Origin of the sequence: Desulfosporosinus acididurans (assembly GCF_001029285.1) — a bacterium.
GTDB classification, from domain to species: Bacteria; Bacillota; Desulfitobacteriia; order Desulfitobacteriales; family Desulfitobacteriaceae; genus Desulfosporosinus; species Desulfosporosinus acididurans.
Genome location: NZ_LDZY01000008.1, coordinates 57,672 through 173,014 on the forward strand (window position 1 = coordinate 57,672; position 115,343 = coordinate 173,014).

The 115,343-nt window shown below is 42.5% G+C and carries 100 protein-coding genes, 1 riboswitch and 1 other annotated feature (2 of these 102 cut by a window edge); of the genes, 78 read left to right on the top strand and 22 right to left on the bottom strand.

Annotated elements, in window-relative coordinates; genetic code table 11:
• The 4 genes from DEAC_RS12420 to DEAC_RS12435 form a co-directional block, all read left to right on the top strand.
• On the top strand, nucleotides 1-843 hold the 3' portion of the coding sequence (locus DEAC_RS12420) for an NADH-quinone oxidoreductase subunit N (protein WP_047810386.1). Its footprint begins 603 nt before the window's first position; the window shows 843 of its 1,446 coding nt (coding positions 604-1,446); its start codon lies off the left edge, out of view; it ends in the stop codon at nucleotides 841-843.
• A gap of 439 nt (nucleotides 844-1,282) precedes the next feature.
• The gene (locus DEAC_RS12425; RefSeq protein ID WP_047810526.1) at nucleotides 1,283-2,479 is read left to right on the top strand and encodes a WCX domain-containing protein; all 1,197 of its coding nucleotides are present in this window, start codon (nucleotides 1,283-1,285) and stop codon (nucleotides 2,477-2,479) included.
• Nucleotides 2,466-3,428 (top strand): helix-turn-helix transcriptional regulator, encoded by a 963-nt coding sequence (locus DEAC_RS12430; protein WP_047810387.1) that lies wholly within the window; start codon nucleotides 2,466-2,468, stop codon nucleotides 3,426-3,428. Before DEAC_RS12425 ends, DEAC_RS12430 begins: the two co-directional genes overlap by 14 nt.
• 71 nt (nucleotides 3,429-3,499) lie before the next feature.
• A complete protein-coding gene (locus DEAC_RS12435; RefSeq protein ID WP_047810388.1) occupies nucleotides 3,500-4,432 on the top strand; it encodes a 3'-5' exoribonuclease YhaM family protein in 933 nt (310 codons plus the stop codon).
• Here the strand turns inward: DEAC_RS12435 and DEAC_RS12440 are convergent, their stop codons facing one another.
• On the bottom strand, nucleotides 4,433-5,137 hold the full coding sequence (locus tag DEAC_RS12440) for a hypothetical protein (protein WP_047810389.1): 705 nt from the start codon (nucleotides 5,135-5,137) through the stop codon (nucleotides 4,433-4,435).
• Nucleotides 5,138-5,408: 271 nt separating this feature from the next.
• Between DEAC_RS12440 and DEAC_RS12445 the strand changes: the two genes are divergently transcribed.
• From DEAC_RS12445 to DEAC_RS12560, 24 genes are all read left to right on the top strand, one after another.
• Nucleotides 5,409-6,173, top strand: a complete 765-nt coding sequence (locus DEAC_RS12445; RefSeq protein WP_053006422.1) for an acyl-[acyl-carrier-protein] thioesterase — start codon at nucleotides 5,409-5,411, stop codon at nucleotides 6,171-6,173.
• 360 nt (nucleotides 6,174-6,533) lie between these two features.
• Nucleotides 6,534-8,471 (top strand): ATP-binding protein, encoded by a 1,938-nt coding sequence (locus tag DEAC_RS12450; protein WP_047810391.1) that lies wholly within the window; start codon nucleotides 6,534-6,536, stop codon nucleotides 8,469-8,471.
• Nucleotides 8,472-8,587: 116 nt separating this feature from the next.
• Nucleotides 8,588-8,890: a YerC/YecD family TrpR-related protein gene (locus DEAC_RS12455; RefSeq protein WP_047810392.1), complete on the top strand. Its 303-nt coding sequence runs from the start codon at nucleotides 8,588-8,590 to the stop codon at nucleotides 8,888-8,890.
• 98 nt (nucleotides 8,891-8,988) lie between these two features.
• On the top strand, nucleotides 8,989-10,161 hold the full coding sequence (gene hisZ / locus DEAC_RS12460) for an ATP phosphoribosyltransferase regulatory subunit (protein ID WP_047810393.1): 1,173 nt from the start codon (nucleotides 8,989-8,991) through the stop codon (nucleotides 10,159-10,161).
• Entirely contained in the window at nucleotides 10,154-11,233 is a 1,080-nt protein-coding gene (locus DEAC_RS12465; RefSeq protein WP_047810394.1) for a 6-phosphofructokinase, read from the top strand. Before hisZ ends, DEAC_RS12465 begins: the two co-directional genes overlap by 8 nt.
• Before the next feature lie 241 nt (nucleotides 11,234-11,474).
• A complete protein-coding gene (gene hisG / locus DEAC_RS12470) occupies nucleotides 11,475-12,164 on the top strand; it encodes an ATP phosphoribosyltransferase (protein ID WP_047810395.1) in 690 nt (229 codons plus the stop codon).
• Nucleotides 12,165-12,239: 75 nt separating this feature from the next.
• The gene (gene hisD, locus DEAC_RS12475) at nucleotides 12,240-13,550 is read left to right on the top strand and encodes a histidinol dehydrogenase (RefSeq protein WP_047810396.1); all 1,311 of its coding nucleotides are present in this window, start codon (nucleotides 12,240-12,242) and stop codon (nucleotides 13,548-13,550) included.
• Nucleotides 13,540-14,604: a histidinol-phosphate transaminase gene (hisC, locus tag DEAC_RS12480; RefSeq protein ID WP_047810527.1), complete on the top strand. Its 1,065-nt coding sequence runs from the start codon at nucleotides 13,540-13,542 to the stop codon at nucleotides 14,602-14,604. Before hisD ends, hisC begins: the two co-directional genes overlap by 11 nt.
• Nucleotides 14,605-14,694: 90 nt before the next feature.
• Complete coding sequence (gene hisB / locus DEAC_RS12485; RefSeq protein WP_047810397.1) at nucleotides 14,695-15,279, top strand: imidazoleglycerol-phosphate dehydratase HisB; 585 nt, start codon at nucleotides 14,695-14,697, stop codon at nucleotides 15,277-15,279.
• Nucleotides 15,280-15,311: 32 nt separating this feature from the next.
• The gene (gene hisH / locus DEAC_RS12490) at nucleotides 15,312-15,941 is read left to right on the top strand and encodes an imidazole glycerol phosphate synthase subunit HisH (protein ID WP_047810398.1); all 630 of its coding nucleotides are present in this window, start codon (nucleotides 15,312-15,314) and stop codon (nucleotides 15,939-15,941) included.
• Nucleotides 15,919-16,686, top strand: a complete 768-nt coding sequence (gene hisA, locus DEAC_RS12495; RefSeq protein ID WP_047810399.1) for a 1-(5-phosphoribosyl)-5-[(5-phosphoribosylamino)methylideneamino]imidazole-4-carboxamide isomerase — start codon at nucleotides 15,919-15,921, stop codon at nucleotides 16,684-16,686. The genes hisH and hisA overlap by 23 nt, the downstream gene beginning before the upstream one ends.
• Before the next feature lies 1 nt (nucleotide 16,687).
• On the top strand, nucleotides 16,688-17,452 hold the full coding sequence (gene hisF / locus DEAC_RS12500) for an imidazole glycerol phosphate synthase subunit HisF (protein WP_047810400.1): 765 nt from the start codon (nucleotides 16,688-16,690) through the stop codon (nucleotides 17,450-17,452).
• Nucleotides 17,453-17,605: 153 nt separating this feature from the next.
• Nucleotides 17,606-18,277: a bifunctional phosphoribosyl-AMP cyclohydrolase/phosphoribosyl-ATP diphosphatase HisIE gene (gene hisIE, locus DEAC_RS12505; protein ID WP_047810401.1), complete on the top strand. Its 672-nt coding sequence runs from the start codon at nucleotides 17,606-17,608 to the stop codon at nucleotides 18,275-18,277.
• 164 nt (nucleotides 18,278-18,441) lie between these two features.
• On the top strand, nucleotides 18,442-18,729 hold the full coding sequence (locus tag DEAC_RS12510; RefSeq protein ID WP_047810402.1) for a hypothetical protein: 288 nt from the start codon (nucleotides 18,442-18,444) through the stop codon (nucleotides 18,727-18,729).
• Nucleotides 18,730-18,920: 191 nt separating this feature from the next.
• Nucleotides 18,921-19,586: an NUDIX hydrolase gene (locus tag DEAC_RS12515; RefSeq protein WP_047810403.1), complete on the top strand. Its 666-nt coding sequence runs from the start codon at nucleotides 18,921-18,923 to the stop codon at nucleotides 19,584-19,586.
• 135 nt (nucleotides 19,587-19,721) lie between these two features.
• The gene (locus DEAC_RS12520) at nucleotides 19,722-20,150 is read left to right on the top strand and encodes an acyl-CoA thioesterase (protein WP_047810404.1); all 429 of its coding nucleotides are present in this window, start codon (nucleotides 19,722-19,724) and stop codon (nucleotides 20,148-20,150) included.
• A gap of 230 nt (nucleotides 20,151-20,380) precedes the next feature.
• Nucleotides 20,381-20,914: a GNAT family N-acetyltransferase gene (locus DEAC_RS12525; RefSeq protein ID WP_200903132.1), complete on the top strand. Its 534-nt coding sequence runs from the start codon at nucleotides 20,381-20,383 to the stop codon at nucleotides 20,912-20,914.
• Between the two features lie 75 nt (nucleotides 20,915-20,989).
• Entirely contained in the window at nucleotides 20,990-22,684 is a 1,695-nt protein-coding gene (locus DEAC_RS12530; protein ID WP_047810405.1) for a M3 family oligoendopeptidase, read from the top strand.
• A 50-nt stretch (nucleotides 22,685-22,734) separates the two neighbouring features.
• Nucleotides 22,735-23,700, top strand: coding sequence for an MBL fold metallo-hydrolase (locus DEAC_RS12535; RefSeq protein ID WP_047810406.1), 966 nt, complete (start codon nucleotides 22,735-22,737; stop codon nucleotides 23,698-23,700).
• A gap of 195 nt (nucleotides 23,701-23,895) precedes the next feature.
• Nucleotides 23,896-25,482 (top strand): IS1182 family transposase, encoded by a 1,587-nt coding sequence (locus tag DEAC_RS12540; protein WP_047810407.1) that lies wholly within the window; start codon nucleotides 23,896-23,898, stop codon nucleotides 25,480-25,482.
• A 211-nt stretch (nucleotides 25,483-25,693) separates the two neighbouring features.
• Nucleotides 25,694-27,517, top strand: coding sequence for a SpoIIE family protein phosphatase (locus tag DEAC_RS12545; RefSeq protein ID WP_047810408.1), 1,824 nt, complete (start codon nucleotides 25,694-25,696; stop codon nucleotides 27,515-27,517).
• Nucleotides 27,518-27,520: 3 nt separating this feature from the next.
• A complete protein-coding gene (locus tag DEAC_RS12550; protein WP_053006423.1) occupies nucleotides 27,521-28,093 on the top strand; it encodes a SiaB family protein kinase in 573 nt (190 codons plus the stop codon).
• A 13-nt stretch (nucleotides 28,094-28,106) separates the two neighbouring features.
• Nucleotides 28,107-28,481: a DUF1987 domain-containing protein gene (locus DEAC_RS12555; RefSeq protein WP_047810409.1), complete on the top strand. Its 375-nt coding sequence runs from the start codon at nucleotides 28,107-28,109 to the stop codon at nucleotides 28,479-28,481.
• Nucleotides 28,482-28,533: 52 nt separating this feature from the next.
• Nucleotides 28,534-30,156 (top strand): bifunctional diguanylate cyclase/phosphohydrolase, encoded by a 1,623-nt coding sequence (locus DEAC_RS12560; protein WP_053006424.1) that lies wholly within the window; start codon nucleotides 28,534-28,536, stop codon nucleotides 30,154-30,156.
• Nucleotides 30,157-30,747: 591 nt separating this feature from the next.
• Here the strand turns inward: DEAC_RS12560 and DEAC_RS12565 are convergent.
• Both DEAC_RS12565 and DEAC_RS12570 read right to left on the bottom strand, forming a co-directional pair.
• A complete protein-coding gene (locus tag DEAC_RS12565; protein ID WP_047810410.1) occupies nucleotides 30,748-32,046 on the bottom strand; it encodes an aminotransferase class I/II-fold pyridoxal phosphate-dependent enzyme in 1,299 nt (432 codons plus the stop codon).
• A 410-nt stretch (nucleotides 32,047-32,456) separates the two neighbouring features.
• Complete coding sequence (locus DEAC_RS12570; protein WP_047810411.1) at nucleotides 32,457-33,632, bottom strand: pyridoxal phosphate-dependent aminotransferase; 1,176 nt, start codon at nucleotides 33,630-33,632, stop codon at nucleotides 32,457-32,459.
• A 244-nt stretch (nucleotides 33,633-33,876) separates the two neighbouring features.
• Here DEAC_RS12570 and DEAC_RS12575 point away from each other — a divergent pair, with 244 nt between their 5' ends.
• The 14 genes from DEAC_RS12575 (at nucleotide 33,877) to hprK (ending at nucleotide 49,927) form a co-directional block, all read left to right on the top strand.
• Nucleotides 33,877-34,266 carry a c-type cytochrome gene (locus DEAC_RS12575; protein ID WP_345788169.1) on the top strand — a complete coding sequence of 130 codons (390 nt, stop codon included), beginning with the start codon at nucleotides 33,877-33,879 and terminating at the stop codon, nucleotides 34,264-34,266.
• Complete coding sequence (locus DEAC_RS12580; RefSeq protein ID WP_047810412.1) at nucleotides 34,263-35,645, top strand: cbb3-type cytochrome c oxidase subunit I; 1,383 nt, start codon at nucleotides 34,263-34,265, stop codon at nucleotides 35,643-35,645. The genes DEAC_RS12575 and DEAC_RS12580 overlap by 4 nt, the downstream gene beginning before the upstream one ends.
• 25 nt (nucleotides 35,646-35,670) lie before the next feature.
• Nucleotides 35,671-37,074, top strand: coding sequence for an FMN-binding glutamate synthase family protein (locus DEAC_RS12585; RefSeq protein WP_047810413.1), 1,404 nt, complete (start codon nucleotides 35,671-35,673; stop codon nucleotides 37,072-37,074).
• A 122-nt stretch (nucleotides 37,075-37,196) separates the two neighbouring features.
• Nucleotides 37,197-37,970 (top strand): DeoR/GlpR family DNA-binding transcription regulator, encoded by a 774-nt coding sequence (locus DEAC_RS12590; protein WP_047810414.1) that lies wholly within the window; start codon nucleotides 37,197-37,199, stop codon nucleotides 37,968-37,970.
• A 33-nt stretch (nucleotides 37,971-38,003) separates the two neighbouring features.
• Entirely contained in the window at nucleotides 38,004-39,122 is a 1,119-nt protein-coding gene (locus DEAC_RS12595; RefSeq protein ID WP_047810415.1) for a DegT/DnrJ/EryC1/StrS family aminotransferase, read from the top strand.
• A gap of 112 nt (nucleotides 39,123-39,234) precedes the next feature.
• Nucleotides 39,235-40,410 carry a DegT/DnrJ/EryC1/StrS family aminotransferase gene (locus DEAC_RS12600; protein WP_047810416.1) on the top strand — a complete coding sequence of 392 codons (1,176 nt, stop codon included), beginning with the start codon at nucleotides 39,235-39,237 and terminating at the stop codon, nucleotides 40,408-40,410.
• A 279-nt stretch (nucleotides 40,411-40,689) separates the two neighbouring features.
• On the top strand, nucleotides 40,690-42,108 hold the full coding sequence (locus DEAC_RS12605; protein WP_047810417.1) for a PTS mannitol transporter subunit IIBC: 1,419 nt from the start codon (nucleotides 40,690-40,692) through the stop codon (nucleotides 42,106-42,108).
• Between the two features lie 11 nt (nucleotides 42,109-42,119).
• The gene (locus DEAC_RS12610; RefSeq protein WP_047810418.1) at nucleotides 42,120-44,165 is read left to right on the top strand and encodes a BglG family transcription antiterminator; all 2,046 of its coding nucleotides are present in this window, start codon (nucleotides 42,120-42,122) and stop codon (nucleotides 44,163-44,165) included.
• Nucleotides 44,162-44,602 carry a PTS mannitol transporter subunit IIA gene (locus DEAC_RS12615; RefSeq protein WP_047810419.1) on the top strand — a complete coding sequence of 147 codons (441 nt, stop codon included), beginning with the start codon at nucleotides 44,162-44,164 and terminating at the stop codon, nucleotides 44,600-44,602. Before DEAC_RS12610 ends, DEAC_RS12615 begins: the two co-directional genes overlap by 4 nt.
• Nucleotides 44,603-45,535, top strand: coding sequence for a 1-phosphofructokinase (gene pfkB, locus DEAC_RS12620; protein WP_047810420.1), 933 nt, complete (start codon nucleotides 44,603-44,605; stop codon nucleotides 45,533-45,535).
• Nucleotides 45,536-45,778: 243 nt separating this feature from the next.
• Nucleotides 45,779-47,038 (top strand): zinc-binding dehydrogenase, encoded by a 1,260-nt coding sequence (locus DEAC_RS12625; RefSeq protein ID WP_047810421.1) that lies wholly within the window; start codon nucleotides 45,779-45,781, stop codon nucleotides 47,036-47,038.
• Between the two features lie 2 nt (nucleotides 47,039-47,040).
• Complete coding sequence (locus DEAC_RS12630) at nucleotides 47,041-47,310, top strand: HPr family phosphocarrier protein (RefSeq protein WP_047810422.1); 270 nt, start codon at nucleotides 47,041-47,043, stop codon at nucleotides 47,308-47,310.
• Nucleotides 47,311-47,319: 9 nt separating this feature from the next.
• Complete coding sequence (ptsP, locus tag DEAC_RS12635) at nucleotides 47,320-49,014, top strand: phosphoenolpyruvate--protein phosphotransferase (protein ID WP_053006425.1); 1,695 nt, start codon at nucleotides 47,320-47,322, stop codon at nucleotides 49,012-49,014.
• 46 nt (nucleotides 49,015-49,060) lie between these two features.
• Complete coding sequence (gene hprK, locus DEAC_RS12640) at nucleotides 49,061-49,927, top strand: HPr(Ser) kinase/phosphatase (protein ID WP_053006426.1); 867 nt, start codon at nucleotides 49,061-49,063, stop codon at nucleotides 49,925-49,927.
• A gap of 354 nt (nucleotides 49,928-50,281) precedes the next feature.
• Here hprK and DEAC_RS12645 read toward each other — a convergent pair whose 3' ends face one another.
• Nucleotides 50,282-50,824: a transcription repressor NadR gene (locus tag DEAC_RS12645; RefSeq protein ID WP_047810424.1), complete on the bottom strand. Its 543-nt coding sequence runs from the start codon at nucleotides 50,822-50,824 to the stop codon at nucleotides 50,282-50,284.
• Between the two features lie 175 nt (nucleotides 50,825-50,999).
• Here DEAC_RS12645 and DEAC_RS12650 point away from each other — a divergent pair, with 175 nt between their 5' ends.
• Nucleotides 51,000-52,349, top strand: a complete 1,350-nt coding sequence (locus DEAC_RS12650; RefSeq protein WP_047810425.1) for an MFS transporter — start codon at nucleotides 51,000-51,002, stop codon at nucleotides 52,347-52,349.
• 277 nt (nucleotides 52,350-52,626) lie between these two features.
• Here DEAC_RS12650 and DEAC_RS12655 read toward each other — a convergent pair whose 3' ends face one another.
• Nucleotides 52,627-53,622: a 2-hydroxyacid dehydrogenase gene (locus tag DEAC_RS12655; RefSeq protein WP_047810426.1), complete on the bottom strand. Its 996-nt coding sequence runs from the start codon at nucleotides 53,620-53,622 to the stop codon at nucleotides 52,627-52,629.
• A 603-nt stretch (nucleotides 53,623-54,225) separates the two neighbouring features.
• Here DEAC_RS12655 and DEAC_RS12660 point away from each other — a divergent pair.
• Entirely contained in the window at nucleotides 54,226-54,453 is a 228-nt protein-coding gene (locus tag DEAC_RS12660) for a glutaredoxin family protein (protein WP_083996140.1), read from the top strand.
• Nucleotides 54,454-55,126: 673 nt separating this feature from the next.
• Here DEAC_RS12660 and DEAC_RS12665 read toward each other — a convergent pair.
• Nucleotides 55,127-55,534: a YidH family protein gene (locus tag DEAC_RS12665; protein ID WP_047810427.1), complete on the bottom strand. Its 408-nt coding sequence runs from the start codon at nucleotides 55,532-55,534 to the stop codon at nucleotides 55,127-55,129.
• Between the two features lie 127 nt (nucleotides 55,535-55,661).
• Nucleotides 55,662-56,696, bottom strand: coding sequence for a calcium/proton exchanger (cax, locus tag DEAC_RS12670; RefSeq protein WP_047810428.1), 1,035 nt, complete (start codon nucleotides 56,694-56,696; stop codon nucleotides 55,662-55,664).
• Nucleotides 56,697-56,935: 239 nt separating this feature from the next.
• Between cax and DEAC_RS12675 the strand changes: the two genes are divergently transcribed.
• The 3 genes from DEAC_RS12675 to larAH10 all read left to right on the top strand — a co-directional run bounded on the left by DEAC_RS12675 (nucleotide 56,936) and on the right by larAH10 (nucleotide 61,121).
• Nucleotides 56,936-58,324, top strand: a complete 1,389-nt coding sequence (locus DEAC_RS12675) for an FAD-binding oxidoreductase (RefSeq protein ID WP_047810429.1) — start codon at nucleotides 56,936-56,938, stop codon at nucleotides 58,322-58,324.
• 4 nt (nucleotides 58,325-58,328) lie between these two features.
• Nucleotides 58,329-59,636, top strand: coding sequence for a (Fe-S)-binding protein (locus DEAC_RS12680; RefSeq protein ID WP_047810430.1), 1,308 nt, complete (start codon nucleotides 58,329-58,331; stop codon nucleotides 59,634-59,636).
• A 198-nt stretch (nucleotides 59,637-59,834) separates the two neighbouring features.
• Nucleotides 59,835-61,121 (top strand): NPN-dependent 2-hydroxyacid racemase, LarAH10 family, encoded by a 1,287-nt coding sequence (gene larAH10 / locus DEAC_RS12685; protein ID WP_047810431.1) that lies wholly within the window; start codon nucleotides 59,835-59,837, stop codon nucleotides 61,119-61,121.
• Between the two features lie 225 nt (nucleotides 61,122-61,346).
• Here the strand turns inward: larAH10 and DEAC_RS12690 are convergent, their stop codons facing one another.
• The 7 genes from DEAC_RS12690 to DEAC_RS12720 form a co-directional block, all read right to left on the bottom strand.
• Nucleotides 61,347-62,039, bottom strand: a complete 693-nt coding sequence (locus DEAC_RS12690; protein WP_047810432.1) for an ABC transporter ATP-binding protein — start codon at nucleotides 62,037-62,039, stop codon at nucleotides 61,347-61,349.
• Nucleotides 62,033-62,776: an ABC transporter ATP-binding protein gene (locus tag DEAC_RS12695; RefSeq protein ID WP_047810433.1), complete on the bottom strand. Its 744-nt coding sequence runs from the start codon at nucleotides 62,774-62,776 to the stop codon at nucleotides 62,033-62,035. The genes DEAC_RS12690 and DEAC_RS12695 overlap by 7 nt, the downstream gene beginning before the upstream one ends.
• The gene (locus tag DEAC_RS12700) at nucleotides 62,763-63,761 is read right to left on the bottom strand and encodes a branched-chain amino acid ABC transporter permease (RefSeq protein WP_047810434.1); all 999 of its coding nucleotides are present in this window, start codon (nucleotides 63,759-63,761) and stop codon (nucleotides 62,763-62,765) included. Before DEAC_RS12700 ends, DEAC_RS12695 begins: the two co-directional genes overlap by 14 nt.
• Before the next feature lie 15 nt (nucleotides 63,762-63,776).
• Entirely contained in the window at nucleotides 63,777-64,655 is an 879-nt protein-coding gene (locus tag DEAC_RS12705) for a branched-chain amino acid ABC transporter permease (RefSeq protein WP_047810435.1), read from the bottom strand.
• Between the two features lie 185 nt (nucleotides 64,656-64,840).
• On the bottom strand, nucleotides 64,841-66,085 hold the full coding sequence (locus DEAC_RS12710) for an ABC transporter substrate-binding protein (RefSeq protein WP_047810436.1): 1,245 nt from the start codon (nucleotides 66,083-66,085) through the stop codon (nucleotides 64,841-64,843).
• A gap of 519 nt (nucleotides 66,086-66,604) precedes the next feature.
• Complete coding sequence (locus tag DEAC_RS12715; protein ID WP_047810437.1) at nucleotides 66,605-67,525, bottom strand: SufB/SufD family protein; 921 nt, start codon at nucleotides 67,523-67,525, stop codon at nucleotides 66,605-66,607.
• Nucleotides 67,506-68,258 carry an ABC transporter ATP-binding protein gene (locus DEAC_RS12720; RefSeq protein ID WP_047810438.1) on the bottom strand — a complete coding sequence of 251 codons (753 nt, stop codon included), beginning with the start codon at nucleotides 68,256-68,258 and terminating at the stop codon, nucleotides 67,506-67,508. The genes DEAC_RS12715 and DEAC_RS12720 overlap by 20 nt, the downstream gene beginning before the upstream one ends.
• A 154-nt stretch (nucleotides 68,259-68,412) precedes the next feature.
• On the opposite strand from DEAC_RS12720, the gene DEAC_RS12725 reads away from it, so the two are divergent.
• Nucleotides 68,413-69,945: a L,D-transpeptidase gene (locus DEAC_RS12725; RefSeq protein WP_053006427.1), complete on the top strand. Its 1,533-nt coding sequence runs from the start codon at nucleotides 68,413-68,415 to the stop codon at nucleotides 69,943-69,945.
• Between the two features lie 132 nt (nucleotides 69,946-70,077).
• Here the strand turns inward: DEAC_RS12725 and DEAC_RS12730 are convergent, their stop codons facing one another.
• Nucleotides 70,078-71,355, bottom strand: a complete 1,278-nt coding sequence (locus tag DEAC_RS12730) for a S1C family serine protease (RefSeq protein ID WP_200903133.1) — start codon at nucleotides 71,353-71,355, stop codon at nucleotides 70,078-70,080.
• A 457-nt stretch (nucleotides 71,356-71,812) separates the two neighbouring features.
• On the opposite strand from DEAC_RS12730, the gene glgB reads away from it, so the two are divergent.
• The 6 genes from glgB to DEAC_RS12760 are packed head-to-tail and all read left to right on the top strand — an operon-like array spanning nucleotide 71,813 to nucleotide 83,605.
• Complete coding sequence (gene glgB / locus DEAC_RS12735) at nucleotides 71,813-73,789, top strand: 1,4-alpha-glucan branching protein GlgB (protein WP_047810439.1); 1,977 nt, start codon at nucleotides 71,813-71,815, stop codon at nucleotides 73,787-73,789.
• Nucleotides 73,717-76,164 (top strand): glycogen/starch/alpha-glucan phosphorylase, encoded by a 2,448-nt coding sequence (locus tag DEAC_RS12740; protein ID WP_047810440.1) that lies wholly within the window; start codon nucleotides 73,717-73,719, stop codon nucleotides 76,162-76,164. The genes glgB and DEAC_RS12740 overlap by 73 nt, the downstream gene beginning before the upstream one ends.
• Before the next feature lie 45 nt (nucleotides 76,165-76,209).
• Entirely contained in the window at nucleotides 76,210-77,403 is a 1,194-nt protein-coding gene (locus DEAC_RS12745) for a glucose-1-phosphate adenylyltransferase (RefSeq protein ID WP_047810441.1), read from the top strand.
• A gap of 24 nt (nucleotides 77,404-77,427) precedes the next feature.
• Entirely contained in the window at nucleotides 77,428-78,558 is a 1,131-nt protein-coding gene (glgD, locus tag DEAC_RS12750; protein ID WP_047810442.1) for a glucose-1-phosphate adenylyltransferase subunit GlgD, read from the top strand.
• Between the two features lie 21 nt (nucleotides 78,559-78,579).
• Nucleotides 78,580-80,022, top strand: coding sequence for a glycogen synthase GlgA (gene glgA / locus DEAC_RS12755; RefSeq protein WP_047810443.1), 1,443 nt, complete (start codon nucleotides 78,580-78,582; stop codon nucleotides 80,020-80,022).
• A 55-nt stretch (nucleotides 80,023-80,077) separates the two neighbouring features.
• Nucleotides 80,078-83,605 carry a bifunctional glycogen debranching protein GlgX/4-alpha-glucanotransferase gene (locus DEAC_RS12760; RefSeq protein WP_047810444.1) on the top strand — a complete coding sequence of 1,176 codons (3,528 nt, stop codon included), beginning with the start codon at nucleotides 80,078-80,080 and terminating at the stop codon, nucleotides 83,603-83,605.
• Nucleotides 83,606-83,777: 172 nt separating this feature from the next.
• Here the strand turns inward: DEAC_RS12760 and DEAC_RS12765 are convergent, their stop codons facing one another.
• Nucleotides 83,778-84,419, bottom strand: a complete 642-nt coding sequence (locus DEAC_RS12765) for an HAD family hydrolase (protein ID WP_047810445.1) — start codon at nucleotides 84,417-84,419, stop codon at nucleotides 83,778-83,780.
• Nucleotides 84,420-84,435: 16 nt separating this feature from the next.
• Nucleotides 84,436-85,158 carry a SanA/YdcF family protein gene (locus DEAC_RS12770; RefSeq protein WP_083996142.1) on the bottom strand — a complete coding sequence of 241 codons (723 nt, stop codon included), beginning with the start codon at nucleotides 85,156-85,158 and terminating at the stop codon, nucleotides 84,436-84,438.
• A gap of 410 nt (nucleotides 85,159-85,568) precedes the next feature.
• Here DEAC_RS12770 and DEAC_RS12775 point away from each other — a divergent pair, with 410 nt between their 5' ends.
• Together DEAC_RS12775 and DEAC_RS12780 are read left to right on the top strand one after the other, a co-directional pair.
• The gene (locus DEAC_RS12775) at nucleotides 85,569-86,117 is read left to right on the top strand and encodes a GDSL-type esterase/lipase family protein (protein ID WP_083996144.1); all 549 of its coding nucleotides are present in this window, start codon (nucleotides 85,569-85,571) and stop codon (nucleotides 86,115-86,117) included.
• Between the two features lie 127 nt (nucleotides 86,118-86,244).
• Nucleotides 86,245-86,492 (top strand) — a binding site (T-box leader).
• A gap of 112 nt (nucleotides 86,493-86,604) precedes the next feature.
• Complete coding sequence (locus DEAC_RS12780; protein WP_047810446.1) at nucleotides 86,605-87,738, top strand: bifunctional 3-deoxy-7-phosphoheptulonate synthase/chorismate mutase; 1,134 nt, start codon at nucleotides 86,605-86,607, stop codon at nucleotides 87,736-87,738.
• Nucleotides 87,739-87,838: 100 nt separating this feature from the next.
• On the opposite strand, the gene aspD is transcribed toward DEAC_RS12780, so the two are convergent.
• A complete protein-coding gene (aspD, locus tag DEAC_RS12785; RefSeq protein WP_152671400.1) occupies nucleotides 87,839-89,497 on the bottom strand; it encodes an aspartate 4-decarboxylase in 1,659 nt (552 codons plus the stop codon).
• Between the two features lie 214 nt (nucleotides 89,498-89,711).
• Nucleotides 89,712-89,906: a hypothetical protein gene (locus DEAC_RS12790; RefSeq protein ID WP_047810447.1), complete on the bottom strand. Its 195-nt coding sequence runs from the start codon at nucleotides 89,904-89,906 to the stop codon at nucleotides 89,712-89,714.
• Between the two features lie 98 nt (nucleotides 89,907-90,004).
• Here DEAC_RS12790 and DEAC_RS12795 point away from each other — a divergent pair, with 98 nt between their 5' ends.
• The 9 genes from DEAC_RS12795 to DEAC_RS12835 all read left to right on the top strand — a co-directional run bounded on the left by DEAC_RS12795 (nucleotide 90,005) and on the right by DEAC_RS12835 (nucleotide 99,925).
• Nucleotides 90,005-91,216, top strand: a complete 1,212-nt coding sequence (locus tag DEAC_RS12795; protein ID WP_047810448.1) for an IS110 family RNA-guided transposase — start codon at nucleotides 90,005-90,007, stop codon at nucleotides 91,214-91,216.
• Nucleotides 91,217-91,585: 369 nt separating this feature from the next.
• Nucleotides 91,586-92,116, top strand: a complete 531-nt coding sequence (locus DEAC_RS12800; RefSeq protein WP_047810449.1) for a hypothetical protein — start codon at nucleotides 91,586-91,588, stop codon at nucleotides 92,114-92,116.
• A gap of 206 nt (nucleotides 92,117-92,322) precedes the next feature.
• On the top strand, nucleotides 92,323-92,952 hold the full coding sequence (locus DEAC_RS12805) for a hypothetical protein (protein ID WP_047810450.1): 630 nt from the start codon (nucleotides 92,323-92,325) through the stop codon (nucleotides 92,950-92,952).
• A 64-nt stretch (nucleotides 92,953-93,016) separates the two neighbouring features.
• Nucleotides 93,017-93,637 (top strand): DsbA family oxidoreductase, encoded by a 621-nt coding sequence (locus DEAC_RS12810; RefSeq protein WP_152671401.1) that lies wholly within the window; start codon nucleotides 93,017-93,019, stop codon nucleotides 93,635-93,637.
• Nucleotides 93,638-93,759: 122 nt separating this feature from the next.
• Nucleotides 93,760-94,638, top strand: coding sequence for a uroporphyrinogen decarboxylase family protein (locus DEAC_RS12815; RefSeq protein WP_047810452.1), 879 nt, complete (start codon nucleotides 93,760-93,762; stop codon nucleotides 94,636-94,638).
• A 260-nt stretch (nucleotides 94,639-94,898) separates the two neighbouring features.
• Nucleotides 94,899-96,194 (top strand): phenylacetate--CoA ligase family protein, encoded by a 1,296-nt coding sequence (locus DEAC_RS12820; protein ID WP_047810538.1) that lies wholly within the window; start codon nucleotides 94,899-94,901, stop codon nucleotides 96,192-96,194.
• A 236-nt stretch (nucleotides 96,195-96,430) separates the two neighbouring features.
• Complete coding sequence (locus DEAC_RS12825; protein ID WP_047810453.1) at nucleotides 96,431-97,306, top strand: GNAT family N-acetyltransferase; 876 nt, start codon at nucleotides 96,431-96,433, stop codon at nucleotides 97,304-97,306.
• Between the two features lie 39 nt (nucleotides 97,307-97,345).
• Complete coding sequence (locus tag DEAC_RS12830) at nucleotides 97,346-98,122, top strand: NRDE family protein (protein WP_047810454.1); 777 nt, start codon at nucleotides 97,346-97,348, stop codon at nucleotides 98,120-98,122.
• Nucleotides 98,123-98,329: 207 nt separating this feature from the next.
• Nucleotides 98,330-99,925, top strand: a complete 1,596-nt coding sequence (locus tag DEAC_RS12835) for an ASKHA domain-containing protein (RefSeq protein ID WP_047810455.1) — start codon at nucleotides 98,330-98,332, stop codon at nucleotides 99,923-99,925.
• Here DEAC_RS12835 and DEAC_RS12840 read toward each other — a convergent pair.
• On the bottom strand, nucleotides 99,920-100,921 hold the full coding sequence (locus tag DEAC_RS12840; protein ID WP_047810456.1) for a methyl-accepting chemotaxis protein: 1,002 nt from the start codon (nucleotides 100,919-100,921) through the stop codon (nucleotides 99,920-99,922). The two genes, DEAC_RS12835 and DEAC_RS12840, sit on opposite strands and share 6 nt — an antisense overlap.
• 419 nt (nucleotides 100,922-101,340) lie before the next feature.
• Here DEAC_RS12840 and DEAC_RS12845 point away from each other — a divergent pair, with 419 nt between their 5' ends.
• Nucleotides 101,341-101,805 (top strand): MarR family winged helix-turn-helix transcriptional regulator, encoded by a 465-nt coding sequence (locus DEAC_RS12845; RefSeq protein ID WP_047810457.1) that lies wholly within the window; start codon nucleotides 101,341-101,343, stop codon nucleotides 101,803-101,805.
• 39 nt (nucleotides 101,806-101,844) lie between these two features.
• Here DEAC_RS12845 and DEAC_RS12850 read toward each other — a convergent pair whose 3' ends face one another.
• Nucleotides 101,845-102,252 carry a hypothetical protein gene (locus DEAC_RS12850; RefSeq protein ID WP_047810458.1) on the bottom strand — a complete coding sequence of 136 codons (408 nt, stop codon included), beginning with the start codon at nucleotides 102,250-102,252 and terminating at the stop codon, nucleotides 101,845-101,847.
• Between the two features lie 281 nt (nucleotides 102,253-102,533).
• On the opposite strand from DEAC_RS12850, the gene DEAC_RS12855 reads away from it, so the two are divergent.
• From DEAC_RS12855 to DEAC_RS12910, 12 genes are all read left to right on the top strand, one after another.
• Nucleotides 102,534-102,803, top strand: a complete 270-nt coding sequence (locus DEAC_RS12855; protein ID WP_047810459.1) for a hypothetical protein — start codon at nucleotides 102,534-102,536, stop codon at nucleotides 102,801-102,803.
• Between the two features lie 340 nt (nucleotides 102,804-103,143).
• Nucleotides 103,144-103,434: an autorepressor SdpR family transcription factor gene (locus DEAC_RS12860; RefSeq protein WP_047810460.1), complete on the top strand. Its 291-nt coding sequence runs from the start codon at nucleotides 103,144-103,146 to the stop codon at nucleotides 103,432-103,434.
• Complete coding sequence (locus tag DEAC_RS12865) at nucleotides 103,421-104,083, top strand: SdpI family protein (RefSeq protein ID WP_047810461.1); 663 nt, start codon at nucleotides 103,421-103,423, stop codon at nucleotides 104,081-104,083. Before DEAC_RS12860 ends, DEAC_RS12865 begins: the two co-directional genes overlap by 14 nt.
• 250 nt (nucleotides 104,084-104,333) lie before the next feature.
• A riboswitch (purine riboswitch) is annotated at nucleotides 104,334-104,435 on the top strand.
• Between the two features lie 216 nt (nucleotides 104,436-104,651).
• Complete coding sequence (locus DEAC_RS12870) at nucleotides 104,652-105,455, top strand: FAD binding domain-containing protein (RefSeq protein WP_047810462.1); 804 nt, start codon at nucleotides 104,652-104,654, stop codon at nucleotides 105,453-105,455.
• The gene (locus DEAC_RS12875; protein ID WP_047810463.1) at nucleotides 105,440-105,889 is read left to right on the top strand and encodes a (2Fe-2S)-binding protein; all 450 of its coding nucleotides are present in this window, start codon (nucleotides 105,440-105,442) and stop codon (nucleotides 105,887-105,889) included. The genes DEAC_RS12870 and DEAC_RS12875 overlap by 16 nt, the downstream gene beginning before the upstream one ends.
• A 15-nt stretch (nucleotides 105,890-105,904) precedes the next feature.
• Complete coding sequence (locus tag DEAC_RS12880; RefSeq protein WP_047810539.1) at nucleotides 105,905-108,187, top strand: xanthine dehydrogenase family protein molybdopterin-binding subunit; 2,283 nt, start codon at nucleotides 105,905-105,907, stop codon at nucleotides 108,185-108,187.
• A gap of 331 nt (nucleotides 108,188-108,518) precedes the next feature.
• Nucleotides 108,519-108,854, top strand: a complete 336-nt coding sequence (locus tag DEAC_RS12885; RefSeq protein ID WP_047810464.1) for a MazG-like family protein — start codon at nucleotides 108,519-108,521, stop codon at nucleotides 108,852-108,854.
• A 239-nt stretch (nucleotides 108,855-109,093) separates the two neighbouring features.
• Nucleotides 109,094-110,086: a galactose-1-phosphate uridylyltransferase gene (galT, locus tag DEAC_RS12890; protein WP_047810465.1), complete on the top strand. Its 993-nt coding sequence runs from the start codon at nucleotides 109,094-109,096 to the stop codon at nucleotides 110,084-110,086.
• Complete coding sequence (locus DEAC_RS12895; protein WP_047810466.1) at nucleotides 110,077-111,237, top strand: galactokinase; 1,161 nt, start codon at nucleotides 110,077-110,079, stop codon at nucleotides 111,235-111,237. The genes galT and DEAC_RS12895 overlap by 10 nt, the downstream gene beginning before the upstream one ends.
• 13 nt (nucleotides 111,238-111,250) lie before the next feature.
• Nucleotides 111,251-112,237 carry a UDP-glucose 4-epimerase GalE gene (galE, locus tag DEAC_RS12900; protein ID WP_047810467.1) on the top strand — a complete coding sequence of 329 codons (987 nt, stop codon included), beginning with the start codon at nucleotides 111,251-111,253 and terminating at the stop codon, nucleotides 112,235-112,237.
• Nucleotides 112,234-113,337 carry a M24 family metallopeptidase gene (locus DEAC_RS12905; RefSeq protein ID WP_047810468.1) on the top strand — a complete coding sequence of 368 codons (1,104 nt, stop codon included), beginning with the start codon at nucleotides 112,234-112,236 and terminating at the stop codon, nucleotides 113,335-113,337. The genes galE and DEAC_RS12905 overlap by 4 nt, the downstream gene beginning before the upstream one ends.
• Nucleotides 113,338-113,369: 32 nt before the next feature.
• Nucleotides 113,370-114,605 carry an ROK family transcriptional regulator gene (locus tag DEAC_RS12910; RefSeq protein ID WP_053006428.1) on the top strand — a complete coding sequence of 412 codons (1,236 nt, stop codon included), beginning with the start codon at nucleotides 113,370-113,372 and terminating at the stop codon, nucleotides 114,603-114,605.
• A gap of 12 nt (nucleotides 114,606-114,617) precedes the next feature.
• Here DEAC_RS12910 and DEAC_RS12915 read toward each other — a convergent pair whose 3' ends face one another.
• Nucleotides 114,618-115,343, bottom strand: the end of a protein-coding gene (locus tag DEAC_RS12915) for an FtsX-like permease family protein (RefSeq protein WP_047810469.1). 1,842 nt of this gene lie beyond the right edge of the window; 726 of the gene's 2,568 nt are visible here — the last part of the coding sequence; its start codon lies beyond the right edge, outside the window; it ends in the stop codon at nucleotides 114,618-114,620.

Genomic DNA, 115,343 nt, shown 5'->3' on the forward strand with positions numbered 1-115,343 from the left:
CCCGCCTCATTTCTGGCGACGGTCTTTATTTTAGCGGGATTGGGCTTTAAGATTTCCCTTGTGCCTTTTCACTTCTGGGCTCCGGATATCTATGAAGGTGCACCAACTCCCGTTACAGCCTTTTTGGCAATTGCTTCGAAGGCCGCTGCCTTTGCGGCTCTGATTCGAGTGTATCTCTTAACGATGAACAGTCAAGCCTTTTCAGCAACTGGTCAAACCTTGTTAGTTGTATTAGCTTCGCTCACGATGATTCTGGGTAACTTAATGGCAATTCCTCAAACCAATATTAAGCGGCTTCTTGCCTATTCTAGTGTTGCTCAAGCGGGATATTTAATGGTAGGCATCATCGCAGAGAGTGCCGCAGGAGTTAGAGGTGTTTTGTTCTATGCTATGATTTATGTCTTTGCAAATATGGGCGCCTTTGCGGTTGCAACTCATGTCTCTGAAAAACAAGGCAGTGATGAGATTAGGGACTTTGCCGGTTTGGCGAGACGCTCACCTTTGGCAGCAGTGGTTATGACAGCGTCCTTACTGTCCTTAGCTGGGATTCCGCCTCTTGCGGGATTTGTAGGGAAGTTTTATCTTTTCTCAGCGGTTATGGGTAAAGGATATACTGCCATTGCCTACATCGGTTTTGTAATGAGCATGGTGTCCGTGTATTATTATCTTTTGGTCGTCAAAGTTATGTTCCTCGGCGAGGGAGAGGACTTGCCAGATGTTCCTGTTCACGGGGCTACAAAGTTCACTATGCTATTTTCTTTTATCATCACGATAGCGATTGGACTATATCCGACCCCGTTGGCTCAAATGGCAATTGCTGCGGCTCAAAGTTTAGTCCCATAATCATTGTAAAAGATAGCGAAATATCATTGTCGATTCAGTACTTAAATCATCGCTCGAAGATGCAAATTGGTATGTTCAAGATTACAAGATGAGCTTGTATGTTCTGGAATAGGCGGCCCGGCTTTTAAGACTCAGGCACTTCGCAGTTGAAGTGCCTAAGTCTTTATTTATAGAATAGAAAAAACTCAAGTTCAAAACTCAGAGGGGTTCATTTAGATGGTTTATGGAGAATCTATAAAAACTGGATTATCCAGGTTTCTGCCTCATGCTTAGCGTTCTAGAACTGAATTTTAAAGGAATTTCAATGCCATTTGTATAATTATATAAATTTATTTTAAACTTAATTTTATCTCGCATAAGTGGCCTCTTCCAATGGTAGGGAAGCTAGTATTTTTACTAGTCAAATTTTATGTTTCAAGGAACTGGGGGTATCTTGCTCTTGGATAAGTTAAAACGGCAAAAGGATATAATCAGACATATTGCCCTGGAACCATGGCTTTTTACAAGTTCGAGTTTGGCCAAGAAACTTGGAGTTAACCTGATTACCATTCATCGAGATCTGGAAGATTTAAGGGATAATGGCTATATCTTTAAGCAGAACCAAGCAGGGGCTCACTATTTGGAGACGGGGGGATGGAACGGGGTGCCTCCGGTTAATAAAACAACTCTCCGGCAAATGGAAATCTTACGACTTTTAACGGCAAACCCTAAAGGATTAACGCTTACTGAACTTTATCAGAGATTTAATCGCCAAGACGAAGAAGAAGTCAGCAGCAAGACCTTGGAACGAGCTGTAAAAGATTTGGAGAAGAGGAACCTCGTTAAGCGTGAAAATGAAGCTCACATGGTCTATTCAGAGTCTATGCTTCTCCCTCTTCAGCTTTCAGAGAAGGAAAGGATTCTTCTCTTTGAGGCTTTACAACTGGAACGTGCCTTAGCTCCTATCTCTGAAGAAATGGAGTCTCTTGAAGCTAAACTCAAACTTCGCATAGGGGATACAACAAAGGCCCGGGAAACTTTATTTGTTCATGGCAGGACTCCCAACCAGGATATTCACCGGAGTAAATACTGTATGGAACTTGAGGATGCTGCACGATGCGGGAACAGTGTCACGATCCTTTATCGCAAAGAAGAGGAACCTGCTCGTGAAATTAGGTTAAATCCTTTGGGGATTGTATATTACTGGGTATTGGACAATTGGTATCTCATAGCGCAAGATGAAAAAAGTCAAAGGATAAAAACGTATCAAATAAACCGCATCTTGGATGTGGAGAGGCTTGAAGATGCCTTTTCACCGGTGGAAGGATTTAACTTACAAGAATGGTTTCAGTGCTCTTGGGGAGTTTATCGGGATCATCATCCTAGATTTGTGAAGATTCGATTCTATGATTATTATTCAACGTTAAATCGAGTTAGAATGGAAGTTGCTCAACGCCAAACCTGTCAATTAATTGAGGAAGAGGGAAGTCTCTTGCTGGTTGATCAGGTTGAAGGGTTGGATGAATTGGCTGTATGGCTGCGCGGGTTCGGTGCGGGTGCAGAAGTACTTGAGCCCCTTGAGCTTAGGGATAAGCTTAAAGATCAGTTTACCCAGCTTTTGCGTTTGTATGGAGGTAATTCGGATGGACATGATTGAACGTCTTGAGAAGATAATGGCTTTGATCGAGGCCCATCCGGAGGGACTAACGGGAAAAGCTCTATCGGAAGCCTGCGGCGTTCCTTGGGGGACTATGAAGCAAGATTTGAGGGCCTTGCTTCTTTCACCAGAGCATTCAATTCCCTTGTATACGGATCATGATGAGAGCAATGATGAGAGTGGAGAAGATTTGCTGAATCCAGATGTTAAGTGGTTTATGGGAACAGCAGAGAAACAATTTACTCCGGTACACCTCAACGTTAGAGAAGCCTTAGGCGTTTTGAGAGTTTTAGAAGTTCTTCAGGAAGAAAACTCCTTAAAAGAAAGCCTCAAACAGAAAATTCTATCGGGCTTCGATCTGGGTACTGAAGAGACTTATCGCTATATTAAAGGGGATTATACTCCTTTAGAACCTATTAAGGGTGAAATTTTCGCCTCTATCGAGAAGGCAGTTCAGACAAACCGAAAATTAAACATTATTTTTAAAGGCCGGTCTATAACCGTGGACCCTTTGGGAATTGTTTACTATTCTCGGTTGAGAAAATGGTATTTTGTTGCGCGGCAGGGAGACACCATCAAAAATTATAATCTGAATAATATCATAGAGGTCAGTGAAACGGATCAAGCCTATACCTATCCGGAAGGCTTTTCCCTAAAGACGTGGTTTGGTCCTCGCTGGGGAGTGGAATATGGTGAGTTGATTCGGGTCAAAGTACGATTTCTGAATCGTTCGCAAACTTTGGCCAAAGTGCGCAAAGACGTTGCCCACCGTAAGAGCAAGCTGACTCCTATGGACGATGGCTCTTTAATTTTCGAAGATATGATCATCGGCGTTAATGAATTTATTAACTGGATCCTTGGCTTCGGATCAGCGGCCGAGATTTTGGAGCCCAATGAACTGCGTAAATTAATTCTTGATCAGATTTGTAAGACATTAGAGAATTACTAAGCAACAATTTCGTGTCCTAGTCCTCTGGTACAATTGATATAACAAGGACTGCAATAGAGAGGATGAATTTAATGCTGAAAGAATGCAAGAATGGGGAGCGGTTTGCAGGAACTGTTCTAGTAAATGAGTGGAAAGAGGTTCCCTTTCGCCAAAAGTCTGGCGCTTTTCTCACGTTAACTTGCCAAGACCGTTCGGGTATTTTGCAGGGAAAGATGTGGGAATATCCCCCTCAGGTCCTTGGTTGGCTAAAAGAAGGCCATGATATCTTTAATATCCGAGGGGTAGCCTCTGAATATCGAGGTACTCTTGATTTATCCATCGAAGAGATTCAGCTGATTCCCAAGGAAGAGATTGATTTAACCACCTTGCTGCCAAGTTCACCTGTTTCCGAGAAGGAGCTAGAAAGCCGTTTGCAAACTCTCCAGACTAAAATTCATAGTCCATTTCTCCAGATGCTCCTAAACCATTTTTTGGAACATCCTCAATGGGGCCAAGCCTATCGGCAAGCCCCTGCAGCGGTGAAAATCCATCAAGCTTATCTGCGGGGCCTTTGGGAGCATAGTGTGAGAGTTGCGGAATTAGCGGAGGGGATTGCGGGACATTTTCCAAGTATTAATCAAGATTTAATTATTACGGGCGCACTTTTGCATGATGTCGGAAAAATCGGGGAGTATTCCTATGAGCGGGGCATTAAATTTACGACAGAAGGAAGGCTCCTAGGCCATATTATTCTGGGCTTGGAGCTTATTTCCACGGAAATTTCCAAGATCCCGGAGTTTCCTCAAGAACTGCGTTCTAAAATTCTTCATATAGTGTCCAGTCATCATGGAAAATACGAATGGCAGTCGCCGAAGCGGCCCAAGATCATGGAAGCTTTAGTTATCCACTATGCCGATATTATGGATGCAGAACTTTACCAGTTTGAACAGGCCAGAAATGACCATCCTGGGGATGAATGGTCCCCGTATATCCCTAGTATGGAACGTTACCTCTATTTAAAATAATCAAGATTTTCTTGCTTGATATTCCCAGAAATGATTAGCTACCAGACGCAGGCAAAACGGATGATTTCCCCAGGCGGCAAAGTCATCAAGAGAAATCATTAAGGCATAAGCTTGACGACATATACGGAGCAGAGGGTAATCTTTGGCGATGTAAGCGAGAAGAGAAAGAATGGCCTCACAGCGCTCAGGATGGAATAAATTTTGAATGTAACGTCGGCTGTGTCTGGACAGGTTAAATCTTGCTAAATCGGCGGCTAAAGGTCTGATTTCATCAAGAGAAAAGGATATGACTTCAAATTGTGGCAAATCTGCCAAGACGTCCGCAGCTTGCAAAAAATGAATTAGATTTTCTTGGATTTCACGGGGCGGAAAAGAAAATATTCCTGGAGTTTCAGCGAGAATGCGAATACGCTGCAAATTGGATTTTAATAAGGTATTGCTGGTAAACAGACAAGGAAAGTAGATAGACAGATAATGGACCAGTGTTGATATTAATTCGTTGCCTTGACAAGCTTGTTGTTCCCAATAGGGTAAAAGCCTGCAAACTTCATCTGTCAGAGATTGCTCAGGGCAGTCAAAGATTTGATTTAAGAGTTGGTATTCAATGATCGTTCTCAGAGTTTTACAAGTCGGATTTGCAAGCAGAACTCGCCGGAATTCAGGGTGGACGGCAATAGAGGAAAGTTTATTTTCTGGGCGATTCATTAAATGAGCCTCCCTTGATAATCAAATATCTTAGAAGAAAAAAGATAACCTGCTAATGTAGTATATGTATTTAACCTGGTTCTATCCTTTCTAACCAACCATTCTATTTAGTGCCGCGCTCCCACTTCTACGAGCGGGAGTGGTTCCCATACCTTGCTTTGGCGGGGGTAGAATATATTCTTCAGCGCGATCGCATTTGTTATGGGTTCAGCTATAGCTGAACAGGTTCAGAATAGAGATGGACTTAAACTGAAAACGAGAGGTGGAAATGATGATAAACCAAAATTTTAGGGCAGACTTTGAAATTCACTTTCATGAAGTCAATCCTCAAGAAGAGGCTGCCCCTCTGACAATACTTCATTTTTTAGAGGACACAGCTATAGCCCATTCCCAAGCTGTAGGTTTTGGGGTGAGACAATTAAAAGAAGAAGGCTTGGCCTGGATTCTAAACCGCTGGCATCTTCAAATGGATCATTACCCTAAGTTAGGTGAAACAGTTGCTATTGAGACATGGCCTTCAAAGTTCGAACGATTTTATGCAACAAGGGAGTTTTTTATAAGAGATTCCAAACAAAGTGTTATTGGCAGAGCCTCCTCCCTATGGATATTTTACAATATCTTAACGAAACGTCCCTTAAGAGTGCGTCCGGAATTTCAAGAAGCTTACGGATTGAATTTAGCCAGAGCTATTGAAAATCCTTTTACTTCTCTTGAGAGCTCACTCGACGGCAATGGGAAAGAGGTTGCTTTTTCAGTTCGCAGGAGTGATATTGATACCAATGGACATGTCAATAACGCCAATTATCTCCAATGGATTCTGGAGGCTGTTCCTGATCATATTTATCAAGATTGTTATCTTTCTTCATTAGAAATACAGTATAAGAAAGAAACGACCTATGGATCAAAGATACGATCATGTTGTAAATGCGATCCTGCAGGACCATTAAACTATCTAGGCAATCACATCATACTTGGAGAGGAATCGGGTCTGGAACTTGCTTTGGCTAAAACGGTCTGGGAATCTAAGCCTAAATAAGATTGAAACGAAAGATTATCTGATATAATTGCTTCTAGTTATAATAACATATAAATTTGTAAAATGTGTCACTCTGTTAAATCTAACATTAGAGTTTAAAATTAAATTTAAACATTTATAATTAGCATTTTTAAAAGTGGACTAAGTAATCTATCGTTACATGCCAATTTTTATTGAATTGAGATTAGATAATATGAACAATGGTGCAATGTTATTTATTTTGCGCATAATTGTATGATTTTCAAGAACTCTTTTATAGGGATAATACACTTTAATATAGAATAGAGTTCTAAGATAGTTAGAATAGGAATTACTGATTTTAATCGACGTCAAGTTTCCTTTGAGAAGAGTGATCAAATAATGCTAAGGGATAAAGTTATTGAACTCGAACAAAAGGTTGCCGACCTCGAGGCAGCTTTAGAGAAAGCACATAACGACAACAAAATCTGGGATAGGATTTTTACCGAAAGCTATTGGGGCATGATGATATGCGATGCTGTAAGCTTAGAACTTCTAAAAATAAATCCTGGTTATGGGCAAATGCATGGCTATGAATCAACGGAGCTGATTGGCAGAACGGTCTATGATCTTCTCGTCCCGGAATGTCGAAAAGATGTGCCCGATATCTTGGCAAGAATCCATGACAATGGACATAGCGCTTATAAAACTGTTCATCTTAAAAAAGATGGGAGTCGGTTTCCAGTCCATACGGACAGCTTTGAATTTTTGTTCGAGGGGAGACGTTTGATCTCCGTTTCTGTTTGTAACATTTCGGAGTTCGAACGGGCACAGGAAAAATTGGCTTTGTATCGGGAACATTTGGAGAAACTTGTTAAATCACGTACCAATGATCTTGAGCGGGCTAATGAGCAACTGCAAATTGAGATGATTCGCAAAGAAACCGCTGAAAAGGAATTAGCTAAAGCGGATCAAGTTCTGGTAAACACCTTAAATAGTATTAGTGATGGTTTTATAGCCGTAAATCACCAATGGGTCATAACTTACGCCAATAAGGCGATTATACGGGCGCTTGAAAAACGCAGCCTTGATGGGAGGCTCGTAGGTTCCGTTTTTGGGACTGCTCAATGGCAAAACAATAGAATGCTGCGGGACTCCTGCCAGAAGGTCATGGAAGAGGGACAATTAAAACGCTTCGAACTATATTCAGACTTAATAGGACATTGGCTTGAATTCAGTATTTACCCAACAGACAACGGTATATCTATTTTTATTCGGACGATTGATGAACGAAAAAAACTGCAAAAAGTTGTAGAAGAAGAACATCTTCGCCTTCACACACTTTTTAATGCTTTTCCAGGTTTGATTTATGTTATTGAAGAAAGTTATAAAATACGTTTTGCCAATTACAAGTTTAAAGAGCAATTTGGTGAGTGTGAAGGGCAACTCTGTTATAGCGTCGTTGCGGGTTTAAATTATCCCTGCAGTAAATGTGAAATACCATCAATAGAGAATGATACTGCTCAGACTGGAAATGGATGTATATATAATCACAGATTATATGATGTTTTTACCCAACCATATACGGATGTTGACGGAACGAAGTTATATTTTAAAGTGCTCATTGACATAACGGATCGTAAAAATGCTGATCGGGAATATTTCCGTTTGGAAAGATTGAATCTAGTAGGCGAAATGGCTGCTGGGATTGCTCATGAAGTTAGGAACCCTTTAACTACTGTAAGAGGATTTTTGCAGTTGCTTTCTTCCAAGGACAGTGTCCAGCAATATAGTGATTATTTTAAAATTATGATCGAAGAATTGGATCGAGCAAATCTAATTATTACGGACTTTTTAAGCCTGGCAAGGGAAAAAACTGTCGATTTTACTAGCGTGAATTTAGGGAAAATCGCGAAATCATTAATGCCTCTCTTAGGGGCAGATGCCCTTAACCAAGACAAAGATATTAACTTGGAATTAGAACCGGTCCCTGATATCAAAGGAGATGAAAATGAACTTCGCCAACTTCTTTTGAACTTGGCCAGAAATGGGTTCGAAGCTATGCAAAGCGGCGGGGTTCTTACGGTCAAGACCTTTGAATTCGGAAATTATGTAGTTCTTCAAGTTGCTGATCAAGGTGGAGGTATTGATCCACTGGTGCTTGAAAGAATCGGAACTCCGTTTCTAACGACAAAGGAACGCGGAACTGGGCTTGGTTTAGCAATATGCCAAAATATTGCGCTAAAACATGATGCTGTTATGGAATTTGATACGGATACCTCGGGAACAAGGGTAAGTGTTAAATTTCCGCTCAAGAGTTTGTTCTCTTCTGTTAAGTAGCTATTCAAAAAAGATTTAATCATGTTTTTAATAAGAATTAAGAAAGAGGCTTGACAAGGCTCAAATGCTTTAATAAATTAAAGGAAGAAAGTAATTAGAGGAGGACATACCATACCATGTCAAGCGATGAGCGTTTGCAAAATCCTTTAACGGACGCCTTGTTCGAGGCAATTTTGCTTCTGCGAACTAAAGAAGAGTGTTATCGTTTTTTTGAAGATATTGCAACTATCGCTGAAATTAAGGCTCTAGCGCAGCGTTTGGAAGTGGCAAAGATGTTAAAGCGAAATGAGACGTATACTGCTATTGAAAAAGTAACTGGAGTGAGTACTGCTACAATCAGTCGCGTCAAGCGCTGCCTGAATTTTGGCGCAGATGGCTATCAATTAATTTTAAGCCGTCTACAAGAACAGAATGACTAAAATTAGGACTTTGTTTTTGAACTATAGTAAAGCAAAACAAAAATCAAAAGGGTCAAATAGTTTTAGACCTAGCAGCTTAGCGAAGGAGAATTATAAGAATGCTTAGAACAAATTTGGGACAACGAATCCCTGAAGGTATGCGTGATTTACTGCCCGAGGAAATTGCTTTACAAGAGAACTTGGAACGTGAGGTTCTTGTTCTTTTTCAGCAGTGGTCTTACCAAAAAGTTTTATCCCCTACGTTGGAATTTACGGCTTGTGTTCAACCTGATGTTGAACAAGTTGATTCACTCTATAAGTTCTTTGATCGTGATGGACGAATATTAGCGTTACGTCCCGAATTGACGACTCCTATTGCCCGCCTTGTCAGTACGCGTATGCGAGGAGCAAATTTACCGCTTCGTTTGTGTTATGGTGCTGATGTTTTTCGCAATTCTTCTGTTCGGTATCGTGAGTTTCGCCAGGTGGGGGTTGAACTAATAGGTGCTGACCAGGAATTAGCGGATGCGGAAGTAATCGCCCTTGCTGTTGAAGCCATAGCCTGCCTCGGCCTCAAAAATTTTCAATTTAACCTTGGGCATATGGGGATTTTTTCGGGTCTTTTGCTGGAAGCTGGAGTAGAGGAAGGATTTCGGCAAAAATTAGAAGAGGCACTGGCCAGGAAAGATATGGTTGGCGTAGAACGGTTAGTGCAACAAAGCGGTTTGCCTGAACGAGTTCAGGAACTGCTGCTGCGGTTACCTCATTTTCATGGGGGCGAAGAAATTCTGGACGAAGTTCTGGATTGGAGTTCCCTGCCAACTATTCGTGAAGCTGTCGAGAGTTTACGACGCATTTATCGTTATTTGAATTATTTTGGAGTTCAAGAGTATGTCTCTCTCGATTTAGGCATATTAAGAGGTTTTTCTTACTACACTGGGGCGGTTTTTGAAGGCTATGTCGCCGGGATTGGTTTCCCTGTACTTGAGGGAGGACGGTATGATTCCTTATATGCCGATTTTGGAGTTCCTCAACCTGCTACAGGGTTTGCTATTCACTTAGGCAGTATGTTAGAACTTTTTCCCTTGCCGTCAATCGCAGGAGTAGATATTTTAGTCTACGGCTCTGATCCCCAAGAAATAATTCGGCTATCTCGAGCCTTGAGGCTGCAGGGCAAGAAGGTTGAAATGGTCCTGGAAACTATAGACAGGGATGCCGCTGAGACTATGGCCAGACTAAAGAGTATTTCGGAAGTTAGGTTAGCCGGTGAGGAGGTTCCAGAGAATGAATAAAATTGCAGTTCTTACAGGGGGAGGAGATTGCCCGGGGCTTAATGCGGTAATCCGCGCTGTTGTGAGGAGCGCGAACCAATATGGCCTTGAAGTTCTAGGAATTAAGGATGGCTTTCATGGAGCTGTGGAAGGGGATTTTATACCTTTGTCCTTGGCAGATGTTTCTGGGATTCTGCCCCGGGGCGGTACGATTCTTGGAACAACTAACCGGGATAACCCCTTTCAATACATAACAAAAGTTAATGGGGTAGACCAGCCTCTTGATCGTTCCGAGGATGTCCTGGAAAATTTAAAGGAAGCCGGAGTTGATGCTTTATTAGCCATTGGTGGGGATGGAAGCTTGAACATCTCCTTAAAATTTGCGGATAAAGGTTTTCCGGTTATTGGGATTCCCAAAACTATTGACAATGACCTCATGGCTACAGATCAGACCTTTGGCTTTCAAACGGCCGTGGAAACGGCGCAGGAAGCCTTAGATCGTTTGCATACTACCGCCGAATCCCATCATAGGGTAATGATTCTGGAAGTTATGGGACGGTATGCCGGTTGGATTGCCCTTTATGCAGGTGTGGCAGGAGGTGCCGACGTTATATTAATTCCCGAAATTCCCTATAATCTCAGCAGGATTGCCTACTCTGTTCAGCAACGGGCAAAACAAGGAAAAAAATTCAGCATTATTGTTGTGGCTGAGGGGGCAAAGCCTTCAGGCGGCGAGATGGTGGTAGAACGGTTATTTTCGGACCGGTCAGATCCTGTCAAATTGGGAGGGATTGGCAGCAAATTGGGTGACGACTTGGAAAAACATTTCGGTTTGGAAACCCGAGTAACAGTGCTTGGGCATCTTCAGCGCGGAGGCTCCCCTAACTCTTACGATAGAGTGTTAGCTTCCCGCTATGGTGTGGCAGCTGTAGATGCTGTACTTGAAGGTAAATTTGGAATAATGGTTGCCCTTCAGGGAAGAGAGATCGTCCAAGTTCCTCTTCACCAAGCTGTTGACCAATTAAAACTTGTGCCGCTAAATGATCCGTTATTAATCACAGCACGTGCTATGGGAATTGAAATGGGGGACTAAGATCTCCAAAATTCACAAAAGTATGAGGTGAGGCATTTGGTTGTCTTGTCTCATACTTATTTTCATAGTATTACCCTGTACACCTTACGTAGGGAGCAGACCGCCGGCATCTTAAAAGGTTATGCGAAATTTCCTAAAAAGTGTTGCCAGAGATGATGATGGTTGGTATAATACTACTATATTTTATCACTTTAACAAACTAAAGCGCTAAAGAAATGTGGCTGAAGAAAGGGGAAACTCAGTGGACAACGATTTTTTAACCATTGCCTTGCCTAAAGGGAAGTTGCTTATCGACTCTATTCAACGATTGAGTCGTATTGGGATAGAATGCCAACATGTTAATGAAGATTCAAGAAAGCTTTTCTATGATCTTCCGCAGAGTAAAGTGAAGATCATTATTTGTCGAGCAACAGATATACCGACTTATGTTGAATATGGAGCTGCTGATTTGGGGATTGTTGGTAAGGATACTCTCTTAGAAGAAAATAAAGATGTCATAGAATTGCTGGATTTAAAATTTGGGTATTGCCGTTTTGTTGTTGCCATGCCGGAGGGGAGTGTTCCACCGAAACATTCCAATGGGGAATACGATTTAAGCGGCCTGAATCATCAACGAGTGGCAACGAAGTTCCCGAGAGTGGCGGAAACGTTTTTCAGTGAGTTAGGAATGCAGGTTAATCCCATCAAACTTCATGGCAACATTGAACTTGCACCGTGTGTAGGCTTGGCAGAAATGATTGTCGATATTGTATCGACCGGGAAAACATTGCGTGAAAACCATTTGCTTGAGGTCGCTCCCATCCTTGAGGCAACCTCTCGTTTAATCGCTAATCGAGTGGCTTATCGGATGAAATACGAAAGAATTAAAGATATTACAGGAAAACTGCGCAATGATATGAATGAAGAAGTTTTGGACGTTCAGTCACTATAGCGTGAAGGTGAGGCAATAAGACATTGGATTTTGAATTTGTAATATTGTTCGATGATTATGAGGAGGGAGCAGGACATGAAAGTTGAGAACTTAAAGGATATTGATTTAAAACGTCTCACACGAAAATCTTATGGAGATGATAAGGCCCTTGAACAACGTGTTGCCGAGATTTTAGAGCGCGTTCGTGAAAAGGGGGATGAGGCACTCTATGAGATGACGGAGAAATTTGATCGCGTCAATTTGCGTCAAAAGGGGTTAAAGGTTACCGAAGAGGAACTTCAAGGAGCTTATCGAGAAGTCGGTGACGATTTTATCCAGGCTTTGCGCAGGGCAAAGGGGAACATCCTGGGCTACCATGAGAAACAGAAGCGAGTTTCCTGGCTGGACCCGGAATCCGATGGGAGTATTTTAGGACAGCTCCTGCTTCCTCTCCAGCGAGTTGGGATTTATGTGCCGGGCGGCACAGCCTCGTATCCATCGTCTGTCTTGATGAATGCGTTGCCGGCGGTCGTTGCGGGTGTTAAAGAAATTGTAATGGTCAGTCCGCCTCGTCCGGATGGTTCGCTGTTACCCGAGGTATTAGTGGCAGCCGCTGAGGCCGGAGTGACTGAAATATATAAAGTCGGGGGGGCTCAAGGAATCGCTGCTCTGGCCTACGGCACAGAGAGCATTTCACGGGTTGATAAAATTACCGGACCGGGTAATATTTATGTAACATTAGCTAAAAAACAGGTCTTTGGCTGTGTGGATATTGATATGCTGGCGGGACCCAGTGAAATACTGATTTTAGCTGATGAAAGCGGGAATGCAGAAGAGCTGGCTGCCGACCTGTTGTCCCAGGCCGAGCATGACCGTCTTGCTTCCGCAATTTTAGTATCGCCTTCACGTAATCTTCTTGAAGAGACTGTGAAAGAGGTAGAGAGACAGCTGGATGAATTACCGCGCAGAGAGATCGCCCGTGCATCCTGGGAAACCTATGGTGCGGCCATATTGGTTAATGATCTGAGTGAAGGTATGGCTTTAGCGAACGAAATTGCTCCTGAGCATTTTGAACTGGTGGTCAAAGATCCTTACTCTTGGTTAGGACGGGTCAAAAATGTCGGGGCCGTCTTTTTAGGCAGGTATTCCCCGGAACCGGTAGGAGATTATTTTGCTGGGCCTAATCATGTATTACCCACCGGCGGAACGGCCAGATTTTATTCTCCCCTCAATGTCGATACCTTCATGAAAAAGGTAAGTGTTATCGGCTACTCGGAAGAAGCTCTTAAACGAGATGCTCAACAGATAGCTCTGCTTGCCCGCCGTGAGGGATTGGAAGCCCATGCCAGAGCTGTTGAAGTTCGAGTTAAGGAAGGAGAACAATTCAATGGGAATGATGATAAATGAAATCGAGGAACTTTTGCGTCCGGAAGTGAGGAAGCTTGTTCCTTATAAAGCGAATCATATGCCCCAGTGTATTACTCTTGATGCCAATGAGAACCCTTTTCCCTGGCCGGAGGGGATGCGGGAAAAATTATTTGCGGCTAACATACCTTTTAACCGTTATCCCGACGGAATGGCAGAAGATCTGAAACAGGCTATCGCTGAGTATGTCCAGCTATCTCCCGAGGGAATCCTGGTTGGCAATGGTTCTGACGAATTAATCCAGCTCCTCCTTCTGACCTTCGGAGGGGGCGGGAAATCATTAGTCATTCATCCGCCGACCTTCAGCATGTATCAAATCGCTGCTCGTTTGACAAGTACAGCGGTTTTGGAAGTTCCTCTGCTTGAGGGCCTCTATTTAGATGTGGAGAAAATGTTACAAGCGGCTCAGTCTCCCGATGTTCATGTGCTGATTATTTGTAATCCGAACAATCCGACAGGTTCTTTGTTTCCACGCCAGGACATACTGAGGCTTGTCAAGGAAAGCGGCAAAATTGTGGTGGTTGATGAAGCTTACGCTGAGTTTTCAGGGGAAACTTTGATTCCGGAACTGGCAAATTTCCCGAACTTAGTAATTTTGAGGACCTTCTCCAAGGCTTTTGGCATGGCTGGCCTTCGGTTAGGTTACTTGCTCGGTCAACCCGGAACAATAGACCTAGTAAATCGCGTCCGGGCACCCTTTAACGTAAACTCTCTCAGCCAGAAAGCTGGGATTCTTGCTTTACAATACCTGACAGAATATCAAAAGCAGATTCAGAGCATTAAGTCGGAAACACAAAAACTCTATCAAGGATTATCGGCAGTTCCCGGGGTTAAGGTATATCCGACAAAGGCTAATTTTATCCTTTTTAAACCGGAGGATGCTGACCGTTGGACTCGGGAACTTTTACAGAGGGGTTTTCTTGTGCGCAATATGGGGGAACTTCCGGTCCTTGGCAGGTGTTTGCGCATCAGTGCCGGTTTGCCTGAAGAAAATGTGGAATTGTTAAAGGCCATTGCAGAAATTAAACGTCTCTAAGTTGCAGGGTAAGAGGCTTGAGAAATAAAATAACAGTTGTTAATAAAATTATAGGTCATGTTTAACCTGGAACTTCGAGAGGAGAACATTATGAGGGAAGCGTATATTGAACGAAAAACAAAAGAAACTGAGATTCGCGTCCGTTTGAACCTGGATGGGGCGGGAGAGTCTCAGATAGAGACAGGGATAGGTTTCTTTGATCATATGCTCACAGCCTTCGCCAGATTTGCTTATTTTGATCTTGGACTGAAAGCCGTTGGAGATTTGGAAGTGGATGCCCACCACACTATCGAAGATTGCGGAATCGTACTGGGGCAGGCTTTAAAAGAAGCCAGCGGCAGCAAGGCGGGGATTGAACGGATTGGTGAGACACTTCTTCCCATGGACGAGGCTTTGGTTCAGGTTGCTCTTGATCTCTCCAACAGGCCTTACTTAGTATGGGATATAAGGGCTTCTGAAGGAACAGTCGGCCAGTTTCCCTTTGAAATGGCAGAGGAGTTTTTTAGGGCCTTCGCTGTACATAGTGGCTTAACGCTGCATATCCGGCAAATTTCCGGAAAAAATCTTCATCATATCCTTGAAGCAGTATTTAAAGGTGTAGGGAGAGCCCTAGGTTTGGCTTTACGTGAAAATCCACGCTTTAGTGGGATTCTTTCAACAAAAGGGGTTCTCTAGAGAGACCCAAATTGTGTTCCAGGAGGTTTGAAATGATAGGGATTGTGGATTATGGACGGGGAAACTTGAGAAGTGTGGAAAAGGCGTTGGAAAAAGTAAGCTTTGAAGCCATGATCATGACTGCCCCGCAAGATTTGCAGAACGTTGATGGTGTTATCCTGCCGGGAGTAGGAGCCTTTGCCGATGCTATGAATGCATTGAAGCGCGGGGAGTGGATCGAGCCGATCATCGAGTTTGCCCGTTCCGGCCGCCCGTTCTTGGGAATTTGTCTTGGGATGCAGGTGCTTTTTGAGGTTGGGGAAGAACATGGCGAACACGCTGGTTTAGGGCTCTTGTCTGGACGGGTGATAAAATTTCCGACGGGAAGAAAAGTCCCTCATATGGGCTGGAACAGTGTGAGTTTGCTTCAACCTTCACGTTTAGTAGAAGGAATTCCGAATGAATCGTTCTTTTATTTTGTCCATTCCTATTATGCTCTGCCCGAGAATTCAAAGGATATTCTTGGTACAAGCGATTACGGAGTTGTCTTTCCGGCTATTGTAGGCAAAGATAATGTTTGGGGAGCCCAGTTCCACCCGGAAAAGTCCAGCCCCTGGGGGCTTCAGCTGCTATCTAATTTTGGAAGGTTGGTGAACGAGTATGCTGCTCTTTCCGGCAATTGATCTCAAAGAGGGAAAAGCTGTGCGCTTATTGCAGGGACGTATGGAAGATTCCACAGTTTACGCTGATGACCCTGTAGGGGTGGCTAAGAATTTCGAAGGTCAAGGCGCTTCCCACTTGCATGTCGTTGATTTAAACGGGGCATTTAGCGGCAAACCGGTCAATGATGAAGTGATTCGGAAGATTGTCGGGAGTGTTTCCCTGAAGGTACAAGTTGGTGGCGGCATACGTACGATGGAACGAATTACCGAACTTTTAGAGTTAGGAGTTGAACGGGTAATTTTAGGGACTATTGCTGTTAAAGATCCGGAACTGGTTGCTGAGGCTGCCCGCCGCTATGGTGAACGCATCATTGTAGGAATTGATGCCTTAAGGGGACGAGTTGCCGTACAGGGTTGGGCCGAAGCCACAGAGATGTACGCTGTTGAGTTGGCACAAGCCATGAAGGATGTAGGGGTTAAACACATTGTTTTTACAGATATTGCCCGGGATGGAATGCTTAGCGGGCCCAACATTGAAAGCACGGTTCGTTTGGCTCAAGAAACAGGCATTAACATTATTGCTTCAGGGGGGATTTCAACCTTAGAGGATGTACGGCGTCTACAGGCCGAACACTTAAGAGGAGTTCCTATTGAGGGGGCAATAACGGGAAAGGCTCTCTATAGCGGTGCTTTTTCTTTGAAAGAAGCTTTAGACGCAGCAACTTGTAAGCCGCAGATAAAAATTACTGAGAGCAGGGGGGAATAAAATGTTAAGCAAACGAATTATTCCCTGTTTAGATGTTCATGACGGACGTGTTGTTAAAGGAACTAATTTTGTGCAATTAAGGGATGCCGGTGATCCGGTGGAGCTTGCCGCTCTCTATGATCAAGAAGGAGCAGATGAGCTGGTTTTTCTGGATATTACGGCTTCCTCTGACAAAAGAGAGACTATGGTGGACGTTGTCCGGAGAACGGCTGAACAAGTTTTTATTCCTTTTACCATCGGAGGCGGGCTGCGGACTATTGAGGATATACGCAAGATGCTGCGGGCCGGAGCGGATAAAGTATCCTTGAATACCTCCGCTGTTCAGAATCCCAGATTAATCGAAGAGGGCGCCTATGCTTTTGGGAGCCAGTGTATTGTTGTTGCTATTGATGCCCGCAGCACGGTTCCGGGAAAATGGGAAGTTTACATTCACGGGGGAAGAACACCAACAGGCAAGGACGTTTTAGAGTGGGCCGAGGAAGCCGAGAAACTTGGCGCCGGGGAAATCCTTTTAACTTCCATGGACCGGGATGGAACAAAGGCCGGTTATGAGTTAGACTTGACAAGAGCCGTCAGCAGAGCAGTTTCTCTTCCTGTAATTGCCAGCGGCGGTGTGGGAACTCTGGAACATTTGGCTGAGGGGCTTACTTTGGGAGAGGCTGATGCTGTCTTAGCGGCTTCTATTTTTCATTACAAAGAATACAGCATAAACGAGGCAAAAAGGTATTTGGCGGAACGGGGAATTTTAGTGAGGGGACTTGTGTGACGTGTCGCAGGCGTGTCACAGCGTGTCACAGGCGTGTCACAGGGACGGTCCTTTTAACACACTTTTTACACATAGGGTCCGTCACAAGCGTGCAAGCGTGTCAGAAGGACCGTCCCCCTGACACGACCTAAAATTGGAAGGTAGAGATGTGAAATGGAAGAAAATCAAACGGAACTTTTCGATTTGTCAGGAATCCGTTGGGATGCTCAAGGGCTTGTGCCTGCGATCGCTCAAGATGTGGAGACAAAAGAAGTTCTTATGCTTGCCTATATGAATGAGGAATCCTTGAGAAGGACGTTGAAGGACAGAAAGGCTTGTTATTATAGCAGGAGCAGGCAAGCTCTCTGGTTGAAAGGGGAAACTTCGGGGCATTTTCAAGAAGTCGTGGATATTAAATTCGATTGTGATCAAGATGCTCTGCTTTTGACGGTAAGACAGACAGGGATGGCGTGTCATGAGAATTATTTTTCCTGCTTTCACTATGATTTGGAAAAGGGTGGCTTTAAGAAGGTTGGGGAACCTGAAGTAAAACCCGATGTGCCTTTGGGAAGAACCTTGCAATTATTGACAGAGGTAATTCATTCGCGAAATCTTGAACGGCCGGAAGGTGCGTATACCACATACCTCTTCGAAAAAGGGATTGATAAAATTCTAAAAAAAGTCGGGGAAGAATGTGCTGAGGTAATTATTGCGGCTAAGAATGCGAGCCCGGATGAGATTCGCTATGAGGTTTCAGATTTGTTCTATCATGTTTTGGTAATGCTGGAAGAGCGCGGGGTTAGTGTTGAAGAGATCAGCAAGGAGCTTTACAAGAGACGAAAGTGAACTCGTTCTAAAGATAAAGCGGACTACAACAATGAAAGATTATTTAGGGATTGGGATTTAGAGAATAATGTAGTATTATATAGTAAAATGAAAGCGCAAAAGAACTCGCAAATCATGCAAAGAAAATTGACCTAATACTTGAAGAAAAAGTGTAGGTGGCTGTTGTGTTTAAGATTACAGAAGACTGTGTCGAAAATAAGAAATTTGTTGAGTATTTTAGTTCTGATGCAAAAAAAGGGACGGAAGAATTTGAGCAATTGATCAAACAATTTGAAGCGGGACCGCAGTTTAAATTTCGCATGCGAGATGTCGATGAGGTAGTTTATTTTATTGGGTATTCCGATGATAATACCAAAAAAAGTGGCTTTGATCCTTTTGATATGTATGGAGAATACTATGGTTGCTTTGATATTCAGTATCTTAATGAGAAGGGCGAATATGAACGATTGTAGTTGTTGAGTTTAAAAGAAGTTTATTTAAAAGTAAGGAAAATAGGGCTAGAGGCAATGCTTCTGGCCTTATTCTTATAATATTGTTTATCCAATTGTATGACTCCCACTTCTGCAAGTGAGTGGTTCCCTTATTTACTTTAGTCAACTTTGCTGGAGCAATAAGATATGTTATTAGATAAGGAGTTGAAAATATGGAAGAATTTGAGTTGGAAAAGCTGGCAAAAAAGCTGCCATTAGCAGCGGGAATTAATGGAAAAGAGGAATATTTTAATTCTGCTGTTTTGGTATTATTAATATTAGTAAATGGTCAGTACCATTTTGTCTTCGAGAAGAGAGCGGCTTCGATTAGACAGGCCGGCGAGATTTGTTTTCCTGGGGGTAAATTTGATGCAGAGAGGGATAAAAACTTCCGGGAAACGGCAATTCGAGAAACCGAAGAAGAACTGGGTATTACTGCTGACCAGATCAAAGTTATTGGGCCTTTGGATACCGTGATTTCCACGACTGGAACAAGTGTGGACGCATTTTTAGGAATTCTTGATGTAGAGGGCATAGAGGACTTAAGGATAAATTTCTCTGAAGTTGAGCGGATTTTTACAGTTCCTGTTTCTTATTTTGAAAATAACGAACCTGAGGTGTATCAAGTAGTCCTTGAAGTTCATCCTTCTCACTTTAATCAAGCGGGTGAAGAAGTGGTAACATTTCCTGCCAAGGAACTTGGTCTTCCGGAGCGCTACCATAAGCCGTGGGGAAATGTAAAAAGCAATATTTTTGTCTATAAGGTAGGTGACGTTGCTATTTGGGGAATTACCGCTCGGCTGATCCGGGATGTTGTGAGAAAGATTAGAGGAATTTGAGCTCGCAAGAAGGTAAAAATACTTCACTAAAGCAGGAATGGCATATTATTTAGAGAATTCAAAATATTAGTTTCGTAAAGTCTATGATGATTCTTAACTATAGCTGACAATAAGATTTTAGGAGGTGTTTGCAGAATGGAGGATTTATCAGATTTCCCCGTTCGTATAACGATACCGATTGCTTGGAGTGAGATGGATGCTTATGGGCATATCAATAATGTCTATTATTTAAGATATTTTGAAACAGCCCGAATTCAGTATTTGCAAGAAATCGGCTTAATGGATATGAAAGTTGAGACAGACGTTGGTCCTATCCTAGCTCAGACAACATGTAAGTACCTGAAACCATTGCAATATCCTGATCAAATCATTGTTGGAGCTAAGACAACATCAATGAGTAAGTCAAGTTTTGTCATGGAATACCTGATTGTCAGCGAAAAAATTGGAGTTGCCGCTTCCGGTGAAGGGGTTATTGTCATGTATGATTATAATGCATCAAAGAAGGCAGAAATACCTCCCATAATCAGAAAACGGATTGCGGAATTGGAAAAAAAGGACTTCTGAAGTGAACTCATTCAGCTAAAGCTGAACACCGGGGATTGTCCAGTGGACATTATTGCCGAGCCGCCTTTCCCAATAGGAATACTTAGCGCCGAAGGAAGACTCTACCCTATCTGAAGTTAACGAAGGCCCCCCCCACTTATAGAAGTGGGGGGGCTTAAAACAACATCACTGGAAGTCCTTTATATCGTTGGGAACCTTATGAAGGATTGAAAATGGATTGGAGATAAGATATGCCGCAATTAATAACTACGAGATTGAATGATTTTAAATTAAGATTTGCTGAAATAGATGATGTGCTACTGATTTTGAGTTTTATTAGACAACTGGCGGAGTACGAAAAAATGCTCTCATCAGTAGCGGCAACGGAGGAAGACTTAAAGGAATCATTGTTCCAACGCAAGATGGCTGAGGTGATTATTGGGGAATACAAAAATCAGCCGGTAGGTTTTGCTTTATTTTTTCATAACTTTTCTACGTTTCTGGGGAAGCCTGGAATATATTTAGAGGATCTATACGTTAAGCCGGAAATGCGCGGCAAGGGATTGGGAAAGATAATTCTTTCCTTCCTTGCCCAATTAGCTGTTGAGCGTCGATGCGGACGTTTAGAATGGTGGTGTCTGGACTGGAATAAGCCTTCAATAGAGTTCTATAAGCAGCTAGGGGCGGTTCCAATGGATGAATGGACTGTCTACAGAGTTTGTGATGAAGCACTGGACAAATTGGCAGAAAACTTTTCAGAGTCAAAATCAAGAGTTGATGAATGACTCGAGAATTAAATGGTTCATTTATGACCAAAAATAGAATAGACAAAGCACTAATTAAGGGAAGGTGAAGCAATTATGAAATTTAAAGATTATAAATACCATCGCCCTGACCTTGAGGTTATTAGACCTAAGTTCTCGTCTTTGTTGGAGAAGTTTAAACAAGCAGCGAGTTTAAATGAGCAAGATGCAGTGATGGGTGAAATTAACACGTTACGCAGTGAATTTGAGTCAATGTCGCAGTTAGCCTCAATTCGACATACCATTGATACGACGGATACATATTATGAAAAGGAACAAGAGTATTTCGATGAAACGATGCCGGTCTACGAAGGGCTAATCTCAGAATTTTATCAGGCTTTGGTGAACTCTTCCTTCCGCAGTTCATTACAAGATAAGTGGGGGAAACAACTATTTACCATTGCTGAGTTGACGTTGAGGACGTTTAAACCGGAAATTATTGAGGAATTACAGATTGAGAATAGATTAGTCACTGAGTACACAAAGCTGATTGCCTCAGCGAGCATCATGTTTGAGGGTGAAGAGCGTAACTTACCCGGTCTTGGTCCCTTCCAACAGTCGGAAGATCGGTCGATGAGAAAAAGGGCCAATGAAGCTCGCTATGCTTTTTTTGCCGAACATGAAGAAACATTAGATAGAATTTATGATGAGCTGGTTAAAATCAGGACTACGATTGCCCGAAAACTTGGCTATGAGAATTATATTGAGCTTGGCTATGCCCGAATGTTACGCTCAGATTACAACCCGGAAATGGTGGCTAATTTCCGACGACAAGTTACTGAGGAAATTGTTCCCGCTGCAACAAAGCTTCGGGAAAGGCAGCGGAAGCGACTTGGTTTAGATGTTCTTATGTATTATGACGAAAAGATTAATTTTTCCAAGGGAAACGCTAAACCGCAGGGTGACCCGGAATGGATTCTGGACAATGGACGAAAAATGTATAAGGAACTGTCTTCGGAAACGGATGAATTCTTTACGTTTATGATTGATCATGAGCTTATGGATTTGGTAAGCAAAAAGGGTAAAGCCGGAGGCGGTTACTGCACATTTATTAGTGAATACCGCTCTCCCTTTATTTTTTCCAATTTCAATGGAACCTCTGGAGATGTTGACGTTTTAACCCATGAGGCAGGTCACGCCTTTCAAGTTTATTGCAGCCAAAATTTTTCCTTACCTGAATATCAGTGGCCAACCTATGAATCGTGTGAAATCCATTCTATGAGCATGGAGTTTTTTGCCTGGCCATGGATGGAGTCGTTCTTTAAAGAAACGGCAGACAAATACCGATTTACTCATTTGAGTGAGGCACTCCTTTTTATCCCTTATGGAGTAACTGTAGATGAATTTCAGCATTTTATTTATTCCAAACCTGAAGCGACAATACAAGAGAGAAAAAGTGCCTGGCGGCAAATCGAAAAGAAATATCTCCCCCATCGCAATTATGAAGGCAATGAATACTTAGAACAAGGCGGATACTGGCATCAGCAAAGTCATATATTTAGTGCTCCTTTTTATTATATCGATTATACCTTAGCTCAAATATGCGCTTTCCAGTTCTGGAAAAAATCCAGGGAAAACAGGGAATCTGCTTGGCAAGATTACTTGAAATTATGTCGCTTGGGCGGCAGTCAATCCTTTTTAAGTTTAGTCAAAGAAGCAGATTTAGTGTCACCTTTTGCAAACGGATGTGTCGAAGGTGTTATCCAAGCCATTGAAACATGGCTTGATAACGTTGATGATAGCCAGTTATAAGAGTCTCGTCCATGGATTTAAAGAAAAATTTTTAATTGGAGGCTTTGGGCTTGATTACAGAAGTTTATCCCGGGATTTACAAAAATGAAATCCCCTTACCCAAAAATCCCTTAAGGGCTATAAATAGTTATATTCTGCTTTCGGATACAAGAAATCTAGTTATAGATACGGGTTTTAACACCTTAGAATGTCAGACTGCCTTGTTGGAAGGCCTCAATGAATTGGAGGTTGACCTGAGCAAGACCGATCTATTCATTACTCATATGCATACTGATCACTCAGGTTTAGCGCCTGTTCTGAAGAAACTTGGGGTAAATACTATATATTTCAGTAAGGTTGACGGAGATCTTTTTAATCAAACTTCCAAACGTGATGCTTTCTTTCAGACCCTTAACAAAATATTCGGCTTTAAAACTGATGTCGCTTCTGCGTTTGGTAAAGAGTTTGGCAAAAGACTTACTGAGACTCTGGAATTTACGCCGTTAGCTGAAGGAGATAAATTAGATATAGGAGATTATTGTTTAGAAGTCGTGGATATTCCTGGACACACTCCGGGACAGATTGGCTTATACGAACGAAAGCACAGGCTGTTTTTTTGCGGAGATCATGTTCTCGATGAGATTACCCCAAACATCACCTTCTGGGGATTTGAACAGGATATTTTAGCAACATATTTGAGAAGCCTCAATAAGGTTATCGAGTATGATATCGATTATCTATTTACAGCTCATCGTAAAATTATAAGAGACCACCGTTCAAGGATTAAAGAACTTATTGCTCACCACGATGAAAGGCTCGGAGAAATTCTCGATATTCTCTGTGAAGGGAGAAAGACAACCGGCGAAGTGGCTGCTTCGATGCACTGGGATTTAAGTTATAAAAAATGGGAGGACTTTCCCCATCCACAAAAATGGTTTGCTTCAGGGGAAGCATTGTCACATTTAGAGCATCTGGTGCATACTGGGAAGGTCGAACGTATCGAGGTGGATGAAGCCTTTTTTTATCAGCTTAAATAACTAAGTAGAGTCTTACACGGAAAGAAATCATTCATAAAGAGTTAATGTAGGGAATGGTAAAAAAGGGGGCTGTGTGAAAACACAGCCGAGAGAAACCGCTAGAAATCATTAGATTTCGGCGGTTTCTCCGCGTATTCGGAAGAAAAATGGTATAATTATGACAAGGAAAGAACGAATGAGGCAGGTGTTTTCTCCTTGTCAAAACCGGGTAAAAAAGTACATAACCAAGTTGTTTTTAAAGAGTATAATCAGAATCAACTGAGCTTACCAATAGATTTGGAATGTCTTATTCCTCCCAATCATATGGTCAGAGTGGTAAACTCTGCTATCGATCAAATGAATCTGGAACCTCTTTTAGCTAAATATCCGGGAGGTGGACGTTCGAGTTATCATCCCGTCATGATGACCAAACTGATCGTTTATGCCTATGCTGATAAAACGTTTTCTAGCCGCCGCATAGAAAAGGCAGCCCGCGAAAACATCATGTATATGTGGTTGTGCGGAGGAAATAGTCCGGATTTTAAAACCATCAACAGCTTTCGGGGCGAACGTATGAAAGATGTGTTGGTTGAGATTTTTAGTGAGGCTGTTGAACTTTTACATAAACAAGGCTATATCAAGCTGGAAAATTATTTCTTAGACGGGACAAAAATAGAAGCCAATGCTAATAAGTACAGCTGGGTCTGGGGAAAATCAACCAAGCGCTACAAAGAAAAGCTGCGGGAAAAGTGCCGAGAACTCTTTGAATTTGCGGAGCTAACCAATCAGAAAGAAAATGAGGAGTATGGGGACCGGAACCTGGAAGAACTAGGAGAAGAAAAACCGATTGACTCCCAGGCTATAGAAGAAGCGGTTAAAAAGATCGATGAACGATTGGCCCAAAACCCAAAGGAAAAGAAATTCATTAAAGTTAAACGAGTCTTACTGAAAGATTACTTACCTCGTATGAAGAACTACGAAAAACAAGAGGAACTGCTGGCAGAGCGCAACAGTTATTCGAAAACGGATACAGACGCCACCTTCATGCGAATGAAAGAAGATGCTATGAAGAACGGGCAATTAAAGCCGGGTTACAATGTCCAAATAGGAACAGAAAATCAATTTGTCGTAGGATATAGTATCCATCAATCAGCAGGCGATACCAATTGCATGAAAGAACATCTGGAAGAATTGAAGAAAAACTTAGGGGGGAAACTCCCTGCCAACATTGTTGCCGATGCGGGATATGGCAGTGAAGAGAATTACGAATATCTGACTCAAAAGAACCTTGGGAACTATGTAAAATATAATACCTTTCATAAGGAAGCAACGGCCAAGTGGAAATCCGATCCGACGCTGGTTCAGAATTGGCTCTATGATAAGGAGAAGGATGAATACACGTGCGGGTTTGGGAGGGTTCTAAGGTTCAAGCACATAAAAACTCAGAAAAGCAAAAGGGGCTATCAAAGTACAATCCGAGTCTATCAAAGTGATGATTGTCAAGATTGTCCCTACCGCAAACGTTGTATTAAGCAAAGTAATAATGCGAATTTTAAGAAGCAGATCAACATTAACCCTAAAGGCAATGAACTAAAAGCAGAGGCAAGGGCTAATCTGACCAGCGAATATGGGATAAAAATGCGTAGCTTAAGACCTATAGAGGTGGAAAGTGTCTTTGGAGATATCAAAGGCAATTTTGGTGTGCGACGATTTATCCTAAAGGGATTGGAAAAGGTCAAGCTGGAGTGGGGATTACATTGTATTGCCCATAACATGAGAAAACTGACTGTCGTCTTAGGATAGACGGTCAGTCAGTTTAGCCTTCCCCATTCGAAACCTATTGAGGGGCTGTGAGAAACAAAGTTTCAACACAGCCCCTTTTTTATGTAGATCAATCTTCTGAAAATCGTTTTATTATATAAAAATATGACTAAATCCTATTTTGAGAGGAAGGAGTCCCTGTAGATTTGGCGAATTCTGATAAATGCTGTAGCAAGAAAGGTAAAAATCAGCTATGAAAACGTCTTCATTTGGCAAGTATGAAAGAATCATTAATAAAGGGACTATGAATATCATTGTTTTTGCTTGTGTTATTATTGTTATCGCGATACTGGCTACAGGCATATCCAGCTATATTATCGTAAAAAATGCCATGATCGAGAAACTGCAGAAACAAGATCTAGTCTATATTTTAAAGTCTATTTCGGCTCAAATTGATGATAGAATCGATAGGGCGAAGGAAACGTCCTTAATTCTTGCCGATAATCCCGAAATAATACAATGGTTTCAAGAGGGTGAGACGGACGAAAACTTTAAAAAATTGTTTATAAAACAGATGACTGATGTTGCTAAAACCTTGAATTATACTGTTTTTTTCACAAATCGAAGGACAGGTCATTACTGGACAAATTCTAATTTGCTTACCGATACCATGAGTAAGGATAATATTTCGGATCGCTGGTTTTATGATACTCTGGCTTCAGACCGAAAAATTACCCTAAACATAGATCATAACGTAGTACTTAATCAAACGAATTTGTGGATTAATACCCTGATGGGTGATCCTCATGATCCAGCGGGAGTTGCTGGGGTAGGGGTGGACTTGCAAGATATCTCCAAAGAATTTGGCAATTATAAAATAGGAAATGGGAGTAATCTGTGGCTTATTGATACGACGGGAAAAATAAGTATCTCGGATGACGTTGAGCAAAGCGGAGGACGTCTCTCGGAATATCTACCTGCGGGGATATTTACTGATATTCTAAAAAATGCTTCCAATGGAGAGTCCATGAAGATTGTTAGCTATGTCGGTCAAAATGGACGAAAGGATTTGGTTTACCAAAAGTTAAAATCATGTAATTGGATCCTGGTCTTTCAAATTAACCGATCAGAGACCTTAGGACTGCTTAATTCCATTATGGTCAATACCTTAGTGAGTGTTGTCATAGTCCTTATTTTCTTGATTCTCGTTTTTTATACGGTTTCTTCTAAAATCGCTAATCCGTATAAGAAAACACTTCAACTAAATCTTGAATTAGAAAATGAAATCGAAGAAAGAACTACTGAACTACGTGAACAAAATTCAAAGATGACAGAGAGTATCTATTATGCCAAAACAATTCAAGAATCAATTTTGCCTTCTTCGGAAGTTCTGCAAAGGATTCTAGGCAGTCACTTTGTTCTCTGGCGACCGAGGGATCTAGTCGGTGGTGATTTCTATTGGCTTAGAGAGACAAAGATTGGCTGGATTTTGGTAGTAGGTGATTGTACAGGACACGGCGTACCGGGTGCTTTAATGACAATGGCAGTTAACTCGATACTTAGTAATATCGTTTCTAAAAACGAAGTAATAAGCCCGACTGACATGATCAAGGATCTTAATCATCAATTAAAAGATGCTCTTAACAAGGAAAAAGGTGATTATGCAACAGATGATGGCCTTGATGCTGCTATTTTGAGTTATGAAAACAGTGGAAGACTATTGTTTGCGGGAGCTAAAATGAATATGTATGTAGCTTCCTCCGGGCAGATGACAGTTTATGAAGGTCATAGGAATGGGATTGGTTATATAAAATCAATCTTTAATGATGGAATTTCCGATACCATAGTAAGTCTTAGGCCTGGCGTCCGAGTATATTTGACAACAGACGGTTATGTTGATCAAAACGGAGGCCCTCATAATTATTCCTTTAGTAAACGCAGGTTCCGAACCAATCTTCTTAACACCTTGGATCTTCCAATAACGAAACAAGGCGAATGGCTGGAAAACGAACTCACTTCTTATCAAGGTCAGGAACCTCAGAGAGATGATATTACTGTTCTTGGTATAGAGTTTTAAATTATGATTACAGGAAGAGGGGAAAATGGGATGATTCACCTTCAACAGCTAAAAAGATCACTTGAAGAATACCGTGTTTTGATCTGCTTTTCAGGCCAATTCTCCCAGGGCATTGTAGAACAGCTCTGCGATTCTATCAAAGGACACTTGAGTGAAGGCCCAGGAACAAAGCAAAACCCCATGAGAGTAATCTCAATTTTTGTCGAACAGGCTCAAAATATTATAAATTACAATCAAGTAAAAAAGAATCATAAATATTATGATCAATTTCTAGAATCTAGTATTGTGACCATAGGAAAAAACGGGGAAAATTTTTTTGTGACATCCGGTAACATTATTGATAACAATGACTTGCAGCCTCTCCTAAAAAAAATTGATTACCTCAATTCTCTTGAACCAGGAGATTTAAAGACTCTTTACAAAGAAGTTATGAAAAATGGAGGATTTGAAGAACTTGAACGAAGTGCAGGCTTAGGTCTAATCCATATGGCTCGCAAATCAAAATCACCTATTGAGTACGAAAGCTATCCGATTAATGAGGAATTATCCTATTTTCAAATCAATGTGAATAGTTAGGAGTTGGAGAAGGATGGAGAGGCTATTCATCAAGGAATCAAAAAGTACTCCCCTTGTAGATTTCGATTCAGACAAGGGCTTGCTAGTTTTAAAAGGGCAATCGTATCCGGAAGACCCTTTTGCTTTTTTCAAACCCATAATAGAGTGGGTTAAAGAGTATTTAGCAAGTAATCCGAAGACTGTTTCTCTGGAATTTACTTTGACATATATTAATACCAGCAGTTCTAAGTGCATAATGATGCTTTTGGATATCCTGGAAGAGTCCTTTGACAAGGGATTAACCATCGATCTTAAATGGTTTTGTAATGAGGAAAATGAATATGAGCAGGAATGTGCTCAAGAATTCCAAGAGGACTATACATTTCCTTTTGAAATAGTACTAGTTTAATGGCTATCCAATGATAAGTTCTTTTAGGATTTGGAGGAGGTGGTGATGTCCTTTGAAAGATCATAAAATGTTCAACAATATTTTTGAAGAAGAGATGGCCGTTTATCAAGAGGCCAGGGATTTTTTAAAAAAAGGCAATTTAACGTATACGGGTTTATTGGCTAAATTTGATAGTTTAATTAATCAGTATTGCCGTTTAATCAATATAACTCGACGGCTCTGCAGCATCAGCGATGTACAAAGCAGAGACTTAAAGCGGAAAGAACGAGAGATACAGAATATCTTGGATCATTCAGATCAAGGTTTTTTAACCTTTGGAAAGGATTTGCTGATTCATAAAGAGCATAGTTCGGAATGTATCAGGATATTTGGCCGCAAGGTCGTTCATGAAAATATATTGGATCTTCTGCGCAGCGAAAATGAAGATCAAAACAGACTTATTGCTGATGTTTTTCATAAGGTTTTTGATCTTTCTCCCGGGGAGGTTCAGCTGTCTTATATTAACGAACTGCCTAATTTGTTGAAGATTCAAGGAAATTTTATTAATATTAAATACAAAATGATTTCTGATGGTTTAGACTATCGAAATCAGGCCTTAATGGTCATTCTGACAGATATCACTGAAAAACGAAAAACAGCCGATCAGGTCTTATTTCTTAGTTACCACGACAAGCAAACATCTCTGTATAACAGGGCCTACGTTGAAAGCATCATTCCTCAACTTCAAATCGAGTCAAATCTTCCCTTAAGTATTGTCATGGCTGATTTAAACACTTTAAAACTTGTTAATGATGTCTTTGGACACGAAACCGGTGATAAGCTTATTGTTAATGCGGCAAAGATATTCCTTTCTTGCTGCCGTAAGAGCGACATTGTAGCTCGGTGGGGCGGAGATGAATTTGTAATGATACTTCCTGGCGCGAATCAGGAGGTTTGTGCGAGAATATGCAATAACATAAAGTCAATGTTTATGACCCAGTCTGCAGATCCTGTTGATCAGAGCACTTCCCTGGGATCAGTTACTCTCGACAATTGGAAAACAGATATAATCAGCTTAATCGGTGCGGCGGATCGTGTAATGTATAAGAACAAGCTAACTGAGCGGAAGAAAACAAGGGAAATGTTTGTTTCCAGTGTCGAGAAAGTTATAGAGATTAAATGTCCTTCCTATCTGGAGCACAATGCTCGAGTTGAAGCCTTAGCCCGTTCATTTGTCAAGCTGCAGGGAGTTGAATTAAACTCGCAAGAAATGGATCATTTGATCTCCCTGGCTCGTTTTCATGATATTGGCAAGGTAGCTATTCCTGGCGAACTCCTGAAAAAAAACACCTCTCTGACAGAGGACGAATTTAAAATTATACGTCAATACCCTGAAGTTGGCTATAGGCTGGCTCATTCCATGGGAGAGCCGCTCTTGGCTCAGTCCATCTTGGCTCTTCGGGAATTTTGGAATGGAAAGGGTTATCCGCGCGGTCTAAAAGGAGAACAAATTCCTCAAAGTTCCCGTATTATTTCCATACTGGATGTGTATGACATTATTACTCATGATCAACCCTATAGAAACAAGAAAACAAAGGAAGAAGCTTGTCAAGAATTGCAGCGAGGTTCGGGTGTTCAGTTTGATCCTCAGCTGACAAATCTTTTTGTTAATAACTTACAATCACTGTTATCCTAGGATAATTTAGGAGGCTGTTTTTTGTAAAGCAAGAACGGGAGCAGTTTGATTCTAAAGGAGGTTAGCAGCTTGATCACTGTTGATGCAAAGGCACTTCGCTATCTTCAGGAAAGAACGTCATCCGTAGTACTTGGCTTGGAATTAAATCCGTCAATGGGTGGCTGAGCTTGTTCGGCAGAGCACGTAACAGGTAGTTACGTTCCCAAAATTTATCTGAGAGAACCGGATACTAACGAACTCTTTAATTTTAAGCTGCAAGAAATCGGGACACTAAAACTATATTATTCTCCAAGAATCGGGGTCGCACAGGGACATCAAGATATTAAGATTAAACTTAGAAAGCTGTTGTTCTTTAATTGGCTAACGTTAGTAGGAGCTAAGATACTTTGAAAACAGGTACCTTAGACGTTTTTGGGCAAAACAACAACTCCGCATCACTTATGGAAAGATGGTGCGGAGTTGTTGTTTGCCTTGGCTAAAAATTTGTTTTAATTTATCCAGTTGTATCTGAAGCCCCGATGTTCAGCTTTAGCTGAACGAGTTCACTTGAAATGTCCAGATGAGTAGTTAGGATCTAAATGAAATGTGGATTCACTGTCCCTTTAGATCTTGAAATCCTTGATAAACAAGGTCAAAAAGTTGTTTAAGGTCTTGTACTTCAACACAAGAGAAGGCAACGCGCACATCGCTCTCTCCCAGGGAAATTACACCTATGCCATAATGATCAAGGAGATGAAGGCGCAAAGCTTCAGCATTCACGCCATGTTTAAGTTTCATACACATAAAGTAACCAGAATTAAAGGGATAATAGTCCCAGGCATCGTCATAGCTTCCTTGACTAAGGATTTCTTTGACTTTAGTGGCGCGACTTTTTAAAAGTTCGAATTTCTGTTTTTTTTGTGTTTGAAACTCTGATGACTGAAGGGCATGTAAAACAAAGGATTGAGCGGGGTGGGAAGCACTGGAAATTGCTCCCCGAATACTTCCTAAAGCTTTGTTTTCTAAGGCATCCAATATTGCCGGAGACTCGCTGGCAAAGGTAATAAATCCAACTCGAAAGCCCCAGACAAATTCTTCTTTTGTGGCTCCGTCAACTTTGATGGCCAGTATTCTGGGATGGATATTGGCAATCCGGGCAAACAGGGATTCTTTGATGGAGTCCTCGTAAAATAACCCAAAATAGGCGTCATCAGTAAGAACAACTAAGTTCATACCTTCCTGGGCAACTTCTTTCAGAACATCTATGATCTCAGCTGCTTCTTTTTCATTTGGAGTATACCCTGTTGGGTTATTGGGAAAGTTCAGCAGTACGACGGCTTTTCCGTGTTCTTTTTTAGAAAGTATAGCTTTTTTCAAACCCTGGCTATTAAAACTTCCCCGTTCGTTATAGAAAGGAAAGGTGACGCTTTTTGCTCCTCGACGAACTCCGAAGATAAGATTGTAATTCCCCCATAATTTATCCGGTAAAATTAGAGGATCATTTTCATTCATGAAAAGATCGGCGGCAATGCTTAATCCATGAGTTAAAGCATTTGTGACAATGGGATTGCTGAAGGATTTATTCTTTAGAGAAGGGTTTTCCTGGAGCATTTTCTTTTGCCATAACTGCCTCAATTCAGGTTTGCCTGCTGGAGGTGCATAAGGATATAGATTCTTAGGATCATAATCAGACAATGTATCGTGAATTACAGGCAAGAACATCGGCTGATTTCCTTCCGTTGCAATCCCTATGGTGGCATCAAATCGATGGGCTTTCTGCTTAGCTTCCGCAGTTTGAGTTAAAATCCCTTTCGGATAATACATATTCCTCCCAAGATCAGACAGTAATTCGTAGACATGAGGATTTTCCTTTTTTATGCGGTCATTTAACTCTTGAGCAATTTCATTCATGAACTCTTCTCCCTTTCTTAAGTAAGCCGATCTCTTTGCTGTAAGTGAAATAAACTCCAACTTGCTTGAAATTGAAATTAGTGTATGCATTTGAACAAGAGAGCTGGATCAATCTCTAGTATCATTTTTAGAGTTGTTATGATATAAGTAACTAAATTTTACACTAAAATGACGGTTTCCTCTACTAATGAAGGATAAAAATTTTGGAGATTATATCTTTTGGGGACTATTAACTTTCGTTCTAAGTGAACTCGTTCAGCTAAAGCTGTGGGAATCGCTCCCACTTGTAGAAGTGTGGAGTCGTACGAATCGATAAAAGGTACTAAAAAACTAGAGCTGGAAGCAAACGCTTCCAGCCTTGTTCATCGAGAGTTGTTTTTTCTCAAGGGGATGGCCTTTATCCGGCAGACTTATTTTAGTTTGGCTAAAGCAGTTTCGATTCGCTCTAAAGCCTTTTGGATATTCTCTACGGAGTTTGCATAGGAGAAACGGAGATAACCTTCGCCATAAGAGCCAAATGAGGTCCCCCCCAGACAGGCAACGCCGGCATCGTTCAAGAGATAGTCCGCAATTTCCTTACTGTTTCTGTTGAAGGATTTAAAGTTAGGGAAAACATAGAAGGAACCTTCTGGTAAGAGGCAGCTAACTCCTGGGATTGAATTTAAGCCATTGACCATAAGGTCGCGGCGTCGTTTGAATTCGGTAACCATTCTGTCGACGTCTGTTTGCGGTCCGGTGAGAGCTTCCTTGCCGGCCATTTGAGTAAAAGCCGAGGTACATGAATTTGAATTAACCATTAACTGAGAAATCCGATCCGCAATCTGCGCAGGCATTACTCCATAACCTAACCTCCAGCCTGTCATGGCATAGGTCTTGGAAAATCCGTCGAGAATGATTGTCCAATCCTGCATACCGGGTAATGAAGCAATGGAAAGGGGTTGTGTATTCCCATAAACGATTCGGTCATAAATCTCATCAGATAGGACAAGGATTTCTTGACCTCTTACTAAGTCTGCAATAGCTTTGACATCCTCATTAGTTAGTACTCCGCCTGTAGGATTGCCGGGAGAATTAATAATGAGCATTTTAGTCTTAGGGGTAATCAGCTGAGCCAGTTCGTTTACGTCCAGGCGGAATTGATTTTCTTCCCGCAGGGGTATGGGGACTGGCTTGCCGCCTACAAAGCGGATAACTGATTCATAAATGGGAAAGCCGGGGTTAGGATAAATAACTTCGTCACCGGGATTTACAGTTGCCAGAATGGAAAAAAACATAATAGGTTTTCCTCCTGGAACTATGACGATGTTTTCCAGTGATGTGTCTACGTGTTTATGACTGCGAATATACTCGGCAATGGTTTCCCTGACTTCGGGAATACCTGGTGCAGGCGTATAGTGGGTGTAACCGTTTGTGAGAGCAAAGCAAGCAGCATCAATAATATTTTTGGGTGTGTCAAAATCCGGTTCGCCGATTTCTAAATGAACGATATCCTTTTCTTGGGCTTCCAGAGCTTTGGCTTTTGCCAAAACTTCAAAGGCAGTTTCTGTACCTAACAGGGACATTCTTTCAGCAAATAACGGTTTCATAGAGTGGCTCCTTTGCAATTTTATTAAAAATAAGATCAAGAAGCATTATTTAAAACAAAGTTTCTAATATTTTTAACCCTTAATTGAAGCTTTATGTCTTGGCGTGATTACGGCAGCCGTTTCCCAGTATTCAATTCAAGTAAATTAACACTAGAGTGTTAGTTTGGGTCTGTATACTTTTGCAACAAAGGTTAACACTACCATAAATCATAATGGACAGAATTGGAAGGGAAAATCTTTGAAAATGCGAACCTTTTTGTTACTCAGCAGCTCATCCTTTGCATTATTCGTAGGTATTATCCTGATATCATCTCGCCTACCTTCTCCAATGCCGGAACAGGCTGTGGAGGGCAAACTTGTCTGGCAAAAACATAACTGTATAAGCTGTCATACCTTATTCGGCAATGGGGGATATGTAGGAGAAGACTTAACAGTTATCACACGGAAGGAGACCCCATCCCAAATCGTAGACTATCTTATGAAGCCGCCGGTGGTTCCTCCGAACAAATACACTCATCACCCGGGTCTTGCTAAAAGTGACGCGCAAAATTTGGTGCATTATCTGGAGTTCATCAGTACCATACCAACATTAGGGTGGCCGCCTCAGCAAGAGAAGGCGGGAAAAGAATCATGAAATTGCTTAGTTTTTTACCTTTTCTGGGAAAAACGCAAAAACCTGTGGTTCGAAAACAGCAGTTTTTAGCTCAAAAAATAAGCCGCAGATATTGTTTTACGGCAGTAGCGTTATTTGCCCTGCAAAGTATAGTGGCTGTGACTGGTGCCATAGATTTGGTAATACCTGATTTACCATCCCCGATTCCTTTTGAGTTCGGCAGGGCAATTCATTTGGGGATGGCTGATCTTTGGCCTCTTATTGGTACTATGGGTATGGTCTACTATTTTATTACAGCAGAGCTTGACCGGGAGATCTATTCTCCCCCGCTGGCTCGATGGCAGTACTGGATTGTTATCTTATTCAGTTTGGCTATTTTTACAAGTTTATCCTTTAAGATTGGAAATGGCCGGGAATTCCTGGAAGGATTGCCCGTCCTGTATATGGGGATTTGTATTTCCTTAGCTTTGGCCTCTTATAATCTTCTTCGAACGTTATTCATGGTTAAAAATAATATTACGCCGGCAGCTGCCGTCATGACCGTAGGGATAATCTTTTTGCTGCTGTTATTGCTGCCGAATACGATTTTTTATAGTAATCCTATTACGGATGAGGCAACTAAGTTCTGGGTTGTTCACTTATGGGAAGAAATGGCCTTTGAGCTTACTTCTGCCGGCTTTATTGCGACCTTTTATGTTATTTCTGGACTGGCTGATCGCGCTAAAATAGAAAAGTGGCTTTATCTTGAGGCCTCTTTAGCTGTTGTTGGAGGCTTGTACGGGACCGGACATCATTATTATTGGATTGGCTTTCCCGCCGTTTGGTTAGCCATTGGCTTCTTGGTTAGTATTGTAGAAGTCATCCCTGTGGGACTATTAGCCCATATGACCTACACAGGATTAAAATCTAAAAAGATTAGGAGCCGTCGAGAAAAGTTGACACTATGGCTGGTGCTTAGCAGCCTTTTTTATCATATTACGGGTGCATCTCTCTTGGGTCTCTTAATGAGCATACCTTGGATAAACCTATATATGCACGGGACTTATGTTACCTCCGGTCATGCCCACTTGGCGTTATTCGGCAGCCTTGGTTTTGTCGTTTTAGCAGGGTGTTATTACATCCTCAGCCGCGGAAGTGAGCCAACTCTTAAAGGGTACAAAAGCGGCATTTTAGCGGTCATCTTGCTAAATGTTGGTTTGCTGAGTATGGCTTCGGCTTTATTAACCGCTGGCCTTAAAGAGACTTACCTGTGGCGATATTTGGGTATGGATTTTGAACAAGTGCGGCTGCAGTTGAATCTCTATTTGTTTATAAGGGCCTTCGGGGGAACGATTTTCGCTCTCGGAGATCTTTTCCTGTTCTGGCTTATTTATAAAACATGGAAACAAACATCTCATTAACCTAACTTTAAAATGAGGTCTTATTATGCAAATCATAATAACAAGTTCTTTTTGGCTCTTTTTACTAATTCTCTTGTTGGTCTTGCAGTTGTCTTTAGTCCTCATCGTGATCATTAAACCAATCACCCGTTACCTGGTAGGGAAAGAGATCAGCTCTTTGCTGGACAGGCTTCTTTCGGATAAGTATACACAGAACCTTATGGAAGTTTGGCCGGCAGGAAAACGAATATCTGTACTTAACATTCTGGAAATAGGGTTCCGCGCCCAGCAGGGTAAGATAATTACTAGACCTCTTGGTACGCCAAAGCATTTTCCCGGATTCGATAATCTTATGTTTGCACCTAACGTTATGACACGGTTGTCACTGCCCGAGAATACTTCAATGAATATGCAGGTGACTATTGGTCCTAAAGCTGCCAAGCCGATGACCATCAATATCCCAATTATGATCGGAGCTATGGCCTATGGAATCGCTTTGTCAGAGGAAGCCAAAAGGGCTCTGGCAAGAGCAGCGAAAACATTACAAACATCTACCTGTTCCGGGGAAGGCCCTTTTTTACCGGAAGAACGCCAAGAAGCAGGAAAATATACGTTACAAATATCACGTTGGTCTTGGGGGGGCAGGACTCAAGAGCAAATTGACGCAGCTGATATGCTGGAAGTTCAAATGGGACAGGGCGCGGATATGGGAAGCGTTAGTATAGAAGCTAAAGAATTTCAGGGCAAAGCGCAGGAACTTTCAGGTTTAGCGCCAGACGAACCGGCTGTAGCCTTTCCTGCACCGCCAGGGATTCAAAAGCTCAGTGATTGGCCGGGATTTATGAAACAACTGCGTAGACGGTCCAAGGGTGTGCCGATCGCCTTAAAAATCATGGCCACGGGGCATCTTGAAAATGATCTGGAAGCTGCTGTTAAATTAGGCTTTGATGCTGTTATAATTGATGGAGCTCAAGGCGGTTCTCATGCCACAACTCCCATCAAGCAAGATGATTTTGGCATCCCCAGTTTTTTTGCTTTATGTCGGGCCGTGCGCTTCTTACATAAACTAGGGGTTCGTGATCGGATCAGTTTAATTGTGGCCGGTGGGTACTTTACGCCCGGAGAGTGTCTCAAAGCAATTGCTCTGGGAGCAGATGCCATTTATATGGCAACAGTTCCCCTTTTGGCCTTAACCCATAATCAAGTCGGTAAAGTAATACCTTGGGAGCCTCCAACGACCTTAGTGTTTTATGACTCTCCCACCAAAGGTAAACTTGATATCGATCAGGCAGCTACGAGTGTTGTGAACACTATAACCTCCATGGTTCTGGAAATGGAGGAAGGAATGCGCGCTCTCGGGAAAGCCTCCTTAAAAGAACTGTCTCCGGATGATCTTGTCTCATTAGATTCCTTGACAGCTGAAGTGAGTGGAGTAAAAAGAATTTACTAAGAGGTTGATAGGTACTAAACATTATTTTTCTAGCAAATAACTGCATCAAACCGTATTTAATACTTAACAAAACAGCACAAACGTGATATCATTTCCTTAGGCAATTGGAAAAGGGGTATGATATGTTTGCAGAGGAACGCCGTGAGAAGATCCTCTCCAAAATCAAGTCCATGAGACGGGTATTTGCCAAAGAACTTGCAGAAGAATTTCAAGTTTCTATTGATACAATTCGCAGAGACCTTACCGTGATGGAAGAAGACGGCCTCTTAAAAAGGACTCATGGAGGGGCGGTGCTGTTATCCAAAGTTCGAAGATTTCCAATGGACGAGAAGATAAGGTTTAGTGAGGGAACTGAGCATCAAAATGCTGTAGCTAAGCTTGCCGCATCTTACATCGAACAAGGGGATACGATCTTTATCGGCGGAGCAAGTATTCATTATATACTCTTGAAATATTTGCCTGTCGATCGGGATTATACGGTCATTACAAATGCCTTAATTATCGCTGAAAAACTAAAAAATTTTGCCAACATTGAAACCTATATTGTCTGCGGCAAAATTAAAAGCGAAGAAGGAATGGTTGACCCCTTGGCAACTGAATTTATCAGAACTTTACGGATTGATAAGGCGTTTTTGACTGGGGGAGGCATTTCAGCCCATCATGGTTTGAGCAGTTCAACTCCGGAAGGAGCGATCTTCCAAAGAGTCGTGGCAGAGGTTTCACGGCGAAAAATATGTCTGGCGAATTTTGATAAGGTGGGAACGGAATTTTTTGCTCGAACCCTTGATTTGAGAGACTTGGATCTTCTTATCACCGATTGGGAAGCTCCTGATGAAGAACTGGAAAAAATCCAACAGAAGGGCGTAAAAGTTTTAGTTGTGAATGAAGAGAATTAATTTGAAAGAGTTTATGAAAGAGGGTAGTCGAAGGTGAAGGTGAGTTTTTATACTTCCCAAAGGGAGTACTTAGCTAAAAAGGACGAGTTTGATCGTGCCGTTCAGTCTGTCATTGAGAAAGGAAACTTTATCCTGGGCGAACAAGTCGCTCAATTTGAAAAGGGGATCGAACAATATACAGGGGCTAGATATGCCATTGGAGTGGCATCCGGGACGGATGCCCTGACGATAGCATCGGACATTCTTGGCTTTAAAGACGGTAAAGAAGTTATTACATCGCCCTTTACCTTTCTTGCCTCGGCATCCTGCATCACTAAGCATAAGGGACGACCGGTATTTGTCGATATTGACGAAGAGACCTTTGCCCTCGACGTTAACAAGATCGAGGAAAAAATCAATCCGCAGACTGTCGGAATTCTCCCCATCCATCTCTTTGATCAAATGGCAGATATGGACAGAATTATGGATATTGCTCAGAATCACCAGTTAAGAGTTCTGGAAGATGCGGCGGAAGCCTTTGGCATGAGATGGAAAGGCAAAAGCGGACAGTACCGGCATGCGGGGACAATCGCTGATTTTGGCGTATTTTCTTTTTTTCCGACGAAAACCCTGGGGGGCTATGGTGACGGCGGCATGATCGTTACCAATGATGAGGAACTTGGGCGCAAAGCCAAGTATTATCGGGTACATGGGGCATCTAAAAAATACCATTATGACTTTATTGGCTACAATTCACGCTTAGATACCCTGCAAGCTGCAATTTTGAATGTTAAATTGAAGTATATTGATGATGCCATCAGCAAACGAGAGAAGATTGCGAAGCAATATATTGAATGCTTAAGCGATTGTGAAGCAGTAACCCTGCCAACGTTAAAAGGGGATCAGAAACAAGTTTACTATGTTTTTAACATCCTAGCTAAAAATCGAGATCAATTAGCGGAGCACTTAGCTAAAAATGAAATCGGGTATAGCATTTACTATCCGCGTCCCCTACATCTGCAGCCTTGTTTTAGTTATTTGGGCTATGCAAAAGGAGATTTTCCCGTCGCAGAGAGAGTATCCGAAAATATTATCGCCCTTCCCATCTATCCGGAAATAACGACGGATGAAGTGGAGTTTATCTGCAAGACAATAAAATCTTTTTATAAATAACCATGCTTTAATAGATCAACTGTAACCAAAAATTTTAAGGATCAACATAGGGCTTTGCCCTTCATTATAAAATTTCAACTTATTTTCAAAGAATATTGAAAGGAACTTGATCATGACAACTAAGAAAATTCCCTTTTCGCCGCCGGATATTACAGAAGAAGAAATTAATGCTGTAGCAGATGTCTTGAGATCCGGATGGATCACCACAGGGCCAAACTCAGCTCTTTTTGAAGAAGAACTGGCTCATTATTGCGGGACAGGGCATGCCGTGGCCTTAAATAGTGCCACAGCAGGCTTGGAACTTATTTTGAAGGTCTTGGGCATGGACCGGGGAGACGAAGTGATCACTACGCCTTACACTTATACAGCCACTTCGAACGTACTCCTCCATCGGGGGATTATGCCTACCTTTGTTGACGTGAAAAAAGACAGTTTCGCAATTGATGAACAAAAGGTTTATGAGGCGATTACCCCGAAGACTAAAGCAATCATGACCGTCGATATTGGCGGAGTTCCTGTTGACTATGACGCCATCAGGGAAGTTCTAAATGCTAAAAACCGGCAGGATATTACGCTTATCTCTGATTCGGCTCACTCTTTCGGTGCCACTTACAAAGGTCAAAAGGTTGGAGGGCAGATGGATTTCCATGTTTTCTCCTTTCATGCCATTAAAAATCTGACAACGGCTGAAGGGGGAGCTATTACCTATAACGACAATAGTTTTCATGGGAAAGATAATTTATATAAAGAATTCAAGTATACATCGCTGCACGGTCAGAACAAGGATGCATTCGCTAAAATGCAGGCTGGGGCTTGGAAATATGATATCCTTACCGATGGTTTTAAATGTAATATGACGGATATTATGGCTGCCATTGGTCGTGTCCAACTGCGCCGCTATGATGAAATGTTAAGGAAACGAGCGGAACTTCATCAGGTTTACAGCAGTGTGCTCGGTGAAAAAGAATGGGCGATTCTTCCCTTCGACAGAAACGAAGTCATGGAATCCTGCCATCACTTGTATACCTTAAGACTCAAAGGTTTCAGCGAAGAGAAGAGAGACCGTATAATCCAAAAGATGGGCGAAAAAGACATCGCCACCAATGTGCACTTTATGCCCTTACCTATGTTTACTGTTTATCGAAATTTGGGCTATAGACTTGAAGATTATCCCAACGCCCATGCCCAATATGCCAATGAAATTTCCTTACCTCTTTATTCGAAGTTGTCTCTAAATGATGCTGAATATGTTGCAGAGGAACTTATTAACTGTATTGAATCATTGTAAGATAATGATTAAGGAAAATAATTCATAGTTTAAAAAGAAGGCGGCCTGCGCATTTTATATGCAAGGCCGCCTTTTGATAATTGCAGACTTACATAACATAACGAACTTGCCGCTTTCGCCAGAGGCTGAAGAAAAAGTTTGCTGGAAATTTACGAATATTGGAAGAAAATAAATTATTAAAATTGTCAGTAAAATGCGGTGTCAAGATTGGTTTTCTTTAAATTGTAATATCAGCTGGCCGGGCTTAAGATGAATTTACAAATCAAAGGAGGTATGGATATGTCGGCAAATGTAAGTTCCTTTGTCAGCGGCGGCGGAAAGACAAAAGCTAGAATCCAGAAATTCGGCGGTTTCCTGGCTGGAATGGTTATCCCCAATATCGGCGCCTTTATTGCCTGGGGGTTGATCACTGCTTTTGTTATTCCTACAGGATGGTGGCCCAATGCTTATTTAGCAAAAGTGGTCAGCCCGATGATTTCTTATCTATTGCCCCTTCTAATCGGTTATACGGGCGGTAAACTCATCTATGGTACCCGAGGCGGAGTTGTCGGTGCCATCGCTACGACGGGTATCGTTGTGGGAGCTTCCATTCCAATGTTTCTCGGCGGCATGATCATGGGACCATTGGGCGGTTGGCTCATTAAAAAGTTTGACCAACTTGTCGACGGTAAAGTGCCAACCGGTTTCGAAATGCTGGTTAACAATTACTCGGCCGGAATCTTAGGAGCCTTGCTTTCAATCCTAGCCTATCTTGTTATCGAGCCTGTTGTCCAGGGCTTTTCCAATGTCTTAGGCAGTGCGGCTGTTGCTGTCACCAATGCAGGATTACTCCCCCTTATTGCGATTTTCATCGAACCCGGTAAGATCTTATTTTTGAATAATGCGATTAATCATGGTGTTCTAGCACCTTTAGGAATTCAGCAAGTTAAAGAAGTTGGCAAATCTATCTTCTTCCTCTTAGAAACGGATCCCGGTCCTGGACTGGGAATCTTAGCCGCTTATTGGATGTTTGGCAAGGGAATGATCAAGCAATCAGCTCCGGGTGCAATTATCATTCAGTTCTTTGGCGGCATTCATGAAATTTACTTCCCTTATGTTCTGATGAAACCGTTCTTATTACTCGCTGTCATTGGCGGAGGAATGGCTGCTGATTTTACCTTCGTAGTGACCCATGCCGGATTAGTGGCTACTCCTTCACCAGGCAGTATTTTTGCCGAAATGACCATGACCCCCAAAGGCGGATTTCTGCCTGTTATCCTTGGTATCACTGTAGGTGCAGTCGTCTCCTTCTTGATTGCCTCAGTTGTTTTGAAACGGGATAAAACTGAAACCAGCGGAGAAGATCTTGCCAATGCTCAAGAAATGGTTTCGCTAATGAAAGCTGAGAGCAAAGGACAAAGTAATGTGCAAAAAGCTGCTCAAATGCCAAATCTGATAATATTTGCTTGTGAAGCGGGTATGGGTTCATCGGCTATGGGAGAGTCTATTCTCAAGAAAACAATTAAAGATGCAGGTTTGAGTATCGAAGTGCGTCATGCTGCTGTCAATCAGATCCCTGTGGAAGCTGATGTTGTCTTTACTCAGGAAGGACTGGCAAACCGTGCTGCTGAGGTTGCACCAAAGGCAGAAATTGTTACGGTTAAGAATTTTTTAGATAAAACAACGTATGTGGAGTATGTCAACAGCTTAATTAAATAGGTTGTGAGAATGTGGAAGAATTAACTGTTCGGCAAAAGTTCATCATGAATAATCTGATGGAGAAAGGCCCTCTAACCCTTAAGGGCCTTTCTCAACAAATTGACGTCAGCGAGAGGACGATTTCCCGGGAGACTTCCGCCCTAAATGATTGGTTAAAGCAATACAAGGTACGTATCTCGGAAAGCGGAGGAAAGCTCTATGTTGACGGGTCGGAGCTGGATTTAATTAAGGTCAGGAAAAGTTTCAAAGAATTCCCGACCCTATGGCTGCTTACTCAGGAGCAGCGTCAAATCCTGATCACGGCTCAGCTTCTCTTAGCTGATGAACCCTTAAAATCAGCTTATTTTAGTCATCAATTTAACGTGGTTGAAGGAACCATTAGTTTCTACCTGGACAAAATTCAAAGCTGGCTGGAAGATAAAAACCTGACTTTGGTTCGCAAAAGAGGGTATGGTCTGGAAGTCACAGGCTCAGACTGGTATAAGCGTAACGCTTTTGTTGATTTAATCTACAATTATAAGCCTCTAAGTGAGTTACTGACGTTTCTTTATAAAGACAGCAAGGATTATCTGTTGCTGGCCTTTTTCAAAGTTACCTTTGGAGAAGCTTTAACTTCTTTAACTAAAGATATCATGGATGAAATCAATGAAAATGTGTCTCTGACAAACGATATTAAGTTTTTCAGTGCGTATATCCATTTATTGCTGGTTATTAAACGTACTGAGAGCCAAAATCCCATTGAATTACCTCCTCAATTGGTGCGGGATATAATCACCTCTAAGGAATTTGGCTTTATGAATCAAGTCCAGGAAATTCTTAGGGATTACGGGATTGATCTCCCGGAGAGCGAACTTGCTTATTTGGCAATTCACTTACAGGGTGACAGAAAGTTGTTTCAGGATGAGAATGAAGCTCAAAAGCTGGGGTTCGAGTTGGAAGACTTAATTCGGGAAATGATTTATCTTACAGAAAAAAAGCTTAATCAAAAAATCATTGCCGATGAAACTCTTCTTAATGGGTTAACTCAGCATCTTAATCCGGCCTTGTATCGTTTGACAATGGGACTCGAAGTAAGAAATCCAATTATTAACGAGATCAGGCACTATTACGCGCAGCTATATAATGCGGTTTCTTATGCATGTCGGCATGTTTTCTCGAAATATAATTTAACGATTCCTAGTAATGAAGTTGGGTATATTACCATGCATATTGGCGCAGCTATTGAGCGGCAAAATAAGCGTGATAAAAAGAACAGGATGCTTATTATTTGTCCCAATGGCATGAGCACGGCAAAAATGTTGTATCATAAAATTCGCAATGAATTCCCTGAACTTGAAACCATTGATATCTGTTCTTTGCGGGATATGCACGCTAAGATAAAAGACGGCTATACCTTGGTGGTTTCGACAGTTCATATCGAGCCGGAAATTGTGCCTGAGTTAACGGTCGTTTCTCCCTTTCTGCCGCAAGAGGATATTGAAAAAGTGAAGGCAGCCTTAACAAAAGTTGGCCAAGTGAGTGCTTTGAATAAGAGCATCTCGTTACCCGTCAGCGAACCTGACGAGCTGGAAAAAGATTTGGAAACGGTCAATGTCATGCTGCAGACGTTTCAATTGAGCTCTCTGCAAGCAGAAACTTATCAAGACACTATTCAGGATATTGTCCAAGGCATACACGCAACTCATCTTATCGCAGACAGAGCGCGAATTTATGATTTGATTGCTAAACGAGAAGAAAAAGGGAATGTAATTATCCCTGGCCGTCATATCGCTCTCATTCACTTTCGCGCGGAGGAAATTTCAGAACCCTTTGTCAGTGCCTTTCGCCTTAAACATTTTATCGAAATTAAAGGAATCGGATACTCTTCTGAAAACGTTGATACGTTTTTTGTCATGCTGGCACGCAAAGACGAAAGCAATTACATTCTTGAGTTGCTTGGAAAAATCAGTGTTGCTCTGGTGGAGAATGATTATTTTGCTGAGGTCTTGCGTTTCGGTGATTTGAAAGATATACGCAGTGAATTAGTTGAAATTCTAAATAAGGAGGAAGAGTCGTGAATCGAGAGATCTTTAACGAAGACAATATACAACTTGGCCTGGTATCTGAATCAAAGGGAGATGCCATTTTAAGAGCCGGGGAACTTCTGAGGAAGAACGGGTATGTTCGAAGTGAATATCTGGAAGGGATGACTAAGCGAGAGGAGAGTCTGACGACTTATGTGGGAAATGGAGTTGCCATTCCTCATGGGCTTCCGGAATATATTCAATATATTCAAAAGTCCGGACTTGTTATGCTTCAATATCCTGAAGGTATTGATTTTGGCGAAGGGAATATCGCCTATGTCTTAATTGGAATTGCCGGTAAGGATGATGAACATCTTGAACTGTTATCGACCATCGCCCTGGTTTGCCAGGAAGAAGACAATGTGACAAAGCTTAAACAAGCTGCAAGCAAGCAAGAGATTCTGGAAATACTATCCGGCGGTGATGCCTAGATGATTAAAACTGTCACCTTAAATGCGGCGGTGGATAAGACGGTGGAAGTTCGAGATTTTCGCCTGGGGTCTGTCAACCGTATCTCTAAACTTCAGATGGATGCCGGCGGTAAAGGCATTAATGTTTCTAAGGTTATTCGAGCCTTAAACGGCGAGAGTATGGCCTTGGGTGTCTTGGCCGGCCGCAATGGCGAGTTTATCCAGGCTGAAATCGAACACAGAGGTATCTCTCATGATTTTCTCTTTGTTCAAGGGGAGACTCGAACAAACTTAAAAATTGTTGATCCGCTGAACTCAACATTCACAGATATCAATGAGCCGGGAATTATGATTTCTGAGGCAGCTGTTCAAGAGATTGAAGATAGAATTTTCAAAGACTTTGATTCGGAAACGAGCTTAGTCCTTTCCGGCAGTATTCCCAGTTCTGTACCTTCTTCCATTTATCGGCGCTGGCTGGAACGGGCCAATGCCTTGGGCGGAAAAACGTTTTTAGATGCTGATGGCGAACTGCTTCGTGAAGGGCTGAAAGCAAAGCCATATCTTGTCAAGCCTAATCTTCATGAACTTGAACATTTTCTAGGTCAAAAACTCTCAGGTTTGGAGGAGGTTGCCAAGGCGGCCCGTGATTTATTGAGGCAAGGGGTGGAAGTGATCGTCGTATCGTTGGGTTCGGAAGGTGCACTTTTCGCCTATCAAGAGCAGGTCATTCATGCTCGGGCCTTGCCCGTTGAAGTAAAAAGCACCGTAGGAGCAGGAGATGCGATGGTCGCTGCCCTGACCCTTGTTCCGCCCGGTGAGGATTATCTGCTGCGAGCAGTTCGCTGGGCAATAGCCGCAAGCGCTGCGCAAGTTATAACTCCCGGAACTCAACCACCGGAGTTAACTAAGGTGATCTCTTACCTTGATCAGGTTCAGTATCAGAGACTTGCTTGAGTTATCTATGCTCTAAGAGCAGGTATCGGTATCAAATCGTAAGACTTCCTCTTCTACAAGTGGGAGTGGTTCCCATACCTTGCTCGGTGGGAGTAGAGCCCATCCTTCAGCACGATAGCATTTGTTATGGGCTAGAGCGCTTTCGTCACCGAAGTCGATGTTCAGCTTTGGCTGAACGAGTTCACTAGCTTCGCATCAGACGAGTTTTGAGATTTGTTAATTTGACATCAGGAGGGGTAATTAATGAAAACCAGAGCAGTACGCTTATATGATGAAAATGATCTCCGTTTAGAAGAGTTTGAACTACCGGAGATAACCGATGAGGAAATCTTAGTGGAAGTTATTTCCGACAGTGTTTGCATGTCAACCTATAAAGCGGCAATTTTGGGTAAGAACCACAAACGGGTGCCTCAAGATGTTGATGTTCATCCGATTATCGTAGGCCATGAGTTCGCAGGCAATATCGTCAAAGTCGGAGAAAAATTAAAGGGCCAGTTTAAGGAAGGAAATAAGTTTGCCTTGCAGCCGGCTTTGAATTACAAGGGCACCATGTGGTCTCCCGGCTATTCTTACCGCTATTTTGGAGGAGACGCCACTTATAATGTAATTCCGCGGGAAGTTATGGAAATTGGCTGCTTTCTGAACTATCAAGGGGAAGCTTACTACGAAGCTTCTTTAGCAGAACCCATGTCCTGCATTATCGGAGCTTTTCATGCCAGCTATCATACGAGTATGGGCAGTTACGAACATCGCATGGGGATTGTTGAGGGCGGTAAAATGGCTTTATTGGCTGCCGCCGGACCGATGGGGCTGGGGGCTATCGACTATGCTCTCCATACTGACCGCCGTCCTTCCTTGTTAGTCGTTACGGATGTTGATGAAGAGAAGCTTTCTCGGGCCCGCACAATTTTTACAGAACAGGAAGCTGAAAAATGCGGTGTGGAGTTGGTATTTGTCAATACAAAGGATGTTGAGGACGTTCCAACTAAGCTGCGAGCTTTGACGGGTGATACAGGTTTCGATGATGTTTTTGTCTTCACGCCGATCAAACCCGTCGTTGAACAGGGCGATCAGATTTTGGGACGTGACGGTTGTCTTAACTTTTTTGCCGGCCCGACTGATCCGAAGTTCGGAGCGCATTTGAACTTGTACAATGTACACTATGGTTCGACTCATATTATGGGTACTACCGGTGGAAATACGGAGGATCTTCTGGAATCGCTGAAACTGACGGAAGAGAAGAAAATTAATCCTGCTGTCATGGTTACTCATATCGGCGGTTTGGACGCCGTGGCCGAAACCGTTTTAAACTTACCCCATATCCCCGGAGGGAAAAAGCTGATTTATACGCATATTAATATGGAATTAACGGCAATTGAAGATTTTGCCAAGCTTGGTGCTAATAATACGCATTTTGCCTGTTTGGCAGATATCGTTGCCAACAATAAAGGACTATGGTGTGCGGAAGCAGAACGCTATCTTCTCGAGAAATGGAGGGCTTAATGATGCTAACTCGTGAATTGACGATCAACAACAAATCTGGTCTGCATGCGCGTCCAGCATCTTTGTGGGTGCAAACATCCAGTCGTTTTCGCAGTAACATTAAAATTAAACATGGCAATTCCGTCGTCGATGGTAAGAGCATTTTAGGCATCCTTTCTTTAGGCCTGTCAACAGGGAGCGTTTTTGAACTCTTAGTTGAGGGAGAGGATGAAACGGAAGCCGTTGTTGCTTTGGAGAAATTGATGATTGATCTTGAATCCCAAGATAGGTAGGTAAATCTCATGGAAAACAAGATTTGGCATGGGCTTGGAGTTTCGGCGGGACATGCCGCCGGACCAACTTGGTACTTGAAAGGATTCCAAGCAGAGATGGCAGGAGAAACTTCCCAAGGTTCTGTTGAGGAGGAAAGAGTACGTTTGCAGCAAGCTGTTCTTCGTACTGAGCAGAATTTAACCGGCCTGGAAGAGAAAGTAAGAGCCGAACAAGGTGAGGAAGTGGCTCAAATATTCGTTGCCCACAAGCTTTTACTCAGTGATCCTTCATTTATTGGAGAAGCGTATCAGCGCTTAGAAAAAGGACAACTAAACGCTGAACAGGTTCTTCAGGAGGTAGCAGGGGAAGCCGTGCAAATGCTGCAGAGTTTGGAGGATCCCTATTTTCAAGAACGTGCAGTGGATGTTCAGGATGTATTGGGGCAATTACTGAAGAACCTTCAAGATGTTCAAGATGATGTCTCTGATCTCTTTCCGCAAAGCGGGAATTATATCGTTTTGGCCGATGAGTTGACGCCTGCTCAAACCATTGCCTTACCGAAGGATAGAGTTCTTGGCTTTATCGTTCGTCAGGGAGGGAAAACTTCTCATGCTGCCATTTTAGCTCGCACCTATGGCATTCCTGCTCTCGTCGGTGTCAACGATGGATGGGGAGATTTAACGGCTCAGAAATGGCTTGAACTGGACGGTGAGGAAGGCTGGGTTCAGGCATCAGCGGAAAATCAGGTTTTCTTTGCTAACACCGATGCTGGAGAAGAGGTGATTTTCGGCGAGAATTCCTTACTCCAGGGGATGACTTTAGCGGCGAACATCGGCAGTCCGGGTGATTTGCCTCTTGTCCGAAAATTTAAGGCCCAAGGGATTGGCTTATATCGAACGGAGTTTTTATTTATGGGAGAAGAACTCCCCAGTGAAGAAGATCAGTTGGAAGCGTACCGTCAAGTCATTGATGGCTGTTCGCCTCACTTGACCGTCATCAGGACCTTAGATATTGGGGGAGATAAGAAAGCCCCAGCCTTAAATCTTCCGCAAGAGAAGAATCCTTTTCTCGGTGTCCGTGCCCTGCGGCTCACGCTGCGGCGCCCTGAACTTTTTCGTCAGCAGCTGCGGGCTATTTGGCGGGCATCTATTGCAGGGCCGACGGCAGTTATGTTTCCCATGATTGCCACGTTGGGGGAACTTGAAGAGGCTAAGGAAAGCCTTTGGACCGCCCGCGAGGAAGTATTACAGGCCGGTTATGAGATCGGAAGCCTTCAGGTCGGGATGATGATTGAAATTCCCTCTGCAGCCTGGCTGGCAGATAAGTTCGCTCCCCTAGTTGACTTTTTCTCCATCGGGACCAACGACTTAACTCAATATATGTTGGCTGCTGACCGGGAAAATCCTGAACTGGCTGAGCTTAATCAGCCTTATCATCCAGCAGTTTTAGGGATGATCGCCCGAGTCAGTCAAGCCGCCCTTCAGAAGGGGATCTGGACAGGAATCTGCGGCGAGGCCGGAGGAGATCCGCTTTTGGCTCCCTTTTTCAAAGCTGTTGGTATCGAAGAATTAAGTATGGCACCGGGTTCGTTAGCTAAAGTTCGAACTGCTTTGGGGAAAATGGAGATGTCGGCGGAAGAACAAGAAACATTAGTTAAATCTGTGCTTGCTTGTGCCAGGACCTCGGAGGTAATTAAAGTGCTTCAATCATCGAAGACAACTTGATCGTTGAGGTATAAAAGGTTATTTTGAACTCAGGAGGAGACTTAGACTGGTAACTGTTGATCAATTAGTAGAGGAATTTGATTTTAGAGTTATAGCCGGGCAAAGGGGTATGGATAAGGAAATTACCGATTACAGTCTTAAGCGTCCCAGCGCCGAATTGGTTGGCTATCTAACCTATTTGACTCCCCAGAGAATTCAAATTTTTGGACGTACAGAATTAGGCCTCTTTGAGCAGCTTTCCTCAGACTTACGCTATGAGAATTTGGCGAAGGTTATGGTTCAGGAAGTCCCTTGCCTTATCATCACTAGGGGATTGCCGATTCCTCAGGAATTTGTTCGCTTAGCTGAAGATAGAGGTATACCCCTATTGGCATCTGATCGCTCTACGACACAGCTCTACTATTTGCTCATTCGTTTCCTTGCCAATCGGCTGGCACCATCCACCCTGGTTCACGGTGTCTTGGTTGATGTTTTTGGAATAGGAGTACTCATTACGGGGGATAGCGGCATTGGAAAAAGTGAAACTGCTCTGGAATTGATTCGCGGCGGACACTTATTGGTGGCGGATGATGCTGTTGAGGTGCAGCGGGTTGATGAGGAGAATTTGCATGGCAGGGCACCTCAATCCATTAAGCATCTTCTTGAGGTAAGAGGTCTCGGCATTTTGGATGTCACAAAGTTGTTTGGTGCAGGGGCCGTTCGAGACGAAAAGGAAATTCATCTTCTTGTCGAGCTGGAAGAATGGAAGGAAGGAAAGTATTATGACCGTTTAGGTCTTGATCCTCCTCAAACGTTGACCATTCTTGGTATTCCCATCCCTAAAGTGACAATCCCGGTTCGGCCCGGCCGTCAGCTTGCGTCGATTATTGAGGTCGCTGTCATGCAAAATCGCCTGCGAAGCAAACGGATGTAAGGAATTTCGCGTTTAAGGCGAGCTTTTATGGAAGTGAGATCGTAGGAAGTGTGAGAGTACTCAGCAATAAAATAGTTTACTTTAAAAAAGACTGTTATGAGCCAGCTGGTGGCCATAACAGTCTTTTTTAAATTTAAACGTATATTTATCCAATTGTTAGACTCCCACTTCAAGTGGGAGTGGTTCCCGCATCTTGCTTCGGCGGGGCTAAAGTCCATCCTTCAGCGCGATAGCATTTATCATGGGCTAGGGCTTTCGACGAAATGTCCACAGGACACTTTTGCCACCGAAGTCCCGATGTTCACCTTTAGCTGAACGAGTTCATTTCGTTCATCCTTTCCAGGGATAAGTTATTTAATCTTTTATATCGACCAAAAATCCTTCTTGGGTTAGAACCTCACAAACCTGCTGCAAAACTTCTTCTGTGGGTGCTTCTATGGTATGAAGATGCAGGCCGCCGGTTAAAGACGAAAGTAAGTGCGCATGGTTTTCTGACATTTGGGCCATAAACTTTTTAACATCCAGGCGGCTTTTTAATTGGAGCGGACGAAAAATATTCCCATATACGGAATGCTCTACTCCGACATCGAGTACACTAACGCCATGGTCGACTAAGATATTCAATTCTCTCTCCGTATCTAAAGGCGAATGACGGCTATAGATAATTTTCTGCAGGCCTTTTGTGCGCAGATCTGAGGAATAGATATATCCCTGTGGCGTAGCAATCACCGGTTCCTCTGAAGCTCTCAGAAGGGCTATATCTTGAACAATAACCTGGCGGCTGACTCCTGTGAGTTTGGCTAAGGAGGCAGCTTTGATAGGTTCCTTGGTGTTTTTTAAAAGTTTTAACAAGTGATCCCGGCGTTCTCGCCCCGATAAACCTTCTTTTTGGCTCATTCCATCACCTACTTTATAGTTGATTTTAATACGGGAATTGAGAAATTGTCAAATGGTGTCTTGACACCTGTAAAGATATCGTGATAAAACAAGGTAAGCAATGAATCAAGTTCATGCTAAACTAAGGTTCATTGCCTTAGAAGGCCCATAGTTTTAGGAAGAAAGAGGAAGTAATATGAAGATTAGTGAACGTTTAGAGCAGCTGCCGGTTTCGAGATTTCATTATGTTTTACTTATTACAGCGGGTTTAGGCTGGATGTTCGATTCGATGGACACTGGAATTGTGTCGTTCATTCTTCCGGTTTTGATGAAAGATTGGCATTTGAGTCCAGAACAAATCGGAAACATTGGGAGTATCGGACTCCTTGGCATGGCGTTAGGAGCAGTTATTTCCGGGACCATTGCGGACAGGGTCGGACGCAAGAAGGTCTTTGCCTTTACCTTAGTAGCTTACAGCATAGCGACAGGATTATGTGGACTTTCTTGGAATCTGACGTCTCTGCTGGTTTTTCGCTTTATTGTTGGGTTTGGACTTGGCGGACAGCTGCCTGTTGCAGTTACCTTAGTCAGTGAATTTTCGCCGGTTAAACATCGAGGTAAATTTCTGGTTTTGCTGGAAAGCTTTTGGGCTTTTGGCTGGCTCTTGGCTTCCATAATTTCTTACCTTATCATTCCAAAGTTTGGTTGGCCGATTGCCTTCTTTATTGGTTTTCTCCCGGCTCTATACGTTCTATTCCTCTGGCGATCAATCCCGGAGTCGCCGCGCTATCTTTTAAGCAAAGGGCGAATGCGGGAAGCTGAAGAAATCGTAGTTAAAATTGAAGAGGAATGTAATGTTTCATTAAGTAAGAAGCGCTTATCTGAAACGGAAGCTAAGCAGCCGGCGGAATCAGTAACTCACTCTAATCAAGCGAAATTTAAAGAATTGTTCTCCCAGGCATTCTTACGACGGACAATTTTTCTTTGGCTTTTATGGTTTGGTATAGTCTTTTCTTACTACGGGATTTTTACTTGGCTTCCTTCTCTGTTAGCCCTTAAAGGCTTTTCCCTGACTAAGAGTTTTAGCTATGTTATGATTATGACTCTCGCCCAAATTCCTGGGTATTTTAGCGCCGCTTATTTTGTGGACAAAATTGGACGCAAAACGACTCTCGCTCTCTACGTTGCGGGAACGGCAATTACCGCTTACTTTTTTGGACAAGGAGTCACTGCCGCGGCAATTTTAATTTCGGGGTCGCTGATGTCCTTCTTTAATCTGGGAGCTTGGGGAATCATCTACACTTATACTCCCGAACTATATCCAACCCATGCCAGAGCTACCGGTTCAGGCTGGGCAGCAGGCTTCGGCCGGATTGGCGGCATTTTAGCCCCGCTCGTTGTTGGGGATATGATCGGGAAATTCCATCTCGGAACGGGACCCGTGTTTGGCCTTTTTACCCTTGTCTTGATCGTCGTCGTTTTGGATGTTGTTATTTTAGGCGAGGAGACAAAAGGAAAGTCTTTGGAAAAGCTGGCCTCCGAGTAATAGAATCAGGGTATAACTGCAGACAGTGAACTCGTTCAGCTAAAGCTGAACTTCGGGGCTTCGTGACGAGAAGGTGTCCTGTGGACACTTTTGCCGGAAGCGCCTGGCTCATAACAATTGCTATCGCGTTGAAGGATGGACTCTAGCCCGACCAAAGCAAGGTATGGGAACCACTCCCACTTGAAGTGTGAGTCTTACGATTGGATAAACTGATGCCCTGAGGACTGTGATTTAATGAAAAGTCACTTCCTCAGGGCATTAGTCTTTGTTGTTGAACTCAAGTTTTTTGCCTGCTTGAGGACTTGTGTACTTCAGGGTTCAGACAATTTGGAGGCAGTTCTCCTTTCATTGCCGCTATAATGTTGACTGCTGCAATCATACCCATTTTAGTGCGGGTCTCTATCGTAGCGCTTGCGATATGAGGGCAAAGAGTAACATTGTCGAGTTTGCTTAACCCTTCCGCTAATTTTGGTTCCCATTCATAAACATCGAGACCTGCCCCCCAGATCTCCCCGGTCTCTAAAGCTTTGACGAGGGCTAATTCATCAACCACCGGACCACGAGACGTGTTAATTAAGATGGCTGTGTTTTTCATTTGCTTGAATTCCTTCTCACCGATAAGATGAAATGTTTCAGGAAGAAGGGGAGTATGGATGGATACATAATCTGAATTCTGGAGAAGCTTTGCCAAGCTTACATACTGCCCGCCGGTTTCATGTTCAAACTGTGGATTTGCCTTATTTCCAGTGTAAAGGACTTTCATATCAAAGGCTTTCGCTCGTTTCGCAAACGACAGACCGATTCTTCCGGGCCCTATAATGCCAACAGTTTTGTTAAAGATGTCTTGTCCTAAAAACAGCATCGGTCCCCAACCTTCATATTTTCCCATTCGAGTATAGTTATCTGATTCGACAACTCTCCGAGCAACGGAAAATAGTAGAGCCCAAGCCATCTCAGCTGTAGTATCAGTCAGCACTCCGGGAGTGTTGGAGATCATAATTCCATGTGCTGTCGCGGCGGGAATATCGATGTTGTTATAACCAACGGCATAATTGGCAAAGATTTTAGCTTGGTTTGCTGCTCTGAGCACTTCTGCGTCGATCTGATCAGTTAGTAAACATAAAACAGCATCCCGTCCCTGGATTTTTTGCAAAAATGTTGACTTCAATAGAGGTTTTCCTTCGCGATTTACTTCAAGATCGCAATGTTCCGCCAGCATGTCCAGCGCCGGTTGGGGTATTTCGTTTGTAACGTAAACATTCCATTTAGTCATATCTAACCTCCGATTATGTAAGTTTTATGGACTAATAGTTATGAGTGATGGTTTTTAACTATAAATTTAATATAAGGTATTATTTGCTTGAGTTCGAAGTTTATGTTCCTTGAACCTTAGAAGCTACAGATAATCATCAAATTTGAATAGTAATTTGTAATTAACGAGCTTCACCGCTTCTCCATGCAATGAGTTCACCTTGTCGGGGAAGTTACTGGCCCTAAAATAGGCGCGGTAGAGTCAAAAAGGATTAAGATGCGGAACAACCTTATTAAATCATGCTCTGCAAACTTGTTACAGTCAAGGGCAACTATGTTGAATTTTATTTGCTTTGAACTTTAAGTCTATATTTTGTAATTTTCTGGTTCATTTCTACACTTTTTACCAACCTTCGAAATTTTACATAACAGCCTGCTCGCCAGATGCTTTGGCGGACGATAGGTCGGCTCTAGGCATTGCTCCGCTGTAAGAACCGTGCGGTGACTCAGTCTGATGAATGGTTAAGAATAAATAGAGATCATTAGACCGGAAAGAAAGATGGATAAGAATGTATCCTTGATGCAATACTTATAGTTAATCTAAGTAAAATAAGGAGGGACTCGGATGAAAAATGTAACGATGTATACTAGCGATACCTGACCTTATTGCTCTATGGCGAAGGAGTTTCTTTCGCAGCATAATATTTCGTTTCAAGAACGAAATATCAGTACTGATGAGGAGGCGTTGAACGAACTGCAACGCAAAAATATCAGTGGAGTTCCAGCATTCATTGTCGGTAATGATATGGTGGTTGGCTTTAATAAGAATAAGATTTTGTCCTTGCTTCATTGAAGGTATTATTTAGTACGATGATGCAGCTTGATCTAGGAATATATTTCCAGAATAAATAAGCTTAATCGGGTAATACTACAATCATAAGGGTACGTAATGGTCGAGCCACAATTTATATATGCTTTAACGGGTGTATATAAGTCGGCCAAAGATTATATGCAGGTGCCGAGAGGTGTTTGTTTTATGGTCGGCGGGAAGATTTTTCTTGGTAGGGAAAAGCTTTTGAGCAGTTCAAGGATTGTTTAAGGGTTCCAACTTATCAGGAAATGTCGAGCTAAGATTTTGCAAGGTATTGATACTTGTACAGGCATATATCAAATGATATATGCCTGTATAAGAACGCGCAGGTCAGATATAGCCGTAAGGTTATGTCTGGCTCAGTAGATACCCTGTTTAGTCGAACGAACCATCAATTTAGGTGGAAACTTGCTTAGCCTTAGTCGCAAGATTATTGTTAGGTGATAAACGATCTATGTTGGTGCTAGATAAGACCATTGCGTGCTCTTATATTATTAATTCACTTAAATTAACAACTTTATTTTAAATTCTCGAGTGCTGAAATAAACCATTGTTGTTTTATTTCAGCACTTTTGTTTTATCTAACCATCAGACTCCCGCGCTACAAGTGGGAGTGGTTGCACGAGTTCACATCAAAAGTGCTCAAATAATGTCTTTAAATGCTTTGCAGCAAATAGAATATCAGAAACATGCCAACGGCTAAAACAGAGATACTGAGTAAGATATTGAGGAAGGATGAAGGCTGATAAGTATCGGTAGCGATTTGTAAATCAACGTTTCGATATTTCAGATAGGCTAAAATACTCATAAGAGAGCCAAGCGCAACCAGAAAGATGCCGATCATTGTCGAGTATCCATGAGAAGGTGGTAAGGCAACATCAAGATTTGATTTGCCAAGGACATAGGACATTTGTTTAAGAAACAAGGCAAAGCGCTCGACAACGAAACCAAAGCCCATCATTGCGATACTCGTTCTGATCCAGGCTAAAAACGTTCGTTCATTGGCGAGATGCAGACGGCGATTAGTATTGGGTTTCTGAGAGGAAATTTCTTTTGGTAACATTATTTTTTCTCCTTTGTAGTGTTGCTTATTGGGTTAAAGCAAGTATGGGAACTACTCCCACTTGAAGTGGGAGTCACACAAATGGATAAAAAGTTTAGAAACATAGGGCAATTTCAGAATCTAAGGATCATACAAAAAGAAAGGCTATAGCCATAATAACGTAAGAGGCTAACAGTTGTGCGCCTTCCAGCCAGTTTGAGCGGCCATCCATGCTAATAATGGCTGTAATTACTGTACCCAAAATGATGACAACGAGCTCATAACTTGTAAAGAGAAGATCAATCGGATGCCCGCTTAAATAGCCGATAAAGACGAGCAAAGGAGCGACAAATAGAGCTATTTGAGTGCTGGAACCGATAGCAATTTCCAGGCTGATTTCCATTTTGTTTTTTAAAGCCATCATAACACTTGTGGTGTGCTCTGCTGCATTGCCGATGATGGGAATAATAATAACACCTATAAAAAGCTCGCTAATACCTAGAGTGTTAACGACGGGTTCAATTCCTGACACCAGGAACTCACTTTCGATGACGACAAAGATTGTAGCGGCGAGGAGAATAAGTAATGCTTTAAGCCTTGTCCACTGAGGAGTACCTGAATGTTCTTGGCTGGGACGAAAAACATCTTTATGGGTATGAAGAGAAAAGAGTAAACTCAATAAGTAGATCAGGATTAGAACCGCGGCTACACCTAGACTTAAAGGTTCAGCGGCAGGATTTGAATGGTTGTTGAGAAAGACTGCGGGAATAATCAGCCCGGTAACAGCTAAAAGCAGCATAGAGGTGTGCATGCCAGCAGCAGCTCTGTTAAATTTTTGAGTTTTAAATTTAAACCCTCCGAGCAGCATACTGAGGCCCAAAACAAGGAGCAGATTGCCGATGATTGACCCGGTTATGGAGGCCTTAACCACTTCGACAAGGCCGGACTTTAAAGCAAAGAGTGTGATAATCAGTTCGGCGGCATTTCCAAACGTGGCATTCAATAAGCCTCCGATACTAGGACCTACATAAATGGCGATCTCTTCCGTGGCTTTTCCCATGTAGCCAGAAAGGGGGATAATGCTCAAACACGCTGTCAGAAACGCCAGGATGGGTGAGCTATCTGCAAGATGAAAAAAGATACTGACGGGGATAGCTAAAAGAAATAAATTTAGGAACTTCACAGATTATCCTCCTCAAAAGTCATAAATAGTCGCGGCTTATTACACATAACTTCCTATTTAATACATTATGAATGAGGGTAATCCGGCGTGCAATACCAAGAAAATACTATATAACAGATTATTAAATAATAAAGTGTTTTAGAGGATATTCGGTCTGTGTGGCGAAATATTTATAGATGCGGCGAAATTAACTATGAATATCGTCGAAGAGCCGGAGCCTAACAGAGGAGGCAAGACAATTGAAACCAGAAATCATTCAAGAACTGATTAAAATAGTTGGAGAGGAAAATCTCTACACAACGTTAGAAGACTTATATTGTTATACTTATGATGCATCATTTCTTAAGGCAGATCTTAAAGATTTAGCAGGTGTTGCAGTGTATCCGGGCACTGTTGAAGAAATTTCGATGATCCTTACGCTGGCTAATCGTGAAAAAATTCCTGTTGTTCCTCGAGGAGCTGGAACCAATGTCAGCGGAGGGAGTGTTTCTATAGGAGACTGTATTGTCCTTGTCCTGAAAAGAATGAATAAAATCCTGGAGATTGACAAGAAGAATCTTATTGCTGTGGTAGAACCGGGAGTGATCACCGGACAATTTCAAAGAGAAGTGGAACAACTTGGCCTCTTTTATCCCCCTGATCCGGCAAGTTTGGCTGTTTCAACCATGGGAGGTAACGTGGCGGAGTGTGCCGGCGGTCCCCGAGGTGTCAAATACGGCGTAACAAGGGATTATATTTTAGGCCTGGAAGTCGTTCTGCCAACGGGTGAGATCATGACGACCGGCGGAAGAACGATAAAAAATGTCACAGGCTATGATATGACAAAACTTTTTACCGGTTCCGAAGGTACGCTTTGTGTGATTACCAAAATCATTGTTAAACTCATTCCTCTGCCGGAGGCTAAGAGTACCATGATGGCCGTTTTCTCTGAGATGGAACAAGCTTCTGAGACGGTATCAGAAATCATTGCCGGTGGGTTGGTTCCCTGTTCCTTGGAATTACTGGATAATATTTATATCAAAAATATTGAAGAGTATGCTAAGGTGGGGCTTCCCGTAGAGGCTGGGGCTGTACTCCTAATCGAAGTGGATGGAGACTCCGAGATACTGTCTAAACAGATCGGCAAGGTCGAAGAGATTTGTCGTCGCCTTGGCGCCGTTCAAATTCGGGTTGCTACGACAAAGGAAGAAGCGGAAGACTTATGGCTTGCCCGGCGCTCAGCTTTTGCCTCAGTTTCACGGGTGAAACCGACTATTATCGGTGAAGATGCAACGGTTCCCCGCAGCCAAATTCCCGTCGCAGTACGGCGAATCCAAGAAATTGCCGCGAAGTATAATATTATTATTGCCATACTTGGTCATGCGGGAGACGGTAATCTGCATGCCACCATTCTTACTGATGAAATGGACAGAGAGGAAGCTGCACGAGTAGAAAAGGCTATTGATGAGATTTTTGTTTTAACTGTGGAACTCGGTGGCTCTTTAAGCGGAGAACATGGCATCGGACGAGCGAAGTCTAAGTTTATTACCCTGCAGACAGGGAAGATAGGTCTGGAAATCCAGCGGAAGATTAAACATGCTCTGGACCCCAATAACATTTTAAATCCCGGCGTTATGTTTGGAGCGTGAGGAAATGGAACGTTCATTTGAGTCTTGGGAAAAAGAAGTTATCCGCTGTATACGATGCGGTTCCTGTCAAAATGTTTGTCCTGTTTTTCGAGAACTTCAGGCTGAATCGACTGTCGCCAGGGGCCGAGTAAAGCTTATACGAGGAGTTATCACCAAAGATCTATCCTTAACTGAAGGATTTATTTCCAAAATGTCCTTGTGTTTAATGTGTAAGGCATGCGTAGCCAACTGTCCAAGCGGTGTCAAGGTTGACAAGCTCGTGGAAGCAGCCCGCAAGGAGATTGTGGATCAGAAAGGGCTCTCACCGCTGAAAAAGTTAATCTTTCGTCTCATTTTAAAAAATCGTTGGGTCTTTGACACAGGAATGAGTACAGGTCGGATTCTGCAGAAACTTGTTTTCCGTCCTGGTCCGGGAGGACAAGGAATGCTGCCCAGAATGCCGTTGGGGATTGATCAAAGACGATTGCTTTCCCCTCTGGCTCCCAAACCTTTGAAGACAATGTATCCGCAAGTTGTTAAAGTTTTAAATCCACGTTTGCGAGTGGTGTTTTTTACCGGTTGCATGATCAATTATATTTACACGGATACAGGGAGAGCAGTCATTAATGTTCTAAACCGCTTGGGTATAGACGTTGTCATTCCGAAACTCCAAAATTGCTGCGGAACTCCGGTACGAATGAACGGAGATTATGAAACGGCTCGGGAAATGGCCCGGGCTAATATTGACGTCCTATTGAAGGAAAAAGCGGATGGCGTGGTCGTTGCTTGCGGGACCTGCGGCTTGGCTTTGAAAGAGGAATATGCTGAGCTGCTGCAGGATGAACCGAGATATGCTGAAAGGGCTAAACTCTTGGGGAAAATGGTTAAAGATTTCACAGAACTGGTCGTTTCTCTGGGAGACTTTAAGGAGAACATCGGTGAATTACCTCTTAAAGTTACTTATCATGATCCTTGTCATCTTGTACGGGGGCTGAAAGTAAAAGAACAACCCCGAGAAATTATTAAGCAAATTCCCGGAGTAAAATTTTTGGAAATGAAGAACCCAGATACCTGCTGCGGCAGCGGGGGTTCCTTTAGTCTGACTCATTATGAGCTTTCTATGAAGATCAATAATCGTAAAGTCGAGGATATCCTCCAAACTGGCGCCGAGGTAGTTGTTACAGGATGTTCTGCCTGTCGTATGCATATTTTGGACGGACTTCACCGGCAAGAGGTTGGAATGGGAGTAATGCACACTGCTCAGCTCTTAGAGATGGCCTATGATGCAAAAGAAGGAATCCCCAAAGGAGTGAACTCGTTCAGCCAAAGCTGAACATCGGGGCTTCAGATACAATAATGTCCAGTGGACATTATTGCCGAGCCGCCTTTCCCAAAAGAAATACTTAGCGGCGAGGGAGGACTCTACCCCACCTGAAGTTAACGAAGGACCCACCCTCACTTATAAGAAGTGGGGGTCTTAAAAAGTTGAAAAAGGTTTAACCCATAAAGAAGTTCTAAGGGGGAATGTTGCTTGAGTTCTATAAATTTAGCTTATGGTAAAGAAATTCTAAACTTTGAGCTTCCTTCTGATGTTAGAATACAGCAGATTGAGGCTAAGAAAAGTACACCTATAACGAACATCGAAGAGAGCCTTCGCCATGTCTTGGCTCATCCCCTAGGGACTCCTCCTCTCAGCGAAGTTGTCAAACCAGGGGATAAAGTGGTGATTGTCGTAAGTGACATTACCCGGCTCTGGATAAGAACTGATGTTCTTTTGCCAATCTTGTTGGATGTCCTGAATGAGGCAGGTATTCCTGATCAGGATATCTCCATTGTCACAGCCACTGGGGATCATCGATTGCAAACCGCTGAAGAACATAGAGCAATTTGCGGGGTTCAAGCTCTAGTCCGTGTTCCGATCTATGATCATGAATGTCATGCCTCGGATCTGGTAGACTTGGGATTATCGTCAAGAGGAACTCCGATTAAGGTAAACCGAAGGGTCTGGGAAGCTGATAAAGTGATATTAACCGGTGGCATAGCCTACCATTTATTAGCGGGGTTCGGCGGCGGACGTAAGTCCATTGCTCCCGGAGTATGCGGGTATGAAATGATTCAAAAAAACCATTCCTTGGCCCTGACAGAGCCTGGACCTACTGGACTTCATCCCAACATTATGACGGGAAAAATGGAGGGCAACCCTGTTTCCGAGGATATGTTGGAAATTGCCCGCAAAGTTGGCGTTGATTTTATCTTAAATGTTGTCGTTAATGAAAAAAAAGACTTTGTCTTTTTGGCAGCTGGTGATCTTTATGAAGCCCATCTTGCCGGCTGTCGAGTGGTTGAAGAAATTTTCGGCATTGAAATTGAACAAAAGGCAGATTTAGTCCTTGTCTCCTGTGGGGGATATCCTAAAGATATTCAGCTTTATCAGGCGATCAAGGCGTTAGACAATGCTTCTTATGCAGTAAAAGAAGGCGGGGTTATTGTCTTAGTCAGCGAATGTTCTGATGGGATCGGTTCCCAACCCTTTGAGGAATTTTTCAAGTATGGCAGTGTGGAAGAGATGAGTTCAAAGCTTCAGCAAGACTTTTTAATGCCGGGGTTTGTCAGCTTAAGAACTGCGAGTATCTGCCGCAAGACTCCTGTAATTTTGATCAGTTCATTGCCAGAAGAGGTGGTCAGAAGGATGAAGATGCTTCCAGCATCTTCTTTGGAGACAGCTTGGCAATTGGCCGCAGAACTTTTGGAGAAACAGCCGGAATCAGTTTATGTAATGCCTCATGGCGGGAATACTTTTCCCATTTTGCGAGAGTAGATTAGATTTCTAGTTAATTTTTTGAAGGGCCAAAAGCGACATAACAAATGCTATCGCGCTGAAGGATGGACTCTGCCCTCATCGAAGTAAGGTATGGAAACCACTCCCACTCGTAGTGAGAGTCTTACGATTGGATAAAAGCCGTCACCACTTCTTCATTTTAAAGGAAGTGTGTGACGGCTTTTTTATATGTTACTGGCTTAGTTAGAATCTCTGTCATATTAATTAAGCCAGCAAGTATTTTGTCCTGACTTCTTCATTTTCGGCTAAGGCTTCGACCGTTCCTTCAAAACGGACTTGTCCGCGTTCAAGAACATAACAGCGATTCGCTAATTTTAAGGCGGATTTGAGATTCTGTTCGGCTAAGAGGATTGAGATTCCGGTGGAACAAAGTTCTAAAATCTGTTCTTCGAGTTCACGAACAATCAAAGGGGCAAGTCCTTCGGTTGGTTCGTCCAATATTAAAAGATCTGGATTACCCAGCAAAGCACGGCCAATACTGAGCATTTGTTGTTCACCGCCGCTTAAGCTGCCTCCGCGGCGATTTTCATATTTCTTCAGTACGGGGAACAGGGTATGAACTTTAGCGATTGTCCAGTCACCGGGGCGAATGCCGGCAGCAATTTCAAGATTTTCACGTACTGTAAGGTCGGCAAAAATCCTGCGGCTGTCAGGGACATAACTGATTCCCAATTTAACCATACGATTAGTCGGGATTTTGGTGATAGTTTGTCCGCGAAATGTAATTTCGCCGCTTTTGGGAGGAACGATACCCATAACACTTTTCAGGGTTGTAGTTTTACCTACTCCGTTTCGACCGAGGAGTGATACTACTTCTCCTTGTGCAACGGTTAAGGACAAACCGAATAATATATGGCTCATGCCGTAATAGGTGTGAATATCCTTGATTTCTAGCATACTTCAGCTTCCCCCAAATAAGCTTTTTGAACAGATTTGTCGCTGCGAATGTCTTCAGGCAGGCCTTGAGCAATCGTCTCTCCTTGATGCAGGACCATAATTTTTTGTGCTACATCAAAGACGAGATCAGTGTCATGTTCTGTGAGCAATATTGTCAGGCCTTCATCTTTTGACAATCGTTTAATAAGTTGGACGATACGATTCGTTTCATCAGGAGACATTCCTGCCGTCGGCTCGTCCAAAAGGAGAAGTTTTGGCTTGCTTCCTAGGGCAATAGCAATTTCCAGAACTTTTTGATCTCCATAAGAAAGAGAACTGCATAAATGATCCTTATAGCGTACAAGTCCAAAACTATTGAGGACTTCCAAAGTTTCTTCCTTGAGAAGTTTTTTGGCCGGTTTAAACAGCTTTCGGTCAAGACGGTGTTTGGCGAGCACAGCGGTTTGGATGTTTTCGAATACCGTCAAACTGGAAAAAATATTAATAAGCTGGAATGATCGTCCGATACCGTGGTGACAGATTTGATGGGGAGTGAATTGGGTGATATCGGTTTCTTGAAAACGAATTGAACCGGAATCTGCTGTTAAATGGCCGGTGATAAGATTAAATAAGGTGGATTTTCCTGCACCATTGGGTCCAATGACTGCCACCACTTCTCCTTGGGGAACGGAAAGATTGGCATTCGCTATTGCCTGATATCCCTCGAAGGATTTTTTAAGCTGTTCAATTTGAAGCATCTAGACTTCCTCCTCTCTGACGTCGTCCTTTTATCTTTTCGTAAATGTAACCTAGAATCCCCTGAGGTAAGAAGAGTACAAGAATTAATAAAAGGAGGCCGAGGACAAGAAGCCAATATTCGGTGTAAAGTCCTACGATCATCGACAAAAGAACTAAGATGGCCGCTCCTAAGGTTGGTCCTAAGAAGACTGTCAAGCCTCCCATTAGGCACATAATTAAGATTTCAGCAGATTTATTCCAGAATAAGAGGGAAGGAGCTACGGAACGTTCCAGGAGAACAAAAAGTACCCCTGCAACTCCGGCAAAAAAGCCTGCAATAACAAAGGCGATCAGACGGTGTTGTTTAACATTGATTCCTAAACTTTCGGAGCGTACCGGATTGTCGCGAGCTGCCAGGAGAGTAAGGCCAAAAGGAGATTTCGTGATTTTATAGAGAATAAGCAGAGAGAGGAGAAGAACTAAAAGAGTTGTATAATAAACAGAGCTAGTAGACGTCAAGAAGTCTGGGACAGGAATGGCATGAATGCCATTATCACCATTCGTCAGGGCATTCCAACGGTAAACTATAGCCCAAACTAACTGTCCTAAAGCTAACGTGAGCATGCCGAAATACAGCCCCCGCAGACGGACACAAAACCAACCGATCACGAATGCAAGAGCAGCTGAAAGTATAGGTCCGAGAATGACTGCCAAGGCGAAAGGCCAAGAGGTTTTGGTCATGATAATGGCAACGGTATAAGCACCGATCCCGTAAAATACCCCATGATGTAAATGAAGCAGTCCTCCGTAGCCTAAAACCAGATTTAAGCTTGTTGCCAGCAGGGCCGTTGTGAAGATAGTGGCTAAGAGGTAACTATAATAGGGCGGTATGAGGGTTGGAACAATCAGGAGAATAAGGATTCCGATCGGAGCCAATCCCAAGCCCAATGAGTTGTGAATTTTTCTGTTTGTAGTTCTTGATGAAGGATCAATGTTTACTAACATACTTGGTTTCCTTTCTTACCAGACAGATTTTAATAAACCTGAGGGTCTAAAAATAAGTAAAATACCTGCAATCATATAGGGCAGTATAATTGAGACGCTGGGAATGAGAAGTACACCGATGGCTTCTCCCATTCCGATGATGATTGAACTGATAAGGGTTCCCCAAATGTTGCCTAATCCGCCGATAACCACAATCAAAAAGGCGTAGATGAGAATATTCGCGTCCATCCCCATAGAAACTGTTGTTGTGGGAGCGATTAAAGTTCCCCCTAATCCAGCAAGCCAACCTCCCAGCGCAAAAACTAAAGCAAAGACTCGAGTGCTGTTGATGCCTAGAATGTCTACCATTTCGCGGTCAGTTGCTGTTGCACGGCATATTTTACCCAGATGAGTTTTAGATAAAAAGAGCCATAATCCGAGTGCTACAAGAGGTCCGATGAGGAGCAGGAAGGCATTGTATAAAGGCAGAGAAGCTCCCCAGATCGAAATGGAACCTCTGAGCCCTTCGGGGATATTTATGGATTTATATTCTGACCCCCAAATGATTTTAACCGCATCTCCGGCAATGAGTACGAGGGAGTAGGTTAAGAGCATTTGCGTTAAGTGATCTCGGTTATAGATGAAACGCAGCAAACCACGTTCGATAATAAGACTTAAAATCATTACGGTAATGGGAGCGACCAGCAAAGCCAACCAGAAGCCATAATGGCCATGACCTAAAGATGTTGAAACTGAGTAAGCTGCAAAAGCTCCCAGCATGTAAAGCGATCCGTGGGCGAAATTTGTAATCCTCAGGACTCCGAAGATAAGAGTTAGTCCCGCAGCGACGATAAAAAAAATCATCCCTCTGCTGAGGCCTATTAACAATTGACTTGAAAGTGTTGCTATATCCATTTATCTATCCCCTGTCTATTAGGTTGAGAAATGGGCGGTACCTTGCGGTACCACCCATGAAATTGCTTGTTTATCCAATCGTAAGACTCCCACTTCTATAAGTGGGAGTGGGTCCCTTGTACTCTGCTTCCGTGGGGGTAGAGTCCCCCACCGAAGTCTCGTTGTTCAGCTTTAGCTGAACTAGTTCACTTCTTAGCTCTTGCCTTTTGGATATCATCTATAGATGGCATTATTTCATCCGGGCTGAGCGTGTGAAGGTCAATGGGAGCGATTTTTCCGTCAGTCTTGCCAATAGTTCCATAGATCATAGGAATGGCAACTTGATGATCTTCTTTACGCAGCGTTGCTTTACCAACGGGGGTGTCAATCGATAACCCTTCCAAGGCGTCGATGATCTTTTCTTTATCAGTACTTCCGGCCTTTTCAACGGCTTGTCCTAAGAATTGACCTGCCATATAACCGTATAATGCGAAAGCAGCAGGTTCACGGTTGTATTCCTTTTTGAAAGCACTCACAAAGGCTTTGTTGGCTGCGGTGTCCGGATAACTGGAGAGATAAGGATTTGTCCCTAAAACTCCCGTTGGAGCCTGATCTCCTAATGGTCTTAAAGTAGCTGGGTCGATACTGGTGTGAACCCAGACTGGTATTTCCTGTGCTAAGCCGGTTGCCTTCACAGCTTTCATAAAGGCAACCATATCTGCCCCTCCTGTGCCGACTACGAGAAGATCGGGTTTTTTACTGCGAATGGCGTTGATGTAGGGGGTAAAATCTGTTTCCCCAACTTGCCACCAAGTTTCCCCGGTTTTTTGGACATCTGGCTCAATTTTTTTCAAATTTGACCATAGGTTATCAATAACCGAGTGACCATATTCATAATCGCTGCCGGCGAGCCAAATCTTTTTATAGGGCGTTTTGGAGATCTGGACGGCTCCGGCTTTGCCGATAATTGCAGTATTAGGTATGGTGCTAAAGACATAGCGATGACCAGCTGCTCCGGTGACTTTGTCACTCATCCCGCCCCAATCAATAAACGGTACTTTGTTTTCTTTAGCGTATTGAGAAACGGCCAAAGATCCTGCGCTATTTGTGGTTCCAGCCAAGAAATCAACTTGATCACGCATGACCAGTTCTTTAGCCCAGCTTGTCGCTTTGTCGGGCTTAAATTCATCGTCGCGGGTTACGATGTCGATCTCTGGACCGCCTTTAGCGGCAATTTCTTTGGCTGCCAACTTGAAGCCATCCAAAGAATCTTGAGCATAAACTGCGGCACCGCCGGTATATGTATCCACGATCCCAACTTTAATGGCTTTTTTGCCGGAAGCTGTCGTTGGACTATTTCCACATCCGGTCACCAATAATGCTGTTGCTAGAAGAAAAGATCCTATGCGCATTAAACTGCTGGATTTGATTCTGCCTACCATTCTAACCATACTATTTCCTCCATCCACATTCTAACGTTGCTGTTTTTCAGAAACAAACAGGAATCAAAAAAGCGCTTTTGCCGTTCTACCATACTTCCTTTCTGTTCCAAGTCCTTCAGATTCAATCCGAAGAATTATTAAGTTATTATGTTTAGATTGTATAGAGCATGTTAAGATTATAACAGCTGAGTTTGAAACAGACAATACTTTTTTGATGTGTAATAATACAATTTTAATCAACCGATATGAGCTAAGTTTATCCAATCGTCAGACTCCTACTTGTAGAAGTGGGAGTGGTTCCGTTATGGGCTAGGGCTTTCGGCGAAAGCGTCCACAGGACACTTTCGTCAGCAAGCCCCGTGGTTCAGCTTTAGCTGAACGAGTTCACTTGGACGCTTAAGGCATAAAGATCGTTAAAACATAAAAGCAAGGTTTAAGAACTTAGTGCTCAAACCTTGCTTTTTTATCCGTTTATCCAGCCCTGCATACCGCTTGATGCGCACCAGCGGAAGGATGGAAAAGGGTTTGCTATTTCAGAAAACCATTGAGGATAGTATCTTCGGCCTCGGATTCGGAGAATCCCATGGACATTAACTTGATTAATTGTTCTGATTCGATACGGCCAATAGCTGCTTCGTGAATCAGCTGAGCTTCACTGTGGCGGGCAGATATTTTTGGCGTGGAGAGAACTTGAGCATTATGCATAATAATGGCGTCGCATTGAATGTGCCCTCGGCCTTTATTACGTCCAACCAGGTCAAAAAAGAACTCTTGTTTAGAGTTATCTTGGGCAACAGAACGGGAAATGATTTGGGCTGAAGAATCTGCTCCGATTAATTCAACAGTTATGTTTGATTCCGCATCCTGATCTTTGTATGTCAGGAGACGTTCAGTAACCACAAGTTTAGCCTTATCCATAAGTCTAATCTCAGTGTCTCTTTTGGTATGGTCAATTCCTTTGATCTGAATCATTTCAAGTTCGACGACGGCACCTTCTTCGGCCTCAATAATGGTTTTGGGATTAAGAACTCGTTCACCTGTTCCTTCCCCTTGGCCGTAGTGTTTTTCAACATATTTAAGTTTTGCGCCCCGGCGAACATAAAAGTTATGGATCCCGTCGTGCTGTGATTTATGACATCCGGAATTATGAATCCCACAGCCGGCAACGACTAAGACGTCGGAATATTCTCCGATTTCAAAGGTATTATAGACAACGTCATTGATGGCTTCCTCTGTTACGATTACGGGAATGTGAACACTTTCTCCTTTAGTATAAGGCTTGACAATCACATCTATGCCCGATTTATCAGCCTTTGTGACAATATCGATATTGTCAGTCGTATTTCGTTGAACCCCGACTCCATTCTTGCGGATATTAAAAGCTCCTTGAGGTATTTCATGAAGGTCTGCAACCTTTTCCAGCATAGTCTTATCCAGCGCATTGAGCATTTTGATTAACTCCTTTCGCGCAGTTTGAACCGCAAAGACAAGCATCATTATTAAGAATTCTGGCCAAAATTGTGTCTCGTTCTGATTGGTCGCTAATCATTCCATTTGACATCAAAATAATTTCATCAGCCAACTCCATGATACGTTCTTGATGAGAAATAATGACAATGGTAGTATCGTATTTTAAATGGATGTTTTTGAAAGTTTCTGCTAATTTTTGAAAACTCCATAAATCGATGCCGGCTTCCGGTTCATCAAACACTGCCAGCTTGAGATTTCGAGCAAGTACAGTAGCTATTTCGATTCGCTTCATTTCACCGCCGGAAAGGCTGCTGTCCACATCTCGGTTGAGATAATCTTGTGCACATAACCCCACATCATAGAGCAGATCACAGATGTTCACTGTTTCAGGGTTATGAGATGCGGCCATTTTGAGGAGTTCTTTTACTTTTATTCCTTTAAAGCGAGGCGGATTTTGAAAGGCATATCCTATTCCCAAACGGGCTCTTTCCGTAATACTTAAGTTTGTAATATCTTGTCCATCGAGTAGAATTTTTCCTGCCGTGGGATTATAAACTCCCATGATTAGTTTAGCTAGAGATGATTTCCCCCCACCATTGGGTCCTGTAATAACATATATCTTTTTTTCTAAAAACTTCAAATTAATCTCTTTGAGGATTTCGACCCCTTTTTCCTCATTGAGGCCCAGAGAAACATTCTGGATTTCAAGCATTGCTATTCCTCCTTCGTTCATCTAGATTCAACAATAACATAATCCGACATTATATTGTAGGGGTAACCTAATTATTTTCAAAATAAACTATGTTCTTATTGTACAAGCCCCTGAATAAGTTTATGTAACTTGGGAATAAGAGGGGGAGAATTTTTTGGAAAGTATCTCTCGGTTTAAAATAAAGGACAACCTGATACCAATTTCTTATGGTTACTTTTTGGCCAAGAGTGATCCATTATTCTGGCGAAAGCTCTTAAAGAGGAAACCGGAAGATGCGGAGGCTATGTATCATGTAGCCCTGGAAATTGAGGGAAATGCTAAAAAAAGTCTTGGAAAATTCCTAAGGACTAGAAATGAAGGTTGTTTAGCAGCTTACCGAAAGGGGATAAAAGAGGCTTCGGATTTAATGCAGAGATCCTTGGGGAAGGGATATTATAAGGCCCGGACAGAGATTTTAAGAATACAGGAAGAAATCCATTCGACAGATAAAAGACTATCGTCAGTGAAGAAAAAAATAATGCCAAACAATAGAACCCTAATTTATGTTTTTTTGGCTGTGATCATTGTCCTCTTAATTTTAATAGCTATTTTAATTTGCCATCGGTCTTCGACAATGTATTTGGAGAACCATCGCTATACTTATATGTTACCCTATGAAGTTGTCGATAAAAAGCCGACGGGTATTCCAAAAACAGACTTAATTCCAATAACTATACAGGTTAAAGGAACAATAACAAAACAGCTCCTCGTAAATCAACTGATGGAAACTTTAAAACAAGATTACGAAAAAAATCCCACTGCCGGCAAATTAGTAGTCGCTAAAGATGAAGATCAGCGGGATGTGGGAATGGCTTATTGGGGGAGTGAGGATAAAGAAATTGAAGTTTACATATATCCTTTTGACAGTATTTCCTCTGCGGGGGAGGAAAACTGTCAATTGTGGCAGGCAACTACGGTTATTAGAAGTGCCTTATATCAATTTGTTAAGCACAACGGATATATGCCCAAGGATTTAACGATGTTGACTAAGGCTTTTCCCCGAAATTATTTATCAGAACTTCCCTTAAACCCTTATAACATGGAGAATGACGTCACAACCTCTCCGTCAGGAGATGCGGGGTGGCTTTTTTCACCTTCAGGGGTCTCACCTGAAACGGATTTAATTCTCGCAGTAAGACAAGCACTAAAGCCGGCTATTCCCCAGGGTATCGATTTTTCCTTTGCGCCGATACAGATCAACATTAATAAGCTAAACCATGAACTCATGGTTATGGCAGGAGATAGGACAATACGAAGCTACACTGTAGCTCTAGGAAAAAATAACCTAACGCCAGAAGGAAACATGTGGATTTCTAAAAGAATAGCCAACCCGGACAAAGGGGTTCCTAAGGCGGACAATGTTTATGGAACAAGGGCTATGGAATTGTCAAATCCTGGCTTTGCTATTCATGGCACAAATTCACCCGAAAGTATTGGTAAGGATGTATCCTTAGGCTGTATTCGCTTAAACAATCTTCAAATGGAAGACCTTTATACCTTAACTCCATTGTATACTTATGTCAATATTTTCAAGAACCCAAATCTGCCCAATACTCAGATCAATCCTCCGGCCCTTTGTTTGGGACCTAATGGACAGCCAGACTATTCAAAAGAAGAGAGTCTAACATTTTATCACTGGGGCGGGTAAGTTTTAGGCAAAAAGTCAAGGAGCCGTTGTTTCTCGAATAAAAAGTTCGTGAAACACGGCTTCTTGCCAGGTTTTATCGCGGAGTAAACTCATTGATCTATCCCGATGTTCAGCTTAAGCTGAACGAGTCCATTATTGATTTGAAGAAATTTCACCAAGAGTTGCCTGAACAGTTTTTGTTTTTCCATCGCGGACGAAAGTTATTGATATTTTGCTTCCGACGGAGTATTGATAGAGATCGTGAACAAGGTCAGAAGAGCTTTGAACTTGAGCATTGTTGATTTTTGTAATGACATCACCTTTAACGATGCCAGCTTTATCAGCAGGGCCATCGGGGGTTACACTGGCAATATAGGCTCCAAGAGGGAGATTGTTGTCTTGGGCGTAAGAAAGATATTGGTCGTTTGTTGTTACTAGAAGAGCGGGATGTGTCGCTACACCAGTTTTAATTAATTGCTCTATTGTCGGCAGAGCATCTGAAATAGGGATTGAGAAGCCCATTCCCTCAAAGCCGGATTCCGCGTATTTGGCGGAATTAATGCCTATAACGTTTCCTTGGTAATCGACAAGCGGTCCGCCGCTGTTACCGGGATTAATTGCTGCATCCGTTTGAATAAGATTGAAGCTTGATTCTCCTTGAATGTCGAGAGTACGATCAGTTGCTGAGACAACACCTGCAGTCACAGAACGGGCAAATTCAGCACCACCGGGATTGCCGATGGCAACTACGGGTTCTCCGACTTGAAGTTTGCTTGAATCCCCGAGCTTAACTGCAGTTAAGTTCTTAGTGTCGGGGATTTGTAAAACAGCCAGGTCTGTGCGCGGGTCAGCGCCGATAACTTTTGCCACAAGATTGCGGCCATCGCTTAAGCTGACTGTGATTTTCTGTGCGCCATCAATAACGTGATTATTTGTGACGATATATCCTTTTTGAGCATCGATAATGAATCCCGAACCGCTGCCGGTTTCTTGGAGATTTGAACTGCTGCCGAAGACACTTTGACTGGATTGGAAATTTGAAACTCCGACTACAGCTGGACCTACCTCTTTGGCGATTTCAGTAACGGGAAAATTAGTTTGACTGGAAGGAGAAGCAGCGGTAGTAGAAACCTGAGCTATAGAGCTGGTTGTTTTGGCGGCAGCAGTAGTTGATAGAGCATTCGCAGGGTAAATTGCCGGAACGACTGCTACGGCTGAAAGAGCACCAATGACGGCACTCATAACACAAAGTCCTGCTGTGGCAGCAAATCGTCTAGTTGGTTTTTTCTTGATTGGAGGCGGGGCAAATTGTGAATTGAAATCTTGAGATGAGTTTATATTTTGATTGAGGATAGTGCTTTCGTTAGACTGTTTTTCAAGTTGTGCCTGTTCGGCTCCATCTGTTTTGGTTAAGCGAATTTCTTCGTCCATAGTTGAATTCCTCCTATTATTATTAAATTTATATCGACTGAGAGCGTCCTAGGGTGATAGTCCTCTAATTTGTTGAAATTAAATTAAACAATGACTCATCTGAGTACTTCTCAAGGATAACTCAAAGTTGTGTAGCAAAAAGGGATAAAATGTGAAGTTTTTTTGGAGTTTAAGTTGAGAATGTGTGAAGAGGCGTCTTAACATGACGTAAAATCAACAACAGGCTAAAACGAGATAGTTTTGGCCTGTTGTTTAATGTTGTGCTAATGATTAAAAGAATAAATTATTAGAAGTCAGCTCTCCCATAGACATCCGTTTTTAACAAGATTAGGCTTAAGTCGAGGACTCTTTTTTGACTCTTAAGACTATTCTTACATTAAAAAGTGACTAATATTTTTCAACTTACGGAATACATCTTATTTAGATAATAGACAATGAGACTGATAGGTTGTGATCTATGAGAGAGTTGGCTTTTCTAAATTTAGAGGAAATCTATTTATTTAACCGGGGAGAACTATATAAAGCCTATACAAAGTTTGGAGCCCATATTATTGAGGATAATGGGGTGCTGGGGACCTACTTTGCAGTTTGGGTACCGGACGCTAAGGCAGTTTCTGTTGTTGGGGATTTTAATGATTGGCAGACAAAACAGGATTGGATGCTTGAAATTGGAGATACCGGTGTATGGACACTTTTTATCCCCCAGAAACTTACGGGATTATATAAATTCGCAATTCGGACTAAGAATGACGAAGTGTTCCTGAAATCAGACCCTTTTGCCTTTTATTCTGAGCTTAGACCGTTAACTGCCTCTAAACTATACGCCCTGGAGGGATATCATTGGCGGGATCAACACTGGATATCGCGCCGGAAAGAGAGTCATCCGCAGAATAAACCTCTGCTTATCTATGAAGTCCATGCAGGTTCCTGGCGCAGAAAAAGGAATGGAGGTTTTTATCATTGGCGGGACTTTACTGATGAACTGATACGGTACGTTCTGGAGATGGGCTATACCCACATTGAATTTATGCCGCTGATGGAGCATCCCTATGACGGTTCCTGGGGTTATCAAATTACGGGATATTATTCCTGCTCGAGTCGCTTTGGAACACCTCATGACTTTATGCGTTTCGTTGATTGTTGTCATCAAGCGGGGATAGGAGTGATTTTGGACTGGGTGCCCGGACATTTTTGCAAGGACGGTCATGGTTTGGGTAAATTCAATGGGTCCTCGGTTTATGAAAAAGATGAACATGGAAAATGGGGGACGTATACCTTTAACTTCTCAAAACCTGAAGTCTGGAGTTTTCTTATTGCGAATGCAGTTTTTTGGTTTGATAAGTTTCATATTGACGGGCTCCGTATCGACGGGGTTAGCAGTATGCTTTATCTCGATTTTGAAAAACCGGATAAAGGCTGGGAACGCAACAGTCAGGGGGGACGAGAAAACCTGGAAGCAATCGCTTTTATGCAGAGGTTAAATGAGGTTGTGTTCCATAACTTTCCCGGGGTTCTCATGGCTGCCGAAGAGTCGACCGCTTGGCCCTTAGTGTCCTATCCGACCTATGTCAATGGCTTAGGCTATAACTTCAAATGGAATATGGGTTGGATGAACGATACCTTGCGTTATATGCAGCAGGAATTTGCCTGCCGTAAAGATTACCATAACTTGTTGAACTTTTCCTTAACCTACGCCTTTTCCGAGAATTTTGTTCTGCCCCTTTCTCATGACGAAGTAGTTCATGGAAAAAAGTCCCTTCTTAATAAAATGCCCGGTGATTATGGGCAGAAATTTGCCGGTTTAAGAAATTTAATAAGTTACCAAATGGGACATCCCGGCAAGAAGCTAATGTTTATGGGAGGTGAGTTGGCCCAGTTTATAGAGTGGCGTTATGACGCAGAGCTGGATTGGCTGCTTTTAGGTTATGAGATGCACAAAAAGTTTCAGGAGTATATTAAACACTTCAATAAACTTTATCAGCGTGAAAAGGCTTTCTGGGAAAATGACCAGGAATGGTCAGGCTTTGAATGGATCGATGCGGATAATAGGAACCAAAGTATTTTGATTTTTTGTCGCCGGGGGAAAGATCCCAAGAACTTTCTCATTATAATTATCAATTTTCAGCCTGTTGCCTATGGGAATTTTCGCCTAGGGGTTCCTCGCAGAGGAATTTATCAAGAACTGTTTAATTCAGATCGGGAAATTTTCGGCGGGTCAAACTGTTTGAATAGTGCCCCTATGGTAACTGAGAGGATTCAATGGCATGGCAGGACTTTCTCTTTAAGAATTAAAGTTCCTCCGTTAGCAACTATCATATTAAAACCTCAGTATAACTATAAATTAAGGCGGGGGGGCGTTGCATGTTTACCAACAAAGACAATTTCAAACTGGCGTATCTTACCAAAATCAGTGAAACAGAAGGCATTACCTTAGATGAAAGTTCCTTATGGGACAAATACAAAACATTGGTTTTGATGTTAAAAGAAACAATAAGCTTTAACAGAGCGTTAACTAAGAATTCCACACTGTACACCAAACAAGTTTATTATTTTTCCATGGAGTTTCTAATCGGCAAACTTCTCCGTTATTATTTGGTCAATATGGGTGTCGAAGAATTAGTTAGAGAAGGTTTAGCTGAATTGCACATTGATCTTGATGATTTACTTGAGCAGGAAGCAGATCCCGGACTTGGAAACGGCGGTCTGGGAAGATTGGCCGCATGTTTTTTAGATTCTATGGCTTTTGGGGGAATAGCTGGCCATGGCAACGGTATTCGCTATAGATATGGGTTGTTTGAGCAAAAAATCAGAAATGGTTTTCAAACAGAGGTGGCGGATAATTGGTTGAAAAATGATTATCCCTGGGAGATTCGCCGAGCTGAAAAGAGTATTGTCGTAAAATTTAAAGGTCATGTTCGCACAGAAGTTGTGAAGGGGAAATTAGTGTTTTACCACGAACAATATGAACCCGTTTTGGCGGTTCCCTATGATATCCCGGTCATAAGCTACGATAATCCATTGAATATCAATAATCTCAGACTATGGAGCGCTGAACCATTAAGCAATGAATTGGATCTTGCTTCTTTTAACCGAGGGGATTTCGATCAGGCCGTCAGTTTACGATCTGGGGTTGAGGCGATTTCCTATATTCTTTATCCTGATGACAGCAGTCGTTCAGGAAAAGAATTAAGACTGAAACAGGAATATTTTTTTGTGGCGGCGGGATTAGGGTCGATTATGAAAAGCGTTAAAAAACGAAACCTATTCTTGGCTGAATTCCCTCGCTGGGTGTCTATTCACATTAATGACACTCATCCGGTGTTGTGTATCCCGGAATTAATGCGGATTCTGATCGATGAGGAAGGATTGGGATGGGATCAGGCTTGGAACATTACTGTAAATTCCATCTCCTTCACCAACCATACCATCATGCCGGAAGCCTTAGAAAAGTGGCCGGTAACGTTATTTAAAAATATTTTGCCAAGAATTTTTATGATTATCGAAGAAATCGATCGACGATTTAAGGAACGCAGCGCAAGAAGATTCTTCGATGATCGGAAGATCATCCAGAATACCCAGATAATCAAGGATAATCATATTCAGATGGCTAACCTAGCGGTTATTGGCAGTTCTTCTGTCAACGGAGTCGCTTCGTTACACACCAAAATCCTCAAACAACAGGTATTTAAAGACTATTATCGGATGTTTAGCTATAAGTTTAATAACAAGACCAATGGTGTCAATCATCGGAGGTTTCTCTTAACAGCCAATCCGGTCTTGTCAGACCTAATTACTGAGGCCATTGGCCCGACTTGGAAGAAGAACGCTGAGGAATTGGAAAACCTTCTGATTTATCAGGAGGATGCAGCTTTCTTGGAGAAGGCTGCCAAGGCAAAATATCATAATAAAATGCAGTTGCTTCAATATATTAAAAAAACCCAAGGAATTGAGCTCGATTGCTTCTCGATGTTTGATGTCCAAGTTAAACGGATCCATGCCTATAAACGGCAGCTCCTTAACATTTTAAAAATAATGCATTTATTTAATCAGGTTCAGGAAGATCCAAATTCAGTGCTCGGTTCCCAAACCTTTATTTTTGGCGGTAAAGCAGCTCCGGGCTATCATTATGCTAAAACTATTATTAAACTCATAAATACCCTGGCTGAAAAAATCCATAAGGAACCAAGGGTTAGAGACAAACTCGAGGTCGTTTTTATCGAAAATTTTAATGTTTCTTTAGGTGAACTAATATACCCGGCTGCCGATGTCAGTGAACAGATTTCTACGGCAAGCAAAGAAGCTTCAGGAACAGGGAATATGAAATTTATGATGAATGGCGCAATTACGATCGGCACATTAGATGGTGCAAATATAGAGATAAAGGAAGCGGTAGGAGAAAACAATCTTTTTATTTTCGGCTTATCGGCAGACGAAGTATTACGCTATTCCAGTGAAGGCGGCTATAAGTCTTTAGATCTTTATTATGATAATCAGGATCTAAGACGATGTGTTGATCAACTGGTCAACGGTTTTTTTGCAACAGCCGGCGAAGAATTTAAGGTTATCTTTGATTCTCTTTTGCTCTATAATGATGACTATTTTGTTTTGAGGGATTTTGCGGATTACCTTGAAGTATATAAGCAGCTTCAATCTGCCTACTCTGATCGAAAACGTTGGACGGGAATGTCCTTGGTAAATATTGCTAAATCAGGTGTTTTCTCAAGCGATCGCACAATCAGAGAGTACGCCGATCAGATCTGGAAAACCAGTTTTCGTCCAATTGACTTCAATTTACAGGATAAGCCTTGACTCAATTATTCGGTAAATGCAGAAAGCAGAGAGAAAGGTGAAACTATGCATAAGCAAGAGTGTATTGCAATGCTTTTGGCCGGAGGGCAGGGGAGCAGATTAGGGAGTTTGACGCGTAATATTGCTAAACCCGCAGTTTCTTTTTGTGGCAAGTACCGAATTATTGATTTCAGTTTAAGTAATTGCGCAAATTCCAACATTAATACTGTAGGGGTTCTCACTCAATATAAGCCCTTCCTGCTTAATTCGTATATCGGCCTGGGTTCTGCTTGGAATCTTGACAACCCCTTCGGAGGTGTTCATATTTTGCCTCCCTTCGTGGGGGAACACGAATTAAGTTGGTATAAGGGAACTGCCAATGCCATTTTTCAAAATTTAAAATTTATCGATTTCTATGATCCGGACTATGTGCTCATTATCTCAGGGGATCATATTTATAAAATGAATTATCTCTCTATGCTCAATTATCATAAGGAAAAGGGATCGGAAATTACCATTTCCACAATTGAAGTTCCCCGGGAGGAAGTCTCGCGTTTTGGTATCGTATCTCTAAATGAAGAAGGCAGGATAATAAAATTTACTGAAAAAATTGCGAATCCGGATAGTAATCTGGCATCCATGGGAATTTATATTTTCAACTGGCCAATTCTCAAGCAAGCATTACTAGAAGATGAACAGGATCAAGAATCGGAAAATGATTTTGGAAAGAATATCATCCCTAAACAAATTGCATTAGGAAAAAGATTGTACGCCTATAGGTTTCAAGGTTATTGGAGAGACGTGGGTACCATCGAAAGTTACTATAATGCCAATATGGAATTTTTGGAGGGAGATGAGGCCATTAATCTCTTTGATCCTGCTCAAAGGGTTTTTTCCAATGAAGATATTTTACCGCCGCAGTATATTGGCCCGAAAGCAAGAATTAATAACAGTCTAATCAGTAATGGCTGTGTGGTGCTGGGAGATGTCAGCTATTCAGTTTTGGCCCCCGGAGCTTATGTCGGGGAGGGAGCAAGTATAGAAAATTCCATTTTATTGCCCCATGCCAGGGTCAGTGGTCATACAAAGATCAATAAAACAATTGTCGGTGAAAATGCCAAAATAATGAGTTATTGTTCAATCGGAATTGAACAGGATTCTGGTGTGCGCCAGGCAGGAATTACAGTCATAGAGGATCATTACGTCCTTGGAAAAGGCTCTGTCATTTATGCGGGCAGTAATCTGTATTCAACCCGCTAAAATTTGCCGAGGGGAGGGTAGCAGATGCAAAATGCCATTGGAATCCTCTTTGGAAATAATGGTTCTGATAGTCTCCGAGGGTTAACCTCCGAAAGGTCGATCGCGGCGGTCCCCTTCGGAGGACGTTATCGAATTTTAGATTTTGCCCTATCAAGTATGGTTAATTCCGGATTATGGACAATCGGGTTAATTACTCCCCGTCATTATAGGTCGATACTGGATCATTTGGGAGCCGGTAAAGATTGGTTTTTGGATCGTAAGTCCGGAGGATTGTTTATTTTACCTGGAGCTATTCATGGACTATCCGGGGAAAACGGTAAATTTCGGCTTAAAGACTTACAGCTGAATATTGAATATCTGCAGAAGGACTTGTCCGAAAATATTATTATCAGCGGCTGTAATCATATTTTTAATATCAATTACAATGAGGCTTTGGAAAATCACAGGAATGAGAAAGCTGACGTAACGTTGATATATAAAGAGAGCACAGATCCCTCCGCCATGAAGGGAAAAGAACGTCTTGTCATCTCTGATAATCAAGATGTTCTTGATATTCTGGATGTGAGTGAAACGGAGTCAACAATAGCCTGGCCGCGAAAGCAGAACTATTTTCTGGATATGTTGATTATTCGGCGAACGCTCCTTCTGGAAATTGTCGATGGATATCGCTCAATTGAAGCTATAAATCTGATCGAAGCAATACGTGAAAATATGCGCACGTTAAAAATTATTGGAGTTCCTTTTACCGGTTATTTTGGAGTGATAAATTCAGTTAAAGATTACTTTGATCGGAGCATGGAATTGCTTGATCCGATAATTTGCCGGGAAGTACTTATGGGACATGACAGAATACACACTAAAATTGTGGACAATCCTCCTACGAAGCATGGTCATCAAGCAATTACAGCAAATTCTCTAATTTCCAGTGGATGTATTATTGAAGGAGAGGTCCGTAATTCAATCTTATCACGCGAAGTAATTATTGAAACCGGGGCCAGTATAAGCAATTGTATTATCATGCAGAAATGTAAAGTTTCCAGTGGCTCTCGATTAGATCATGTCATTCTGGATAAATTTGTTCAAGTTTATCCTGGAAATATATTAAAAGGAAATAAAAATTCTCCCTTGGTCGTCCTTAAAGGGTCTTTGGTCTAGGCTTGAGAAAAGAGGGGTACTATGAAAGTTGTTTTTGCTATTGCTGAGGCAGATCCCTTTGTCAAAACCGGCGGTTTGGGTGAAGTAGGAGGTTCTCTGCCCAGTGCCTTGCAAAGACAAGGCGCCGACGTTTGTGTCATTATGCCAAAGTATAGTAATATCCCCGAAAATTTCCGCAAACAATTCCAGCATATTAATCATTTTTACGTTCCTTTAGCATGGCGCAGACAATATTGCGGCCTTGAAGAATTTATCCATAGGGGAGTCCGTTTCTACTTTATCGACAATGAGTATTATTTTAAGCGCAGTAATATTTATGGAGAGTACGATGAGGCAGAACAATATGCTTTCTTTTCACGCGCTGTGTTAGAAAGTCTGACTCATCTGCCGGAGTTTAAGCCCGATATCATTCATTGTCATGATTGGCATACGGCGCTTATTCCCTTGCTGCAAAAGGAGTTTTATGTCAAAGAGCCCCTGTATTACTCACTTAAGACGGTATTTACGATTCACAATCTTAAGTATCAAGGAGTTTTCCCTCAAGAAGTTTTAACGGATATTATTGGTCTTAATGATACGTATTTTACAGAGGAAAAGTTGGAATTTAACGGTAAGGTTAATTTCTTGAAAGCAGGACTGCTTTATGCCGACAGGATTACAACAGTAAGTCCGACCTATGCTCAGGAAATCCAATATTCTTTTTATGGAGAGAGATTGGAAGGGATTATCCAAAAACGCAAAGAATCATTGCTTGGTATTCTCAATGGTATTGATTATCAGGTTTATGATCCTTACACAGATCCTCTGATTTCCTTCCCTTATAGTTTTTCTCCTCAAGCTAAGGACTTGAATAAAAAGGATTTGCAGCATTGTTTAGGACTTCCCGAAAGAGAAAATTCACCGCTTCTGGGGATGGTAAGCCGTCTAGTTGACCAGAAAGGGCTGGATCTCCTCTGCTTTATAATGGAAGAAATTCTGCTGCTTGACGTGCAGCTGGTTATCCTGGGGACGGGGGATAAACTTTATGAAGAGAAATTGCAAACATTTGCCGAGAAATATCCTGGTAAGTTTGTCTTCAGAAGAGAATTTAACGATCAATTTGCTCACAAAATCTATGCTGGAATTGACATGTTATTAATGCCGTCACTGTTTGAACCTTGTGGCATAGCGCAAATGATTGCCATGCATTATGGAACAATTCCCATTGTACGAGAAACAGGAGGATTAAAGGATACGGTGATTTCCTATAATGAATATACGGGCGAAGGCAACGGCTTTAGTTTTGCAAATTATAATGCTCACGAATTACTGTTTGCCGTCCAGCGGGCAGTAAAATTCTATGACTCCGATAAAACCGCCTGGGCCCGATTGCAAAAAAGCGCCATGACGTGTAATTTCAGTTGGGAATCTTCAGCCTCCGCCTATCTTTCTCTATACAAGTCTCTTATTAGGTTAAAAGCCTAAAACTTATTTAAGGCTTTAGGTGGAAGAATTTAAAAATTTTCCTAGGAGAGTTGAAATGGAACTTTTCGCCTATCACAACTCCCATAAGTTATACTTTCGCGCCCCTTTTGGAGCAGTAACCTGTGAGCAGACGATTCTTTTACGTCTGGAAATATGTTCGGTTCTGCCTGTTGAGGACTGTTTTTTAAGAGTTTGGGAGAAGGAACAGGAACGCTTAATTCCCATGGCTGCCCAAAAACCTGCAGTGCTTCCTGACCGAGGCGGAGAGAGGTTAGCTTCAGCTGTCTGCACTCTCAAGGGCTCTGAACAAAGAGTTGTATTTGAAGCGGAATATGTGGTCCCCGGTGAACCCGGTCTTGTCTGGTATTATTTTAAGTTTTCCGTTGGAGGCCAAAATTATTTTTATGGCAATTCTCGAAGATTGGGGGGCGAGGGTCTGCTTGAAGATCACCAACCCCCGTCTTACCAAGTGACGGTTTATTATCCCATGAAAATACCTGATTGGTACCAAAAAGGCATTATGTATCAAATCTACGTCGACCGTTTTTACCAGACCCATGAAGAAGGGTTTCACCCCTATCCCAGAAGAAATGCCCTTATACATGCCAATTGGGATGAACCACCTATCTACGTTAAAGACGAAGAGGGCAGAGTAACCTATTGGGATTTTTTTGGCGGCAGCTTGTTAGGTGTTATAAAAAAGCTGCCTTATCTCCAAGAATTGGGCATCAGCGTTATTTACTTTAATCCGCTTTTTGATGCTCCGAGTAATCATAAATACGATACAGCCGATTATCTTCGAATTGATCCTATGTACGGAGATGAAGAAATCTTTGAGCGGTTAGTACTTGAAATGAGGAATCATGGTATTTCAATCATCTTGGATGGTGTGTTCAGCCATACAGGGAGTGACAGTATTTATTTTAATCGCTACGGAAATTACCCAAGTTTGGGTGCTTATCAATCTAAAAATTCCCCCTATTATCAATGGTATCGCTTTAAGGAAAACAACGAGGACTATCAGAGTTGGTGGAATGTTGACGCGCTGCCGGAAGTGAACGAACTGGAACCTTCTTATCAAGATTTTATTTTTGACTCTGAGAGCGGGGTTCTTCAGAAGTGGATGAAAAAAGGGATCGCCGGCTGGAGACTCGATGTTGCAGACGAGCTGCCGGATAAATTTATCCGAAAATTTAGGGAACTAATGAAATCGCTTAATCACGAGGCAGTCCTTATTGGAGAGGTATGGGAAGATGTTTCAAATAAACAGAGCTACGGCCAATGGCGCGAGTATTTTTGGGGCTATGAGTTGGATGCAGCGATGAATTATCCTTTTCGAGATATTGTTCTCAGCTATATTCTAGGAAAACTTAGTTCCGGCATGGTGCATCTGCGTGTGATGAGTCTGTTCGAGAATTATCCCTGGGAGAATTTCAGGGGGGCGATGAATCTTCTCGGAAGCCATGACCGTGAACGTATTTTGACTCTTCTAGGAGAGGCTCCTCCTGAAAAAACATTAACAGAAACTCAAAAACGTACCTTTAAGCTTACAGCAGAGGCTCGGCGGCTGGCGGTACAGAGATTGAAACTTCTAACTTTAATCCAAATGACCTTTCCGGGTGTGCCCTGTATTTACTACGGGGACGAAGCTGGAATGGAAGGGTATAGCGATCCTTACAATCGGGGGACATTTCCCTGGGGCCAAGAAGACAAGGAAATTCTGACTTGGTATAAAAGGGTTGTTAGCTTGCGCCGCGAATATGAGGCTTTTCAAGCCGGTGATTTTCATTCCTTCTTTTTGGAACCGGATATTTATGGATTTCGACGGTTCTGGAGAGACGAGGAAATTAGCGTTATGGTTAATCGCAGCCTTATACAGTCAAGGGAGATAGCCTTAGATTTTGATTCTTCAGCTGATTATAAATTGAACCCTTTTTGCATCAATCTACTCAGCGGCGAGACTCTTGACAGAGAAGCGGCTCAAAATCCTCAGACCTTGAAACTAGATCCTTTATCCACATTAGTTTTGTTAAAAAAACAGAGCCGGTTGTCGTTTCCCCAGCAGGATTTTTGCCGGGCTTGCGGGATTTTAATGCCTATAAGTTCTTTGCCCTCTGATTTTGGCAGCGGAAGCGGAGATTTTGGCGCAGAGGCCTATGGCTTTATTGATTTTTTAGTGGATACAGGGCAATCGTTATGGCAGGTCCTGCCGTTAAACCCGGTAGGCTTAGGGGATTCTCCCTATCAAAGTGATTCCGCTTTCGCCGGAAACTATAGATTGATCAGTCTGGAACTTCTAATCCGAGAGGGGCTTCTGCAGGAGTCAGCGCTTAAAACGTTTTCTCAAAGCCTGCAATCTCCGGGAAGGTTTAAAGAATCTTGTCTCCGTGAAGCCTTTAAGGTCTTTAGAGTTCAGATTCAAAAAGCTGGCCCGGAATACTATGGGGTGGACTCTAAGTACCTTTCCCGCCAGAACTATGTAAGGTTTCTGAGTAATAACCGCGAATGGCTGGATGATTACGCTCTCTATCGTGCCTTAAAGGCATATTTTCCAAGTACGGCTTGGTATGAATGGGAACCGGAAATAGCTTGCCGCAATCCGGTAAAACTTGCGGAGTATTCTCAACTGCTCGAAGAAGACATGGAATTTCAGCGTTTTGTCCAGTATACGTTTTATTTCCAGTGGCGGTCTCTGAAGGAATATGCGGCAGCTAAGCATATAAAAATGATCGGGGATATTCCCCTGTTTGTTGCCGGCGACAGCTGTGATGTCTGGGCAAACCGCAAATTCTTTAAGTTAGATGAGCGTGGGTTCCCTCTAAAAGTGGCAGGCGTTCCTCCCGATTATTTTAGTGAGACCGGTCAGTTATGGGGAAACCCCGTCTATGATTGGGATGCCTTGGCAGCTCAGGATTATGTTTGGTGGAAGAAAAGAATAGAACTCGCCCTTCGGCTTTTTGATTATGTGCGCCTTGATCACTTCCGCGGCTTTGAATCCTATTGGGAGATCGATGTTAAGGAAGAGACAGCAATCCATGGTCATTGGATGAAGGGACCTGGAAAACGGTTTTTCGAGAGTCTGGCGGAGAGATTTGGAGAACTGCCTTTTATCGCAGAGGACCTGGGGATTATAACAACTGAAGTTACCATTTTAAAAAGGATTTTTGGGTTTCCAGGCATGAAGGTGCTCCAATTTACTTCTCTTGAAGACGTTGACTCCGAAGGCGACATGAATATTGTTTATTACTCTGGTACCCACGACAACGACACTTTGTTGGGTTGGTACAAATCAACGATGATTAGCAGCGGTGAGGAATCTCACTGCAATCAGGAATCAGAAAATGAGAAATTCCAGGAGGAAGGTCTAAAAAGAGCATGTCGTAAACTTATCGAAGAGTTATATCTGAGTCAGGCAGCTTGGGTTATCACCCCGATGCAAGATGTTTTGGGACTTGATTCGAAAGCCAGAATGAATGTCCCTGGGACTGTTAAAGGAAATTGGGGCTGGACATTAAATAAAAATTTGCTGACAACAGAGGTTAAGACCTGGCTTCGGTATTTGGCCAGAAATGCTCAAAGGTAAGCCTCGATAGTGATGAGGAATCCACCCCCACTTATAGAAGTGGAGATCTTAAAAACTGAATAAAATCAAACAGGAACATGACTGGATGAAATATTTTCCAGCATGTTCCTGTTTGATTCAAGCGTAAGACTCCCGTTTCTACGAGTGGGAGTGGTTCCCCTACCTAAGTTCGCTACCTTAATTGCTCGATCCATTGTCTAAAGGAGTCTACATTTGTGAAACAGATAGATGGCTTTAAGTCTATTACTCGCTGGATCTGAGCTGTATTAGCCCAGACAGCTCCGACCGAGAATGTACCGACATTTTTAGCAGCGATGATATCATAAGCCGTATCACCAATATAAGCAACCTCTAAAGGCGAAAAGTCCCAGGCATGGAGAATTTCTTTAATGTGTTTAGGTTTATCTGCACCTTGCTCTGAGCCGGTAATTACTAACTCGAAATATCGGCTCAGACCCGAATGCCTTAAGGAGATAGACATACTTCCGGGACCTTTGCCCGAAACGATAGCCAACTTAATTCCCCGCTGTAAAAGCAATTCCAGGGCATCTTCTATCCCAGGGAAAGGCTCGGCAAACTCAGCGTGGGCTTGATCGTATTCTTCTAGATAACTCTGGAGCCCTTCCTCCCATCTATCAGGAAGAACTTTTTTAAAAACTCCTTCTTCTGAAGGTCCAAACAGGGCGGCGATTTCCTGATCGGAATATTCGCGGCCTAAAAACTTTAAAAGGACCTTGCGAAAACCTGTATAGCAAACGGGCAGCGTATTGAGCAAGGTCCCGTCTAAATCAAAAATGAATCCTTTAAGTTGCATCGCCAGACTCCTTTCGTTATTTATCATCCGTTGCATCGCCGTTGCCAAAAACGGGTATTGTGTCGCCTAAAAACGTTGGTTTAGGTTTAAATACTTTGACCCAAAGAAAATCTTTGTTCCGGGCAGCAATTTCTCTGAGGTTGTAAGCGGTCATTACTTGTCCGTAATCGTGCTTGTCGGAAGCCACTCCATAGGCTTCAAGTCCCATTTCCCGAGCGAGAAAAACTGCTCGCATAAGATGATATTCCTGGGTTACGATGATTACCTTGTGAACTTCAAAAATATCCCTGGCCCGATAAATACTTTCATAGGTACTAAAACCTGCATGATCCATAAAAATGTCCCGGCTTGGTACTCCTTTATTCATCAGATAGTTCTTCATAGCATTGACTTCATCATAATTTTTTCGCCCATGGTCGCCGCTGACTAATAGCTTAGGCGCTTTGCCTTGTTCGTAAAGTTCATATCCTTCTGTTAGACGGTCACCGAGCATAGGTGACGGAGTTCCGTCTGGAGCAACATAGGCGCCTAAAACAAGAATGGCATCTGCCGAAGGAATATCTTTTAGGTTAAGGATGTAGTTCGAGCCGACCTTCTCGACATACTTGTTTACAGCCAGAGCCGTGCTCCCTAAAAGCACTAGAATGACAAGAAAGAGGCAGATAAATTTAGCCAGACGACCCCTCTGTAATTTGACTTTTTTCACATTGAACAATTCATTTTCTTTCGGACTTGACATAATATCTCCCCTTAGTATGTAGCCAATGTATCGAACATTTCTCCAAAACCTTTTATGCCGTACTTGTTAGTTAGTTGTACTTTACACTATTTTCCTTTATTAATCTATAAGTATTAATTTGTAAACATCTTCTATTGCAAAAAATTTAAGCGAGCAAGTTTAAATATCACTAACAGGAAAGCCGACAAACAGTAACTTCTTGCTTCACATCGATATTCCTGATAAACCTTCGGAATTTATGGCAGCGTTTAAGGAGAGTCTACAAAATATTGATAGTTACCTAGTTGGATAGTACAATTATTCCTAAGATCAGCTTCAGCTGATTGAGTTCACTTGAGAAGTCACTGCTAAAAAGTTGCTTAAAATAGATATTTATGACGAGTTTATATAGGCTCGAAATGAGGTATAACATGAAACTGGTTGCTATTGGCGATTCGATTACTGAAGGTTATCCTTTTAGCCGTCAGGAGTCTTGGGTTAAATATCTAGCAGAGGAATTAAAATGCGAGGTAATAAATCAGGGTATTAAGGGGGATTTCACCAAGGGTATGCTCGAACGTTTTGAACGAGATGTATTAACGTACATGCCCACTCATGTCATTGTCTTGGGGGGAGCAAACGATGCTTATGAGGAAATAAGCCTTAAGCAAGTAAGTGAGAATTTTAGGCGCATGATTGAATTGAGTAAAAAGAAGAACATTATCCCTATATTAGGTTTGCCAACTCCCTCGTTATTACCTGAAGAAGAACGCTTTTTAGAGGACTATAGAAAATGGTTGATCGAGTATGCAGCTAAAGAATCAATCCTTATGATTGATTTTTATTCTCCTTTCCGTCTCAGAATCAATGCAGGTCAAGCTGCTGAACTTTTTGTCGATGAAGTCCATCCAAGTAAAATGGGATATGCGTTTATGGGAGAAATTGCTTCTCAAATATGGAAATCATGGAAAATAATTTAGATCGATGTATCTTATAGTATCCTTGCTCTGGTTACATAACTAAAGAAGATCATAGAAAAACCAGGAAACTTATCTATAAATTTACAAGAAATTAATTTGAAATTTAGTGATCAGAGTGCTATGATTGTATAAACCGTTGATGGGGAAGTAAAAGCGCACACCAGCCTCTCAGAGAGTTGAGTACGGTGGAAACTCGACAGGTATTGGAGCGAGTAAATGGGCCCCTGAGGGCGAAGCGAAACAGTGTTAGCTGGAGTAGTTTTCGACGCTAAGCCAGCGTTATGCGGCGAAGGGTGTGATGGCACTCTGCATAAGAGGATGCATTAATTTGTGCATCAATTAAGGTGGTACCGCAGATTAACGTCTGTCCTTATTTTGAGGACAGACGTATTATTTTTGAGTCCACTCTCGGTTTCAGAGATTATCCGAAGGCTGAAACGTGCAGAGAAGTTACCCGCAAATTTTAAATTTGAGGGAGGAAATGATGATGAAAGACTTGAAATTGGCAGGACTTGACTCGGAACGAAGCATCATTGAGGTGGACGGAGTAAAAATAGGCGGAGAGGAAATTATCTTGATGGGCGGACCATGTGCCGTTGAATCAAGTATTCAGATGCAGGAATCTGCTGCGACTGTAAAAAAAGCAGGAGGGAAAATTCTGCGTGGCGGAGTATTTAAACCTCGTACCTCACCATACAGTTTCCAAGGATTGGGCTTGGAAGGTATCAACTATATGGTCCAGGCCGCTAAAGAGCATGGTTTACTCTGTGTCACTGAAGTCGTTGATACACGAAGTTTGGATTTAGTGGTTGATAAGGTTGATTTGCTGCAAATAGGCGCTCGTAATATGCAGAATTTTGAACTTCTTAAATTAGCTGGCAAGGTTGATAAACCTATTATTCTTAAACGGGGCTTATCAGCAACGATTGAGGAATGGCTGCTGGCTGCGGAATATATTTTATCAGCGGGCAATTCCCATGTGATTCTCTGTGAACGGGGCATTCGGACTTACGAACCCAGTACGAGGAATACCTTAGACGTGAGTGCTGTAGGAGTGGCTAAAGAACTCTCTCACCTTCCGGTCATTGTTGACCCGAGTCATGCCGCAGGGAGAAGGGACTTAATTTCTTCCTTGTCAAAAGCCGCTATTGCTGCGGGAGCAGATGGTTTGCTGATAGAAATGCATCCTAACCCTGATGAAGCTGTAAGTGATGGTCCTCAGTCACTTACGCCGGAACAATTTTTGAGTTTAGCTCGAGAGTTGGGCGGGGTTGCACGATCAGTTAGGAGAGCTTTTGACATGGGAACAGGTGATTCGCTTGAAGCGCTGCGCTCCCAGATTGATAAGATTGATCGCGATATAATTGAAGGTTTAGCAGAACGTATGCAAATCGTCAGGAAATTAAGCGATCAGAAACGGCTTGATCGAGTGAAGGATATTAGCAGAGAGAAAGAGATAATTCAGCGTTTAATGACTTTGGCTGAAGAGCTAAATCTTCCTTCAGACTTAATTAAGAAGATTTATCCCTTAATTTTCGAGTATGGAGTTCAAACTCAAATTAAAAGCAAATTGCAGGATGAAAAGATTGACTCATCGTTCTATAATTTGGGGAGTAAATAGTCTCAAACGATTTGGATAAATCGCTATATTAGCATACGAGAGAAGGCTTAGTTCAGTTTCTGAACTAAGCCTTCGTAAAGTTGGCTGCAGTAGTCCTTTTTTAGTTTTGGGAGTTGTTTTCGCTTTCCTTTTGCTCTCTCCAGGCGCTGGCGTACTTTTCAAAGGTCTTTTTGACCGTTTTTCCGATTTCACAGTAGGCCTCATCATTTAAATTTGCTAAAGAGGTTCGAATTGACCATTCGGGACCGCCAAACCCGCCGCCGTTTAAGAGTACGATTGAAGATTCTTCTGCCAGCCGGAAGAGAATGTCTGTGGGCTCATAGGTGGTTTGCAGGTACTGTACAAATTCGTCACCATACTTTTGTTTAGCCCAAATTGCTAAGTCAATTTGACTGTAATAGGCAGCGTTGTATGGATTATCAGGCAAGGAACGGTCAAAGCCCTCAAACAACAACTTTTGCCGACGGCGGCAAATTTCCCGGGTCAATTTTTTATATCGATTTTCATGGTCAAGTATGCAAAACAATGCGAAGAGGCCCATCTGAACTTGTTGCGGAGTGGATAAGCCAGCTGTATGGTTAAGTGCTACTTGCCGGCTATCGGCGACCATACGATCAATAAAGCGAATTTTACTTGGATATAATGATACGCTTTCGTAACGTTCGGTAAGTTCCTCGATTTTAGCGTGAGGAAGTTCGTGCAGCAAGTGATCGTAGACATTGTCTTGGTGCAAGGCAATAACCCCTAAACGCCAGCCCGTTGCCCCGAAATACTTGGAAAACGAGTAAACCCCCAGAGTATTAAAGGGTAAGTCTGCCATCAGCGAACGAAAACCATTAACAAAGGTGCCGTAGACATCATCGGTAATAATCATTAAATTAGGATTGTGGTGTTGGACGATTTCTGTCAGATAGTCTTTAGATTCAGTCTTGAGGGCTACTGACGGCGGGTTGCTTGGGTTTACTGTAAAGAGAGCTTTAACGTGAGGATCTTTCAACTGATCAAGTTCAGAATTTGGATACTGCCACAGATGGTTGCCTTCTTCGTCCATCTCTGTGGCGTTTATTTTTATGACTTCGAATTGATAACGCGATAAATGTGGTATTTCTAAGTAGGGGGTAAAGGTTGGGACCATGAGGGCAATTTTGTCACCTTTAGACAGCAATTTATTAGCAATTAAGGAGTCGAAGATATAACACATGGCGGCCGTACCGCCCTCAACAGCAAATAAATCATAGCGACCGGCGGGGGGATTCCCGTCACACATTTCCTGGATCAGGTAATTATGGACCACCTGTTCAAGGTGTTGAAGCATGCGATCCGGTACGGGATAATTATCTCCGACAATACCATCGACTAGTTCGTGGATCCAAGGGTCGGGTTCAAAGCCCATTTTTTGAGTCCCATAAGCGAGGACATTTTCCAGCAGTTTAACTCCTGGTGCCTCAGGATGTTTCTCAAGGTAATTTTTGAAACGCAGAGCAATTCCTTCTTTTTGGGGCATGCCGGCGAGGTCCTTGTCTTTCCAGGTATTGCGGGTTTCCTCAATGGCGAAATGTCCTAAGCTAAAGAACGCTTCTCGGGGAGTAGCGGCAATCCAATTCGGGTTTCCTCTTCCCGCATTAAGCATTGCCCATAAACTTGTGTCATGGTGTTTATCGGCGAGAGCAATTAATTTGTTTTTGAGTTCGAAAGGGCTGAGGTTTTCGTACTTCATTTCCATTTTTCTTCGAGTTTGATTATTATTAATAGTTATCATTCCTTCCAGTTGTCATAGACTTAGTTTTGTTTAGTTCGTTTTTTGCTTTAGATATAAATAGTTGCCATATATTTAAGAGTAGACCCCCATGCCGCTGTCGCAGCACCAGCAGAGGATGAAAATGAGTCTAGGTCCAGGTGGGCCGGGCAGCTTCGCAGTCCTTACCGCCTCTCCATGCGATGGGTTTCACTACTGTTGGGCGAGTCTGCCCTACTTACGGGTCTTTGGCATTTACATTTAAGAGTAGTCTTTCCAGAGTAGACCCCCATGCCGCTGTCGCAGCGCCATCAGATGATGAAAAATGCCAAGTAATGGTAAGGATATTCTTGTGGCTGGCGAAGACAGGTCGAACTTGCTTGGTACTAATTAGTCCGAAGAGTAGACTGACCTCAGTTTCCTGGTGCACCACAGATTGTTGCTCTCTTTTAGAGAAGCACGCAGGGTAGATTGCTCAATGCGGGTTGCTGCACCAGTCGCAATTAACAAGCCACAGAAAGGGTTATCACATTGGAAGTTATTCATCCACGGTGTTGCGGTATGGACATCCATAAGAAATCGATTACTGCATGTTGTATCACTCCTGATGGCAAAGAAACACAAACATTTGGCACGATGACAGACGATATTTTAAATCTGGCTCAGTGGGTCAAGAGCAAAGGCTGTACCCAAGCAGCCATGGAAAGCACCGGCGTGTATTGGAAACCAATCTATAATGTTATGGAATTAGAAGAAATTCCAACTCTAGTGGTTAATGCAGCACATATTAAAGCGGTACCTGGGCGTAAGACGGATGTTAAAGATGCAGAATGGATTGCCGATTTATTAAGGCATGGTCTCTTAAAAGGCAGCTATATTCCCGATAAAGATCAACGTGAATTGCGCGAGTTAGTTCGATATCGTAAGAGTCTTGTTAGTGAGCGTTCCCGTGAAGTCAATCGACTCGATAAAGTACTTCAAGGAGCCAACATCAAGCTATCTTCTGTAGCTACAGATATAATGGGTGTCTCAGGAAGAGCCATGCTTGAAGCGATGCTTAATGATCAGGAAGACACCAAAGTTCTGGCAGGATTAGCTAAAGGAAGACTTAAAAGTAAGATTGAAGATCTGGAGCGAGCTCTTAAAGGAATCATCGGCGACCATCAAAAGTTGCTTATTTCCACGCAACTAAAGCACATTGATTTTCTAACTCGACAGATTGAACTTCTGACTAAGGAAATTGGTCAAAGATTGCTCCCTTTTGAGGAAGACCTGGAGATATTGGATTCAATCCCCGGAATTGCTAGACGGGGTGCCGAAGAAATTCTAGCGGAAATTGGCACCGATATGAGCCGATTTCCATCAGCAGCCCACTTATCTTCTTGGGCTGGAATGTCTCCAGGTAATCATGAAAGTGCCGGTAAACGAAAGTCCGGTAAAACAAACAAAGGGAATAAAGCCTTACGAACTGCCTTAGTAGAATCCGCGAATGCTGCATCACATACGAAAGATACCTATTTAGCTGCTAGATACCATCGCCTTGCTGCCCGAAGAGGTAAGAACCGTGCTGCTGTAGCTGTTGGACACTCTATTTTAGTATCCATTTATTATTTACTGAAAACACACCAAATGTATAAAGATTTAGGTGCTAACTATATCGATCATACTAAAAAGCAAGCAACCATTAGGAGATATCTTAAATCATTAGAAAGTTTAGGGGTGAATGTTCAAGTAGTTTCCTAAGAAGATCCAAGTATTTTCAACAGGTCCCTGAAGAAGATTTTGGGGCTTTGGGTAGGCTTTTTTTGCCCGTTAGGGTAATGGTTTTGGGTCCTTATTATTTTTCAGGGTAGATAGAAGGTTATTATTTTGGTGCTTAAATTACTCTGCACGCTAATTGAGGCATTTATACACTTTACCCAGTTTTTAAGCTCCCCACTTCTATAAGTGGCACAGCAGCAACACCTTCGGGTGTTAGCCAGGTTTTTCTATCAGTGGAGAAATTAAGCCGCTCTGAGCCAATAAATTGAAAAATCTTAACAAGTTAGTCTTATCTTCTTAAACTTCTTTTAAGAAACTATGAGTATAATGGTTTCCGGAGGTGCAAAAACAATGGACGGATTTACATATGGCCGAACAAAATTTTCGCCTACGATTATTTACGCATTAGTATGTGGATTTCTGACGGCGATATCATTATGGATGTCCTATCATGGGATAGCCGATTGGTCATTTAGGATGCAAAAAGGGTTTTGGAATCTCATGGGATTTTTCTCCCTGCTTTTCACGATAGGTTCCGTTATTCTCTGGTTCCTGAAAAAGAAGATAATTCGTGAGAAACAAAGAGTACCTGGAAGTTTAGCTTGGGTGAACGGCTCAACAATAAAGGGCCTGAGAGAAGCTCATGTCACTTTAGGATGGCTAGCGGTTACCTTTGGCCTTGGGCACAGTGCTTTTTATCTGGTAAATCTGCCGTCTAGAATGAATAATGTTTTCAGCGGTATTGTTGCTCTGGCAGGGATGATTCTCGTCTTGCTCACGGGCATAATGTACAAGCATAAGATGATTAGCATGAAGACTTGTAGAATGAGCCATAGAGTAATCTCTTGTATCTTTGGATTATTGATTTTAGCGCATATTTAGAAACGATAACGAACTGGATATACTATCTCCAGTTCGTTTATCTTTTGCAAATAAAACTTCTTTTACAAAGAAGGAAGGAATTATTAGGGCAATACCGAATTACTTTAGCTAAAATAGTTGAGAATAAGCCAAATATAGAGGAATCTTAACTGAATATGTTTATAAGTATCCAATAAGTTATCATAATTGAAAGGCGTGAAATCTAAATGTCACTAAAACCAAGGCATATTTATTCAGAAGAGTGGAACCCTTCCCAGGAGCAGATTAATAGTATCTTTCCTCTGGATAAGATAACCTCAGAAATTGGCAGGGAGCCCGGTCTTAAGGTGCTTCGTGATGAGGAGATCAAGACGAAGTATCCCGCTCAATATAATATCTCTGTGCAAGCAAGGGCTTATAGCTTAGGATTAGTTGAACTGCTGCATGAATATTATGAGCCTAATAAAGAGAAGCCTGAACTTGGTGATTTAATTGGGGTAAAACTACCGCAAATTCTTTGGGAAGATAGTTTGGGTTATGAAGATAAGTTGGTCACCCTGCATATTTCTAAACTTAATAAGCAAGAAGTCTTTATCAATGATATCGTGCTCGTCAAAAATGAAGATTTTGATATTCTCAGCGATGAATTGATTGATCAAGTACTTAATAATTTGAGGGTTTTTGCCAAAGAACAAGGCGCCAGGTATTTATCCGGTTATGCCGCTAATCGCAGCACTTTAGCCCTCTTCAAAGGCAAGGGATTTCAAGAAGATAAGCGAGAGAATATGGGCAATGATTATCTCTGGAAAATCGCGGCAGTGACCGGAGAGCAGATGCCTTTTTATACTGAACTATAAATGTCAATAATAAAGGATAATATGCTTTCCTAATATTCTTATTCATTATCTAAAAGGAGATTAAATAATGGCCAAAATCACTGTTTTTTCGGATTTCTTGTGACCCTTTTGTATGATTGGGAAAGTCCCCCTTGACCAGTTGGCCAAGGATAAAAATGTAGAAGTTGAATGGAAGTCCTTTGAATTAAGGCCGGAGGGAGTGGAAATTCCGCCTAAACCGCCTGAGTATTTGGAACGAGCGAAGGCGGGCATTGAAGCGATGGGACGTAAATACGGTATGAAGATGGTATTTAATGATAAGAGCAAGCATTCCCGGTTGGCTTTGCAGGGTGCAAAGTATGCGGAAGAGCATGGGAAGGGAGACCAGTACCATAACATTGTATTTGCGGCCCAATTTCAAGAACAGAAGGATATTAATGATCTTGAGGTATTAACGGAATTAGCCGGAGATGCAGGACTTGATCCGGAACAATTTCGGAAGGCATTGCTCTCAAAAGACTATGAACCGGCAGTTTTACAAGATTTAGAAGAAGCTCAAGCCTTAGGAATCCCGGGGGTTCCGTATTTTGTTGCTGAAGGCGGCAATGCATTTGGGGTTCAAAATTACGAAGATTTGGAGAAGCTTGTTTTTGGCACAAAATCAACCTCTGCGGGGCTGTCCATGGATTTGAAAGTCAAAGAATAGTTTATAAATTTATCTCTTGTCATGTTCAGTTGAGACCGCCAATCGAAAAGGCTGCATGGAAAAAACGAGGCTGCAAGAAATAGTTTGCAGCCTTGAAATTTAGCTTGAGAGGATGTGACCATGTGACAAAAGTTGAACGAATTTTGGCGGCAATAAACTTTGCGAAAGTGGATCATGTTCCCCAAGGAGAGTTTAGTCTTGATGACAATTTTGTGACTAAGCTACTCGGTCTTAAGGATCATGTGAGGTTTGAAGACCGGGTGGAGGCTTGTGAACGCTGCGGACTCGATGCTGTGGCTTTTGGTTTGGACAATGAACCCGGAAACCAAACAGGACTTTGGCAGGAATTAAAACTATGGAGAGAGGAAACCGATTTTTTTATTTTTGCCCTTATTGATGGCCCGTTCCAGGGAACGGCTAAACTCTTTTCATCCTTTACCAATTATCTGTTAGCCATTGCTCAAGGGGATCCGATAATTCCGGAACTCGTCCAACAGGTGGCAGCGACGAACCTCGAATTGGGATTAAATGCCTTAGCACTCGGTGCTCATGGAATTATCATAGCTGATGATATTGCCTATAATGGAGGGACATTTGTTTCACCGGCTGCTCTGCGCCTAAATTTTTTTCCAGGCCTCAGAGAACAGGTTCAAATGATACAACGTGAAAAAGTTCCGGTTTTCTTCCATGCAGATGGTGACTTGAGAAAAGTGTTGCATGATATTGTGGATTTGGGAATAAATGGGCTGCATTCCCTTGACTTTCAATCATTAGAGGAGATATCTGAGGTTAGAAAAGCGACGGAAAATCGGGTCTGTCTTATGGGTGGTTATGATCTAGGATGGTTTGAAGAGGAGAAGAGAATAGAGAGAGCCTATAATTTGTTAGAGGTGACTGCCAAAGGCGGGGGATACATTTTCGGCAGCAGTGCGGGTATCCTTGGAAGCGGTCAAACTCCTCAAAATGTTCTTGAAGTGTACCGGTATGTCAAAAACTATTAACGAATAGTTGTTAGGATAGACAATAGGTATAAAGTTAGGTAGAATAGTGATGTAGAAGTCCTGTGATCCTTTCACAGGAGTAGTAAGGTAGAGCGTCATGAAGAGAACTAAAGAAGAAGTGTTGGATAATTAGTATGGGAGGATGGTTGAACATGGGGTATTCAGTGTCGGCAGTAAGCTATCCTTTTGAGGTAGCTTTTTTGTTTTTTACTGAAGTATGAATTCCTTAAAAAGTTGAGCAGAAGAAAGGTTGGTTGTTTGTGATCTGGAATAGAGAGCAAGAATGCATGAGCCGACATCAGCTTAAAGAACTTCAATTGGAGCGTCTGAAGTGGACAGTGAATAGAGTTTACAACAACGTTCCGCATTATCGAGCTAAATTTGATGAATTGGGGATTAAGCCTGAGGCTATTAAAGCCTTGGATGATCTAAAGTACTTACCTTTTACCACTAAGATTGATTTAAGGGATAACTATCCCTTTGGACTTTTTGCTGTTCCACGTAAAGATATCATTCGTGTGCATGCTTCTTCCGGTACCACAGGACGGCCTGTTGTTGTAGGATATACAGCCAATGATCTAAAGATTTGGACCGATCTTACTGCACGAATGGTCACTTTGGCAGGAGTTACCTCCGACGATGTAGCTCAGATTGCCTTTAATTATGGTTTATTCACCGGTGGATTTGGGCTGCATTATGGTTTGGAAAGGGCTGGCGCTCTTGTAGTTCCGGCTTCGGGCGGGAATACGGAACGCCAACTTATGCTCATGCAGGATTTTGGCACGACTGTTCTAATTTCCACGCCAAGTTACTCTCTGTATATTGCCGAGGTGGCAGAAAAGATGGGCATTGATATCTCTTCTTTAAAGCTGAGGATAGGCCTATTCGGAGGCGAACCATGGACAGAAGAAATGCGCAGGGAGATTGAAACGAGACTTCACATATCGGCTTCTGATAATTATGGACTTAGTGAGGTCATGGGGCCGGGAGTAGCCGGAGAATGTGAGTTCAAATGCGGGCATCATATTGCAGAAGATCACTTCATTGTTGAAACAATAAATCCGGAAACCGGTGAAGTTCTTGAGCCGGGTGAAGAAGGGGAATTGGTTTTTACCTCTTTAACTAAGGAAGCTTTTCCTGTCATACGTTTTCGAACGAAAGACATTTCGCGTGTTAGTCAAGAACCTTGTCAGTGCGGCCGTAGTACTGCCCGGATGCGCAAAGTTGTGGGCCGAACGGATGATATGTTGATTATTCGCGGGGTTAACGTTTTTCCGTCTCAGATTGAAAGTGTCCTGATGGCTATCGAGGGCATCAGTCCACACTATATTATTAATGTTTATAAACACAATTTTTTGGATGAACTTGAAGTCGTTGTTGAGTTGACCCGGGAAGATTTGCTTGAACCATATTCGAAGCTTGAAGATTTTTCAGCATACATTCGGCAGAAATTGCACGGGGTGCTTTCTATTAACGTACGTTTGAAAGTTGTCCAGCCGGGAACTTTGGAACGAAGTGCCGGAAAGGCCAAAAGGGTCTTCGATTATCGTAATTAGTGTCCATTGATCATATTGGTTAATCTAAGATCATATTGTTTTTTCGGTTTTTGTTAGATACTTAGAAAAATGACATTAAATAAAGAAGCATATCAATCGTTATACATTGGTATGCTTCTTTGTTTTGCTCCCCTTACCAGGCAGATCTATTCTTGCTCATCTATCTATAAAAACCTTATAATGGTTAGAGAAAAAGATTGTATTCTTCACCCAGGGAATGACTACAAGGAGAACGTATGATTATCAAAAAATATCACAGTTTAAACGAGCCAGTAATGAGCCGGGTTTTAGAACTTGAAAACGTTTGCAACGATTACGATCGGCTTAAAGGAAGTGTTTTTTTGGATACTTCTTTAAATTTTAACCAAGCGATCCCCGGCATTTTTCTGCTTTATGATTGCCAAACATTAATTAGCATGTTATCGATGTTCATACCAAGTCATTTGGAAGTTGAAATTTCGGCAATGACGAGACCGGAGTACCGGCAGAATGGCTATTTTACTGCTTTGTTGGAACAGGCTGTTGAAGAATTACGCAGTCACAACATCCCGGAAATTCTTTTTGTCTGTGAAAAGCCTTCAGATGTAGGTAAAGATGTTCTTCTTAATCATTTGCAAGCTAGCTATGAACATACCGAATATTATATGAGTATACCCCGAGGTGGACAATACAATCTGGGAAAGCAGCGATTGTCTCTTACCAAAGCCACTCTTCAGGACTTGGAAATACTTATTCAGCTTAGCAGCGAGATATTTGAAGACAATTATGATGATGCAAAGAGTCTGATTCAGAATTGCCTTAATTCGCAAACCCGAGAGCAATATCTAGTTACCGTTGATGATAAACCTATGGGAATAGCTTCAGTCAATCATTTGGCTGTTGAAGAAGCCTCGATTTTTGGCTTGGGGATTCTATCCGAATATAGAGGTAATGGTTATGGTCAAGAACTCTTGAAGCTAATTCTAAAAAACTTGTGGAACCGAGGTAAGCAGCAGGTAACTCTTGAAGTTGACAGCAAAAATGACCGCGCTTTTAGGCTATACCAAGGGATGGGGTTTCGCATAGAACTTGCCTATGACTTTTATCGCAAGCAAGTTGCCGAATTTTGCTGATCAGACTTTAAGGGGGAATAGAATGGAGGTAAACCAACATTGTGTCTTATAATTTTTGCCTATGACATTCTTCCCGACTATCACCTTGTTCTTGCAGCTAATAGGGATGAATTCTATAATCGCCCGACAGCGGCTGCGAATTTTTGGGAGCCCGAATCCAAGATTTTGGCTGGGCAGGATCTGGAAATGCTGGGGACTTGGATGGGGATTACCAGAGCAGGCCGTTTTGCCGCTTTGACAAATTTTCGCGATCCTGCCTCACAAATCAAGAATCCAAGATCCAGGGGATTTCTTGTCAGGGATTTTCTCAGGTCTGAGGAGCCGCCTCAGCGATATCTGGAAAACGTTAACCATACCCAGTCTTTATATAATCCCTTTAATCTTCTTGCAGGAGATCTTTCATGCTTAATGTATTTCAGTAACCAAGGGCCTGTAGTGCGAGACCTAAAACCCGGATATTATGGTCTCAGCAATCATTTTTTGGATACACCCTGGCCGAAAGTTCAAAAAAGCAAAGATGCCTTGATTAATTATTTGGAATTAAACCCTGAAGGATTGATTGCTCCGGAGAGCCTTTTTGAAATCCTTGCCGACACTAACCCGGCTCAAGATGAAGAGTTGCCTGATACAGGGATAAGCCGTGATCGTGAAAAGATACTTTCGCCAATTTTTATTGCAGGAAAGGATTATGGAACCAGATCATCGACTGTGCTCCTTCTTGACCGAAAACAAAACGTGTTTTTTCAGGAAAGAAGCTTCTACGGCAATAGTAAGTCTTGGCGTGAAGTCATTTATCAGTTCAAATTAGACACATGACAACTATGAATTATTGATGTTCAGCTTTAGCTGAACGAGTTCACTGTAGCTTGAATAATTGTCATCAAGTCCACAAATTCAGGCTTCAGATCGCTAAAGAATAGGAATATTTTCCATATCTTTATTAAAAGATGGTATACTAGCAGGAGAGAGACAAGAGTATTTTGAAGAATTTTCGAAATTGTTAGTAAGAAAGGTTTTGATCTTATGTCAAACCAACAAGATACCCCAGTCATTCTGGCTGATCAAGTTCAGACAACTCTTACTTACCTTGAACCACTTTCCCGGAAGGCTTTTTTAGCGCTTGTTCCTCCAAGTTCTTTGAATAACCGTGCTGATGTGGATCAAGTACGTCAGCAATTAGAAAACATGTTTAACCCAGTGCGTATCCCTTTGGCTTTAATGAGTAAAATTCCCGATCTCTGCCGCAGTTCGGAATGGCAAATAACGGCTACTTTGGCCGAAACAGGTTTAGGCTGGGAGCTTATCGAGATCGAACCAGGGAATAGGACTCAGGAGCAATTTGGTTTGGCCGTAGACATTGGAACAACGACAGTGGTTGTTTATTTAATCAACTTATGTAACGGAGACATTTTAGGGCATGCTGCAGATTACAATGGTCAGATAAGTTTGGGTGAAGATATATTAAGCCGCATTCGTCAGGCGGCTGAACCTGGTGGTATAAAACGTCTGCAAACCTTAATATTAGATACTCTTAATCGCTTAATTCGGTCTGTCTGCTCTTCCTTGATAAAGCCCTCTCAGATAACTGCAGCAGCTATCGGAGCTAATACAACAATGATTCATCTTTTGCTTGGTCTCGACCCTGCTTCGATTTGCCGTGCTCCCTATACGCCGATTGTTAATAATCCAGGCTTAATCCCTGCAGGTGAGCTAGGCCTGGAGATTCATCCCTTAGCGCCGATTTATTGTCTGCCCAGTATTGGCAGTTACTTAGGCGGAGATGTAATTGGCGGGGTTTTAGTCAGCGGCATGCACAAGAAATCTGATGTTTCCTTGTTTGTGGATATTGGCACTAATGGAGAAATAGTTATGGGCAATGAGGAATGGCTTGTAGCCTGTGCAGGAGCAGCCGGACCGGCCTTAGAGGGCGGGGTGACGACGTTTGGCATGCGGGCCGAGCCTGGAGCAGTCGATCATGTGGTCATTGATGGAGAGAGCGGAGGAGTTCGCTATACAACCATTGGCGATAAACCGGCACGGGGAATTTGCGGTTCAGGTTTAGTGGATATTTTAGCAGAGCTTTTTTTAAAGGGGATAATTGACCGGACAGCTCACTTTACAGAGGGCAGAGAGGAGTTTGTCATTGTTCCGGCAGGAGAGACAGCTATGGGAAAGGATATTGTTGTTAATCAGATTGATATTAATAACTTTATGGCAACCAAAGGAGCAGTCAACTCAGCGACGGATCTTCTGCTGGAAAATGTAGGCTGTCCTTGGCAGGATATTGGCAATTTTTATGCCGCGGGAGCCTTCGGTCAATACTTGCCGGTAGAATCCGCTGTTACGATTGGTCTTTATCCGGATCTCCCCCGAACTTCCATCATCCGTTTAGGCAACAGTTCAGGTGAGGCTGCCAGGCAGGTTCTGATCTCGCGCACGAAGCGTAAGGAGGCTGAGGCTATTGCCTCTAAGGTGACCTATTTTGAATTAAATGCCAATTCTTCCTTTATGGAAAAATTCGTAAGCAGCAAATTCCTCCCCCACACGGAGCTTGATCGCTATCCAAGTGTTAAAAAGAAATTAGAAAGCCGACTTAACTTCTCTATGGATGCACTATAAGGTTTCGCTAACGATGGCTGACCACTTTTTGCCTTTATAGGCGTTATAACCGCGAGTATGAGCGTAACCATAAATTTTTGTACCTTTTGTATTTTGATCAAAAATGTAGCCGTAGGTTTCTCCTTTTATGGCAAACTGGGCAGCCTTAAGTTGGCTTAAATTATCGGTAAGGATTCCTTTGCGGTTCCGGCAGGCGATGACATACCCATCTTTGTTGATAATGAAAATATCCCCATTCTTACCGATACGGGCAGAATCGATAATATCGTAGATAAAATTCCAATTAAATCTTGTGGAAAAATAGCCCAACAATTGATTTTCCTCACTGCGAATAGGACAGGTATAAGCGACAGTGTGCAGCTTGCTGACTTGAGAAAAATAAAGATCACTGACTGAGATGGCATCCGCGGATTTAGCGTCTTTAAACCAGTCTTTGTCGGACATATCTTCTCCGATCAGTTCATGATGAACACCGGCTGCAACGATTTTACCTTCTGTATTAAGCACATATAAATCGAGATAGACTTCATAGATATCAACAAGTTTTTTCAAGAGATCATTAGTTAGGGATATCTTGTCGGTCCCGGCAGAACTCAAGCAGTTTTTTACTTTGTCAAATGTGGCCCAAGCCTGAGCATCACAATTGCGTTCGAAAAGGTTGCGGTCGATCTTATCGATTGTATCATAAGCTACATCTGCTGTTCGGACAGCCATGACTTCATTGGCTTTGGATTGAATGTTTTGGATAATCGTTGTACTTTCTTTCGTAGATGTTAGGCTTCGGGTGGCAAGCTTTTTAATTTCATCGGCAACGACGCTAAATCCTCGTCCGGCTTCGCCTGCCCGTGCCGCTTCAATCGCTGAGTTAAGAGACAGAAGATTCGTATGTTGGGCAATTTGGTGTATGGAATCAATCACTTGGCTCATTTCCAGGTTGGCTTCTTTCAGTTCGTTAAGTAAAACGGAAGTATCGAGACTTAAATTATTGCTGGACATGCTGAAACACCTCACAAAAAAAATAGCCTACCTGAAAAAATCAGGTAGGCTTCGTTGCCACGTTAGAACTTATTATATGACAGATGAGAGGTTTTGCAAAGTATTTCTTTTATCTATTGAGATGAAGATATGACCCTACGAGACATATGCTTTTTGTATCAAATTCAACCCTATCTGATGAACAAAACTCTGAACAAGGCATTTGATATATTAGTCAGCGTCCTCGAAGACGACAAAATGGCACCTTCGGAAAATTTACGAAGGTGCCATTTTGAAATAATCATCAAAAGCAGGACGTCATAAGAAACTTGTTAATGTTAATTGAGTGAGGAAGAATCATTGACAAATAAAAGGCCTCTGTGTAAAATAGTTCATAATAGAACTGTTTGTTTATGGACTATTTTACACGGAGGTGCCCTATGAAAAATTTTAGCGACAAGGTTAAACTCGCTGCCGAGGTTGTTCAATCGTTTATGGTAATCAGTAAAAAACTCGTCAGCTTCACTCAACAAAATGCTTCGAGCTTGGGTTTAACGATCCAACAGATGGGAATTATCAATACGATTTATTCCACGCCTAGTGCCACTCTTAAAGCGGTCACTGAAAAACTGCAAATGTCTAAAAGCACAGTCAGTGTTAATGTCGAAGAACTTGTTAAGGCTGAACTTATTACGAGAAAAACAAGTGAAAATGATCGTCGGGAGATTAATTTAACTCTTACGCCGGAAGGGTTAAAGTTAGCGCAGAAATCTTGTCAGAATGCTTCATCTTATAAAGCAATGGTGTCGGCTTTAGAAAATATATCTGCAGAAAAAATCCAAGATCTGCTGGAAACACATCAGGAGTTAGTGGCGAAGTTACAAGAGTATGATATCTCAATTTAAAAAGGAAATTGGTTTCTGCTTAAATATTAGTTTCAAAGGTTAATTGGGATACTCGGGAGTGGGGACTGTAAAGGATAACTGGCTGAATGTCAGAACATCCTTGAACTCCAGAAAGTTATAGGAATTTTTTTGGGCATTTTCCATGAGTTCGGATAGGGGGGCGGCGGTCAGAATTACATCCTTAGGCTCCATCAGCTGGGCAATTAATTTAAAGTGTTGGGTATTAAAACGTATGGCAATGTGTAAGTCATCAGTATATACCATTTGAAGAACGTAAGAGTCTTGATGTTCCGTCGCAAACCAATGATAGGTATAATTTGATAAGCCGGCCTGATTTATGGCTCTAATCGTTTCTTTGAATTCTTTAACGTAGAGAATTAAGACATCGCGTCCGTTTTCAAGTTTGCCAAAGGCAGATTGTTCAGGTGTGTAAGCCTGAGTAAACATTTAAATCCCCCTTAAAAATGCGAGAGCATATTTTTACTTACTTACTAATTAAGCGGTTAAGGCAAGAGAATAAACTTCATTTAGAATCAGTACAGGCTTAGTTTTCTCTAAATTCTATCATAAAAAAGATGCCTATGTGCAACTAATCTGCTGTTTTTCGCCAGATGCAGAAAAGCAAGTAGACAGTGCCCTCAATGGTTAGTTTAGTATTCTTTAAACGGTATTTAAGGGTATCTGGATTTAATTCGTTTGTTCCAATTCTAATATGGGGAGGGAGATTTATGGGAAATCCTTGTGGCCTGACAAAAGCAAATATTTTGGAAAGCACAGAAATAGACGGGATGCCCGTATATTTTGGCACAGGTGTAAATCCGGTCAATTCACCGGCTCAGTTTTTCGTGGCCTGGGGCAAAGATGTACTTGCAGATGGCTTAATACATACATACAACGTTAAGTCGGCCGAAAAGGGAATCGAATGGTTTAGCGATGAGGATGAGGCTGAGGCCAAATATTTAAAGATTCGGCGTCTTTTACTGGGATGTTTGCTTTAACTCTGAGTGAGTGAACTCGTCCAGCTAAAGGCGCACTCTACCCTAGTTGAAGTTAACGAGAGACTCATTTAGCCCTTGAAAATGTGGTTGAGCTGATAAAATTAGCAGGGACGTGACTAACGATAATAGCTTGTACCGGGGTGATGCAAGGTGTTATCGTTATTTTTTTGTACCTGGCAAAAAAGCCTTTTCATTTTTTTAAAAAGGAGTATAATACATTTCAACAGTTAGATAATTATCTAAATATCTAAAGGTTTATCTGATTTAAGACTTCTACTTTTGCAAGTGGGAGCGGTTTCAAAGCTTTAGCAGAACGAGTTCACTGAAGGAGCGTGATGGAATGCTTAACCTACCCTTTAAAGCACTGGCAGATCCCACAAGGCGGAAGATAATTTTGCTGCTCAAAGAACATGATATGACTGCCGGTGAAATCGCGGACCAATTTAAGATGACGAAACCTAGCATTTCACATCATCTTAGTACGTTAAAACAGGCCCAGTTGGTAACGGATGAACGAAAGGGGCAAAACATTTACTATTCGTTAAATACGACAGTCTTTCAAGAAGTTGTTAATTGGTTTTTTAATGCCGGTCATGTCAATGAAGGAGGAAACAGCGATGAAGAATGTTAGCAGTTTGTTAAAGAAAGATTGGCCGATCCTGATCCTGATTGTTTTGGGCTTTGCTATCGGTATTTATTTCTATCCATCCCTTCCGAACAGAGTTCCAATTCACTGGAATGCGCAAGGCCAGGTTAATGGTTATGGCAGCAAGTTGTTTGGGGCTTTTGGAATGCCTGTAATTAGTTTAGCGTTGTATATTATGTTTGTGGCTTTGCCTTTTATCGACCCTAAACGGAAAAACTATCGTGCCTTTGAATCGACCTATCAGTTTCTCAAATATTTGGTTGTTATTTTTTCCCTGGGGATGCATTTAATAACCTTATTAATTGCCTCAGGCAGGGTTGTGAATCAACCGGCTTTAATCGAGATTATGGTTTCCCTGCTCTTTATCTTAATAGGGAATGTTATGGGCAGATTCAAGCATAATTATTTTGTAGGTATTAGAACTCCTTGGACTCTCGCCAGCGAAGAAGTATGGCGAAAAACACACAGGTTAGCAGCTCCGTTATGGGTTTTGGGCGGAATTCTGAACATTCTTTTGGCTCTCGGCGGGATAACTTTCAATGGGCTTAGTTTTATTCTTGTTATGGCTATTATTGCATTAGTACCCATTGGATACTCTTATTTAGTCTTTCATAGGTTAGGTATTCATAGCTAAAATAGTTGATCCAATCGTAAGGCTCTCACTCCTATAAATGGGGATTATTTCCACACTTTGCTTCGGTAGGGGGAGAGTCCCCCACCGAAGCCCCGATGTTCGGCTTTAGCTGAATGGGTTCACTGAGACATTGAACTTTGGGCAGCTTAGATACAATGAGTACTGAAAAAAATCGAACGATTCCTATGACTCTTATGGGATTGTTCGAAATACATATTGACCTGCTGCAATAATTTTAGTAGAATAACCTTTGTAAATAACTAAATATGTTCATATAGTCGCAGAGATAAGGTCTGCAAGTTTCTACCGGACTGCCGTAAATGGTCCGACTATGAGCGAAGCACCTAGTAAACGGATGCTAACATGAAAGTTAGCTGTTTATCTATGGCGGGATTAAACACGTGCCTTCATTGTTAATATCGTATTGGATGAAGGGCAAGTGGTATTAGTTGTTGGCTTTAAGCTCAGGCGGGCGAGGTTTCTCTCAGTGAATTTGAGTTGAAATCGCTCACCTGAGTTTTGTTTTGCAAATTGTTAGCTGGTAAATGATCGAGAGGGGACTGACAAGGTGTTTACAGTACTTGATATGGCACAGCCAGATAAATTAGAGGAAGCCTTTGAGATTCTTACGAAGAGAAAAAATAATACGATTCTTGGCGGTTGTGCTTTTTTAAAGATGAGTAAAAAGCGGATTGGAACCGGTATCGATCTTTCAAGACTGAACCTTGATTATATAAGGGAAGACAATGGGTTTATTGTAATCGGAGCTATGGCGGCTCTCAGAGATCTGGAAACAAATGCCCTTTTAAGAGACGCCTTTGGCGGCATTCTTTCTCAATCGGTAAGGAATATAATCGGCGTACAGTTCAGAAATGGTGTTACGGTGGGGGCTTCGGTCTATTCAAGATATGGTTTCTCCGACCTCCTTACAGCCTTGTTAGTCTTGGACACCGAGGTCGAATTATATAATGGCGGCAAAATGCCCCTACGAGACTTTTTACAAAAGCCTTATGAAAAAGATATTTTAGTTCAACTCAGAATCGAGAAAAACCAAAGATTAGCTGCTTTTTCCAGTTTCAGAAAATCAGCCAGTGATTTTGCAGTTTTGAATATAGCCGTTTCAAATCTTGATAAGCAATGGACCATTGCAGTTGGGGCAAGACCGGGAAGAGCAGTGATCGCAGAAACAGCTTCGAGAGCTTTAAGCCAAGGACATTTAAGCGCTGAGGAAATCGAAGCGGCCGCCAAAATCGCTGCAGATGAGTTATCCTTTGGAACCAATACCCGAGGAACAGCCGGTTATCGTAAAGCTCTTTGTCAAGTGTTGGTTAAACGAGAGATTATGGAGGTTTTACAATGCAAATCGAATTAACCGTTAATGATAAATTGGTAACTTGGGATGTTGAAAATGACGAGTTTTTAGCGGACACTCTTCGCGCTCACGGGTTTCTTAGTGTCAAGAAAGCTTGTGATACGAGCTGCTGCGGCTTATGTACGGTCTGGATGGACGGTAAACCGATTTTATCTTGTTCCATTTTAGCAATGCGGGCGCATGGTAAAAAGATCACAACTATTGAGGGAGTTTCTCAGGCTGCAGAGGAGTTTGCCCGCATACTCACCGCTGAGGGAGCAGAACAATGCGGATTTTGCAGTCCCGGGTTTATTATGAATGTTCTGGCCATGAAAAATGAGTTGGACAACCCTACGGAAGATGAAATTATTCACTATTTGACCGGAAACTTATGCCGCTGTACCGGCTATATGGGGCAGCTTCGAGCAGTCAAAACCTATTTGGGGGTGGCTTAAGTGGAAGCAGTAAATTTGAGGAACGTTGGCCACAGTATTCCGAAAATTGACGGCTTGTCAATAGCTACGGGTAAACCTGCTTATACAGAGGATCTAGCTATGCCCCATGCCCTGGTCCTGAAAATTCTTAGGAGTCCTCATGCTTTTGCTAAAATTATAAGTATTGATACGTCGAAAGCAGAAAGGGTTGAGGGCGTAGAGTGTATTCTTACCTATAAAGATGTACCTAAGGTGCGCTTCACTTTAGCCGGACAATCCTACCCTGAACCGTCACCCTATGACCGCATGATTCTGGAGGGTGTTGTTCGTTATGTCGGCGATGAAGTTGCCATCATTGCTGCAGTGGATGAAAAAACGGCTCTGAAAGCAATGAAGCTGATCAACGTTGAGTATGAGGTACTGGAGCCAGTTTTGGATTTTGAGAAGGCCATAGGTCATCCTTCAGTGGTTCACTTCGAAGAGGATTTAACCTGTAATTTTGATATTGGTTTGCATAAAGAACAGAATATTGTTTCTTCCCATGAACAAGCCGTGGGAGATGTCGAAAAAGTCCTCAAAGACTGTGAGTTCGTTGTAGAAGATGTTTATTATCCTCAAGCCCAGGCCCATGCCATGATGGAAACCTATCGTTCCTTTACCTATCAGGATTATATGGGGAGGTTAGTGGTGGTCAGCTCCACCCAGGTTCCCTTTCATATAAAGAGACAATTGGCCCGAGCCTTGCAGATCCCGGCAACTAAGATTCGGGTTATTAAGCCGAGAATCGGAGGCGGGTTCGGGGGCAAGCAGACAGGAGCCGGAGATGTCTTTGCCGCTTTGGTTACTTTAAGAACGGGCAAACCGGCCATGATTATCTATGATCGCCAGGAAACCTTTAGTTGTACCACCAGCCGTCATGCCATGAGAATTAAAGTAAGACTGGGAGCAGATGCTGATGGGTTTATTCGAGCAATTGATCTTGAAGTTCTATCGGATACAGGAGCTTATGGAGAACATGCGTCTACCGTCTTAAGCTGTGTGGGGGAATATACGCTGCCGCTGTACAATAAAACGAAAGCTGTTCGGATTCGGGGAAACGCGGTCTATACCAATAAAATGCCCGCCGGAGCTTTCCGGGGATATGGTGCTACTCAGGGAACCTTCGCTTTAGAATCAGCGGTTAATAAGCTTGCGGAACGTTTAGCCATTGACCCGACAGAGGTTCGCCTGAAGAATATCAGCCAAAAGGGCGAGACCTTTCTGACTGGTCATGGGGTTCAGCTTGGCAGCACAGCCTTAGATCGCTGCATTAAAAAGGGGCGGGAGATGATCGGCTGGAAGGAAAAATTTCCGCGTCAGACGTTGAGCGGAACAAAGGTCAGGGGAGTAGGCATGGCTATTACAATGCAGGGTTCAGGAATAGCCAATATCGGCACGGCTTCTGCTGAGATACGCTTAACTGATGATGGAAACTTCGCCCTGCTTATTGGGGCAACGGATATGGGAACCGGCTGCGATACGATCCTGAGTCAAATAGCAGCTGAAGTTTTAGAAGTCCCACTGGACAAGATTTACGTCAGTGCAGGGGATACGGACACTTCTCCTTTTGATCCCGGTTCCTATGCCTCAAGCACAACCTATTTAGCCGGCACTGCGGTCCTTAAAGCTGCTGAAGAGTTAAAAGGTAAAATCTTAGACCAAGGCGCTAAGTTCTTGGGAGCTTCTAAAGAGAATGTTATATTTGAAGAACTTTCCGTGCGCAGGATTGACGGAGAAGGAGAGATCAGTCTTGCTAAAATTGCCGAACAAACGATTTTAGGGATGGGAAATCTTCAGTTGGCGGCAATGGCAACCCATGGCAGTCAAATTTCTCCGCCTCCTTATGTGGCAGGATTTGCAGAAGTGGAAGTAGATGTGGAGACAGGCAAAGTTGATTTAATCGACTATGTTGCCGTTGTGGATTGCGGGACGATGATTAATCCTAACTTGGCTCGAATTCAAGCTGAGGGAGGAATTGTCCAAGGAATAGGTATGGCTCTTTTCGAAGAAGTTCGATATAGTAACTTGGGCAAAATGGAGACGAATACCTTTATGCAATACAAGATTCCCTGCCGCCAAGACGTTGGAAATGTTCGCATTGCCTTTGAAGAAAGTTATGAACCGTCAGGTCCCTTCGGAGCAAAGTCTATTGGCGAGGTTGTAGCCAATACTCCGCCTCCGGCGATTGTCAATGCAGTATATAATGCAGTTGGAGTTCAAGTTCATCATTTACCTGTTACTGCAGAGAAGGTTTTTTTAGAAATGTTGAAACAGCAGTAAGGGGAATTAGGTCTGAAACACTTTGCTTCGACAGCAAATGACACTATAATTTGCTGTCGGCAAAGGCACTCGGGTAGAGCTAATGCGTTCATTCCAGAAGAATGGTATAATAATTAGTGAACTCGTTCAGCTAAAGCTGAACATCGGGGCTTCAGATAAAATAATGTCCAGTGGACATTATTGCCGAGCCGCCTTTCCCAATAGGTATACTTAGCGGCGAAGGAGGACTCTACCCCACCTGAAGTTAACGAAGGACCCACCCCCACTTATAGAAGTGGGGGCCTTAAAAACCGGATAAAGGGATTGATGGCAGGGGAGGTGCGAGAGTGAAATGGATCATAAATCGGGGAAAGAACAATGTGCCACCAAAACTGTGACCCTGCCGCGCTTAAATCGCTTGAGCCCCTCCTTGGAGAGTACGGCGTTAAAGATTATGGAGGAATCTGGGGAACTTGCCCAAGCAATTGGTAAATTCAGAGGACTAAGCGGCGAACGACAACGTCTCGAAGAAGAGGAAGCCATGCAAAGAGTAGCTAGCGAGTTGGTCGATGTGGCACAGACTGCTGTTACCATGATGTTTGTTCTTGAGGAACAATATGGAATAGATTTGGAGACTATTTTGCAAGAGCATATTATGAAGCTGCGGCATAAGGGTTATTGTGATTAGCGAGAAGTTTTGGGGAGTATATTCCTCAGGCTCTCTCGCTTATTTTTCGACGTATAGCGATTATTGGAGATAAAAGAAAGTTTCTGACGATTAACGGGATTGGTCTGAGATCCTCCTAATTTATATATTTTTGGCGTTATATTTTGGACAAATTACTTAATTAATTTAATTTAATATATTATAATAAAAGAGCAGGCGACAGAAAATAGTTTTACTTTTTGTAAAAAGGGAGTAGGGTAATGACTGAATTGCGTTATAATCCATTGTTAGGGGATTGGACAATGGTAGCGTCAAACAGACAAAACAGGCCGAATATGCCGAAAGGGGAATGTCCCTTTTGTCCGGGGTCAGGTAAAGTTCCGGAACACTATGATGTTTTGAAATATGATAATGATTTTCCGGCTTTAATGGCAAACCCTCCGGAGCCGGATCCGGTAGCAGCTTCCCTCTTTCGGACCGAAAAAGCCTTGGGAAAATGTGAGGTAATTCTCTATTCGCCTAATCATACAACGACATTGCCTGAGCTTTCATTGGAACATATCGAAAAGTTGATTGATTTATGGACAGAGCGATTTATAGCCTTAAGCCAAGAAGCAAACCATCAATATATTATGATCTTTGAAAACCGGGGTGAAGAATGTGGTGTGACGATGCCTCACCCGCATGGACAGATCTATGCTTATTCATGGATTCCACTTAAGATTCGAACGGAATTGGAAAACTGCCGCAGCTATCATACTGCGAAGGGATCATGTTTGATTTGCGATCTGAATAACGCTGAATTAGATTTTAAAAAGCGTGTTATCTATGAAAATGAGCATTTCCTCGCCTATATTCCCTTCTTTACCGACTATCCCTACGGTTTATTTATTGTCAGCAAAAACCATAAAACTGCTTTGAGCGATTTTTCCCGAGGGGAAAAGCGAAGTCTGGCCGAGATCTTAAAATATATGACCGGGGCTATGGATACATTGTTCAATCGCCTATTCCCATATATGATGGTTATTCATCAGCGCCCTGTACATGATTCCGCTGCTCGGGAATTTTATCACTTTCATATTGAGTTTTATACACCCTTGAGAGATGCGGGAAAACTAAAATATTATGCCTCCTCGGAAATGGGGGCTTGGGCTCCGGCGAATCCTCAAGCTGTTGAGGAAACGTCAGAACATTTGCGGCAGGCCTTTCAAAAGTATCTGCAAAAAGAAGGATGTGCCGGCAAATGCACTTAAATACCTTACGCAAGAACTTTAGTCACCAGTTTGGCATTGATAGTCATGATTGCCGGGTTTTCTTTGCACCGGGCCGAGTGAACCTGATCGGAGAACACACGGATTTTACGGGCGGTTATGTCTTGCCTGCTGCTTTGACCTATGGTACTTGGGCGGTAGTACGGCACAGACAAGATGGGATGTTTCGTCTGGCCTCGACGAGCTTTCCGGAAAAGGTTGAATTCAATGTCGGCGAGATTATTAAACGGCAAGATAGCTGGGCAAACTATCCCAAAGGTGTTTTGGCAGAATTCAAGAAATTAGGGATCAAATTGTCTGGCTGCGATATTTTATTTGCAGGAAATATTCCTAAAGGAGCAGGATTATCCTCCTCGGCATCCCTTGAAATGGCGACGGCCATAGCGGTAAAAGCTGTTGAAGGCTTGGAATGTGCTTTAATTGGATTAACTCAACTGGCACAACGTGCCGAAAATCAATTCGTGGGCGTAAATTGCGGCATTATGGATCAGTTTGCTTCGGGCATGGGGAAAGCCGGACAGGCTATTCTCTTAAATTGCGATACCCTGGATTATCGATATGTTCCCTTGTCCTTAGGAGATTATCAGTTGGTGATTACGAATTCCAAGAAACAACGCAGCCTGACCGAATCGAACTATAATCAAAGAAGGCTGGAATGTGAGGAAGGAATTAAGAAACTTCAAATGCTTCTTCCTGAATTTAGTTCCTTAGGAAATCTGACACCGGAACAATGGAAAGCTGTTCGAGAAGAAATAGAATCTTTCAAAGTTAGAAAACGTCTGGAACATATTGTCCGAGAAAATGCTAGAACGATAGCTTCCGCCCAAGCTCTGCAAATGGGGGATCTCACAGAATTCGGCAAGCTCATGATTCAATCTCATGTATCGCTGCGGGATTTTTTTGAAGTGACGGGAGCGGAATTGGACGCTCTCTTTGAAGAGGCAAGAAAAGTTCCGGGGTGTATCGGGACGAGAATGACAGGGGCTGGCTTTGGCGGGTGTACTGTAAGCTTGGTTCATCAGGGAGCTGTTAAGGATTTCAAAGTTCAGGTTACCAAGAACTATAGCGCCAGAACAGGTTTGATACCGGAGTTTTATGTCTGCGATTGTGGTGATGGCGCACGGGAACTTTAAAGGAGGTTGAAAGATGTCGATATTAGTAACCGGCGGGGCCGGCTATATTGGAAGCCATACCGTTGTGGAATTTTTGGCAAAAGGTGAAGAGGTTATTGTCCTCGATAATCTTCAGAAGGGACACCGTGAGGCTGTCATGACCGGAAAGTTTTATGAAGGGGACATTCGCGATCAGCAACTCCTTGATCGGGTATTTTCTGAGAATAAGGTTGAGGCTGTCATTCACTTTGCGGCTGATTCCTTAGTTGGGGAAAGTGTTCAAGATCCCCTAAAATATTATGATAATAATGTGATTACAGCTCAAAACCTTTTGGCAGGAATGGTTAAACATGGAGTTAAAAGGATTGTCTTTTCTTCTACTGCGGCTGCCTATGGAGAACCGGAATCGATCCCTATTTGCGAAACAGACCGCAAAGAACCCACTAATCCCTACGGTGAGACCAAACTAGCTATTGAAAAGATGTTGAAATGGTGTGACCAAGCCTATGGGGTTAAGTTTGTCGCTTTGAGATATTTTAATGCGGCAGGCGCTCATCCCAACGGGCATATCGGGGAAGATCATCAACCGGAAAGCCATTTGATCCCGATCATTTTACAAGTGGCTCTAGGCCAGCGAGAACAACTGGCTGTTTTTGGCGATGATTATCCTACAGCCGATGGAACCTGTATCCGCGATTATATCCATGTTTCGGATCTGGCCAATGCTCACTGGTTAGCGCTGCAAAAGCTCAGACGAACTGACATGAGCGCTATTTATAATTTAGGCAATGGAGAGGGCTTTTCTGTCAAGCAAGTCGTAGAAAAAGCCCGAGAAGTAACGGGACATCCGATTCCCCTAAAAATTGCACAGCGGCGGGCAGGAGATCCTGCCGTACTCATTGCCTCTTCAAAAAAGGCTCAACAAGATCTGGAATGGAAACCGCAATTTAACAGTCTGGAACAGATTTTGCAAACGGCTTGGAATTGGCATAAAAATCATCCGCAGGGGTATGGAAAATGAAAAGGGTTGCCCGGAAGTTGGCAAAAATCCGCACTCTTATGTCGGCAATGAACTTAGAGGGAGTTCTTCTTCGTCAGCGCCGAAGCTTTTCCTGGCTGACAAATGGGAAAAGGAATTTCATTGTTACCTCTACGGAACTTGGTGCAGCCGATGTCCTGATATTTAAAGATACGGTTTATTGTCTAACTACTAAGATGGAGTACGCTCGTTTGCTGGAAGAAGAATTAGCCGAGTTCCCTTGGGAGTGGATCACTTCGGAGTGGTATGAAGGAACGGAAGAGACGATCGGCAAATTGTGCCAGGGAAAGGCAATAGGTATGGATGTTCCTGCTGAATCTTTGGCTAATATCCAGGGCCGGAATATCGCCAGGGAACTAGCTGAACTAAGCTTTGTTTTAGAGTCGGATGAGATCGAGCGTTACCGTTGGTTATCCTTGAGAGTTGCTAAAGCGCTGGAAGAAACCTGTCGGGAGATTATGCCGGGTATGACCGAATTTGAAATTTATTCAGCGCTTATAGCCAAAGTTGCCGGCTTTGGTATCCAGACTCCCGTTTTACTAGTGGCAACCGATCAGCGTATTTTTTCCTATCGTCATCCCATTCCAACAGAGAAAAAGCTGGAACGATATGCTATGCTCGTCCTTTGTGGAGAAAAATGGGGCTTAGTTGCCAATGCAACTCGCTTTGTTCATTTTGGAGCTCTGGGGCAAGACTTGCAGAAGACAAGAAAAGTCTTAGCTGAAATTGATCTGGCCTTTAATCTGGCAACGCGGCCGGGAGTGATGATCAGAGAAGTATTCCGACAGGGTATTGAAGCCTATGGACAATGGGGTTATGCGGACGATTGGCGTTATCTTCATCAAGGCGGGCCAACGGGATATGCTTCTCGGGAGTTTTTAGCAAACTTAGAGTCTCCGGGGGTCGTACAATGTTATCAAGCATTTGCCTGGAATCCATCGTTAAAGGGTTTGAAGTCCGAAGATACTCTTCTGGTTACTGACCATGGGAACGAGTTTTTAACTCATACAGGAACATGGAATTATCTCCAGATTGAAAAAAACGGAAAATTATATGAACGGCCGGATATCCTCATTCGCTAGAAAACAGATTGAGAAAAGGAGGGGAGGATAAAGTGAGTAAATCAATTCCTGTGGGAAGTTTTCAAGGAATGAAGTCCTTAAATAAATCAACGATTCTCAATGTTGTCAGGCAGTATGGCCCCATCTCTCGCGCCAGAATTGCCAAGCTGACAAAGTTAACCCCCCCGACAGTGACCAATCTCGTGAGTGAGTTAATTGAGTCTAAGCTCGTTATTGAAGGGACTCTTGGTGAATCTACGGGAGGACGGAAACCTATTTTGCTCAGGATAAACTCCTCTGCCTTTTATGTTATAGGAGTTTATGCTGGAGCAAAACGGTTAAAGGCTGTGACAGCAAACCTTGATGGCAATATTATCGGAGAGTTTGAAACAAGGTATGCGGCAAATCAAACTCGAGAACAGTTTCTCCAGACTCTGGAAAAAGCTGTGCAGAATGTTATGGACAATACTCATCAACAGAAAGAATCATTCCTGGGCATCGGGGTTGGCATGCACGGATTGGTTGATCCTGAGCAGGGTCTTTCTTTGTTTGCCCCACACTTGAATTTGCGCGATCTCCCGATTAAATCGTTTTTAGAAAATCGATTTCAGCTGCCGGTGGAAGTGGAAAACGATGTGCGGGCTCAAGCTTTAGGAGAAAGCTGGTTTGGCAAGGGCGTAGGTATTCAGAATTTTATTTGTGTGCATATTGGAACCGGAGTTGGAGCAGGTATCATTATTGATAATAAACTTTATCGTGGCTCCTCCTTTACAGCTGGAGAAATTGGACATACCACTATTGACAGCAACGGCCCGAAATGCAGCTGCGGAAATTATGGTTGTTTAGAAACTTTGGTTGGGGGTGCTGCTTTGGCCCGTAGAGCTCAGCAAGCTATTCGTTTAGGGAAAGAGTCAATTCTGGAAGAGTGGGTTCAGGGGGATTTGGATGAAATAAGTGCTGAAATGCTCTGTAAGGCGGCTCAAAATGGGGACTTTGTAGCTGCGGAAGTACTGGGGGATACTGGACGTTATTTGGGTATTGGACTTGCCAATCTTATTAATATATTGAATCCTGCGCTAATCATTCTGAGCGGAGGAGTATCCAGAGCGGAACATTATCTGCTTAATCCTTTGATGGATACTCTTGAAAAAAGAGCTTTGACCAAACCAGCGAATACCGTGAAGATTGCCATCTCAGAGTTAGGGAAAAACTCGATTCCGATAGGGGCTTTCACCCTGGTTTTATATAAACTGTTTACGCCTACAGGTCTTGGAGATGCTGCAAGTTGACCTGAAACTGAATCAAGTCATATCATCCCGAAGCGCGTCGATAATATTTTCCCTTTTTATCTTGCTAATGGCATACATCATGGTAATGAAGACCACAAAGAATACGCTGAACACGCTGATTCCGATACTGCCCCACGGGAACACAAAATTGATATTGTCTGCTCCGCCGGCGAACATTCCTTTATAAATCAGCCAGGAGAAGATGATTGCCAGGGGAAGCCCGACAAGCAGCGCCCTCATACCATAAAAGGCGCACTCAAAGCGCATCATTTTATTGAAATCGCGGTCGGACATTCCCACAGAGCGGAGCATAGCAAGCTCCCGACGACGCAACTTGATATTCGTAGAAATTGTGTTGAATACGTTGGCAATGGCAATCAGCGAAATCATAATGATAAACGTATAAGCGAACACGTTGGCAATGAATATCGTGTTGCGGTTCTGATCAAATATTTCAGACGAATTCAAAAGGAAATACGAGGCTGTAATTCCTTCGCCCTGAATCATCATTTTCATTTCAGCCACAGACTGGGACGGATTCTTTGACTGAAAGGTCATGCCCTTAACCCTGATATTCGCCGCAGTCTCGGTGTGAACAAGCTTCTCCTTGAGCGAGTAGGGAGCCATTCCCATAATAGTGTATGGCCGCAGCAGGGACATTCCTATCGTCGCTGGTGTATCAGGCGGCACGGTATTGACAAACGTAATGCTTACGTTTTGCCTATGTTCCGTTTTCAG

What these genes read in the sequence shown, in the direction of transcription:
- DEAC_RS12545 (WP_047810408.1), top strand. Translation starts at nt 25,694, where the DNA reads ATGAAAACGTCTTCATTTGGCAAGTATGAAAGAATCATTAATAAAGGG.
- hisC (WP_047810527.1), top strand. Translation starts at nt 13,540, where the DNA reads ATGATAAATGAAATCGAGGAACTTTTGCGTCCGGAAGTGAGGAAGCTT.
- hisA (WP_047810399.1), top strand. Translation starts at nt 15,919, where the DNA reads ATGCTGCTCTTTCCGGCAATTGATCTCAAAGAGGGAAAAGCTGTGCGC.
- DEAC_RS12770 (WP_083996142.1), bottom strand. Translation starts at nt 85,158, where the DNA reads ATGTCAAGTCCGAAAGAAAATGAATTGTTCAATGTGAAAAAAGTCAAA.
- DEAC_RS12840 (WP_047810456.1), bottom strand. Translation starts at nt 100,921, where the DNA reads ATGTCCAGCAATAATTTAAGTCTCGATACTTCCGTTTTACTTAACGAA.
- DEAC_RS12745 (WP_047810441.1), top strand. Translation starts at nt 76,210, where the DNA reads ATGCATAAGCAAGAGTGTATTGCAATGCTTTTGGCCGGAGGGCAGGGG.
- pfkB (WP_047810420.1), top strand. Translation starts at nt 44,603, where the DNA reads ATGATTAAAACTGTCACCTTAAATGCGGCGGTGGATAAGACGGTGGAA.
- DEAC_RS12865 (WP_047810461.1), top strand. Translation starts at nt 103,421, where the DNA reads ATGAAGAATGTTAGCAGTTTGTTAAAGAAAGATTGGCCGATCCTGATC.
- DEAC_RS12845 (WP_047810457.1), top strand. Translation starts at nt 101,341, where the DNA reads ATGAAAAATTTTAGCGACAAGGTTAAACTCGCTGCCGAGGTTGTTCAA.
- DEAC_RS12715 (WP_047810437.1), bottom strand. Translation starts at nt 67,525, where the DNA reads ATGCTCAATGCGCTGGATAAGACTATGCTGGAAAAGGTTGCAGACCTT.
- DEAC_RS12435 (WP_047810388.1), top strand. Translation starts at nt 3,500, where the DNA reads ATGCTGAAAGAATGCAAGAATGGGGAGCGGTTTGCAGGAACTGTTCTA.
- DEAC_RS12555 (WP_047810409.1), top strand. Translation starts at nt 28,107, where the DNA reads ATGGAGAGGCTATTCATCAAGGAATCAAAAAGTACTCCCCTTGTAGAT.
- hisIE (WP_047810401.1), top strand. Translation starts at nt 17,606, where the DNA reads ATGGAAGAAAATCAAACGGAACTTTTCGATTTGTCAGGAATCCGTTGG.
- DEAC_RS12430 (WP_047810387.1), top strand. Translation starts at nt 2,466, where the DNA reads ATGGACATGATTGAACGTCTTGAGAAGATAATGGCTTTGATCGAGGCC.
- ptsP (WP_053006425.1), top strand. Translation starts at nt 47,320, where the DNA reads ATGGAAAACAAGATTTGGCATGGGCTTGGAGTTTCGGCGGGACATGCC.
- DEAC_RS12520 (WP_047810404.1), top strand. Translation starts at nt 19,722, where the DNA reads ATGGAGGATTTATCAGATTTCCCCGTTCGTATAACGATACCGATTGCT.
- DEAC_RS12455 (WP_047810392.1), top strand. Translation starts at nt 8,588, where the DNA reads ATGTCAAGCGATGAGCGTTTGCAAAATCCTTTAACGGACGCCTTGTTC.
- DEAC_RS12645 (WP_047810424.1), bottom strand. Translation starts at nt 50,824, where the DNA reads ATGAGCCAAAAAGAAGGTTTATCGGGGCGAGAACGCCGGGATCACTTG.
- DEAC_RS12590 (WP_047810414.1), top strand. Translation starts at nt 37,197, where the DNA reads ATGTTTGCAGAGGAACGCCGTGAGAAGATCCTCTCCAAAATCAAGTCC.
- DEAC_RS12530 (WP_047810405.1), top strand. Translation starts at nt 20,990, where the DNA reads ATGAAATTTAAAGATTATAAATACCATCGCCCTGACCTTGAGGTTATT.
- DEAC_RS12805 (WP_047810450.1), top strand. Translation starts at nt 92,323, where the DNA reads ATGTCACTAAAACCAAGGCATATTTATTCAGAAGAGTGGAACCCTTCC.
- DEAC_RS12680 (WP_047810430.1), top strand. Translation starts at nt 58,329, where the DNA reads ATGGAACGTTCATTTGAGTCTTGGGAAAAAGAAGTTATCCGCTGTATA.
- DEAC_RS12775 (WP_083996144.1), top strand. Translation starts at nt 85,569, where the DNA reads ATGAAACTGGTTGCTATTGGCGATTCGATTACTGAAGGTTATCCTTTT.
- DEAC_RS12740 (WP_047810440.1), top strand. Translation starts at nt 73,717, where the DNA reads ATGTTTACCAACAAAGACAATTTCAAACTGGCGTATCTTACCAAAATC.
- DEAC_RS12575 (WP_345788169.1), top strand. Translation starts at nt 33,877, where the DNA reads ATGCGAACCTTTTTGTTACTCAGCAGCTCATCCTTTGCATTATTCGTA.
- DEAC_RS12710 (WP_047810436.1), bottom strand. Translation starts at nt 66,085, where the DNA reads ATGGTTAGAATGGTAGGCAGAATCAAATCCAGCAGTTTAATGCGCATA.
- glgD (WP_047810442.1), top strand. Translation starts at nt 77,428, where the DNA reads ATGCAAAATGCCATTGGAATCCTCTTTGGAAATAATGGTTCTGATAGT.
- DEAC_RS12695 (WP_047810433.1), bottom strand. Translation starts at nt 62,776, where the DNA reads ATGCTTCAAATTGAACAGCTTAAAAAATCCTTCGAGGGATATCAGGCA.
- DEAC_RS12825 (WP_047810453.1), top strand. Translation starts at nt 96,431, where the DNA reads ATGATTATCAAAAAATATCACAGTTTAAACGAGCCAGTAATGAGCCGG.
- DEAC_RS12765 (WP_047810445.1), bottom strand. Translation starts at nt 84,419, where the DNA reads ATGCAACTTAAAGGATTCATTTTTGATTTAGACGGGACCTTGCTCAAT.
- DEAC_RS12705 (WP_047810435.1), bottom strand. Translation starts at nt 64,655, where the DNA reads ATGGATATAGCAACACTTTCAAGTCAATTGTTAATAGGCCTCAGCAGA.
- DEAC_RS12570 (WP_047810411.1), bottom strand. Translation starts at nt 33,632, where the DNA reads ATGAAACCGTTATTTGCTGAAAGAATGTCCCTGTTAGGTACAGAAACT.
- DEAC_RS12465 (WP_047810394.1), top strand. Translation starts at nt 10,154, where the DNA reads ATGAATAAAATTGCAGTTCTTACAGGGGGAGGAGATTGCCCGGGGCTT.
- DEAC_RS12850 (WP_047810458.1), bottom strand. Translation starts at nt 102,252, where the DNA reads ATGTTTACTCAGGCTTACACACCTGAACAATCTGCCTTTGGCAAACTT.
- glgA (WP_047810443.1), top strand. Translation starts at nt 78,580, where the DNA reads ATGAAAGTTGTTTTTGCTATTGCTGAGGCAGATCCCTTTGTCAAAACC.
- DEAC_RS12450 (WP_047810391.1), top strand. Translation starts at nt 6,534, where the DNA reads ATGCTAAGGGATAAAGTTATTGAACTCGAACAAAAGGTTGCCGACCTC.
- DEAC_RS12600 (WP_047810416.1), top strand. Translation starts at nt 39,235, where the DNA reads ATGACAACTAAGAAAATTCCCTTTTCGCCGCCGGATATTACAGAAGAA.
- hisB (WP_047810397.1), top strand. Translation starts at nt 14,695, where the DNA reads ATGAGGGAAGCGTATATTGAACGAAAAACAAAAGAAACTGAGATTCGC.
- DEAC_RS12625 (WP_047810421.1), top strand. Translation starts at nt 45,779, where the DNA reads ATGAAAACCAGAGCAGTACGCTTATATGATGAAAATGATCTCCGTTTA.
- hisF (WP_047810400.1), top strand. Translation starts at nt 16,688, where the DNA reads ATGTTAAGCAAACGAATTATTCCCTGTTTAGATGTTCATGACGGACGT.
- DEAC_RS12580 (WP_047810412.1), top strand. Translation starts at nt 34,263, where the DNA reads ATGAAATTGCTTAGTTTTTTACCTTTTCTGGGAAAAACGCAAAAACCT.
- galT (WP_047810465.1), top strand. Translation starts at nt 109,094, where the DNA reads ATGACTGAATTGCGTTATAATCCATTGTTAGGGGATTGGACAATGGTA.
- DEAC_RS12885 (WP_047810464.1), top strand. Translation starts at nt 108,519, where the DNA reads ATGGATCATAAATCGGGGAAAGAACAATGTGCCACCAAAACTGTGACC.
- DEAC_RS12440 (WP_047810389.1), bottom strand. Translation starts at nt 5,137, where the DNA reads ATGAATCGCCCAGAAAATAAACTTTCCTCTATTGCCGTCCACCCTGAA.
- DEAC_RS12650 (WP_047810425.1), top strand. Translation starts at nt 51,000, where the DNA reads ATGAAGATTAGTGAACGTTTAGAGCAGCTGCCGGTTTCGAGATTTCAT.
- DEAC_RS12605 (WP_047810417.1), top strand. Translation starts at nt 40,690, where the DNA reads ATGTCGGCAAATGTAAGTTCCTTTGTCAGCGGCGGCGGAAAGACAAAA.
- aspD (WP_152671400.1), bottom strand. Translation starts at nt 89,497, where the DNA reads ATGATAACTATTAATAATAATCAAACTCGAAGAAAAATGGAAATGAAG.
- DEAC_RS12550 (WP_053006423.1), top strand. Translation starts at nt 27,521, where the DNA reads ATGATTACAGGAAGAGGGGAAAATGGGATGATTCACCTTCAACAGCTA.
- DEAC_RS12835 (WP_047810455.1), top strand. Translation starts at nt 98,330, where the DNA reads ATGTCAAACCAACAAGATACCCCAGTCATTCTGGCTGATCAAGTTCAG.
- hisH (WP_047810398.1), top strand. Translation starts at nt 15,312, where the DNA reads ATGATAGGGATTGTGGATTATGGACGGGGAAACTTGAGAAGTGTGGAA.
- DEAC_RS12665 (WP_047810427.1), bottom strand. Translation starts at nt 55,534, where the DNA reads ATGTTACCAAAAGAAATTTCCTCTCAGAAACCCAATACTAATCGCCGT.
- hisD (WP_047810396.1), top strand. Translation starts at nt 12,240, where the DNA reads ATGAAAGTTGAGAACTTAAAGGATATTGATTTAAAACGTCTCACACGA.
- DEAC_RS12780 (WP_047810446.1), top strand. Translation starts at nt 86,605, where the DNA reads ATGAAAGACTTGAAATTGGCAGGACTTGACTCGGAACGAAGCATCATT.
- DEAC_RS12565 (WP_047810410.1), bottom strand. Translation starts at nt 32,046, where the DNA reads ATGAATGAAATTGCTCAAGAGTTAAATGACCGCATAAAAAAGGAAAAT.
- hisZ (WP_047810393.1), top strand. Translation starts at nt 8,989, where the DNA reads ATGCTTAGAACAAATTTGGGACAACGAATCCCTGAAGGTATGCGTGAT.
- DEAC_RS12630 (WP_047810422.1), top strand. Translation starts at nt 47,041, where the DNA reads ATGCTAACTCGTGAATTGACGATCAACAACAAATCTGGTCTGCATGCG.
- DEAC_RS12585 (WP_047810413.1), top strand. Translation starts at nt 35,671, where the DNA reads ATGCAAATCATAATAACAAGTTCTTTTTGGCTCTTTTTACTAATTCTC.
- DEAC_RS12525 (WP_200903132.1), top strand. Translation starts at nt 20,381, where the DNA reads ATGCCGCAATTAATAACTACGAGATTGAATGATTTTAAATTAAGATTT.
- DEAC_RS12855 (WP_047810459.1), top strand. Translation starts at nt 102,534, where the DNA reads ATGGGAAATCCTTGTGGCCTGACAAAAGCAAATATTTTGGAAAGCACA.
- DEAC_RS12860 (WP_047810460.1), top strand. Translation starts at nt 103,144, where the DNA reads ATGCTTAACCTACCCTTTAAAGCACTGGCAGATCCCACAAGGCGGAAG.
- DEAC_RS12445 (WP_053006422.1), top strand. Translation starts at nt 5,409, where the DNA reads ATGATAAACCAAAATTTTAGGGCAGACTTTGAAATTCACTTTCATGAA.
- DEAC_RS12515 (WP_047810403.1), top strand. Translation starts at nt 18,921, where the DNA reads ATGGAAGAATTTGAGTTGGAAAAGCTGGCAAAAAAGCTGCCATTAGCA.
- DEAC_RS12905 (WP_047810468.1), top strand. Translation starts at nt 112,234, where the DNA reads ATGAAAAGGGTTGCCCGGAAGTTGGCAAAAATCCGCACTCTTATGTCG.
- DEAC_RS12720 (WP_047810438.1), bottom strand. Translation starts at nt 68,258, where the DNA reads ATGCTTGAAATCCAGAATGTTTCTCTGGGCCTCAATGAGGAAAAAGGG.
- DEAC_RS12760 (WP_047810444.1), top strand. Translation starts at nt 80,078, where the DNA reads ATGGAACTTTTCGCCTATCACAACTCCCATAAGTTATACTTTCGCGCC.
- DEAC_RS12690 (WP_047810432.1), bottom strand. Translation starts at nt 62,039, where the DNA reads ATGCTAGAAATCAAGGATATTCACACCTATTACGGCATGAGCCATATA.
- DEAC_RS12875 (WP_047810463.1), top strand. Translation starts at nt 105,440, where the DNA reads ATGCAAATCGAATTAACCGTTAATGATAAATTGGTAACTTGGGATGTT.
- DEAC_RS12655 (WP_047810426.1), bottom strand. Translation starts at nt 53,622, where the DNA reads ATGACTAAATGGAATGTTTACGTTACAAACGAAATACCCCAACCGGCG.
- DEAC_RS12730 (WP_200903133.1), bottom strand. Translation starts at nt 71,355, where the DNA reads ATGGACGAAGAAATTCGCTTAACCAAAACAGATGGAGCCGAACAGGCA.
- galE (WP_047810467.1), top strand. Translation starts at nt 111,251, where the DNA reads ATGTCGATATTAGTAACCGGCGGGGCCGGCTATATTGGAAGCCATACC.
- DEAC_RS12895 (WP_047810466.1), top strand. Translation starts at nt 110,077, where the DNA reads ATGCACTTAAATACCTTACGCAAGAACTTTAGTCACCAGTTTGGCATT.
- glgB (WP_047810439.1), top strand. Translation starts at nt 71,813, where the DNA reads ATGAGAGAGTTGGCTTTTCTAAATTTAGAGGAAATCTATTTATTTAAC.
- DEAC_RS12700 (WP_047810434.1), bottom strand. Translation starts at nt 63,761, where the DNA reads ATGTTAGTAAACATTGATCCTTCATCAAGAACTACAAACAGAAAAATT.
- DEAC_RS12800 (WP_047810449.1), top strand. Translation starts at nt 91,586, where the DNA reads ATGGACGGATTTACATATGGCCGAACAAAATTTTCGCCTACGATTATT.